At 71.1% G+C, this 115,343-nt stretch carries 82 protein-coding genes and 3 pseudogenes (1 of these 85 running past the window's edge); 37 read left to right on the top strand and 48 right to left on the bottom strand.

The genetic code is table 11. The features are described 5' to 3' along the window. The 4 genes from ACWDAG_RS23165 to ACWDAG_RS23180 all read left to right on the top strand — a co-directional run. On the top strand, positions 1 to 1,172 hold a 1,172-nt coding region (locus ACWDAG_RS23165; RefSeq protein ID WP_450697447.1), incomplete at its 5' end, for an RHS repeat-associated core domain-containing protein. 90 nt (positions 1,173 to 1,262) lie between these two features. After that, positions 1,263 to 1,739 carry an SMI1/KNR4 family protein gene (locus tag ACWDAG_RS23170; RefSeq protein WP_450697448.1) on the top strand — a complete coding sequence of 159 codons (477 nt, stop codon included), beginning with the start codon at positions 1,263 to 1,265 and terminating at the stop codon, positions 1,737 to 1,739. Between the two features lie 327 nt (positions 1,740 to 2,066). Continuing rightward, positions 2,067 to 2,531 carry a GNAT family N-acetyltransferase gene (locus ACWDAG_RS23175; protein ID WP_450697449.1) on the top strand — a complete coding sequence of 155 codons (465 nt, stop codon included), beginning with the start codon at positions 2,067 to 2,069 and terminating at the stop codon, positions 2,529 to 2,531. Positions 2,532 to 2,888: 357 nt separating this feature from the next. Next, positions 2,889 to 4,820 (top strand): glycosyltransferase family 2 protein, encoded by a 1,932-nt coding sequence (locus ACWDAG_RS23180; protein WP_450697450.1) that lies wholly within the window; start codon positions 2,889 to 2,891, stop codon positions 4,818 to 4,820. A gap of 276 nt (positions 4,821 to 5,096) precedes the next feature. Here ACWDAG_RS23180 and ACWDAG_RS23185 read toward each other — a convergent pair whose 3' ends face one another. The 12 genes from ACWDAG_RS23185 to ACWDAG_RS23240 form a co-directional block, all read right to left on the bottom strand. Then, the gene (locus tag ACWDAG_RS23185) at positions 5,097 to 5,903 is read right to left on the bottom strand and encodes an ABC transporter permease (protein WP_450697451.1); all 807 of its coding nucleotides are present in this window, start codon (positions 5,901 to 5,903) and stop codon (positions 5,097 to 5,099) included. Continuing rightward, positions 5,903 to 6,706: an ABC transporter permease gene (locus ACWDAG_RS23190; RefSeq protein WP_450697452.1), complete on the bottom strand. Its 804-nt coding sequence runs from the start codon at positions 6,704 to 6,706 to the stop codon at positions 5,903 to 5,905. Before ACWDAG_RS23190 ends, ACWDAG_RS23185 begins: the two co-directional genes overlap by 1 nt. 1 nt (position 6,707) lies before the next feature. Next, entirely contained in the window at positions 6,708 to 7,715 is a 1,008-nt protein-coding gene (locus ACWDAG_RS23195) for an ABC transporter ATP-binding protein (protein ID WP_450697453.1), read from the bottom strand. Then, positions 7,712 to 7,981: a hypothetical protein gene (locus tag ACWDAG_RS23200; protein ID WP_450697454.1), complete on the bottom strand. Its 270-nt coding sequence runs from the start codon at positions 7,979 to 7,981 to the stop codon at positions 7,712 to 7,714. The genes ACWDAG_RS23195 and ACWDAG_RS23200 overlap by 4 nt, the downstream gene beginning before the upstream one ends. Before the next feature lie 62 nt (positions 7,982 to 8,043). Further along, positions 8,044 to 8,397 carry a hypothetical protein gene (locus ACWDAG_RS23205; protein ID WP_450697455.1) on the bottom strand — a complete coding sequence of 118 codons (354 nt, stop codon included), beginning with the start codon at positions 8,395 to 8,397 and terminating at the stop codon, positions 8,044 to 8,046. After that, entirely contained in the window at positions 8,394 to 11,291 is a 2,898-nt protein-coding gene (locus ACWDAG_RS23210) for a glycoside hydrolase family 2 TIM barrel-domain containing protein (protein ID WP_450697456.1), read from the bottom strand. The genes ACWDAG_RS23205 and ACWDAG_RS23210 overlap by 4 nt, the downstream gene beginning before the upstream one ends. Before the next feature lie 31 nt (positions 11,292 to 11,322). Continuing rightward, positions 11,323 to 12,195 carry a carbohydrate ABC transporter permease gene (locus tag ACWDAG_RS23215; protein WP_450697457.1) on the bottom strand — a complete coding sequence of 291 codons (873 nt, stop codon included), beginning with the start codon at positions 12,193 to 12,195 and terminating at the stop codon, positions 11,323 to 11,325. Beyond that, entirely contained in the window at positions 12,192 to 13,160 is a 969-nt protein-coding gene (locus ACWDAG_RS23220) for a carbohydrate ABC transporter permease (protein WP_450697458.1), read from the bottom strand. Before ACWDAG_RS23220 ends, ACWDAG_RS23215 begins: the two co-directional genes overlap by 4 nt. 21 nt (positions 13,161 to 13,181) lie before the next feature. Further along, positions 13,182 to 14,447, bottom strand: coding sequence for an ABC transporter substrate-binding protein (locus tag ACWDAG_RS23225; protein WP_450697459.1), 1,266 nt, complete (start codon positions 14,445 to 14,447; stop codon positions 13,182 to 13,184). 237 nt (positions 14,448 to 14,684) lie between these two features. Further along, positions 14,685 to 16,529, bottom strand: a complete 1,845-nt coding sequence (locus ACWDAG_RS23230; RefSeq protein ID WP_450697460.1) for a glycoside hydrolase — start codon at positions 16,527 to 16,529, stop codon at positions 14,685 to 14,687. Between the two features lie 11 nt (positions 16,530 to 16,540). Next, positions 16,541 to 17,785, bottom strand: coding sequence for an ROK family transcriptional regulator (locus tag ACWDAG_RS23235; protein WP_450697461.1), 1,245 nt, complete (start codon positions 17,783 to 17,785; stop codon positions 16,541 to 16,543). Positions 17,786 to 17,914: 129 nt separating this feature from the next. Continuing rightward, positions 17,915 to 19,168, bottom strand: coding sequence for an FAD-binding protein (locus tag ACWDAG_RS23240; RefSeq protein WP_450697462.1), 1,254 nt, complete (start codon positions 19,166 to 19,168; stop codon positions 17,915 to 17,917). Between the two features lie 122 nt (positions 19,169 to 19,290). Here ACWDAG_RS23240 and ACWDAG_RS23245 point away from each other — a divergent pair, with 122 nt between their 5' ends. The 4 genes from ACWDAG_RS23245 (at position 19,291) to ACWDAG_RS23260 (ending at position 24,119) form a co-directional block, all read left to right on the top strand. Beyond that, positions 19,291 to 20,298 (top strand): hydroxyacid dehydrogenase, encoded by a 1,008-nt coding sequence (locus ACWDAG_RS23245; protein WP_450697463.1) that lies wholly within the window; start codon positions 19,291 to 19,293, stop codon positions 20,296 to 20,298. Between the two features lie 89 nt (positions 20,299 to 20,387). After that, complete coding sequence (locus ACWDAG_RS23250) at positions 20,388 to 21,050, top strand: pyridoxamine 5'-phosphate oxidase family protein (RefSeq protein WP_450697464.1); 663 nt, start codon at positions 20,388 to 20,390, stop codon at positions 21,048 to 21,050. A gap of 58 nt (positions 21,051 to 21,108) precedes the next feature. Then, complete coding sequence (locus tag ACWDAG_RS23255; protein ID WP_450697465.1) at positions 21,109 to 22,428, top strand: radical SAM protein; 1,320 nt, start codon at positions 21,109 to 21,111, stop codon at positions 22,426 to 22,428. Between the two features lie 215 nt (positions 22,429 to 22,643). Next, the gene (locus tag ACWDAG_RS23260) at positions 22,644 to 24,119 is read left to right on the top strand and encodes a cellulose binding domain-containing protein (protein WP_450697466.1); all 1,476 of its coding nucleotides are present in this window, start codon (positions 22,644 to 22,646) and stop codon (positions 24,117 to 24,119) included. Between the two features lie 74 nt (positions 24,120 to 24,193). Here ACWDAG_RS23260 and ACWDAG_RS23265 read toward each other — a convergent pair whose 3' ends face one another. Genes ACWDAG_RS23265 through ACWDAG_RS23275 form a run of 3 tightly spaced genes read right to left on the bottom strand, consistent with a single transcriptional unit; the run spans position 24,194 to position 27,087 of the window. Further along, positions 24,194 to 25,189, bottom strand: coding sequence for an ABC transporter substrate-binding protein (locus ACWDAG_RS23265; RefSeq protein ID WP_450697467.1), 996 nt, complete (start codon positions 25,187 to 25,189; stop codon positions 24,194 to 24,196). Between the two features lie 12 nt (positions 25,190 to 25,201). Beyond that, complete coding sequence (locus ACWDAG_RS23270; protein WP_450697468.1) at positions 25,202 to 26,266, bottom strand: ABC transporter permease; 1,065 nt, start codon at positions 26,264 to 26,266, stop codon at positions 25,202 to 25,204. Next, entirely contained in the window at positions 26,263 to 27,087 is an 825-nt protein-coding gene (locus ACWDAG_RS23275) for an ATP-binding cassette domain-containing protein (RefSeq protein ID WP_450697469.1), read from the bottom strand. The genes ACWDAG_RS23270 and ACWDAG_RS23275 overlap by 4 nt, the downstream gene beginning before the upstream one ends. Before the next feature lie 146 nt (positions 27,088 to 27,233). On the opposite strand from ACWDAG_RS23275, the gene ACWDAG_RS23280 reads away from it, so the two are divergent. The 4 genes from ACWDAG_RS23280 (at position 27,234) to ACWDAG_RS23295 (ending at position 31,737) form a co-directional block, all read left to right on the top strand. Beyond that, positions 27,234 to 28,250 (top strand): LacI family DNA-binding transcriptional regulator, encoded by a 1,017-nt coding sequence (locus ACWDAG_RS23280; protein ID WP_450697470.1) that lies wholly within the window; start codon positions 27,234 to 27,236, stop codon positions 28,248 to 28,250. A 257-nt stretch (positions 28,251 to 28,507) separates the two neighbouring features. Beyond that, positions 28,508 to 29,620 (top strand): ribosome small subunit-dependent GTPase A, encoded by a 1,113-nt coding sequence (gene rsgA / locus ACWDAG_RS23285; RefSeq protein WP_450697471.1) that lies wholly within the window; start codon positions 28,508 to 28,510, stop codon positions 29,618 to 29,620. Positions 29,621 to 29,833: 213 nt separating this feature from the next. Next, positions 29,834 to 31,228 (top strand): bifunctional transcriptional activator/DNA repair enzyme AdaA, encoded by a 1,395-nt coding sequence (locus tag ACWDAG_RS23290; protein ID WP_450697611.1) that lies wholly within the window; start codon positions 29,834 to 29,836, stop codon positions 31,226 to 31,228. Then, a complete protein-coding gene (locus ACWDAG_RS23295) occupies positions 31,228 to 31,737 on the top strand; it encodes a methylated-DNA--[protein]-cysteine S-methyltransferase (protein WP_450697472.1) in 510 nt (169 codons plus the stop codon). The genes ACWDAG_RS23290 and ACWDAG_RS23295 overlap by 1 nt, the downstream gene beginning before the upstream one ends. Here the strand turns inward: ACWDAG_RS23295 and ACWDAG_RS23300 are convergent. Beyond that, entirely contained in the window at positions 31,734 to 32,111 is a 378-nt protein-coding gene (locus ACWDAG_RS23300) for a PPOX class F420-dependent oxidoreductase (protein ID WP_450697473.1), read from the bottom strand. The genes ACWDAG_RS23295 and ACWDAG_RS23300 overlap by 4 nt on opposite strands. Positions 32,112 to 32,178: 67 nt before the next feature. Then, a complete protein-coding gene (locus ACWDAG_RS23305; protein ID WP_450697474.1) occupies positions 32,179 to 32,661 on the bottom strand; it encodes a DUF456 domain-containing protein in 483 nt (160 codons plus the stop codon). Between the two features lie 225 nt (positions 32,662 to 32,886). Between ACWDAG_RS23305 and ACWDAG_RS23310 the strand changes: the two genes are divergently transcribed. Then, on the top strand, positions 32,887 to 34,425 hold the full coding sequence (locus tag ACWDAG_RS23310; RefSeq protein ID WP_450697475.1) for a protein phosphatase 2C domain-containing protein: 1,539 nt from the start codon (positions 32,887 to 32,889) through the stop codon (positions 34,423 to 34,425). Positions 34,426 to 34,441: 16 nt separating this feature from the next. Continuing rightward, positions 34,442 to 34,666 (top strand): annotated as a pseudogene (locus ACWDAG_RS23315) (thiamine pyrophosphate-dependent enzyme); the annotation flags it as partial. A 9-nt stretch (positions 34,667 to 34,675) separates the two neighbouring features. Here the strand turns inward: ACWDAG_RS23315 and ACWDAG_RS23320 are convergent. Continuing rightward, entirely contained in the window at positions 34,676 to 35,953 is a 1,278-nt protein-coding gene (locus ACWDAG_RS23320) for a helix-turn-helix domain-containing protein (RefSeq protein ID WP_450697476.1), read from the bottom strand. A gap of 202 nt (positions 35,954 to 36,155) precedes the next feature. On the opposite strand from ACWDAG_RS23320, the gene ACWDAG_RS23325 reads away from it, so the two are divergent. Further along, positions 36,156 to 36,767, top strand: a complete 612-nt coding sequence (locus tag ACWDAG_RS23325) for a hypothetical protein (RefSeq protein WP_450697477.1) — start codon at positions 36,156 to 36,158, stop codon at positions 36,765 to 36,767. Between the two features lie 118 nt (positions 36,768 to 36,885). Next, entirely contained in the window at positions 36,886 to 37,344 is a 459-nt protein-coding gene (locus ACWDAG_RS23330; protein ID WP_450697478.1) for a hypothetical protein, read from the top strand. Positions 37,345 to 37,359: 15 nt separating this feature from the next. Here the strand turns inward: ACWDAG_RS23330 and ACWDAG_RS23335 are convergent, their stop codons facing one another. Next, on the bottom strand, positions 37,360 to 40,368 hold the full coding sequence (locus tag ACWDAG_RS23335) for an alpha-mannosidase (RefSeq protein ID WP_450697479.1): 3,009 nt from the start codon (positions 40,366 to 40,368) through the stop codon (positions 37,360 to 37,362). Positions 40,369 to 40,554: 186 nt separating this feature from the next. Between ACWDAG_RS23335 and ACWDAG_RS23340 the strand changes: the two genes are divergently transcribed. Next, complete coding sequence (locus ACWDAG_RS23340; protein ID WP_450697480.1) at positions 40,555 to 41,043, top strand: ATP-binding protein; 489 nt, start codon at positions 40,555 to 40,557, stop codon at positions 41,041 to 41,043. Positions 41,044 to 41,096: 53 nt separating this feature from the next. Here ACWDAG_RS23340 and ACWDAG_RS23345 read toward each other — a convergent pair whose 3' ends face one another. Beyond that, positions 41,097 to 42,140: a DUF2637 domain-containing protein gene (locus tag ACWDAG_RS23345; RefSeq protein ID WP_450697481.1), complete on the bottom strand. Its 1,044-nt coding sequence runs from the start codon at positions 42,138 to 42,140 to the stop codon at positions 41,097 to 41,099. 302 nt (positions 42,141 to 42,442) lie between these two features. Beyond that, a pseudogene (locus tag ACWDAG_RS23350) lies at positions 42,443 to 43,064 on the bottom strand (iron-sulfur protein). 167 nt (positions 43,065 to 43,231) lie between these two features. Here ACWDAG_RS23350 and ACWDAG_RS23355 point away from each other — a divergent pair. After that, positions 43,232 to 44,032, top strand: coding sequence for a GntR family transcriptional regulator (locus ACWDAG_RS23355; protein WP_450697482.1), 801 nt, complete (start codon positions 43,232 to 43,234; stop codon positions 44,030 to 44,032). A gap of 229 nt (positions 44,033 to 44,261) precedes the next feature. Here ACWDAG_RS23355 and ACWDAG_RS23360 read toward each other — a convergent pair whose 3' ends face one another. From ACWDAG_RS23360 to ACWDAG_RS23370, 3 genes are all read right to left on the bottom strand, one after another. Further along, positions 44,262 to 44,765 (bottom strand): DUF2231 domain-containing protein, encoded by a 504-nt coding sequence (locus ACWDAG_RS23360; RefSeq protein WP_450697483.1) that lies wholly within the window; start codon positions 44,763 to 44,765, stop codon positions 44,262 to 44,264. An 87-nt stretch (positions 44,766 to 44,852) separates the two neighbouring features. Then, positions 44,853 to 45,635, bottom strand: a complete 783-nt coding sequence (locus tag ACWDAG_RS23365; RefSeq protein ID WP_450697484.1) for a hypothetical protein — start codon at positions 45,633 to 45,635, stop codon at positions 44,853 to 44,855. A gap of 401 nt (positions 45,636 to 46,036) precedes the next feature. Further along, the gene (locus ACWDAG_RS23370) at positions 46,037 to 47,737 is read right to left on the bottom strand and encodes a PucR family transcriptional regulator (protein ID WP_450697485.1); all 1,701 of its coding nucleotides are present in this window, start codon (positions 47,735 to 47,737) and stop codon (positions 46,037 to 46,039) included. A gap of 344 nt (positions 47,738 to 48,081) precedes the next feature. Between ACWDAG_RS23370 and ACWDAG_RS23375 the strand changes: the two genes are divergently transcribed. From ACWDAG_RS23375 to ACWDAG_RS23395, 5 genes are all read left to right on the top strand, one after another. Then, complete coding sequence (locus ACWDAG_RS23375; protein WP_389077760.1) at positions 48,082 to 48,972, top strand: FAD binding domain-containing protein; 891 nt, start codon at positions 48,082 to 48,084, stop codon at positions 48,970 to 48,972. After that, complete coding sequence (locus ACWDAG_RS23380) at positions 48,972 to 49,556, top strand: (2Fe-2S)-binding protein (protein ID WP_450697486.1); 585 nt, start codon at positions 48,972 to 48,974, stop codon at positions 49,554 to 49,556. The genes ACWDAG_RS23375 and ACWDAG_RS23380 overlap by 1 nt, the downstream gene beginning before the upstream one ends. A 2-nt stretch (positions 49,557 to 49,558) precedes the next feature. Then, positions 49,559 to 51,955 (top strand): xanthine dehydrogenase family protein molybdopterin-binding subunit, encoded by a 2,397-nt coding sequence (locus tag ACWDAG_RS23385; protein ID WP_450697487.1) that lies wholly within the window; start codon positions 49,559 to 49,561, stop codon positions 51,953 to 51,955. 240 nt (positions 51,956 to 52,195) lie between these two features. Next, complete coding sequence (locus tag ACWDAG_RS23390; RefSeq protein WP_450697488.1) at positions 52,196 to 53,653, top strand: NCS2 family permease; 1,458 nt, start codon at positions 52,196 to 52,198, stop codon at positions 53,651 to 53,653. Between the two features lie 47 nt (positions 53,654 to 53,700). Beyond that, positions 53,701 to 54,852: an XdhC family protein gene (locus ACWDAG_RS23395; RefSeq protein ID WP_450697489.1), complete on the top strand. Its 1,152-nt coding sequence runs from the start codon at positions 53,701 to 53,703 to the stop codon at positions 54,850 to 54,852. Here the strand turns inward: ACWDAG_RS23395 and ACWDAG_RS23400 are convergent. Then, positions 54,849 to 56,534: a hypothetical protein gene (locus tag ACWDAG_RS23400; protein WP_450697490.1), complete on the bottom strand. Its 1,686-nt coding sequence runs from the start codon at positions 56,532 to 56,534 to the stop codon at positions 54,849 to 54,851. The genes ACWDAG_RS23395 and ACWDAG_RS23400 overlap by 4 nt on opposite strands. Positions 56,535 to 56,635: 101 nt before the next feature. On the opposite strand from ACWDAG_RS23400, the gene ACWDAG_RS23405 reads away from it, so the two are divergent. From ACWDAG_RS23405 to ACWDAG_RS23415, 3 genes are all read left to right on the top strand, one after another. Continuing rightward, entirely contained in the window at positions 56,636 to 58,102 is a 1,467-nt protein-coding gene (locus ACWDAG_RS23405; RefSeq protein WP_450697491.1) for a hypothetical protein, read from the top strand. Positions 58,103 to 58,215: 113 nt separating this feature from the next. Beyond that, positions 58,216 to 59,004: a hypothetical protein gene (locus ACWDAG_RS23410; protein ID WP_450697492.1), complete on the top strand. Its 789-nt coding sequence runs from the start codon at positions 58,216 to 58,218 to the stop codon at positions 59,002 to 59,004. A 70-nt stretch (positions 59,005 to 59,074) separates the two neighbouring features. Beyond that, a complete protein-coding gene (locus ACWDAG_RS23415; protein WP_450697493.1) occupies positions 59,075 to 61,528 on the top strand; it encodes a S1 RNA-binding domain-containing protein in 2,454 nt (817 codons plus the stop codon). A 93-nt stretch (positions 61,529 to 61,621) separates the two neighbouring features. Here the strand turns inward: ACWDAG_RS23415 and ACWDAG_RS23420 are convergent, their stop codons facing one another. Beyond that, on the bottom strand, positions 61,622 to 62,062 hold the full coding sequence (locus ACWDAG_RS23420) for an SRPBCC family protein (RefSeq protein ID WP_450697494.1): 441 nt from the start codon (positions 62,060 to 62,062) through the stop codon (positions 61,622 to 61,624). Between the two features lie 203 nt (positions 62,063 to 62,265). Between ACWDAG_RS23420 and ACWDAG_RS23425 the strand changes: the two genes are divergently transcribed. Further along, on the top strand, positions 62,266 to 63,276 hold the full coding sequence (locus tag ACWDAG_RS23425) for a DUF2278 family protein (RefSeq protein WP_450697495.1): 1,011 nt from the start codon (positions 62,266 to 62,268) through the stop codon (positions 63,274 to 63,276). A 110-nt stretch (positions 63,277 to 63,386) separates the two neighbouring features. Then, positions 63,387 to 64,601 (top strand): cytochrome P450, encoded by a 1,215-nt coding sequence (locus ACWDAG_RS23430; protein WP_450697496.1) that lies wholly within the window; start codon positions 63,387 to 63,389, stop codon positions 64,599 to 64,601. Between the two features lie 20 nt (positions 64,602 to 64,621). Here ACWDAG_RS23430 and ACWDAG_RS23435 read toward each other — a convergent pair whose 3' ends face one another. Next, entirely contained in the window at positions 64,622 to 65,251 is a 630-nt protein-coding gene (locus ACWDAG_RS23435; RefSeq protein WP_450697497.1) for a thiol:disulfide interchange protein DsbA/DsbL, read from the bottom strand. Positions 65,252 to 65,862: 611 nt separating this feature from the next. Here ACWDAG_RS23435 and ACWDAG_RS23440 point away from each other — a divergent pair. Continuing rightward, the gene (locus tag ACWDAG_RS23440) at positions 65,863 to 69,234 is read left to right on the top strand and encodes a BTAD domain-containing putative transcriptional regulator (protein WP_450697498.1); all 3,372 of its coding nucleotides are present in this window, start codon (positions 65,863 to 65,865) and stop codon (positions 69,232 to 69,234) included. 21 nt (positions 69,235 to 69,255) lie between these two features. Here ACWDAG_RS23440 and ACWDAG_RS23445 read toward each other — a convergent pair whose 3' ends face one another. The 14 genes from ACWDAG_RS23445 to eccCa all read right to left on the bottom strand — a co-directional run bounded on the left by ACWDAG_RS23445 (position 69,256) and on the right by eccCa (position 101,006). Next, on the bottom strand, positions 69,256 to 70,164 hold the full coding sequence (locus ACWDAG_RS23445) for a TIGR03619 family F420-dependent LLM class oxidoreductase (RefSeq protein WP_450697499.1): 909 nt from the start codon (positions 70,162 to 70,164) through the stop codon (positions 69,256 to 69,258). A 76-nt stretch (positions 70,165 to 70,240) separates the two neighbouring features. Further along, a complete protein-coding gene (locus ACWDAG_RS23450; RefSeq protein ID WP_450697500.1) occupies positions 70,241 to 70,924 on the bottom strand; it encodes a hemerythrin domain-containing protein in 684 nt (227 codons plus the stop codon). A 66-nt stretch (positions 70,925 to 70,990) separates the two neighbouring features. Next, positions 70,991 to 84,427 (bottom strand): WXG100-like domain-containing protein, encoded by a 13,437-nt coding sequence (locus ACWDAG_RS23455; RefSeq protein WP_450697501.1) that lies wholly within the window; start codon positions 84,425 to 84,427, stop codon positions 70,991 to 70,993. Positions 84,428 to 84,437: 10 nt separating this feature from the next. Next, positions 84,438 to 84,809, bottom strand: coding sequence for a WXG100 family type VII secretion target (locus ACWDAG_RS23460; RefSeq protein ID WP_450697502.1), 372 nt, complete (start codon positions 84,807 to 84,809; stop codon positions 84,438 to 84,440). Beyond that, positions 84,802 to 85,233, bottom strand: coding sequence for a YbaB/EbfC family nucleoid-associated protein (locus tag ACWDAG_RS23465; protein WP_450697503.1), 432 nt, complete (start codon positions 85,231 to 85,233; stop codon positions 84,802 to 84,804). Before ACWDAG_RS23465 ends, ACWDAG_RS23460 begins: the two co-directional genes overlap by 8 nt. 50 nt (positions 85,234 to 85,283) lie before the next feature. Then, positions 85,284 to 87,464, bottom strand: coding sequence for a WXG100 family type VII secretion target (locus tag ACWDAG_RS23470; RefSeq protein ID WP_450697504.1), 2,181 nt, complete (start codon positions 87,462 to 87,464; stop codon positions 85,284 to 85,286). 34 nt (positions 87,465 to 87,498) lie between these two features. After that, a complete protein-coding gene (locus ACWDAG_RS23475) occupies positions 87,499 to 88,143 on the bottom strand; it encodes a hypothetical protein (protein WP_450697505.1) in 645 nt (214 codons plus the stop codon). A gap of 1 nt (position 88,144) precedes the next feature. Next, positions 88,145 to 88,435 (bottom strand): WXG100 family type VII secretion target, encoded by a 291-nt coding sequence (locus ACWDAG_RS23480; RefSeq protein WP_450697506.1) that lies wholly within the window; start codon positions 88,433 to 88,435, stop codon positions 88,145 to 88,147. 36 nt (positions 88,436 to 88,471) lie between these two features. Next, the gene (locus ACWDAG_RS23485) at positions 88,472 to 88,807 is read right to left on the bottom strand and encodes a WXG100 family type VII secretion target (RefSeq protein WP_450697507.1); all 336 of its coding nucleotides are present in this window, start codon (positions 88,805 to 88,807) and stop codon (positions 88,472 to 88,474) included. Positions 88,808 to 88,935: 128 nt separating this feature from the next. Beyond that, complete coding sequence (locus ACWDAG_RS23490) at positions 88,936 to 92,061, bottom strand: right-handed parallel beta-helix repeat-containing protein (RefSeq protein WP_450697508.1); 3,126 nt, start codon at positions 92,059 to 92,061, stop codon at positions 88,936 to 88,938. Then, positions 92,058 to 94,232, bottom strand: coding sequence for a hypothetical protein (locus ACWDAG_RS23495; protein ID WP_450697509.1), 2,175 nt, complete (start codon positions 94,230 to 94,232; stop codon positions 92,058 to 92,060). Before ACWDAG_RS23495 ends, ACWDAG_RS23490 begins: the two co-directional genes overlap by 4 nt. Positions 94,233 to 94,237: 5 nt before the next feature. Then, complete coding sequence (gene eccB, locus ACWDAG_RS23500; protein WP_450697510.1) at positions 94,238 to 95,524, bottom strand: type VII secretion protein EccB; 1,287 nt, start codon at positions 95,522 to 95,524, stop codon at positions 94,238 to 94,240. Positions 95,525 to 95,535: 11 nt separating this feature from the next. Further along, complete coding sequence (gene eccD / locus ACWDAG_RS23505; RefSeq protein WP_450697511.1) at positions 95,536 to 96,981, bottom strand: type VII secretion integral membrane protein EccD; 1,446 nt, start codon at positions 96,979 to 96,981, stop codon at positions 95,536 to 95,538. After that, entirely contained in the window at positions 96,978 to 101,006 is a 4,029-nt protein-coding gene (gene eccCa, locus ACWDAG_RS23510; RefSeq protein ID WP_450697512.1) for a type VII secretion protein EccCa, read from the bottom strand. The genes eccD and eccCa overlap by 4 nt, the downstream gene beginning before the upstream one ends. Positions 101,007 to 101,242: 236 nt before the next feature. Between eccCa and ACWDAG_RS23515 the strand changes: the two genes are divergently transcribed. The 8 genes from ACWDAG_RS23515 to ACWDAG_RS23550 all read left to right on the top strand — a co-directional run bounded on the left by ACWDAG_RS23515 (position 101,243) and on the right by ACWDAG_RS23550 (position 108,633). Continuing rightward, positions 101,243 to 101,875 carry a response regulator transcription factor gene (locus ACWDAG_RS23515; protein WP_450697513.1) on the top strand — a complete coding sequence of 211 codons (633 nt, stop codon included), beginning with the start codon at positions 101,243 to 101,245 and terminating at the stop codon, positions 101,873 to 101,875. 187 nt (positions 101,876 to 102,062) lie between these two features. Beyond that, positions 102,063 to 103,313 (top strand): ricin-type beta-trefoil lectin domain protein, encoded by a 1,251-nt coding sequence (locus tag ACWDAG_RS23520; protein WP_450697514.1) that lies wholly within the window; start codon positions 102,063 to 102,065, stop codon positions 103,311 to 103,313. A gap of 786 nt (positions 103,314 to 104,099) precedes the next feature. Then, positions 104,100 to 105,374, top strand: a complete 1,275-nt coding sequence (locus ACWDAG_RS23525; RefSeq protein WP_450697515.1) for a peptidoglycan-binding protein — start codon at positions 104,100 to 104,102, stop codon at positions 105,372 to 105,374. A 150-nt stretch (positions 105,375 to 105,524) separates the two neighbouring features. Then, on the top strand, positions 105,525 to 105,896 hold the full coding sequence (locus ACWDAG_RS23530; protein WP_450697516.1) for a peptidoglycan-binding domain-containing protein: 372 nt from the start codon (positions 105,525 to 105,527) through the stop codon (positions 105,894 to 105,896). Between the two features lie 77 nt (positions 105,897 to 105,973). After that, positions 105,974 to 106,372, top strand: a complete 399-nt coding sequence (locus tag ACWDAG_RS23535; protein WP_450697517.1) for a peptidoglycan-binding domain-containing protein — start codon at positions 105,974 to 105,976, stop codon at positions 106,370 to 106,372. A 6-nt stretch (positions 106,373 to 106,378) separates the two neighbouring features. Then, positions 106,379 to 106,798: a peptidoglycan-binding domain-containing protein gene (locus ACWDAG_RS23540; RefSeq protein ID WP_450697518.1), complete on the top strand. Its 420-nt coding sequence runs from the start codon at positions 106,379 to 106,381 to the stop codon at positions 106,796 to 106,798. A 226-nt stretch (positions 106,799 to 107,024) separates the two neighbouring features. After that, positions 107,025 to 108,047: a DUF2690 domain-containing protein gene (locus ACWDAG_RS23545; RefSeq protein WP_450697519.1), complete on the top strand. Its 1,023-nt coding sequence runs from the start codon at positions 107,025 to 107,027 to the stop codon at positions 108,045 to 108,047. Between the two features lie 49 nt (positions 108,048 to 108,096). After that, the gene (locus tag ACWDAG_RS23550; RefSeq protein ID WP_450697520.1) at positions 108,097 to 108,633 is read left to right on the top strand and encodes an SMI1/KNR4 family protein; all 537 of its coding nucleotides are present in this window, start codon (positions 108,097 to 108,099) and stop codon (positions 108,631 to 108,633) included. Between the two features lie 57 nt (positions 108,634 to 108,690). On the opposite strand, the gene ACWDAG_RS23555 is transcribed toward ACWDAG_RS23550, so the two are convergent. The 7 genes and pseudogenes from ACWDAG_RS23555 to ACWDAG_RS23585 form a co-directional block, all read right to left on the bottom strand. Further along, positions 108,691 to 108,972: a hypothetical protein gene (locus ACWDAG_RS23555; RefSeq protein ID WP_450697521.1), complete on the bottom strand. Its 282-nt coding sequence runs from the start codon at positions 108,970 to 108,972 to the stop codon at positions 108,691 to 108,693. 52 nt (positions 108,973 to 109,024) lie between these two features. Then, positions 109,025 to 109,207: pseudogene (locus ACWDAG_RS23560) on the bottom strand (CorA family divalent cation transporter); the annotation flags it as partial. A gap of 683 nt (positions 109,208 to 109,890) precedes the next feature. Beyond that, positions 109,891 to 110,874: a D-2-hydroxyacid dehydrogenase gene (locus tag ACWDAG_RS23565; protein ID WP_450697522.1), complete on the bottom strand. Its 984-nt coding sequence runs from the start codon at positions 110,872 to 110,874 to the stop codon at positions 109,891 to 109,893. 1 nt (position 110,875) lies between these two features. Next, a complete protein-coding gene (locus ACWDAG_RS23570) occupies positions 110,876 to 112,327 on the bottom strand; it encodes an NAD-dependent succinate-semialdehyde dehydrogenase (RefSeq protein WP_450697523.1) in 1,452 nt (483 codons plus the stop codon). A gap of 41 nt (positions 112,328 to 112,368) precedes the next feature. After that, positions 112,369 to 113,649, bottom strand: coding sequence for an NAD(P)/FAD-dependent oxidoreductase (locus ACWDAG_RS23575; RefSeq protein ID WP_450697524.1), 1,281 nt, complete (start codon positions 113,647 to 113,649; stop codon positions 112,369 to 112,371). Positions 113,650 to 113,979: 330 nt separating this feature from the next. Then, positions 113,980 to 114,747, bottom strand: a complete 768-nt coding sequence (locus tag ACWDAG_RS23580; protein WP_450697525.1) for an amino acid ABC transporter ATP-binding protein — start codon at positions 114,745 to 114,747, stop codon at positions 113,980 to 113,982. Then, on the bottom strand, positions 114,744 to 115,343 hold the 3' portion of the coding sequence (locus ACWDAG_RS23585; RefSeq protein WP_450697526.1) for an amino acid ABC transporter permease. Its footprint extends 357 nt past the window's final position; only the last 600 of its 957 coding nucleotides appear in the window; the start codon falls outside the window, past its right edge — the gene reads right to left on this strand; it ends in the stop codon at positions 114,744 to 114,746. Before ACWDAG_RS23585 ends, ACWDAG_RS23580 begins: the two co-directional genes overlap by 4 nt.

Genomic DNA, 115,343 nt, shown 5'->3' on the forward strand with positions numbered 1-115,343 from the left:
GCGCCCTGCGCGTCGCCCCCAGCAGTGGTACCGGCAACGGCACCCTCACCTGGCTGATGTCCGACCCGCAAAACTCCAGCCAGCTCACCATCGCCACCGACACCGGCACGGCCACCCGCCGCCGCTACCTCCCCTTCGGCGCCCAACGCGGCAGCACATCTCTGCCCACCAGCACCGACCGAGGCTTCCTCGGCAAGACCGAAGACGACTCCACCGGCCTCGACATCCTCGGCGCCCGCGCCTACGACCCCGCCCTCGGACGCTTCCTCACCACCGACCCGCTCAGCACCCCGTACAACCCCCAGGGCCTCAACGCCTACACCTACTCCCTCAACAACCCAACAAACCTCAGCGACCCTTCGGGGCTGGAAAGCTGTGGGCTGAAGCACTACTGCTCGGGCAGCAACGGGACATACGGCGATTACCACGCTGAAAATGACCCCGGGTCGAAGAAGTACAAGGGCTCCAGCCACTACTGCGATACACACAAGTGCTCCGGGGGCAGCAGCAGCGGCACCCACGACAGCAGTGGGACCGTTGAGAAGCTGAACAACCCGAAGCTGCCCACAGCACCCCTCTCCGCAGCCGGAGCAGCCGCAGCTGGAGCCTCACTTTACCGGGAGGCCATGAAGGCAGTAGCGGGTTACCTCGCCAAAAACTCGTGGGCGTATAGCAGATTCACCCTCGTTCTCTCTGAAGTATATGTAAAGACGGTGGATGGAATCGTTCCCCGTATCGTCGGATTTGTCAGCAAGGGTGGCCTTGATAAAAAGCTGCTGGATCTGCTGACGGAGATGGAAGTGACTGTATATAAGGCTGCGCCAGATTCGGGGAAGGGGCATGCCGAGGACGCGGCAGCTGACTTCAGGGAGGATACCGTTAGGCAAGTGGAGAACCTGGGGGGTGAGATCACGGAGGTAGAAAATGCCTATTCAACAAACCGTGCTTGCTCGGAGGCGTGCGGGAGGGGGCTGACCAAGTTTGTTGCCAAACCGGGTGTCGTGATCAAGCAGGGGGATCAGGGGTACGTAATGGGTAAGGTCATGGATGAGGAGACGATCAACGATCTCAGGGATGCCCATGGAGCAGGACGGGCTATAGATGTCATTACACGAGGACTGGAGGCGGGTTTCCTTTCTGAAGGAGCCGGGATGGAAGACGAAGAGAAGTGAATCTGACCATCGGAGAAGCGGCGCCGCCCCTGTCCGTGGTGCATCTGACATGATCGACCGAGCTTGACGCCCACAGAGAAGGACCAGATCATGAACGCCATGACCGAAGACGAGATCGTCGATGCCGTGCGTACGGCGATGGCCTCAAAGGGTCCCACGCCACCGGCATCGCCAGACGCCGTGGCAGAGGCGGAACGCGTGGTCGGGTACCCACTGCCGGCCCTCCTGCGGCGCCTTTACCTGGAAGTGGCGAACGGCGGATTCGGCCCCCGAGGGGGCGTATTGGGCGTATCGGGTGGTAAGTGGCGTGGGGACTGGGCCGATATTGTAGATGTCTACGAGGCATTCTCCTCCGCTCCCGACAGTGAAGTTCCAGACGGATTCGTTTGGTTGTTCGAGTGGGGAGATGCCATCTGGTCGCTTGTGGATTGCCGCGATCCACTGGGGCCAATGTGGGGATGGGATCCCACTGATGGCCCGGAGGGGGCACTTTTCCCGACGGGGCAGAATCTTGCAGAATGGCTTACGGATGCACTTGCGGGAAAAGAAGAAATTCCCTCGAAATAGAATTTCTTGGCGCGCTGTCGGTCGATTCGCACCTGGTGAAGGGTGAAATGGTTCCTTGGCTTCCTGCCTCTGGCAACCTTGATCTGGGGCGGTGGGTCAATCTCAAAGGGATCCTTGATCTAACCGGATATGTTCTCTATGTCCCGGGCTCGCCTCCCCGTCGACGAGGTGGATCCCGCGCTAGAAGATCTTGTCGAGTGCGTCGGGTTCTGAACCGGCGCTCGTCCGCTCGCGCTCGGAGAGATGATCGCGGAAATTGGGCCGAGTCCTCGGGTGGGCGGGTTTCGGCGTTCGCGTAATGCTGCCCCGAGTCGGCGGAGGTTCGCTATGGTGTCCCTGGGCTGTCGTTCCGAGGATGGAGCGACCCTGGTGCCAGGAGGCGGTCGAGCGGTGTTGGAACGACTCGACGACCAGAATCATGAATCCCTGCAACTAGGCGGGGTCAGGTCCCCAGATCGGCATGCTGCCACCGAAATTGTGCTGGTCGACGCGCGGAACGCAGTCATCGGCCGAGTCCGTTTCCGTATCTGCAATGATTGCCGCACGGGACGGATCCTGGACGTCTGGGTCCTCGATACGTGGCAGCGTCAAGGGCTCGGGCGTGAACTTGTCAATACTCTCCTCGCGCACTGCACCGGCCTTGGGTGGAGTACCACCCGGCAAACCCCGGAGGGACGGCTCTTCTTCTCGGCGATGACCCAGGAGACGTCGATCCATTTTCCTCAATGTGGAGCATTGTGCGTGCATCTGACAGGGCGGTTCACGCGGGTATGGCGCCGCCTGATCAGCTGATTCTGGCCTGGTTACTCCCAAACTGCGACCCAATTGCCGTAATCCAGCACTTGTCCGCGGGGCTGTCGCGATTGCGCGTGTTTCATCCCTTGGCTGATCTAGAGGTAAGTCGCGGATCTGATCGGCCTACACGTGTGCGGACAGTCCCGATTCCGGCGACGTCGCCGCCCACACCACGCTCATGCAGCCCCTCTTCCCCACACAGGCCGCCCCCATGATTCAGGGCCACGCTCCCACGCTTCACCACGACAGGGCTACTGGGACCGGACCGCACGTGTTACGAGCTCTTACTGTCGCGAATTTCAGGCGATCCCTTCCGCCCGTCACCCGTCCGGCGGGCCCGGTAAAGTCTGTGAGATGCCGAGAGTCAAGGTCAGCGTCGTCGTGCCCGTGTACAACACCGGGAAGTACGTCGACGAGTGTGCGCCGTCGCTGTTGGGGCAGTCCCTGCCTGCCGACGAGTACGAGGTGATCTACGTCGACGACGGGTCGACGGACGACACCCTGGCCCGGCTGGAGAAGATCGCGGCGAAGCACCCGAACGTGCAGGTGCACACCCGGCCCAACTCGGGCTGGCCGGGAGCGCCGCGCAACCTGGGTATGAGCCATGCCCAAGGGGAGTACATCCAGTTCGTCGACCATGACGACACCCTTGGCCCCGAGGCGCTGGAGCGGCTGTACGAGTTCGCCAAGCGCAATGACGCCGATGTGGTGCTCGGCAAGATGTCCAGCACCATGGTCCGGCCCCGGCGGCTGTTCCGGCACACGGTGGACGCCTGCACCATCGAGAACGACGAGCTCATGCAGAGCATGTCGCCGCACAAGATGTTCCGGCGCGCCTTCGTCGAGGAGCACGGCCTGCGCTTCCCCGAGGGCCCCTGGATCCTGGAGGACCTGCTCTTCGTCAGCGCCGCCTACCTCAAGGCGGAGCGGATCTCGATCCTCGCCGACTATCCCTGCTACTACTGGATGAAGCGGGACGACGGCGGCAACAACACCCAGCACCGGTTCAGCTCCCGGCACGGCTTCTGGCCCAATTGCCGCACCATCGTCCGCCAGATCAAGGACGGCACCGAGGCCAGTGACGACATCGACGCTCTGCAGAACCGTCTCCTGCACCGCCTCTACCACGTCGAGATCCTCTCTCGCACCCGCGAGCCGGAGATCCTCCGCGAGGACCCGGGGGAGCAGAAGGAGCGTTTCGAGGCGGCCCGCGAGCTGGCGCTGACGGAGTTCCCGCCTGCCGTACGCGAAGGTCTGCCCACCGTGTCCCGCCTGCGCGCCGAACTCCTCGAACGCGGCGACTTCGACGGCGCGGTGGCTCTCGCCGAGCGCATCCGCGAAGTGAAGGCCCGCAGCGAGCTCGGCGCACTGCGCTGGGAGAACGGCCGGCTGGTTGCCGACGTCACCCTCGACCTGCTGCGCGGAGACGGCGAGCCGCTGGTGCTCGTCGAGCGGGACGGCAGGCGCCTGCTGGACCCCGAGCTGCTCGCCGGCGTGCCCGGTGTGGAGGACGGCTGGGAGGTCCGCGACCCGTTCCGGCTGGCGTACGCGGAAGTGGTGGTCAAAGACCGCGACCGTGCGGACTGGTGGTACCCCGAGGGCGACCTGGAGGTGCGCCTGGAGCCGCTCGGCGAGGGCCGCTCACGACTGGTCGCCTCCGGACGGCTGCTCCTCGATCCCGAGCGACTGGCCGGCGGCCGTCCGCTGGAGCGCGGGGTGCACGACGTGTGGGCGTACGTCCAGCTCCTCGGTGTGGACCGGATGGTCCGCCTCACCGGCGACGGCACCCCGGGCGCCCCGGCCGCGGGCCCGGCGCTGACCGGCGGCCGCCTCGCGCTCCCGTACTGGACGGGCAGCGGCCAGCTCGCCCTCGACGTGGACCAGCGCCAGCGCAGGCTCGGCCCCGACACCGCCGAGGCCGCCGCGGCGAACACGGCACGCGGCGGACGCTCGCTCCCGCTGCCGTACGTGGCGGCGGGGACAGACGGAGCCCCGGCTCGCATCAAGGTCACGGTCTCCGCCCTGACGGTGGACGCCGAACTGATCCCCGCCTCCGACGGCACCACGGCCGAACTGCGCCTGCCCACCCGTCTCGGACTCCCGGCCGGCCGCCATCCGGTCACCCTCCCGAAGACGGACGCCCCGGTCGCCCACGCCGTCGTCCGCGACGGCGCCCTGCTCCGGCTGGAGGGCCCGGCGTACGAGCCCGGCACCGGGCGCCGACTCCTCGACTCGGTCGCGGACAACGGGCAGGTACGGCGGGTACGGCGGCGGTTGGGTCGCTGAGGGCTCCGAGGGCTGTGCCGACCGGGTCCGATGTCGGCGCTGGGCGCAGGGGCGTCCGGGTGCGAGAGGGTGCCGTGGCCGGGACGATCCCGGCTCGGCGCCGAGCCGCATGCCGACGCGCTCGCCGTCAGCCGTTCACGGCCGCCTACGCCGGTGTCCGTGACGGCGCCCCGCTCCGGCTCCTCGACTCGGTCGTGGACGACGGGCCGCTGAGGGAAGTGCCGGAGCCGGGACGATCCCGGCTCCGCGCCGAGCCGGATGCCGTCGCGGTCGCCGTCAGCCGTTCACCCCCGTGTAGTGGTTGAGGCTCCAGCGCCACAGCAGCCGTGCCCCGAGGTAGGTGAGCACGCCGAGCAGGGGGGAGGCCGCCGCCAGCCAGTACGGGACACCCGTGTCGTGCCCGTGCCCGGTGAGCACCGCGGCCGGGAAGTAGGCGACGAACGCGAGTGGGAGGCCGAAGGTGAGGAAGCCGCCCACCGCCTTGGGCAGCACGTTCAGCGGGTAGCTGCCGAAGGTGCCGAGCAGCTCCTCCAGCCAGCGGCCCCAGTAGTCGGCGGCCGGGAAACGGAGCGCGGCGCAGGCGACCGCCGTGAACAGGGCGGCCTCCAGCAGCATGGCGCCGAGCACACAGGCGATGAGATACGTGATCCGCCCAGCCGTCCAGTCGAGTCGGCTGCGGGACAGGGCGCCGACCATCAGGCCCACGGCGACCGTCAGGTCGCCGAAGGCGTTGGTGGGGAAGAACTCCAGCTGCACCTGCCGGTGGACCGGCATCGGCCGCAGCAGATAGATGTCGATCTTCCCTTCCTGGACGAACCGGCCCAGCTGGTGCACCCGGCCCAGGCACAGCACGAACAACCCGTGCGCCAGCATGCGTGTCGCCGGGATCAGCAGCACCTGAGAGCTGTCCCAGCCGCCCATCCCGGTGAACCGGGTCAGCAGCACGGTCGCGAACACGATCACCGACACCTGCCAGATCGCGCCGATCGCGATGTTCAGCAGGAACTCGATGCGGTACTCCATCTGGGCGCGGATGTTCAGACGGGTGATGCGCCAGGCGATCCGGACGGCGTTCACAGGCATCAGCCTCCCTGGGAGATGACCCGGTGGGCGGCTCGCCGCCACAGGAACCTGGTGAGGAGGAAGAGCAGTACGACCCAGACGGCCTGGATCGCCAACTGCCCGCCCGCATCAGCCAGTTGGATCCGGCCCACGTACAGCGACAGGGGCACGCTGAGCGTCGCCTGGAAGGGCAGGAAGGTGCTCATGGTGCGGAACCAGCCGGGGAAGAACCACAGCGGCGCGTACACCCCGGACAGCAGGTTCTGCGCGAAGAGCAGGATGAGCATCGCGGAGTTGTTGCGGAGGGTCCAGAAGCACAGCTGGTCCAGGAGCAGCATCACGAAGTACAGGACCAGCTGGCCGAGCAGCAGGCTGACCACGAACACCCCGGCGACCGCCGCCGACCCGGGCGGCTCGATCACCCCGGCCGCGAGACACACCGCGTATCCGGTGAGCGCCCACGCGGCCCCGTAGACCTGCTCGCCGAGGGCGCGCAGCGCGTGGTAGCGGGCGGGCGGCAGCGGACGCAGGTACCAGTAGACGATGGTGCCGAAGTGCATGTGCTGCAGGATCGTGTCCCGGCCCGCGTACTGGTCCAACTCCCGCAGCCGGGAGGCGAGTACGGCCAGCACGGCGTAGGTGACGGCCTGCTCGCGGCTCATGCCGGCCGTGGCGCCGGAATGCGCGTACAGGCCGCTCCACAGGGACGCGACCAGCACCACCTGGACGACCAGCCGGACCAGGACGGCCGTCATCCGGGGCGGGGCGTGCAGCTCGCCGAGCGGGGTGACGCGGGCGGCCCGCCACGCGTGCAGAACGGCCATGTCAGACCCCTTCCGCCGCGGGCTCCGCATGCGCGTACGCGACCCGCATCACGTCCTCCAGGTCCGCCTCGTCGATGGCGATGCCGGTCACCTCGTACCGCTCGATGACCGCCTTGAGCGCCTGATGGACCGTGGGAGCCTCGGGCCCGTCCGGGCCGAACACCACCTGCGGGCCCTCCTGCCGCAGCAGTGCGATGCCCGGCGGCGGGACGACAGCGGTGTGCCCGTCGGCGAGCGTCGCCCGCACCTGCCAGGTCGAGCCGAACTTACGGCGGATCTCGTCGAGAGAGCCGTCGAGGACGAGCCGCCCGTGGTTGATCAGCACGACCCGCTCGGCGAGCCGCTCGACCTCCGTCATGTCGTGCGTCGTCAGCAGCACCGTACGGCCGCGCTCCTCCACCTGGTGGCGCAGGAACTCCCGGACCTGCTCCTTGACCACGACGTCCATGCCGATCGTCGGTTCGTCGAGGAAGACGACCGGCGGGTCGTGCAGCAGTGCGGCGGCCAGGTCGCAGCGCACGCGCTGGCCGAGGGAGAGATGGCGCACGCGGGTGTCCCAGAAGGCCGACAGTTCGAGGATGTCGTCGAACTCCCGCAGCCGGGCGGCGTGTTCCGCATTCGGCACGTCGTAGATGTCCCGCAGGATCGAGAACGACTCCCGCACCGGCAGGTCCCACCACAGCTGGGTGCGCTGCCCGAACACGGCGCCGATGTTGCGGGCGTTGCGCTCCCGCTCCTCGTACGGCACCACGCCCGCCACCCGGGCCTCGCCGGAGGTGGGCGTGAGGATGCCGGTGAGCATCTTGATGGTGGTGGACTTGCCTGCGCCGTTCGGGCCCAGCAGGGCGAGGAGTTCACCCGGCGCCACGTCGAAGCTGATGTCGGAGACGGCGTGCTTGACGGCCCGCTCCGGGTTGATCAGAGATCTGAGCGTGCCCGCGAAACCCGGACGGCGCACGGTGGTGTGGAAGGAGCGGGAGAGGGAGCGGACCTCGATACTGCCGATCACTCGATGAACCTCCGGGTGAGTTGGATCAGCCAGACGGTCACCGCGAGCGAGGCGGCGGAGAGTGCGGTCGGCAGCCAGGGAACGGCGTGGATGCCCGAGGCCTCGATGCCCGCCCCCAGCAGCGGGGGAGCCGCCACTCCGCCGATCATCGACGCGGCGATGACCCAGGCACCGGCGCGCCTCGCCTGGGGAAGCGCCCTGTTCAGCCAGGGCAGTCCGGTCGAGAAGACCGGCGCGATGAACAACCCAACACCGGCGTAGGCCACCGGCGCCACTCCTTTTACACGTGTCGGCAACAGACACACGGCCATGCCGGCCGCGCAGACCGTCAGGATCCGCTCGGGGCGGCGGCCAGTGCCCTCGGCCGGTTCGGGGCGAGCGCGAAGCCCGCGCCGCCGAGACCCATTAGGCCGTAACTCGCCGCCAGCAGCGCCCTGTTGATGATCCGGAAGTGGATCGCGTTGAAGGCCGGAACGCCCTCGACGCCGCCCGTGAAGTCCAGGCTCAGACCGAGCCCGGCACCGGACGGGGACAGGCCGAACTCCGTTCGCAGGCCCGGCACCGCGGGGCCGTGCAGTGCCTGCAGCATGTCGATGAGGACGAAGCCGACGCAGGACGCGACCGCGGCCGGCCGTCTGAAGAGCCGGCCGACCGCAGGGGACCGTATGTCCGTGTCCGTCAACTGATCTCCGAGAAGACGAAGGAGAACTCGGCCGGCTCGGCGTGCAGCTGGTACTGCGGCAGCACGCCCGGGCCGCAGGACCCGGTGCCGATGCCGTGGATGCCGTGGTCGAGGTTCACCCAGACCGTCTCGCCGGCCGTGAGGTCGGTGAGGTGGGTGGCCGCGTCCAGCTGCTCGGTGGTCCAGCGGCGGGCGGTGAGGAAGAAGTCCGGGTCGCCCTCGATGCGCAGCCCGCCGAGCTCGGCCCAGCGGACGTCCGCGCGGGCGCCGTTCTCCTGCGGACGGACGTACGGGGTCTGCAGCCCGTCGACCGTGGACTCCCAACGTCCGACCCTGGACGCCGCCTTGGTGTCCGGGTAGCCCTCGCCGGGCCCGCCGCCGTACCACTTCACGGTGTCGGCCCGGGTGAGTCCGAACCGCACGCCGAGACGCGGCAGCGGTACCGGCCACTCGCCCTCCGGCCCCACGGACACGGTCAGCCTGAGGCGGCTGCCGTCCGAGGTCCAGCGATACACCGCGGCGAGGCCGAACTCCCAGGCGGCCGGGGCGACCCGGGTCCGCACGGTCAGCGCATCGTCGCCGAGCTCCACCGAAGCCAGGCGGTGCCGCATCCGGTGCAGGCCGTACTTGCGCCACAGCTCCGCGGAGCGGACGTCGGTCAGCCAGTCAGCGCCCTCGTCGTTGTCGGTGGTGGCCCGCCACACGTCCAGGCGCAGACCGCTCACCTCGACGCCGCCGATGGTCTTCAGCACACCGGTGCGGGCGTCGAAGGAGGCGGGGCCCAGCGTGATGACACCGTCGCCGGCGACAGGGCCGTCGGTTGCGGCGACGGACGGCAACGTCCGTGCGGTGAGCGGGAGTTGCCCCCAGGCCACCTCGTGCCCCTTGGGCCCCCAGTTGGTGTCGGCGGCCAGCAGCGCCCGTACCGTCCACGTCGTCTCGCCGCCACGGTGGTCGGCGGTCGGCTCGGGCAGCTTGACGTCCGCGGACTCGCCCGGGGCGAGCGCGGGCAGGGACAGCGCGCCCGACTCGACGCTCTCGCCGTCCACTTGGTAGGACCACTCGAAGGCGAACGCGGACAGGTCGGCGAAGTCCTGCTTGTTCGTGATGCGAACCGTGCCGTCGGTGCCCTCGATGGAGACGGGCTCGATGACCTTCTTGAACTCCAGCAGGCCCGGGGAGGGCTGCCGGTCGGGAAAGATCAGGCCGTCGCAGACGAAGTTGCCGTCGTGCAGCTCCTCGCCGAAGTCGCCGCCGTAGGCGTAGCCCAGCTCCGGGTGCTTGATGCCGTGATCGATCCACTCCCAGATGAAGCCGCCCTGGAGCCGCTCGTACTTCTCGAAGAGCTCCTGGTAGTCGGCGATGCCGCCCGGGCCGTTGCCCATGGCGTGGCCGTACTCGCAGAGGATGAAGGGAAGTTCGCGGCGCTTGTGGGTGCCGCCGTCCAGCTCCTTGCCGATCTGCTCGACCTCGCCGTGGCTCGCGTACATCCGCGAGTACATGTCCGTGTCACGGGAGTTCCAGTCGCCCTCGTAGTGCACGAGGCGCGAGGAGTCGCGGCCGTGGATCCACTCGGCCATGGCGGTGAGGCCGCGTCCGGTGCCGGCCTCGTTGCCCAGGGACCAGATGACGACCGACGGGTGGTTCTTGTCCCGCTCGACCATGCGGGCCGCGCGGTCGAGGAGGGCCGGGGTCCAGCGGTCGTCGTCGACCGGGTTGTCCCGCCAGGCCTGCTCGGTGAAGCCGTGGGTCTCCAGGTCGCACTCGTCGATCACCCACAGGCCGTACTCGTCGCACAGGTCCAGGAAGGCCGGGTGCGGCGGGTAGTGGGAGGTGCGCACCGCGTTCAGGTTGTGCCGCTTCATCAGCAGCACGTCCTCGCGCATGGTTTCCAGGTCGAGGGCGCGACCCTTCTCGGGGTGCCACTCGTGGCGGTTGACGCCCTTGAAGAGGAGCGCCTTGCCGTTGACCTTGATGAGGCCGTCGGCCAGCTCGACCGTACGGAAGCCGATGCGCAGCGGGACGCGCTCGCCCTCGGTCACCAGCTCGCCGTCGTACAGCTTCGGCACCTCGGCCGACCACGGCTCGACCTGTACCGTCACCGACTCGCCGGTCGGGACATCGATGTCCAGTGCGGGCACGGTCACCCGCCCGTCGACGTCGGAGTCGACGCGCAGGGTGCCCTCGCCCGTGACGTGGTCGTAGGAGGCGTGCACGAAGAAGTCGAGGACGCTGCCCGCCGGGCGGTGCAGCAGCGTCACGTCCCGGAAGATGCCGGGCAGCCACCACTGGTCCTGGTCCTCCAGGTACGAGCCCGCGGACCACTGGTGCACGCGTACGGCGAGCACGTTGCCGCTCGGCTTCAGCAGGTGCCCGACCGCGAACTCGTGCGGCAGCCGGGAGCCCTTGAACTCGCCGATGGCGGTGCCGTTCAGCCAGACGCGGGCGCAGGACTCGACGCCGTCGAAGCGGATGACGGCCCCGCCGTCGGCCGGCCAGTCCTCGGGCAGGTCGAAGACGCGCAGGTGGTCGCCGGTCGGGTTCTCCGTCGGGACGTGCGGCGGGTCGACCGGGAAGGGGTAGAGGTGGTTGGTGTAGATGGGCAGGCCGAAGGCGCCGTCGCCCTGGAGGACCCAGTGGCCGGGGACCGTGACCTCGGCCCAGCTGCCGGCGTCGTACCCCTCCTCCGCGAAGGAGTCGTCCTCGGTGTCGGCGGTCGGTGAGACGCGCAGGCGCCAATTCCCGTTCAGCGACAGGGATTTGGCGTCCGAGGACCCGTACCAGGCACGGGGCGGAAGGGCCCCGCTGCCGGGGGAGACGTCCTCGACGTAATCGATGGATGGGGGTCCCCCCGCCCGAGCGGAGCCGAGGGTGGGGGAGGTGCGGGCAGTCATCGGTCTCCAGGTCGTGATGGTGAGGTGGGCGTCAGCCCTTGATGCCAGTCTGCGCGATTCCCTGGACCAGCCAGCGCTGGAGGAAGAGGAACACGAGCACAAGGGGCATGATGGAAATGGCGGTGGCCATGAAGATCAGGTGGTAATTGACCGTCTGGTTGGTCATGTACGAGGAGAGCGCCACCTGGACGGTCCAGGAGCTGGGGTCCTGGCCGATGACCAGTGGCCACAAGAAGGCGTTCCAGCCGTTGATGAACGTGATCGTCGCCATCGCGGCGAAGAAGTTCAGCGAGTTGGGCACGACGATCCGCCAGTACGCCGTCCAGTAACCCAGCCCGTCCACCCGCGCCGCCTCTTCCAGTTCCTTCGGGAACCCGAGGAAGTACTGCCGAAAGAGGAAACAGGTGAAACCGCTGAACAGGCCCGGGATGATCAGGCCCCGGTAGGTGTCCACCCAGCCGAGTGACGAGACGAGCACGAAGCTGGGCACGAACGTGACGGCCGTGGGCACCATCAGCGTGGCGAGAACCGCGTAGAAGACCTTGTTGGCGTGCCGGTAGGGGATACGGGCGAGACCGTATCCCGCCAGGGAGCAGACCAGCAGGATGCCGGCGGTCATCAGAACGGCGACGACCAGCGAGTTCCACATGGACTGGGCGAAGTCGACGGTCGGGTCGTCGAACAGCTCGGAGATGTTGCCCCACTGCAGACTCGTGGGGAAGAACTGCCAGTTCTCGCCGGTGATCTCCGGGTCCGTGGACAGGGCGTTGCGGACGATCAGATAGAAGGGGATCAGGAAGAGCAGTGCGGCGAGGCCGACGGCGACGTAGAGACCGGTGTTGCCGAGGAGGCCCCCGCGCTTGGGCCGACGTCCCTCGCCGACCTGGGGTGCGGTGGTGGTCACTTGGACTCCTCCCCCCTTCCGAAGCCCATGAACTTGCCCTGCAGCAGGGTGACGGCGCAGATCAGCAGCGTCAGGATGACCGCGCCCGCGCTGCCGGAACCGTAGTCCTGGTTCGCGCCGAGAGCCGTCTTGTAGAGGACCATCAGGGGCGTCTGGCCCCAGGTCGCCCTGGTCGTGATGATGTTGTAGAACTCGTCGAACGCCTGGTAGGCGGCGACGAGCAGCAGCAGGATCACCGCGGTGGAGGTGGCCCGCAGCTGGGGCAGCGTGATGTAGCGGAACGTCTGCCAGCCCGGCTTGGCCCCGTCGATCGCGGCGGCCTCGTACAGCTCGCCCGGGATGTTCTGCAGCGCCGCAAGGAAGAGGATCATGTAGAAACCGGCCTGCAGCCACAGGCGGACGGTCAGGATGACCAGCCAGTACCAGGGCGGGCTCGGGTTGGATACCCAGGCGACGTTGTCGGCGCCGAACCAGCCGATGACCGTGTTGGCCAGGCCGAAACGGACGCCGTTGAAGATGGACATCTTCCAGATCAGCGCGGCGGCGACATAACTGCACGCGGTGGGCAGGAAGAAGACCGAGCGGAAGAACGCCCGCATGAACCGCAGCCGGTGCACCATCAGGGCCAGGCTCAGCGAGAGCGCCCAGGTGGTGGGCACGATGAACGCGGCGAAGACGGTGAACGTCACCAGCGAGCCGGTGAAGGCGCTGTCCGTCAGCATCTGCTTGTAGTTGTCGAAACCGACGAAGTGGCTGGGGGTGACCGTGAAGCGGGCGTCGAAGAAGCTGAGCCAGATGCTCCAGCCGATGGGAACGAAGACGAAGATCACCAGGCCGATGAGGAACGGGCCGGTGAAGAGCCAGAAGTTCAGGGTGTTGTTCGCCGTGAGCCCCCGCCGCGGCCGGGCCTTGGAGGGCTTGGCCGCGGCGGGGCGGGCGACCCCGCGGGTGGTGGTGGTCGACATGTCCTTGGTCCGTCCGCCGGCCTATCCGAAGAGCTTCTTGAGCTCGCGCGTGACGGTCTTGTCGGCCTTGTCGAGCGCGGCCTTCGGGTCCCCGCCCTTGCGGACGCAGTCGGAGATGACCGTGTCCAGCGCGCTCCACATGGCCTGGGTCCAGCCGATGTTGTCGAAGTGGCCGTAGGTGTTGAAGAGCTTCACGCCCTCAGCCGGCAGCCCCGACTGGAGCTTGGTGGCCTCCTGGGCGATCGAGGTGCGCGGCGGGATGTGGAAGCCGTAGGAGGTCGCGAAGTCCTCCTGGTTCTTCTTCTGGTCGATCCACAGCCACTTCACGTACTCCTTGGCCGCCTCGACGTTCTTGCCCTTGGCGTTGACGAACATCGACCAGCCGCCGTTGTAGACGGACAGCTTGCCGGCGCTGCCGACCTTCGGGAAGGGGAAGATGCCGAGGTCGTCGCCGAGTGCCTTCTGCATCACGGGCATCGCCCACATGCCGCAGAACTGCATCGCGCACAGACCCTGGTTGAGGGCGGACGGGTCCCAGAAGTCGGCCGGGGCGTCCAGCAGCAGGTTGCCGCTGGTGAAGAGCTTGCGCAGCTGGCTCAGACCGCCTGCGACCGCGTCGGTGTTGAAGCCGACCTCGTTCTTGTCGGTGAGGGTCTCGGCACCGGCCGACCAGATCAGCGGGGCCTCGATGGCGTGCAGGTCGTTGCCGAGGAAGAGGCCCTTGACCTTGGAGGTGGTGAGCTTGTCGGCGGCCTCGATCAGCTCGTCCAGCGTGGTCGGGACGGCGACGTTCGCCTTCTCCAGCATCGACTTGCGGTAGAAGAAGAACTGGGGGTCGTCGATCATCCGGACGCCGTAAATCTTGCCGTCGACCGTGTGCGAGGCGATGTCCGCCTTGTTGAAGTCGTCCTTGACGGGCTCGATGATGTCCGTCAGGTCCGCCACCTGGCCGCTCTTGACCAGCTGGATCTGCGGGTGGAACTCGAAGACGTCCGGCGCCTGCTTGGTGAGCAGGGCCGCGAAGAGCTTGGTCTCGTAGTCATTGCCGGTGATCCACTGCGTGGCGACATTGGCCTTGGTGTACCCCTTCGCATACCGCTTGACCGCCTGCTCCACGCCCGCCTCTCCGTAGGCGTGGAAGTACTGGGTCAGGTTCGTGCCGGATCCCGACCCGCCCCCCCGCCCGTTGTTGCTGCCGCACGCGGCCAGCGTGCCGGCGGCGGCCATGCCCGCGGCCGCCCGGAATATGGACCGGCGGGAGAAGTTGCTGTTGCTCATTGCCGACATGCTGACGTCCTTGTCTCGATTGCGGCTGCGGCTCCACGGCTTCAGCGCTGTCAGGCTGGTACGTGGCTCGAAATGCGTTGTGGTGCGGGGACGTTAACCTTCGGCTAAGGCTTCGGCAAGGGGTTGGACGAAGTCTGTTCGAAGCGTTAAATCCGGTTCGGAATCCCGAACGTGGGGGTGATGCGGGGGTGAGGGCCGCCGGGTCAGGGTGTGGCCGGCGGCCCTCGGATCAGGGGACTAGGCCTTGTTCCAGACCTCGTTGGTCCCGCCGTTGCAGCTGTACAGGATCACTTTGCCGCCGTCGGCCGTTGCCTGCCCGCTGACGTCCAGGCACTTGCCGGACGCCTCGCTGAGGATCTGGCCGTTGGCGTTCAGCAGCCAGCGCTGGCTTGCGTCACCGGTGAAGTCGGCGGTTGTCGTCAGGCCCGAACTCCCGGCCGTGAGGTAGCCGTTCGCTCCCTTCAGGGCGCCCTTGCCGTCGTACGACCACGACTGCTCGCTACCGCCCGTGCAGGTGCTGATGGCCGCCCCGGACGCACCCGCGGTCAGGCACTTGCCGGACTGCCTGCCCTGCAGCGCGCCGGTGACCGCGGAGCTGCCGTGGCCCTTCTGGTCGAAGACGTACGTCGTGATCGAGCGGGCCGCGAGAGTCGTGGACGCAGTGCCGCCGCTCACCGTCGGCCTGGCGACGTTCGCCCAGTCCTCGGTGGCCGAGGTCCGCACGGCCTGCGCAGCCCGCACCGGCGTCCTGTTGTTGAAGTGCAAACTCAGCGGTGTGTCGGTCGAGTTGTGGTTGTTGACCACGACGACCCACTTGCCGTTCCGGTCGTACGACGACACCTCGACGCCGTCCGGCGCCCCGGTCACGTTGTGCGCGACCGAGCCCGGCCTCACGAACCTGCTGTACTGGCCGAGCGCGTAGTACCGCTTGGTGAAGTACAGCTGCTGGTTGCCGTTGGTCGCGTAGTCCGGGTCGTAGTAGATCAGGCCGTCGTTCCAGCCTGTGTCGTTCCGCTCGGTGGGGGAGGCGCCGTAGCCGCTGGCCAGGGCCACCCACCACTGGAAGGCCGAGTCGTGCGAGCTCGCGAAGTCCTTGTAGATGATCCGCGACATCAGCAGGGCGTTGTCGATGGTGGGGTCGTACTCCTGGTTCCAGCCGGTGCCGCCCTTGCCGAAGCAGCAGATCTCGGTGGCCCAGGACTTCTTGCCGACGGCCCTCGACGTCTCGTAGACGTTGCCCAGCTGGCCGTCATCCGGATTGTTGTACGTGTGGTGGGCGAGCGCGGACACGTACTGTGCGGTGCCCGGCTGCGAGATCCACTGCGGGACCTCCGACACGAACCGGGTCGTACTGCTGGACTCGTCCGCGATGACCGACGTCTTCTGCTTCCGGGCCCGCTGCTCGGCGCCCAACGCCCGTACGATGTCGTCGCGTTGCTCGGGCGTGACCTTCATGCCCTCCTGGCCGCAGTCCCCGAAGTCGTTGTCCGGCTCGTTGAACGGGCTGATGTAGTCCAGCTTCACGCCCTGCTCGGCGAAGTGGTCGGTCACGTCCGCCACGTACTTGGCGTAGTCCGACTCGCTGCCCGCCTTCAACTGGCCGCCGCAGCTCTGGCCGTTGGTCGTCCACCGCGCGGGCGCGCTGTTGACGAAGCCGATGAGGTCCTCGACGCCGTACTTCGCGGCGTACTTGAGGAACGTACGGCCGCCCTTGTCCTTGCTCCAGTCGTACGAGCCGTCGGGGGCGAGGAAGTCCTGGGCGGCGCGGGCCGGGGTGGTGACCGCGACGCCGCCACCGCCGATGTTGTAGCGGTAGGAGGAGAGGCCGAGGCCCTGCCGGGAGAAGAGCAGAGCGGCGACCCGGGCCTGCACCTCGGGCTTGAAGTGCTGCAGGTCGTTGACCCACCAGGCGCCCGACGCGCCGATGTCGTCGATGGTCTGGGCGGCGTGCGGGGAGACCTCGGCCGTCGTGGGGGTGGCGGCCGAGGAGGGCGGGGCGGATATCAGGGGACCCGCGACGGCGAGCGCGGCTGCGGCCGTCAGCAGGGCGGATCTGGTGGTGTGGGGGTGAGTCACGTGCATCCCTTCCGTCGTCATGAAGGTGGTGCGGTACGGCTCCTGGTGGGGGTGGTGCGTTTCGCGGTCCTCTGCCCGACCGACTGCAGTGCGCCTTCGAGCGCGAACGTCGCCGCACCCAGGCACGCCGGGTCGGTGGGGATCAGGGAGAGGACGATCTCGGTGGCGGCCATCGGACGCGGCAGCGCGTGCCGGGCGACGGCCTCGCGCACCTCCGCGACCAGGGGCTCGCCGAGGGCGGCCGCGACCCAGCTGCTGAGCACGACCACTTCGGGGTTGAACAGGTTGACCAGGTCGGCGATGCCGGCGCCGAGGTAGCGGGCGGTGTCCCGGACCACCTTGAGCGCCACCGGGTCGTGCTCCCGCATCCCCTGGGCCAGCGCGGCGATGGTGGCCGTCTGGTCCTCCGGGTGCAGCAGCGGGCTGCCGGGGCTCAACTCCCGAAGATTCAGCATGATTCCGGGGGCTCCGACATACGTCTCCACACAGCCGTGGTTGCCGCAGTGGCACAGACGGCCGTCGAGGACGATCGTGTTGTGCCCCCACTCGCCGGCGCTGTTGCTGACCCCCCGGTGCAGCCCGCCACCCAGGACGAGCCCGGCGCCCACGCCGGTCCCGAGGGTGACGACGACGGCGTCCCCGCGCCCGCGGGCGGCCCCGAACCACAGCTCGGCGACCGCGACGGCACGCAGCGGGTTGTCCAGGTACAGGGGGTAGGCGATGTGCTCGGTGAGCAGGTCGAGCAGCGGCACGTCGTGCCAGTCCCAGTTCGGCGCGTACTCGGCGATGCCGGTGTCGCGGTCCACCTGCCCCGGCACGCTCACGCCCACGCCCAGCACCCGCGCGCCCTCGATCCCGGCCTGCGTGACCACCGAGCCGACGGCGGCCGCGACATGGCCGACCAGCTGCTCGGGGAGGGTCTCGCCGGGGCGGACGTCCTCCTCGGCGCGGGCGAGCACGTTCAGTGCCAGGTCGAACAGCTCGACATGGACGTACGTCTCCGCGATGTCGACGCCGATCAACGCGCCCCCCGACGCGTTGACCGCCACGAGGCCCCGGGGGCGGCCGCCCGCCGAGTCCTCGAACCCGACCTCGGTGATCATCCGCAGGTCGAGCAGCTCGCCGACGAGCGTGGCGACCGTGGCGAGGCTCAGACCTGTGGCGGCCGCCAGCTCCTGCCGGGAGGTGGGAGACGCGGCGATGATCTGGCGCAGCACCTCGTAGCGGTTCGCGGTGCGGATGTCGCGTGATGTGCGCTTCACAGGTCGTCGACCCCCGTTCCTTCAGTCAGGCGGACCGGGCAGGTCGGCACCGGCGCGGCGCAAGGCTATGGCCTGCGCAGGACTTTCGACAAGGGGTTAGGAAAGGGGGTTTATAAAGTCTCCCGGAGGTCAGTCGCCCAGCACCGTCCGCACGAAGGAGTTGGCGAATTTTCCGTCCGGGTCCAGCGCCCGCGCAAGCACCCGGAAGTCGGCCAGCCGGGGGTACCGGCCGCGCAGGACCGCGGCGGGCGTGGTGAAGACCTTGCCCCAGTGCGGGCGGGCGTCGAACGGGTCCAGCGCCTCCTCCAGCCGCCGCACCACCGGCAGCACGGCCTGCGTGTCCTCGATCCAGGTGAAGTGCACCGCCACGGTGTCCCGTCCGTGGGCCGGGCTCAGCCACTGCGGGTCGGCGGCGACCGTGCGTATCTCGCAGGTCTGCAACACGGGGGCCACCGTCGCCCGGATCCCGTCGAGGGTGTGCAGCACGTCGACGGCATGCTGCCTGGGCAGCAGGTACTCCGACTGCAGCTCGGCTCCGCTGCTCGGCGTGAACTCCGCCCGGAAGTGCGGCAGCCGCTCGTGCCAGGGCCCCGGCACCCCGAACTGCTCCGTGCAGTTCACGGCCGGCATCCCCGGCACGGGGTGCAGCTTCTCGGTCGCGGGCGCGGCCCACGGGAAGTCCGGGAGCGGCTGGTCGGTGCGCCGCTTGAGCCACACCTGCCGGAAGCCGGGCTCCCGCCAGTCGGTGAACAGGCTCACGCTGTACGCCGCCGCCGCGATCGTCTCGTACGTCTCCAGGTCCAGCCCGGCGAGGGGGAGTTCGGTGAACACGTGCTGCTCGACCTCGAAGGCCGGCTCCAGGTCGAGGGTGAGGGTGACCACGACGCCGAGCGCGCCCAGCGAGGTGACGGCGCCGTCGAACCGGGCGTCGCCCCGCCCGATCCGTACCGTCTCCCCGTCGGCCGTGACCAGCTCCACCTCGCGCACCGGTGCCGCGAGCGATCCGTTGGCCACCCCCGAGCCGTGTGTGCCGGTCGCCACCGAACCGGCGACGGAGATGTGCGGCAGGGACGCCATGTTGGGCAGCGCGAGCCCGTGCGTGTGCACCACGCGGGCAAGTTCCGCGTACCGGACGCCGCCCGAGACCCGTACCGTGCGGGCCGTGGTGTCCACGTCGATCACCGGCGGCAGTCCGGCGATCGAGAGCAGGGTGCCCTCGGGGCCCGGCTCGGCGATCTCGTTGAAGGAGTGGCCGCTGCCCAGGACGCGGACCTTGGTGCTGTCGGCCACGAGGGTCCTGAGCGCGTCGAGCGAGTGGGGGCGGTGCAACTCCTTTGCCGCATAGGTGATGTTGCCTGCCCAGTTGGTGACCGTCTGCGTCATCCCTGTCGTCCCTCCGGCGAGTGCATGTGCATGGACCCTCTGCATTGACCCTCTCATCTGGCGAGACCTACCGTGGAGAGCGTTTTCTACAACTTCCTCGCCGAAGTCGGAGGACCACCCCTTTGCCCGAGCGTCCCCAGGCCCTGTTCGCCATGACCGCCGAGAACCTGCCGCTGGTCTTCCCCTCGCAGGTCCTTGGGCGGCTGCGTGAGGCGGTGGACATCGATCCGGAACTGGTCGCCGAGGACTTCGCCGCACCACGCGTTCGTGAGGTGCTCGCGCGCACCGAGATCCTGGTCGCCGGCTGGGGCTGCCCCCGCCTGGACGCGACCGTTCTCGACGCGGCTCCGAAACTGCGCGCGGTCCTGCACTCGGCCGGCTCGGTCAAGGGCTTCACCACGCCCGAGGTCTGGCGGCGCGGCATCGTGGTCTCCTCGGCCGCCGCGGCCAACGCGCTGCCGGTCGCCGAGTACACGCTCGCGATGATCCTGCTCGCCGGGAAGGACGTCCTGGGCGCCCGGGAACGCCTGCGCACGACACGGGCCCATCCCGGCTGGGGCGTCCTCCCCGGCATCGGCAACCACGGCCGCCGGGTCGGCGTGATCGGTGCCTCCCGCATCGGCCGCCGCGTCATCGAGTTGCTGGCACCCTTCGACCTGCGCGTGAGCCTCACCGATCCGTATGTCACCGAGCCGCGAGCAGCCGAACTCGGTGTACGGCTCCTGCCGTTGGACGACCTTCTGCGCACCTCGGACATCGTCACGATCCACGCGCCCGAGACGCCGGAGACCCACCACCTGATCGGCCGCCGGGAACTCGCCCTGATGCCGGACGGGGCGACTCTCATCAACACCGCGCGTGGCGGCCTGGTCGACCACGACGCCTTGGTCGAGGAGCTGCGCACCGGCCGTCTGAACGCCGTCCTCGACGTCACCGACCCCGAGCCGCTCCCTGCGGACTCGCCCCTCTACGACCTCCCGGGCGCCTTCGTGACCCCGCACCTCGCGGGCTCGCAGGGCAACGAGCTCTCCCGTCTCGGCATGACGGTCGCGGACGAGGCAGCGCGTCTGCTGAAGGGCGGGGATCTGGCCTTTCCGGTTGATCCGGGGGCGCTGGAGCGTGAAGCGTGAAGTGCGGATTTCGTAGATGCAGGCATGACTCACGAAGCTATTCGTAAAGCTCTGGCAATACGACTGCGATATCAGTAGCGTCCATCCGTATGACGCTCGAACCGCTCCCCGAGACCGACCTGACCCGACACCGCCGTCTGCGCGACCAGGGCAGCCTCGACCGCGCCGATCTCCACGCCATCCTCGACGCCGGGTTCGTGTGTCATCTGGGTGTGGTGGTCGAGGGGCGGCCGCTGGTCGTGCCCACGGTCTACGGGCGCGACGAGCGGCAGCTGTACCTCCACGGTTCGGTGGCCAGCCGCAGCCTGGCGGGTGGCGCGCTGGTCTGCGTCACCGTGACGCACGTCGACGGCCTGGTTCTCGCCCGCTCCGTCTTCGAACACGGCGTCAACTACCGCAGCGCGATGATCCACGGCGAGGCCCGCAAGGTCACCGACTCCGAGGAGAAGCTGGAGGGCCTGCGCCGGCTCACCGAGCATGCGGCTCCGGGCCAGTGGTCGTACGCCCGGCTGCCGAACCGCAGGGAACTCGCGGCCACCACCCTCCTCGCCCTGTCCCTCGACGAGGCCTCGGTCAAGATCCGCACGGGTGCACCCGACGACGGCGACGGACCCGACGCGGAGCTGGGCCTGTGGGCCGGAACCCTGCCCCTGACCTCGGCCTGGGGCACCCCCGTTCCCGACCCCCAGCTGCCGTCGGACACCGCCGTACCAGGACACATCGCGCGGCGCGGGGGGACCCGGCACGGCTGACGCACGGCCGGGGGCATACCGTGAGGAGTCGAACGCCTGAGCCGGAAGGAGAGTCGGGATGGGCAGCCGTACCGCACTGGTCGAGGATCTGATGGAGCGGTTCCCGCACGTACCGCGGGAAGCCGTCTTCAAAGAGGACCTGCTGCGTGGAGGCGTGGCCTTCGACCCGTCCGCGCTCAGCGACAACGAGTCCGGCGAGGTCAAGCCGAAGTCGTACTTCATCTTCTCCTTCGACCACGGCACCCTGCCGGAGCTGGGCGAGGCGGCGCTCAGGCGTCCCCCGGAGGAGATCATCCTCACCGGCGGCCCGTACGACCTGCGCCGTACCGTCGTCTCCGTACGCGTGAACCCGGCCTCGCCCTACCGCGTCGCCGCCGATGACGAGGGCATGCTCGGGCTCTACCTCGACGGCAAGCGCATCGCCGACGTCGGCGTGCCGCCGATGCCGGAGTACTACCGGCACAAGCTCTCCAACGGGAAGTCCGTCATGGAGGTGGCCCCGACCATCCAGTGGGGCTACCTGATCTACCTGACCGTCTTCCGGGTCTGCCAGTACTTCGGCGCCAAGGAGGAGTGCCAGTACTGCGACATCAACCACAACTGGCGCCAGCACAAGGCCGCCGGGCGGCCGTACACGGGAGTCAAGGACGTCGACGAGGTCCTGGAAGCCCTGGAGATCATCAACCGCTACGACACGGCGAAGGCCTCCACCGCGTACACCCTCACCGGCGGGGCCATCACCTCCAGGCTCCAGGGCCGTGACGAGGCCGACTTCTACGGCATGTACGCCAAGGCCATCGAAGAGCACTTCCCGGGCCGCTGGATCGGCAAGGTCGTCGCCCAGGCGCTGCCCAAGGACGACGTGAAGCGGTTCAAGGACTACGGCGTGCAGATCTACCACCCCAACTACGAGGTGTGGGACGAGTATCTGTTCAAGATGTACTGCCCGGGCAAGGAGCGTTACGTCGGCCGCGACGAGTGGCACAAGCGCATCCTCGACTCGGCGGAGGTCTTCGGCGCCCGCAACGTCATCCCCAACTTCGTGGCCGGCGTGGAGATGGCCGAACCCTTCGGGTTCAAGACCGTCGACGAGGCCATCGAGTCGACCACCGAGGGCCTGCGCTTCTTCATGTCGCACGGCATCACGCCCCGCTTCACCACCTGGTGCCCCGAGCCCACCACCCCGCTCGGCAAGGCCAACCCGCACGGCGCCCCGCTGGAGTACCACATCCGGCTGCTGCAGGCCTATCGCCGGACGATGGACGACTTCGGCCTGTCCTCCCCGCCCGGATACGGCCCGCCCGGACCCGGCCGCGCGGTCTTCTCGGTCAGCTCGTTCATGGACAGTCTTCCGGCCCAGGACGCGGCAGAGGTGTGAGTGGCGGACGGGGGCGGTGAGTCAAAAGCGGTCCCCGTCCGTACAGGAGTCTGGAGTTGTGCCCCACGGCAGGTTCACAGGTTCTGTCAGGACAACTGAAGACAGCGCTTGTCAGTTGTGTTGAAGACGTGAAAGGCTCTTGTTCTGCCGCGAGGTTCCCCCCAACTCCTTTGCCGAAATGGTGAGTTGACCTCGCTTGTGGATGCAGGAGACTCATGCCCGACCTGCCGACCCCGAAGGACGCCGCCGAGGCCGCGCTGTTCTCCGAGTGCTGGGACGCGGTGCTTTCCTACGCCGATCTGTGCACGGCGGGCGCCACCGCGGCCACTCAGCTGGCCACGGAGGCGTTCGCGCTCGGTATCCGCGAGGTCCGCGCCGCCGAGACCGCAAGCGCCCGGAGCAACGGCCGCCGCGCTCCCCGGCTCCCCGTGATCCCGCTGTTGCTGACCGCCGTACGCACCACGGCGGCGGCCTGGGAGGCTGACGGACAGGGCCAGGACCTCGACCCCGACCTGCGCCTGTGGCTCAACTCGGAGAAGGCCGCCCGCTACACCGGCCCCCCGCTGCAACGCCCCATCGCCCTGCGCGGTCTGCGCGACCTCCAGGAGGCGGATGCGGCGCTGCTGTGGCTGGCCGAGGTGGAGTCGTTGCCGCGGTCCGTGGTGGCCCGTCGGCTCGGCCTCGACCCGGCCCTCGTGGGCGAGGAACTCGACCAGGTGCGGGGCCTGTTCAGGGACCGCTGCCACCGCAACCATCTGGATACGCCGATGGACGCGCAGTGCCGCAGCTATGCGCGCCTCCTCGACGCGATCACCAGATCGCCCGCCGCCGACATCCCGCCGGACCTCTCGCGGCACCTCGCCACCTGCGTGGACTGCGCGGAGGCCGCCGCCTGTCTGCGTCCGCAGGGCGGCGGGCTGCCCGCCGCCCTCGCCGGCGGTGTGATCGGCTGGGGCGGCCTCGCCTATCTGGAGCGCCGCCGCCGGGCGGCCGAGGTGCGCCTCGGTGTCGGGCGACCGGAGGTGGGGGACGGGGGCAGTGGCGAATCCAAGACCGTCACCGACCGCGCACGCGTCATCCGGGGCGGGCTGCTCGTGGCCGCCGTCATGGTGTCGCTGCTGGCGCTGGCCACGTCGATGATGCCGTTCGGCGGCGGCCAGAACGATGCCGCGAGCAGCGAGGCACCGACCGACAGCAGCCCGGTGGCGGCCCCGCGCCCGTCCCTGCCGTCCGCCACACCGACGCCGAAGAGCGTCTCCCCGACCCCCTCCGCCACCCCGACGAAACCCGGTGGGGCCAAGCACTCCGACCCGGAACCCCAGGGCACCACCTCCACCACGGCGAGCAGCGCACCGGAGCCCGGCAAGAGCGCGTCCGCCACCTGCAAGGCCGCCTACCACCTGGACAACCAGTGGACCGACGGTTTCCAGGCCACCGTCACCGTCACCACCGTCGACGCCCTCGACACCTGGCGCGTCGCCTGGTCCTACCGGGACGGCCAGAAGGTCGGCCAGATGTGGGACGCGAGCGTCGCCCAGGACGGCTCACAGGTCACCGCGACCGCAGCCGACTACAACAAGGCCGTCCCCGCCCACGGCAAGATCACCTTCGGCTTCCTGGGATCCTGGCAGGGCAGGAACTCCTCGCCGTACGACTTCACGCTCAACGGGTTGGCCTGCGCGAAGAGTTGACCTCGTCCGGCCCGTGACAGGCGCTGCGACCGGGTGAACTCGGCAGAGTCACCCGGTCGTTCGACATCGGCCGGTCAGCAGCCCGATTTGTAGAAGTACTTGCTGACCGACGGGTCGTTCATGTTCGCCTTGGTGATGGCGACCATGTTGGTGCCGATCGACTTCTGAACGCTCTTGCCCTCGAAGGCGGCCGCCAGTTGGTCGACGGCCTCCCTGCCGATCGCCGCCGGGTCCTGGGCGACCAGGACCTGGAGCGTGCCCGCCTTGAGCGAGGCGACCTCGTCGGGCTCGGCGTCGAAGGCGGCGACCTTCACCGCGCCCTCCTTGCCGGCCTGCTTGAGACCGGTGGCGATGCCCTGGCCGGTGTTGGTGTTGCCCGCGAAGACACCGCCCAGGTCGGGGTGGGCCGCCAGTGTCGACTGGATCTGGGAGGCGGCGGTCGCGGGGAGGTCGTTGTCGTAGAGCGTGGGCAGCATCTTGATCTTCGGGTACTTCTTCATCTCCTCCGTGAAGCCCTTGATCCGGGCGTCCGTCGTGGAGACACCGGGCTTGACGCTGATCACGATCGCCGAGCCCTTCTCACCCATCAGCTTGGCGAGCGCGTCGGCGGCGACCCGGCCGCCCTTCTCGTTGTCGGACGAGATCCGGGTGATGCCGATCGAGTCGTCGGTGACCGTGGTGTCGACCAGCGTGACCTTGGTGCCCGCCGACTGGATCTGCTTCAGTGACGGCGTGAGCGCGCTGGTGTCCACCGGCGAGATCATCAGCCCGTCAGGCCGGGAGGCCGCCACCGAGTCCAGGAGCGGACGCTGCACCGAGACGTCCCACTGCGCGGAACCGTCCGCGCCGAAGTCCATGCCCTTGGCCTTGGCCTCCGTCTTGGCCGCACAGGTCATGGTGATGTAGAAGGGGTCGCTCTTCACACCGGTGATCAGCCGCACCTTCTTGTGCGCGGCACCGCCCGACGACCCCGAACCGCTGTCGGACGAACTGCACGCGGCGGCCCCGGTGAGGGCCAGTACGGTGCCCGCGGCGACCAGTGCGCTGCGCCTGCTGCGAATGCTCAACATCGAGACATCTCCTTAAGCTTGCTCTCGGGTCTTCCTGCGCATCTGGTCGACGTAGACGGCCGCGACGAGCACCACGCCCACCGCGACGTCCTGCCAGTACTGCTGAACGCCGATCACGATCAGCCCGGTCGTGAGCACGGCGGGGATGAACACACCGATCACGGTGCCCAGCACCGAGCCGCGCCCCCCGAACAGGCTGGTGCCGCCGAGGACCACGGCGGTGATCACCTTCAGGTTGTCGGTGGAGTGCCCCGCGATGGACGTTGTGCCGTACGACGCCAGCCACATCACCGCACCGAGCCCGGCCAGCAGGCCCATCAGCCCGTACACCTTCACCAGGTGCCGTCCCACTCCAATGCCCGCACGCCGTACGGCAGTCGGGTTGGAGCCGATGGCCAGGGTGTGCGTGCCGAACCTGGTCGCGCCCAGCACCAGGCCGAACACAGCCGTCACCACCGCGGCCAGGACCACCAGCCAGGGGATGCCGAGCACCTTGCCGAAGCCGAGGCTGTTCTGCAGATGCGTGGCCGCCGCACCCGCCGGGTCCTGGCCCCCGGTGGCGAGTTCGGCGATCCCCAGCGCGGCACCCAGACCGCCGAGCGTCACGATCAGCGGCGGCACCTTCCCGGTCGCCACCACCGCGCCCTGCAGCACGCCCCAACCGGCGCCCACTGCAAGGGCGATGACCACACAGACCGTGACCGTGCCCCAGCCTGCGTCCGGCCCGCCGTGGTGGATGTTGTACTCGCCCGCGGCCACCGCGGACAGCACCAGCACCGAACCGATGGACAGATCGATGCCCGCCGTGATGATCACGAACGTCATCCCGACGCCCAGCACCAGATAGATGGCCGCGTTCACGGCGATCTGCGTGAGGTCGTACTGGGTGAAGAACTTGCCCGGCGCGGCGATGGTGAAGAACGCGACCAGCACCACGAGGATCACGAAGGTCCACAGTTCGCTGATGCCGGCCGCCCGCCGCAGCCAGTCGGGTACGGTCCGGTGTCCACCGTCCGAAGCGGGCGGGGCCTGCTGCTGTGCCGCGGCCGGCCGGACTTCCTTGCTGTCGGCGGTCATCGCCCGTCCTCCGCTTTCCTCAAGGACCCGTTCTGCCCCAAGGACCCGTTCTGCTGGGCAGGTTCGTCCAGCGAGCCGGTCATGGCCCCGACGAGTTCCTCGATCGTGGTGTCCGCCGCGGTGAACGAGGCAACCCGTCGCCCGAGCCGCAGCACCTCCACCCGGTCCGAGACCGAGAGCACCTCGGGCATGTTGTGACTGATCAGCACGACACAGATGCCCCGGTCGGCGACCCTGCGCACGGTGTCCAGGACCCGGGCGCGCTGCACCACGCCCAGCGCGGCCGTCGGCTCGTCCATGAAGATGACCTTGTTCGCGAACGCGACCGCACGCGCCACGGCCACCGACTGTCGTTGACCGCCGGACAACGTTGTCACGGGAGCCGTCACATCTTTCAGTTCGACGCCCAGCTCGGCGAACGCCCTGACCGCCTCCCGTCGCATCGCGGGCCGGTCGAGCACTCCCAGGCGGCCGAGCAGTCCGCCGCGCACAACCTCCCTGCCCAGATACAGATTGGCCGCCGCGTCCAGATCGGGTGCGAGCGACAGATCCTGGTAGACGGTCTCAAGTCCGTGCCGCTGCGCGTCCATCGGTCCGCCGAACCGTACCGCCTGTCCCTCCACCCGCACTTCGCCCTCGTCGGGTGCGAGCACTCCCGACAGGACGTTCACCAGAGTCGACTTGCCTGCGCCGTTGTCCCCGATCAGGGCGACGACCTCGCCCGCGTACGCCGTGAAGTCGGCGCCCTGCAGCGCCTGGACGTGACCGAAACGCTTGACCACACCGTGCGCCGCGAGAAGTGGTTCCCTTGCAGAGGCCATGTTGTGCCTTCGCGTTGGTATCGTTAACAGTTCGTCGATTCTGGGAGCCCCATGGGTGGGCGTCAAGGGTCGTGTGTGCACCGGATCTCAACAGGTTGCACCACGGCCCGGAGCCGTCCCGCCCGACTGCCGAGGAGGACTGCGGCGTGGTCGGCCGCCCCACGATGAAGGACGTCGCCGCCGAGGCGGGCGTCAGCGCGATGACGGTGTCCCGGGTGGTCAACGGCGCGGGCAGCGTGGCACCGCGGACCGCCGCGAGAGTCGAGGCCGCCGTCCGCAAACTGGGCTACCAGCGCGACGAGTTGGCGCGCCAGTTGCGCCGCGCGGACCAACCGAGCCGGACGATAGGCCTGTTGGTCGACAATGTCGCCGACCCCTTCATGGCCGCCGTCGCCTCCGCCGCCGAGGACGTCGCCCGCCGGCGCGGCAGCGTGGTGCTGATCGGCTCCAGCCGCGCCGACCCGCGCCGGGAGCGCGAGGTCGTCGCCGCCTTCACCGCCCGCCGCGTCGACGGTCTCATCCTCACGCCGGCCGCGGGCAGCCACCGTTTCCTGCGGCCCGCCCAGGAGCAGGGCACCAAGATCGTGTGCGTGGACCGGGCGGCACCCGGGCTGGACGCGGACACCGTGGTGGTGGACAACCGCGCCGCGGTCGAGGAGGCCGTACGGCACCTGATCGCGCACGGCCACCGCCGCATCGGCTACCTCGGCGGACGGCAGGACATCTGGACCAACGGCGAGCGCCACCGCGGCTACCGGACGGCACTTCACACCGCGGGCATCGCCGCCGACCCCGGGCTGATCCGCCACGGTCTGCGCTCGGCCGCGTCCGCCGCCGAGGCCGTCACGGCCCTCCTCGCCTCCGCCGAGCCGCCCACCGCCCTCCTCGCCGACAACGAGAACCTCGCCTTCGGCGCGCTGACGGTCCTGCCGCCCCGGATCGCCTTCATCGCCTTCGACGACTTCCCGCTGGCCGAGCGGCTGACGCCGCCCGTCACCGTCATCGCCCAGGACCCCGTCGCGCTCGCCACCACGGCCGCACACGTGCTGTTCGCGCGCATCCACGGCGACACCTCACCGCCCCGCACCGTCGTGATGCCTACGGAGCTGATCAGGCGGGGGTCGGGGGAGGTGCCGGGGCCCTTTGCGGGGCAGGGCCGTTGAACGGGTGCGGGGGCTGATGAGCAGCTCCCGGAATATTCCGTGGCGCACGGCAGGCGTAAGGCTCTAGGGTGAGCGGGCGTGGAGCGGTGGCCGGTGGCTGCCGCTGCCGCTGTCGAACGAGTGTGGAATTGGGAGGTGTTGACCGATGGCTGTCTTTGCGACGAGCGCTGCCCGCATCCAGATCATCAAGTCCACCTCCGTGGCCGTCGGCTGACCTCAACTCCTTTCGCCGGGGCCACCCTTGTGAAGGGTCACCCTTGACTTCCAGCTCTGCCTTCAGTTCCGCTTCCGGTTCTGATTTCTCCGCGCTCGCTCCCTACGGCTGGGACGAGGCATGGGCGGACGAGTTCGCCCCCCACGAGCCCGAGGGGCTCCTGCCCGGACGTGTGATCCGGGTCGACCGCGGCCAGTGCGACGTGGTCACCGCCGACGGCGTCCTGCGGGCCGACACCGCGTTCGTCACCCCGCACGACCCGATGCGGGTCGTGTGCACCGGCGACTGGGTCGCCGTCGAACCCGGCGGCAACCCGCGCTACGTACGGACGTATCTGCCACGCCGTACCGCCTTCGTACGCTCCACCTCCTCCAAGCGGTCCGAGGGGCAGATCCTCGCCGCCAACGTCGACCACGCGATCGTCGCCGTGTCCCTCGCCGTCGAACTCGACCTCGGACGCATCGAACGCTTCCTGGCCCTGGCCTGGGAGTCGGGCGCACAGCCGATGGTCGTGCTCACCAAGGCCGACCTGGTGCCCGACCCGGTGACCCGCGCGCATCTCGTCCAGGACGTCGAGCTGTCGGCGCCGGGCGTGACCGTGCTGACGGTCAGCGCCGTGGACGGGGACGGGCTCGACGCCCTCGTCGGCCTCGTCTCCGGCGGTACGTCCGTGCTGCTCGGGCAGTCCGGTGCGGGCAAGTCGACCCTCGCGAACGCCCTCCTGGGCGAGGATGTGATGGAGGTGCAGGCCGCGCGGGACGTCGACGGCAAGGGGCGTCATACGACGACCACCCGCAACCTGCTCGCACTTCCCGGCGGGGGCGTCCTCATCGACACACCGGGGCTCAGGGGCGTCGGCCTCTGGGACGCCGAGAGCGGCGTCGGGCAGGTCTTCTCCGAGATCGAGGAACTGGCCGAGCGGTGCCGCTTCCACGACTGCGCGCATGATGCGGAGCCGGGGTGTGCGGTGCGGGAGGCTGTCGAGAGCGGGGAGTTGTCGCATCGGCGGCTGGAGAGTTACCGCAAGCTGTTGCGGGAGAACCAGTGGATCGTGGCCAAGACCGATGCGCGGGTCCGTGCGGAGCTTCGGCGGGAGTGGAAGCGGAAGGGCTCCGCCGGGCGGGCGGCTATGGAGCTGAAGCGGGGGCGGCGGTAGGGGTGCCCGGGGTGCGGGTGCCGTCTGGGGGCTGCTGCCCCCAGGCCCCCGCTGTCGGCCTGAACGGCCTCGTCCTCAAACGCCGGACGGGCTGAGAATGCCGGCCGGGGCTGGAACTGCTGGGCGCGGCTGAAAATGCCGGTCGGCAGTTCGACCTTCGTGTCTGATTTCCGCTAGCCCGGCAGTCCTGGGCGGCGGAGACTGGATGGCGTGATGGACGACGACAGCAGATACGAAGCCGTGCGGAGTCGGGATGCCCGGTTCGACGGGGAGTTCTTCTTCGCCGTTCAGACGACCGGGATCTACTGCCGGCCCAGCTGTCCGGCGGTGACGCCGAAGCGGCGCAACGTTCGGTTCTTTGCGACGGCCGCCGCCGCGCAGGGCTCGGGGTTCCGGGCCTGTCGGCGGTGTCGGCCGGATGCCGTGCCGGGGTCGGCCGAGTGGAATGTGCGGGCGGACGTGGTGGGGCGGGCCATGCGGCTCATCGGGGACGGGGTTGTCGACCGGGAGGGGGTCACCGGGCTGGCGGCGCGGCTCGGGTACAGCGCCCGGCAGGTGCAGCGGCAGCTCACCGGTGAGCTCGGGGCCGGGCCTGTCGCTCTCGCCCGGGCCCAGCGGGCACACACCGCGCGGGTCCTGGTGCAGACGACGGAGCTGCCGATCACGGAGATCGCCTTCGCGTCCGGGTTCGCCAGTGTGCGGCAGTTCAACGACACGATCCGGGACGTGTACGCGTCGACGCCGAGCGAGCTGCGGGCGGCCGCCCCGAGGGCCGGTCGGCGGGCTGCCGCCCCGACCGCGGGGATTCCGCTGCGGCTCGCCCACCGGGGGCCGTATCAGGCCGGTGCCGTCTTCGATCTGCTCGCGGGTGAGGCCGTGGGTGGGGTCGAGGAGGTGAGTGGGGTGCGTGGGCGGCGGACCTACCGGCGTACCCTGCGGCTTCCGCACGGTAGCGGCATCGTCGCCGTCGACGAGCGGGCGGGGGCCGCCAGGTCCGCGTCCGGCGCCCATCCCGGTGGCTGGCTGGACGCTCGGCTGCATCTCACCGACCCCCGTGATCTGACCACCGCCGTGGGGCGCCTTCGGCGGCTCTTCGATCTCGACGCCGATCCGTACGCCGTGGACGAGCGGCTCCGCGGCGACGAGCGGCTCGCACCGCTGGTCGCCGCCCGGCCCGGGCTGCGGTCGCCGGGGGCCGCCGATCCCGAGGAGCTGGCGGTGCGCGCGCTGGTGGGGCGGGTGGAGGCCGAGCGGCTCGTACGGGAGTACGGGAAGGCGCTCGACGCGCCGTGCGGCAGCCTCACCCGTCTCTTTCCCGAGCCCGCCGTCCTCGCGGAGGCCGAACCGGGCGGCTCCCTGGGTGCGCTCGCCGCCGCCCTCGCCGACGGCGCCGTACGCCTGGATCCGGGCGCGGACCGCGACGAGGCCGAGGCCGCGCTGCTCGCCGTGCCGGGCATGGATGCCGGTACCGTCGCCGTGATCCGTACCCGGGCGCTCGGTGATCCCGACGTCGCCCCACCCGGCGCGGACGTTCCCGACAGCTGGCGCCCCTGGCGCTCGTATGCCCTGCAACACCTGCGTGCAGCAGGAGAGTTGGACCGATCCTGATGAGTGTTCTCTGGAGCCGCTTCGACAGTCCTGTCGGGCCACTTCTCCTCACGGCCGACGCGGCCGGTGCGCTGACCTCTGTGTCCGTGCCCGGACAGAAGAACGGGCCTGTGGTGCAGGCCGGCTGGCGGCTGGAACCTGCGCCCTTCCGTGCTGCCGAGGAGCAGCTGGCGGCCTACTTCGCCGGTGAACTGAAGGAATTCCGGCTGGAGTTCAGCACCGCCGGGAGCGAGTTCAGGGAGCGGGTGTGGGCCGCTCTCGACAGCGTTCCCTACGGTGCGACCGCCACGTACGGCGAGATCGCCGCACGGATCGGGGCCTCACGGGCTGCCGTACGGGCCGTGGGCGGCGCGATCGGTGCCAATCCGCTGCTGATCGTCCGGCCGTGCCACCGTGTGATCGGAGCGGACGGTTCGCTGACCGGGTATGCGGGCGGCCTCGAACGGAAGGTGCAGCTGCTGACGCTGGAAGGTGTCCTGCGGCCGCCGTCGATCCCTCCGGCGCTCTAGTCCTCCTCGTCCTCCAGGCCCCAGCTGTGGATCCGTCGCGGGTGGATGCGGATCAGTTCCTCGCTCAAGTGCGGGCCCAACTCGTGGGGGCCGGTGAGGAGTTCGGCCTCCCCTCGGATGTCGACGCCTCGTACCTTCCACGGGCGCAGGCTCACGATGTCGTCGACGACCAGGGCCACCTTGGGGTTCTGCCGGAGGTTGCGCCATTTCTTGGTGCGGCCCAGGGCGTAGCCGCCGACCAGGATGGTGCCGTCGTCCTGGGGGAAGAAGCCGACCGGGTTGGCCTGCGGCTGCCCCTGCGGGTCGACGGTGGCCAGCCGCCCCAGGCGCTGCGACTTCAGGTACGCGCGTTCCGCCTCGCTGAATTCGGTCATGGGAGCAGCGAAACACGTTCGGCCCGCTCCGCACATCGGATCCAGGGCCTAGTTCCGTGGCCCTACGTCAGCCCCAGATGACCGCTCCCAGCCAGGCCCCGGTGATCAGCAGACAGGTGAAGAGCTCCGCCAGCACGCTGGAGCCGCCCGAGCGCATCACGGTCCGCAGTGCCGCCTTCGCCTCGCCGTGCCCGCCGAGGCGGCGGCGTTCGTACAGGTAGATGCCGCCCATGAAGCCGGGGATCGTGCCGAGCACGGGTATGAGGACGAAGCCCAGGAATGCGCCCGCGCCCGCGTACACCCCCATCAGGGGAGTGGCGCCGCTCGCACGCAGCCGTCTGGGCGGCAGGGCCCAGCGGACCACCTGGGAGAGGAACATCGCGAGGGTCGCGCCCACCAGGATCCACCAGGACACCGGCTGTGTGGCCTTCAGCGCCCACCACAGGACCGCGGCCCACACGAGCCACGATCCCGGCACCCCGGGCACCAGTACTCCGCACAGGCCGAGCAGGAGGACCAGTCCGACCAGCAGGAGGTCCCACACTCCCATCTCACCAGAGTGCCGGAGGGAAGAAGAAGACGCAGGCCAGCCCTCCGGCTCCGGGGCACACCGGCCTCACCGGGCGCCACTCCCGCGGGGAGCGGAGCTGCCCGGCGGCTTTGTTCCGCACCGCCGTTCGATCACTCACCCGATGCATCGGACGACGCCGAGTACCGGGCCGGTTTTTCCTGATGCCCCGTTTTCATACCGCCCATGCGGTGGACAATTAGGGGCATGAGCCAGCAGGGGGGAAGTCCCACCGGTCATGAGGACGACTGGTGGGGGCAGCTGTACGACGACTCCACCGAGGACACGGGCCCCGCACCCGCACCCGACACCCTGGACGACCGGTTCGCCTCGGTGACCGGAGCCGTGGGCGCCGATGCCGGGGCGGAGGCAGCGGACGAGGGGTTCGCCCAGCGGAGGGCACCCTGGGACCCCATGCCCCCGCCCGGCGGCCGTACCTCCACGGAAACGCCCGTGACGACGGTCCCCGAGTCGCGCATGCCCCCCGAGGCAGCCGGCCCCGGCAGCGGGGCGGACGTGGACCCCGCCCGGGACGGCTCGCCCGCCGCTGCCGTCATCCCGGCGGACGCGGATGCCCCGCCGGCCGGGGAGCACCGTCCGCGCCATGCCGCAGACAGCCCTTCGCCGCAGGTCGCCGACAACACGCTCCCGCACACCGCACGCCATCGCGCCGTCGCCGAGAAGCCCGTCCCGCAGCAGGCCGCCGCCCTGCCGACGCCCGCTCCCGAGGCCACCCCCGCCCGTACCGCCACCCACCTCGACCTCCCCGCCTTCCCCCCGGCCGCCGTCGACTACGTCGGCTCGGGCCCGCCCACCTACGACGCCGAACCCACAGCGCTCCCGCCCGCCGACCCCGACGACCTCGACGACCTGGTCGCGGACACCGTGCTGGACGGCGCCCGCTACGGCGCGTGCACCCTCCGTGCCGTCTCCGTCCGCGGGGACTCCGCCCGCTACCGGGGCGAGCCGCGCCGCGACTCCCTGCTCACCGCCCGCTTCGGCACCGGCGAGCACGCACTGGTCCTGGTGGCGATGGCCACCGGCGCCCGCGCCACACCGGGCGCGCACCGGGCGGCCGCCGAGGCCTGCCACTGGATCGGCCGGGCCGTCGGCCGCTCTCACGCCCGGCTCGCGGAGGACATAAGGGCCGGCCGGCGCGGCGACCTCAAGTCGGGCCTGCACCGCCTCACCGACCGCAGCCTCGGCAAACTCCGCGCCAGCGCCGCCGAGCAGGGCGTCGAGCCCGAGGAGTACGCGGCCACCCTGCGCTGTCTGCTCCTGCCCGCCGACCCGGAGTGCCGTACACGTGTCTTCTTCGGCGTGGGCGCGGGCGGACTGTTCCGCCTCCGTGACGGCGACTGGCAGGACATCGAGCCGCGGGTCAGCGAGGTCACCGGCGAACCCGTCGTCGGCTTCGGCTCGCTGCCCGCCGAGACACCCGAGGGCGACCGGCTCACCATGGACCTCGGGATCCCGACCCCGCCGAGCCCGTACGAACCGGCCCCCGAGCCGCCCCGCGAACCCTTCCGCTTCCGTGCCTCCGTCGCCCACCCGGGGGACACGCTCCTGATGTGCTCCGGCGGCCTCGCGGAACCGTTGCGCGGCGAACCCGATCTGTGCCGGTATCTGACGACCCGATGGTCCGGGCCCACCCCGCCCGGCCTCGCCGCGTTCCTCGCCGACACCCAGGTCAGGGTCAAGGGGTACGCCGACGACCGTACGGCTGCCGCAGTTTGGGAGGCGTGAAGGCCAAGCCTGTGACGGCACCGCGAACAAGAACCCCGACTTCGCGGCCGTCGCGCGCGCCTGCGGCGCTCACGGCGTCCGCGTCGAGAAGCCCAAGGACCTCGCAGGCGCCCTCAGGGACGCCTTCACGCACAAGGGTCCGGCCCTCGTCGACATCGTCACCGACCCGGGCGCCCTGTCCATCCCGCCGAAGATCAGCGCCGAGATGGTGACCGGGTTCGCCCTGTCCGCCTCGAAGATCGGGCCCTGACTAGCTGTCGGCCGGTACCCACTGGCGCACGCCATGGCCGTTCGTGCCGTACCAGTAGCGGGGCAGGCCCTTGATGCCGCTGGTGCGGAACGGGCGGCCGTGGTCGTCGATGCGGACCGTGCCGGTGCGGCCCTGGGAGGACCAGTCGAGCTCCAGGTACCAGCCGCAGTCGTAGGCCTCGGTCGTCGCGGTGACCAGCAGGACCTCCGGGTCCTGCGCGGAGACGCGGTACGGGAACTGCACGGCGGGGACGTGGTTTTCTTTGTCGTCGACGCCGGGAACCGCGCGGGCGACGGGGCGGTTGATGTCGAGGTTCACGTCGAAGTAGCGCGGGCCGAGGCCGCCGCCGCAGCCCTGCGCCATGTCGTACGTGATGCCCTTGAGCGGGGTGCCGCGGCTGACGACGCGGACCCGGAGGGCTTCGAGGACCACGGCCGTGGACGACTTGCCCTGCACCGAGATCTGCACCATCGTCTGCCGCCCGTGTACCGCCCCCTGTGTCGCCGCCCATGCCGCGGCGTCCTGCGGCACCGGCGGCGGGGGCACCTGGTCCGGCTCCTTGCCGATGACGTAGTCGTGTGCGCAGCCCCCGTCCCACACCTGCGAGTCGGCGGTCCAGGCGAGCGGCACACCGGTGGACACGGGGGTGTCGCTCTGCACGGCTGCCGACGGGCTGTTCTTCGGCCGGGGGCCCGCCGAGTCCCGTACACCCGACGAGGGGGAGGCGGAGGGGCGGGTGCGGGCGGGCCCGGTCGCCGAGGCCGAGGGGTGGTGCGAGGCGCCGGTACGGGAGTGGCCGGGCGGCGCCTGCGCCGCATCGTCCGGCGAGCGATCCGCAGACAGTGCCGACAGGCTGCCCAGCGTGACCAGCAGTACGGTCGCCACCGCCGTGCCGAGAAGCGTCCGCCTGCGCCGGAACCAGGGCGCGCGCACCACCGGACGCTCCGTACTCGAAGGCGGTGCCTCTTCGCCCTTCGTCGGCTCTACGGCTGCCTCGACCACCCTCGGGCGCTGCCGCGCCGCCACCGCGAGCAGCCACAGCCGGTGCAGTTCGAGCCGTTCCTCGGGTGTTGCCTCGCAGAAGGACGCGAGCCGTTCCACGGGCGCGAAGTCCTGCGGTACCGCCTCGCCCGCGCAGTAACGGTGGAGCGTGGAGGTGTTCATGTTGACGCGCCGTGCCAGGGAGCCGTAGCTCCGGTCCGTGCGGTCCTTCAGCTGTCGTAACAGCGCCGCGAACGCCTCGACGTCGTCCCGAGTCTCCACTGTTTCCCCCGTCATCCACCGCATCCCGTATCCCAGGCACTCATATACCTGCACGTCAGATGGGCTGGGATGGTTCCACCGTCGCCGAAAGGGCGGCAGCTGTTGCGCCGGATCGTTGTGACCGCCGATGCTCTTGGTGTCGCACCGACCAGGGCCGGACCGACCTTCCGGCGTCGGGCGACACCGACACCCATGCACTCATTCACGGGGGACATCCATGCCCAAGCGCACCAGAGCAGGCGCGCTCCTCGCCATCGCCGTCACGGGTCTGACCGCGGTGCTCGCCGGGCCGGCAGCCGCCGCCCCGAAGGCGCCCGGCTTCCTCGCGGCGGCCGACCTGCCGCCGCACCCGAGCTCGTCCTGGACGGCGGGCAAGGTCACCGCCGGCGTACCGGAGGACACGGACCGGGACACCTGCCTGCGGGCGCTGCCGGGCCACGAGTCCGCCTGGCACCGCGACTTCCGCACCGACCTCGACACGGGCGCCCGGCAGATCACCGTCGTCCTGCCCGACATCCGTGCGGCCAAGCAGCTGACGTCGTTGCTGAACAAGGACATCAAGTCCTGCGCGGCCCGGATCGAGCAGCAGGAGCCGGACACCGAGGCCACCGGCAAGGACTACGGGAAGCTCGCCGTCGAGGAGGGCGCCCATGTCTACGGCGTCCACACCGAGACCTCCGGGGGCGCGACCGACGTCCGTCTCCTGTCGGTCGGCCGGGACGGCCGCACCGTCACGGTCGTGGACTGGGGGCAGCTGGGCGACTTCAGGGGCGCCCCGGTGAAGGCCTTCAAGAAGACGACCACCACGGCCGTGAACAAGCTCCACTGACCGCACGACCAGGGCCGCCCTCTCGCCTCGGGGGTCGGGAGGGCGGCCCACAGCACAGCTCGACCACTCGATCACTCAGACACTCAGACACTCAGTCACTCGAAACGGGGAACCGAACATGAGCAGCAAGACCCGCACCGTCCTGACCGCCGGCCTTCTCGCCGTCGCCCTCGGCCTCGGCGCCACCGCCCAGGCCTCCGCCGGCGCCGGCGCCGGCGCCGCGCACAGCGTCAGCGGTAAGCCGTCCGACAACATCAGCCGCATCGCCGACTTCTACGGCGCCTACATCGACGCGGTGACCGACGAGGACAGCGGCAACCTCGGCGACGCGCTGCGCGCCCACTACCTCACCCCCGCCTTCCAGAAGGAACTGGCGGCCTGGGAGGACAGGGAGCACGCCGACGGCGTCCTGCGCGCCCAGAACGTCCCGCTCGCCTGGAAGGTCACCGACAACGGCAGCACCGCGAACCGCACGGAGGCCGTCGTCACCCTCACCTGGAGCAAGTCGACCACCACCAAGCTGGTCGTCGACATGACCCGCGACAGCCGCAAGATCTTCCACATCGGCCAGAGGTGACGGAGGCAAGGGCCGTTACGCCGGTCGCAACCGCACCGTGAGGATCTGGAACGGCCGCAGCACGAAGCTCAAGTCGCTTTCGTGCTGCGGCCGTTCCAGCAGGTCCGTCACCTCGGCGCGGCGCACCCGGAATCCGGGCGTCAGCGTGGCCCGCGCCCGCCCGCCCCGTGACTCGTACAGCCGTACCACCACGTCCCCGCTGCGGTCCTCCGCGAGCTTCACCGACTCGACGGTCACGGCAGGGTGGTCGACGTGGACCAGCGGCTCCACGACCGGTGCCTGCGCCACCCGCAGCGGCAGGTTCAGCGCGAGTCCCTCCGCGACCGCGTGCCCGACGTCCGCGCCCGGCAGCAGCGCGTAGGTGAAGCGGTGCGTCCCCAGGTCGGTCTCCGGGTCCGGGCTGTGCGGGGCACGCAGCAGCGTCAGACGTACGGTCGTGCCGAGGCCGCCCTCGTGCGGGGTACGGGTCACGTCGTGGCCGTACGTCGAGTCGTTGAGGACCGCCACGCCGTAGCCCTCCTCCGCGACCCTGAGCCAGCGGTGCGCGCAGATCTCGAAACGGGCCGCGTCCCAGGACGTGTTGGTGTGCGTCGGGCGGTGGACGTGCCCGAACTGGATCTCGGCCGTGGAGCGTTCGGCGTGCACGTCGAGCGGGAAGGCGGCCTTCAGCACCTTCTCCGACTCCTGCCAGTCGACGTCCGTGACGATGTCGAGGCGCCGGGCACCGGCCGCCAGCCGGATCTCCTGGGTGATCCGCGACTTCCCGAACGTCCGCGTCACCCGCACCGCCGCGGTCAGCGGCCCGTCCTCCACCAGCTCCACCGACTCGACGTCCGTGAGGTCCGTGTGCCGGCGCCGGTAGTGCCGGTCGATGTCCCAGGCGTCCCACGCGTTGGGATGGTCGGGGTGCAGCTGGAGGAGGTTGCCGGGGCCGCACAGCACCTCGCGGTCGGCGGTGAGATCGCGTACCGAGGAGAGCAACCCCTGTGCGTCCACAGTGACCCGGAGCCGGGAGTTCTCCAGTACGTGGCTGCCGCCGTCCTCCCCGGCCCGCACGACCTCGCCCGCCGCGCCCACCACCGGCGCACTGCCCAGGCCCGGCGCGGTCACCAGCACGCCCCCGGCGATCTCGGTCCGCTCGTACGGCGAGGCGTTGAGCACCACGGGCCCGCCCGTCCCGAGCGCCCTCACGGCCGCCGCCGTGAGCTCCTCCACCTCCGCCAGCACCCTCGCATACGTGTCCCGTGCCTCCCGGTGCACCCAGGCGATCGACGACCCGGGCAGGATGTCGTGGAACTGGTGCAGCAGCACCGTCTTCCACAGCCGGTCCAGGGCGTCGTACGGGTAGGCGTACGACGGATTGCGCACGGCCGCTGTCGTGCACCACAACTCGGCCTCCCGCAGCGCGTGTTCCGAGCGCCGGTTGCCCTGCTTGGTCTTCGCCTGGGTGGTGTACGTGGCCCGGTGCAGCTCCAGGTACAGCTCGCCCGACCATACGGGCGCCTGCGGTCCGTACTCCTCCTCGGCCGCGGTGAAGAAAGCCGCCGGCTTCTCGACCTCGACCCGCGGTGAGCCCTCCAGGGAGCGCAGCCGCCGGGCCTTCTCCAGCATCTCGCGGGTCGGGCCACCGCCTCCGTCGCCCCATCCGAAGGGGACCAGGGAGCGGGTGGCGCGCCCCTTCTCGGCGAAGTTGCGTTCCGCGTGGGCGAGTTCGCGGCCGTGAAACTGCGAGTTGTAGGTGTCGACGGGCGGGAAGTGCGTGAAGACGCGAGTCCCGTCGATGCCCTCCCACCAGAAGGTGTGATGGGGCATCCTGTTCGACTGGTTCCAGCTGAGTTTCTGGGTGAGGAACCATCGGATTCCGGCCAGTTTCGCGAGCTGCGGGAAGGCGGCGGTGTAGCCGAAGGAGTCCGGCAGCCAGATCTCCTCGGTCTCCACGCCCAGTTCTTCGGCGAAGAACCGCTTTCCGTGCACGATCTGCCGTGCCAGCGCCTCACCACCGGGCATGTTGGCGTCGGACTCGACCCACATCGAGCCGACGGGAGCCCAGTTGCCGTCCGCCACGGCCTTCTTGATCCGCTCCCAGATGTGCGGCTGGTGCTCCTTCACCCAGGCGTACTGCTGGGCCTGCGAGCAGGAGAACACCAGCTCGGGGTAGTCGGCGGCGAGCGCGGTGACGTTGGCGAAAGTGCGCGAGGCCTTGCGGACCGTCTCGCGCAGCGGCCACAGCCAGGCCGAGTCGATGTGCGCGTGTCCGGTTGCGGAGATCCGGTGTGCGCTCGCGGAGGCGGGGCGGGACAGGACGTCCGTCAGGGCGGCCCGGGCGGCGGCGGCCGTACCGGAGACGTCGTGCAGATCGAGTGCGTCGAGCATGTCCTCGAGGGCGCGCAGGATCTCGTGCCGCCGGGGCCGGTCCATCGGCAGCTCGTGCATCAGTTCCGAAAGCACCTCGACGTCCAGGACCAACTGCCACACGGGTTCGTCGAGTACGGCGAGGTCGGCAGAGCGGAATCGGTAGACGGGCCGATCCCCGGCGGTCAGGACGTCCCCCAGGTGCGTAGGCGCGAAGCCGTGCAGCACGGCCGGATTGGCGGCCGCCTCCAGTAGCAGATGCACCGGTTCGCCTCCGCTCGCCGGGGCGCCGACGGTGAGGTGACGGTTGCGCGGGTGAATGCCCTTCAGGGGCACGCCCGAGGCGTCGTGGAGCAGTCCCTCGGCCTGGAAACCGGGCCCGTCGCCCGTGAAACCGGGGTCGATCACCGCCTCCACGCGGCGCCCGGCCCACTCCTCGGGGACCCGGCCCGTCAAGCGGAACCAACTCGTCGACCAGGGCTTTCCCCAGGCGCTTCCGGTTGTGAAGGTCTCGTAATCGGCCTGCAGCGCCTGGCCCACCGGCACCGGCTCGCCCGGCACATGCCACACGGACAGCACCAGCGGCACGCGCTCCGCGTACTGCGCGGGCAGCACGAACTGCCCCATGGCGCGCTCCAGACGCGCCTCCACCAGCGTTCGGTCGTCGTGCACGGCGGCTCCCTCGGCGCTCGGACGGCACTGTCCAGCGTGCCATCCACCCGGCCGGAAGGACCGCACCCGTGGCCGAACACCTGGTCGTTCAGGATTCGACATGACTGCCGCGTGCCCAGAGGGGCATGGATCCCGTGAACGTGTTCGACAAGGAGGGGAACCGACATCGGCACGCGGGCGGGGGTCATGAAGAGGCAGGCACGAGGGGGCGGTCCCATAGCGATCGGGGCCTTCTCGGCGAAGACGGAGGACAAGACCGACGGCGACGCGGACCAGGCGCAGCCGTCCCAGATACGGAAGCTGCGGCAGAGACTGGGCCGGGCGGACCTGAAGGCGGTGCCCGAGGCACGCCGGGCACTGCGCGAGCTGTTACGGCAGTGGGGCAGGCCCGGTCGCTCGGAGATAGCGGAACTGCTCACCAGCGAACTCGTCACCAACGCACTCATCCACACCGACCACGACGCGGTGCTGACCGCCACCGTCGGGCCCCGCGGACTGCGGGTGGAGGTGAGGGACTTCGTGGGTCGCAGGCCCAGACTGCGCGTACCGAACGCCGACGACGGCACGCACGGCAGAGGCCTGGTCCTGGTGCAGTCCCTCGCGGACGCGTGGGGGGTACGGGCGCACGGGGTGGGGAAGGCGGTGTGGTTCGAACTCGACGCCGGAGCGACATGACACGGGAAGGGGGCGTGACCCGAAGGTCACGCCCCCTTCCCGTGCAGGCCGTTCTAGCCGAACTGCTGCTCGAGGTCCTTGAGCTTGCGCTCCAGGGAGTCGAGGCGCGGCAGGGCCATTGTGTCGTCCTCCGCGGTGAGGTCGACGGTCACCGGTTCAGAACCGGCCTTGCGGACGGGCTGGAGGGACGGCCGTGAGCGTACGGGCAGCGGTTCCGCGCTGGATATGGCAGGCTCCGCGGAGACCGAGGCGGAGGCTCGCTCCAGGGCCTGGGGCTCCACCTGACGACCGCCGCCGCGGCCGATGAACCCGCGGTGGCCCCGGCTGATGGCCTTGAGCTGGGCGCGCTCCAGGCGGTCCGCCTCGCGGCGCCGCAGCCGGTTCGTCTCCTTCTGCCGCTGGTCCTCGCGCACCTCGTCGACCGCCTCGTCCAGGCTGCGCACGCCCTCCAGGAGCATCAGCGACCAGGCCTTGTAGGTCTCGCGGGGGGCCCGCAGCCAGCGGACGATACGGATCTGCGGCAGCGGGCGCGGCACCAGGCCCTGCTCGCGCAGGGCGGCCCGGCGGGTCTGCTTCAGGGCTCGGTCGAAGAGGACGGCCGCAGACAGGGACATGCCGGAGAAGAACTGGGGCGCACCGTCGTGACCGATGCCCCTGGGCGCGTGCACCCAGTTGAACCAGGCCGCGGCGCCCGCGAACGTCCACACAAGTATCCGGGAGCCGAGGGCAGCGTCACCGTGGCTGGCCTCGCGGACCGCGAGCACGGAGCAGAACATGGCCGCACCGTCCAGGCCGAACGGCACCAGGTATTCCCAGCCGTCGGTCAGGCCGAGGTTCTGCTGGCCGAAGCCGACCAGACCGTGGAAGGAGAGGGCGGCGGCGACCGCCGCACAGCAGAACAGCAGGACATAGGAGGCGGTGCCATATATGGCCTCCTTGCGCCGGCGGCGCTCCTCGCTGCGCTCCCACGAATCGTCCGTCTTCGCGTGCTCCCCGGACCGCTTGCTGCGCGCGAGCACCGCCACCGCCGCCAGCATGCCCAGGAGCAGTACGGCGCCCGGAAGCAGCCAGTCCAGCGATATGTCGGTCAGTCTCATCTGGGGTCCCTTGCATTGGGATAGGGCGTAACGCCCGCCATAGTGGCCCAATCCCACCGGCCCTCAGGGGGTTTCGGGGCAAGAGGCCGCCAAGGAAGTGCAAGGGGATGCCCAGGGCGGCGTTCTGCTCGAACTGCCGCTTGAGGGGCGGGAGTTGAGTTCGAATAAGACTACCCGTACGGATGGTTCCACGGAAAGTTCCTGCGACAAGTGAGGAAGTTGTGAATCACCTGTAACCGGGCGGGCGCCTTGTTCGCGCCGATCTTACGGGACGGCAAGAGGCCGGTGCACCTGAGGGTGCCTCAACTCGCGGCGACGGCCGAGAGCTTGCCGACCCGGTCCGCGTCGTAGGTGCGCGGGCAGGCGGCAGAGGCGTCCTCGGGGCGCACGGTGTAGAACATGCGCCTCCAACTCACGCACGGCCCGCTGCTCCTCGCCGAGCGGCTGAGCGAGCGCCTCGCCTCGCAGCGCCTCCTCGTCGGCGACGACGTGTGCGCCGGACAGTGCTGCGGCCGGGTCGCCGGGCGGACAGGCGAAGTCGGTGGGCCGCGCGGTCATGCGGCCGAGGGAGAGCCGGGGACGCTCCGGTCGTACGAGACGTGACCCACGGGCAGGCGGGGCGCCCGGCGCAGCAGGACCGCGGCACGGTGATCGGCGGACGGGCGGGCCACGGGTGCCGATGCAGTCCGAAGCTCGCGACGACGTCCGGCCGGGCGCGCACTCCGTAGTCGCGCAGCATCTGTGCGTCGTCCCGTGCCGGAAATGTGTCGAGGTCGACCCGCCCTCGGCGAGCGAGGCGGCACAGACTCATCCGCCACCCGTCAGGACCTGCTCCTCGACACCCACCTCCATGACACTCGGCCCGGGGAAGGCCCTGTTCAGGCGGGCGTAGGCGTCACTGAGCGCCGAACGGGGCGCAGGCATGCGAGGACCACCGATCCACGATGGATGCATGACCAATTAAAGGTAAGCCTATCCTTACCAAAACTGTATGGGATTTGAACTGATGGCAACTGCGCCTAAGGTGCTTGACGGACGAGTAACAACCCGCCGTAATGACCCCAAGTACCGACACGTCCGGAGGAGGACCCGTGCAGCAGAGCACCCACGGCTCCGCCGACACGGGGGTTCCTGAGACCCGGGCCGGTGGGGTGCCCCGGGTGCCGCCGCAGCCCAGGGCCCAGGACGTGGAGCGGGAGCGGGGCGCCGCCGCGGGGGGCACGCGGGGCGAGCACACGCACAGCGAACCGCCGATGCCCCGGCCCCGCCCGGTCCAGCGGGCCTCCGTGCGCGGGCAGATCCTCGACGCACTGCGCACCGCGCTGGTCGCGGGCGAGCTGACGCCGGGCGAGGTGTACTCGGCGCCCGCGCTGGGGGAGCGGTTCGGGGTCTCCGCGACGCCGGTGCGGGAGGCCATGCAGCAGCTCGCCAACGAGGGCGCCGTCGAGGTCGTCCCCAACCGTGGCTTCCGGGTGGTCGAGCGCGGTGCCCGCGAACTTGCCGAGCTGGCCGAGGTCCGCGCACTGATCGAGATCCCCGTGATGCTCCGCCTGGCCCGCACGGTGCCCGCAGAGCGCTGGACCGCGCTGCGCCCCCTCGCCGAGGCGACCCTCCGCGCCGCGTCCTCCGGCTGCCGCGCGACCTACGCCGAGTCCGACCGCACCTTCCACCGCGCCCTGTTCGCCCTCTCCGGCAACGAACAACTGGTCCAGATAGTCGACGACCTCCACCGCCGCGCCCAGTGGCCGCTGGTCGGCAGCACGTCCTCCCGGGGCCACGCGGCGCTCGTGGCGGACGCGACCGAACACACGACCCTGCTGGACGCACTGATCGCGCGGGACCTGGACGTGGTGCGGTCGCTGGTGGGAGAGCACTTCGCGGGCGCCTCCTGAGCGCTGCGGGAGGTGTGGATGCGGGAGTTTCCACCGGTCGGACCCCTGGCGCGTCCCGTCACGGCGCCGACGGAGGTCGGCCGCGCATGATCGGCGGGATCCGGATGTGGTGCGCGGGCTCATGGCAGAGCACTTGGCGGGGAACGCTCTGAGGACTGCGGCGGTCAAGGTCCGTGCGGGAGTTCCCGCCGACCGGAACCCCCGCACGTCCCGTACGGCGCCGACGGGGTCAGCCGTCCCCGTCGGCCGATCCGGTCGCCGTCTTCGAGTAGCCGTCCTTCCAGGCCGCCTTCGCGCCGGAGTCGCCGATGCGGTAGACGTCGACGACGGCTCCCGCCGCCACCGCGACGGACAGTACGGCGGCCGCGATCCGGATGACGGAGGCGGACCGGGCGCCGTCCCGCCGCGCCGATGACCGACGCGTCGTCCACCACACCGCCGCCGCCAGGACGAACAGGCCCAGTGCCCAGGGCAGCAGCCCGTCGCCGAGTTCCGCGTGCCGCTCCACCAGGGCGTTGCTGCTCACGTGCTTCTCCAGCCACTCGCCGGCACTCGTGGTCAGCGGCACGCTCGCCAGGGTGACCAGGGCCAGCACCGGCAGCACCAGGCCCAGGCGGCGGGCGGCGGCCGGCCACACGGCGCACAGGACCAGAGCCAGAGCCGTCAGTGGTACCAGCACGACGACGAAGTGGACCAAGAGGACATGTGCGGGCAGGCCGTTGACGAGGCTCATCGGGTCTTCCTCCAAGGCGATGGGCGCGCCAGCCTGGCACAGCAACCTCTCAGGTTCCTCTCAGTGCGCTCTCGGCCGCGGCGGCGCTCACGCGGTGGCCGCCCCCGCCGCAGGCGGCGCCAACTGCCGCGCCAGCCAGGTCGGCACACCCCCGAGCAACTGGAACAGCCGCCGGGCCTCCTCTCGCAGCCGCGACGCCTCGGGCTCCACCTCCGCATCCGCAAGAGACACCAGCGCCGGCGCCGTACCCACGAGATACCCCAGCTCCTCACGGATCCGCAGCGACTCGGCGAACCCGTGCCGCGCCTCCGCCAACTCACCCTCCCGCAGGGCGAGTCCGGCCAGGTGCCGCCAGGTGAACGACAGCAGCAGGAGATCGCCGTGCGCGGTCGCGCCCGCGTGGGCGCGGCGGAACGCGGCCCGCGCCGCCTGGGGCGCATCGGCGAGATTCTGCGCCAGCAGCCCACGCCGGAAGTCCAGCAACGCCCGCCCCGCCGTCCCCGGAGGGATCAGCGCCGCCGTCCGCCCGAGCGCGGCACGCGCCTCGTCGGCCCGGTCCCGGACCCCCAGCAGCGTCGCTGCGTACGCCAAGTACCCGCGTTCACAAGCGGCCGCGCCCCGCTCCTCGTCGGTGTGGGCCAGCGCCTCGGCCGTACGCAGCGCGTCCTCGGCCTCCTCCCAGCCCTGCTCGGTGTACAGACACCGTTCGACCAGCAGCGCGGCCCGCTGCAGCGCGGCGTCCGCGGTGCCGGGCTGGAGCAGGGCTGCCGCGTCGGCCCAGCAGGCGCGTGAGCGCAGCCGCCATACCGCGGTCTGGAGGGGATCGTCACCTGCGGTCGTTCCGTTACCAGACATGGCGGTATGCGCCACGTTGCCCTCCCCGAGCACGCCATCGAGCTATGAGTGGTGGCGGCATCTCAGCACGGATTCCGCGGCGGGGCCAAGAGGGTGTGTGAAAGATTTCACTTGCACTAGACTCCCGCGGTCAGTCTGCGAGCTCTTTGAAGGCACGAACCGGCTTTGCCGGGGACACGGTTGTGGTCGATGTCGACCGGGCTGACGTCATCGGGGTCTCCCCGATCTGGGGCCATGCCATCGGTCCCGCGCCCGCCAGGGCGGATGCGACCGCGATGCCGCAGCCAGCGGTACCGAGGAGCGAGATGAGGTGTGAACTTCGGGCGGCAGCCCGGCCGTTCACGGCCGAGAAGGTGGCAAAGTCGTGGGACACCACATGGGGCGGGAACGGCGATGGCGCCGCCCGCCCCATCACCTCAGCTCATGCGCAACGCCAGGAAGAAATCCAGCTTGTCCTCAAGGCGCGAGAGGTCACGGCTCGTCAACTGCTCGATCCGCCCGACCCGGTAGCGCAGCGTGTTGACGTGCAGGTGCAGCCGGGTCGCGCAGCGCGTCCAGGAGCCGTCGCAGTCGAGGAACGCCTCCAGGGTGGGGATCAGCTCGGCGCGGTGCCGGCGGTCGTAGTCCCGCAACGGATCCAGCAGCCGCGCGGTGAACGCCCGTCGCACGTCGTCCGGGACGAACGGGAGCAGCAGGACGTGCGAGGCCAGTTCCTGGTGGCCCGCCGCGCACACCCGGCCCGGGCGGGCCGCGGCGACCCTGCGCGCGTGCCGCGCCTCCTCCAGCGCCCCGCGCAGCCCCTCCGCCGAGTGCACGGCCGCGCTGACGCCCAGCGTGACCTGCCCGTCGCCGTCCAACCCGGCCGACAGCGGGTCCCGTACGGACTCCAGGAGCGCGTCCGCGAGGATGCCGGACTCCGAGCCGTCGTGCTCGGTGGAGACGGCCGGCAGCGGTACGAGCGCGATCGCCTCGTCGCCCGTGTGGGCCACGGCGATGCGGTCGGAGGGCTCGGGGCCCGTGGCAAGCGGGTCGACGAGGATCTCCTCCAGGAGCGACTGGGCGACCGGCCCCGCCTCGATCTCCCCGCCCTCCCACTCGACCCGGGCCACGACCACCTGCCAGTGCGGGGCGGCCCCGAGGCCGGGCAGCAGCACCGGCGCGGCCACCCGCAGCCGGGCGGCGATCTCGGCGGGCGCGGCCCCCGTCTGCACCAGCTCCAGGACCTCCTGCGCCAGCCGCCTGCGCACCGTGCGCGCCGCGTCCCGGCGGTCCCGCTCGACCGAGATCAGCTGGGTGACGCCCTGGAGCAGGTCAAGGCGCTCCGCGGGCCAGTCCCCGGCGTCCGCCTCGACGGCCAGCAGCCAGTCCGACAGGACCGTCTCGCGCACGTCCCGGGAGGCCTGCGGGGAGCGCCCTGCCCCGGCCGCCGCCGGGCGGTGCCCCGAGCTGCGGATCGGGAAGAGGCTGTAGATGGCCGCACCGAGGGTCACCCGGTGGGGTCCGCGCCGGCCGGTGCGGGCGGCGGCGAGATGCTCGGCGGCCAGCTCGGCGCAGGTCTCGGCGGGCAGCCCCGGGCCCGCGACCTTCGGGCCCGCGATCAGCCGGCCGGTGGGGGACAGGACCCAGGCGCGCAGGTCCAGGTCGGAGCCGAGCAGGTCGAGGACCACGTCCGGGCCGCCGCCCGCCGGGCCGGAGGTCATCATCCGCCGGTGCCGGTCGACCACGGCCGCGAGGTCCCCGGCGCGCTCCCCGGACACCTGTCGTACGACGTGCTCGGTGATCGTCGCGAACGCCACCGACTCGTGCACCGCGAACAGCGGCAGGCGGTGCCGGGCGCAGGCCACCACCAGGTCGTCCGGGATGTCCCCGAGCTCCGCCTCGCCGGCGGCCAGTGCGACCACCCCGGCCTGCGCCAGGATCCGTACGAACGCCTCGGAGTCGTCGGCGTCGCGGCGCCAGGCCAGCCCCGTGAGGACCAGCTCCCCGCCCGAGAGATAGCGGCTGGGATCCCTGAGGTCGGTGGTCATCACACCGCGCACGGTGCGGTCCAGCTCGTCCTCGCCGCCGAGCAGCTTGAGGCCCAGCGCGTCGGTGTCCAGCAGTGCGCGCAGCCGCATTCTCGTCGCCGCCGTTCTTTGTCTCGAAATCTACGATGAGTCGTGAGGATGGTCGGTGGGAGGAGCCCGGCGACCGGTGCGCACGACGCATCCTTGGATTGCCAGGCTGTTTCCTGCGTTTCTACAGGAAAACGAAGAGGTTACTGATGACCTCCGTTCATACGAATCTACAAGATGCCCGGCCTGGCCAGCCAACTCCTTCATGGTTTCCGTGACTGACCTGGGTGGAGCACGGCGCTGTGTACTGGCTCCACTCCGCGTAAACAGCACATGAACAAGCCGGGCCCGCCGCACCAGATCTGGCTTGATCCGTACGACTCACGAGACGAAGAAGAGAGCCGGTCATGGACTTCCTTCGCCCCGCCAGCTGGGAGGAGGCGCTCGCCGCCAAGGCTGAGCACCCCACCGCTGTGCCCATTGCGGGCGGCACCGATGTGATGGTCGAGATCAACTTCGACCACCGCCGGCCCGAGTACCTGCTCGACCTGAACCGCATCGGCGACCTCTACGAGTGGGAGGTCGGCGAGGACAGCGTGCGGCTCGGTGCCTCCGTCCCGTACTCGAAGATCATGGAGAGCCTCCGCGCCGAGCTGCCGGGTCTCGCCCTCGCCTCGCACACGGTCGCCTCCCCGCAGATCCGCAACCGCGGCGGCGTCGGCGGCAACCTCGGCACCGCCTCCCCGGCCGGCGACGCCCACCCCGCGCTGCTCGCGGCGGGCGCCGAGGTCGAGGTCGAGTCGGTGCGCGGCACCCGGCTGATCCCGATCGACGAGTTCTACACCGGCGTGAAGCGCAACGCGCTCGCCGCCGACGAGCTCATCAAGAGCGTGCACATCAAGAAGGCCGACGGCCCGCAGCAGTACTCGAAGGTCGGCACGCGCAACGCGATGGTGATCGCCGTGTGCGCCTTCGGCCTCGCCCTGCACCCTTCGTCGCGCACCGTCCGTACGGGCATCGGTTCCGCGGCGCCCACACCCGTCCGGGCGAAGGCCGCGGAGGAGTTCCTGAACGCGGCGCTCGAAGAGGGCGGCTTCTGGGACAACGGAAAGATCATCACCCCGTCGGTCGCCAAGCAGTTCGCGGAGCTGTGCTCCGGCGCCTGCAACCCGATCGACGACGTCCGGGGCACGGCGAGCTACCGCCGGCACGCGGTGGGCGTCATGGCCCGCCGCACGCTGACCTGGACCTGGGAGTCGTACCGCGGCGCCCGCCGCACCACCGAGGGAGCTGCGTGATGCGTGTCAACTTCACCGTCAACGGACGTCCGCAGGAAGCCGACGACGTCTGGGAGGGCGAGTCCCTGCTGTACGTGCTGAGGGAGCGCCTCGGTCTGCCCGGTTCGAAGAACGCCTGCGAGCAGGGCGAGTGCGGCTCCTGCACGGTCCGCCTGGACGGCGTGCCCGTGTGTGCCTGCCTGGTCGCCGCCGGTCAGGTCGAGGGCCGCGAGGTCGTCACCGTCGAGGGGCTGGCGGACTTCGCCAAGCAGCGTGCGGAGCACGGCGGTTGTGCGACCGGAGCCTGCGGTACGTCGTTGCAGGACGCCCAGACCTGGGCCGCCAAGGGGCAGGACTCCCAGACCGGCGAGGGCACCGAACTCTCCCCGATCCAGCAGGCGTTCATCGACGCCGGCGCCGTCCAGTGCGGCTTCTGCACCCCCGGTCTGCTGGTCGCCGCCGACGAGATGCTGGAGCGCAACCCGAACCCGACCGACGCGGACATCCGCGAGGCCCTGTCGGGCAACCTGTGCCGCTGCACGGGCTACGAGAAGATCATGGACGCGGTCCGCCTGGCGGCCGCCCGGCAGGGAGAGGCGGTCTGACAATGCCCAGCAACGGCGCTCCCATCGGTACGCCCACCAAGGTCACCCAGGGTTCGAAGACCAAGGGCGGCATCGGTGAGTCCACGCTCCGCCCGGACGGCACCCTCAAGGTCACCGGCGAGTTCGCGTACTCGTCCGACATGTGGCACGAGGACATGCTCTGGGGCCAGATCCTGCGCTCCACCGTCGCGCACGCGGAGATCGTCTCGATCGACACCAGCGAGGCGCTGAAGACCCCGGGCGTCTACGCCGTCATGACGTACGACGACCTGCCCACCGAAGTGAAGAACTACGGCCTGGAGATCCAGGACACCCCGGTCCTCGCGCACGGCAAGGTACGCCACCACGGCGAGCCGGTGGCCATCGTCGCCGCCGACCACCCGGAAACCGCCCGCCGCGCGGCCGCCAAGATCAAGGTCGACTACCGCGAGCTCCCGGTCATCACCGACGAGGCCTCCGCCACCGCACCGGACGCGATCCTCGTCCACGAGAACCGCGACGACCACCACATCGGCCACGTCCCGCACCCGAACATCGTCCACCGCCAGCCGATCGTGCGCGGCAACGCCGACGAGGCCGCCAAGAAGGCCGACTTCATCGTCCGGGGCGAGTACACCTTCGGCATGCAGGACCAGGCCTTCCTCGGCCCCGAGTCCGGTCTCGCGGTCCCCTCGGAGGACGGCGGTGTCGACCTCTACATCGCCACCCAGTGGCTCCACTCGGACCTGCGCCAGATCGCCCCGGTCCTGGGCCTGCCCGAGGACAAGGTCCGGATGACGCTCGCCGGCGTCGGTGGCGCCTTCGGCGGCCGCGAGGACCTGTCGATGCAGATCCACGCCTGTCTGCTGGCCCTGCGCACCGGCAAGCCGGTCAAGATCGTCTACAACCGCTTCGAGTCCTTCTTCGGGCACGTCCACCGCCACCCCGCCAAGCTCTACTACGAGCACGGGGCGACCAAGGACGGCAAGCTCACCCACATGAAGTGCCGGATCGTCCTGGACGGCGGCGCCTACGCCTCCGCCTCCCCGGCGGTCGTCGGCAACGCCTCCTCGCTGTCCGTCGGCCCGTACGTCATCGACGACGTCGACATCGAGGCCATCGCCCTCTACACCAACAACCCGCCCTGCGGCGCGATGCGCGGCTTCGGCGCGGTCCAGGCGTGCTTCGCCTACGAGGCGCAGATGGACAAGCTCGCCGACAAGGTGGGCATGGACCGGGTCGAGTTCCGGCAGCTCAACGCGATGGAGCAGGGCACGATCATGCCGACCGGGCAGCCGGTCGACTCCCCGGCCCCGGTCGCCGAACTGCTGCGCCGCGTCAAGGCGATGCCGCTGCCGCCGGAGCGCCAGTGGGAGTCCAGCGAGGGCCCGGACGTACGACAGCTGCCCGGCGGTCTGTCCAACACCACCCACGGCGAGGGCGTCGTGCGCGGTGTCGGCTACGCGGTCGGCATCAAGAACGTCGGCTTCTCCGAGGGCTTCGACGACTACTCCACCGCCAAGGTCCGCATGGAGGTCGTCGGCGGCGAGCCCGTCGCCACGGTCCACACGGCGATGGCGGAGGTCGGTCAGGGCGGTGTCACCGTCCACGCGCAGATCGCCCGCACCGAGCTGGGCGTCTCGCAGGTGACGATCCAGCCGGCGGACACCCAGGTGGGCTCGGCGGGTTCGACGTCCGCCTCGCGGCAGACGTACGTCACCGGTGGCGCCGTGAAGAACTCCTGCGAGCTCGTCCGCGAGAAGGTCCTGGAGATCGGCCGCCGCAAGTTCGGCACGTACCACCCGGCTTGGGCGACGGCGGAGCTGCTCCTGGAGGGCGGCAAGGTCGTCACCGACGGCGGCGAGGTCCTCGCCGACCTGGCGGACGTGCTCGAAGGCGAGTCCGTCGAGGTCGAGGCCGAGTGGCGGCACCGCCCGACGGAGGCCTTCGACCTGCGCACCGGCCAGGGCAACGGCCACGTCCAGTACTCCTTCGCCGCGCACCGCGCCGTCGTCGAGGTCGACACCGAGCTCGGCCTGGTCAAGGTCATCGAACTGGCCTGCGCCCAGGACGTCGGCAAGGCGCTCAACCCGCTCTCCGTGCTCGGCCAGATCCAGGGCGGCACCCTCCAGGGCATGGGCATCGCGGTGATGGAGGAGATCATCGTCGACCCCAAGACCGCGAAGGTCAGGAACCCGTCCTTCACGGACTACCTGCTGCCGACCATCCTCGACACGCCGATCATCCCCGTCGACGTCCTCGAACTCGCCGACGACCACGCCCCGTACGGGCTGCGCGGCATCGGCGAGGCCCCCACCCTGTCGTCCACCCCGGCCGTCCTCGCGGCGATCCGGAACGCGACCGGGCTGGAGCTCAACCGCACGCCGGTACGTCCGGAGCACCTCACCGGAACGGCGTAGCGGCAAAGTCTCTCCGGGCGGCGCCGGGAACGTCACACTTCGCCGCGCCGCCCGGAGTACTCAAGCACCGCACCGCTCGCGGCACTTGAAGCAGCACAGCACCACGGCACCACCGTCAGTACCAGAGAGTTCGTTCGTCTCGGGCCGTCCCCCGGGTCGTGCGGCCGAAGCACCTTCCCAAATCCCGCGAACCCATAGAACAACCGCGGGTGCCCCTGTGAACCTTGGGAGTAGGCCCACATGACCCAGCAGTCACTGGAGCCGTCGACCACCGCCGACGATGCGGGTGAAGGAACCCGTATCCCGGCCGGCAGGTCCTGGCTCGACCGGTACTTTCACATATCCAAGCGAGGATCCACGGTCGCGCGCGAGGTGCGCGGCGGCATCACCACCTTCATGGCGATGGCGTACATCCTCCTGCTCAACCCCCTGATCCTGTCCGGCAAGGACGCGGCGGGGGACACGCTCGGCCAGAAGGCCCTCATCACCGCGACCGCGTTCGCGGCGGCCTTCACCACGCTGCTGATGGGCTTCTTCGGCAAGGTGCCGCTCGCCCTCGCCGCCGGCCTCTCCGTCTCCGGTGTGCTCTCCTCGCAGGTCGCGCCCCAGATGACCTGGCCGCAGGCCATGGGCATGTGCGTGATGTACGGCGTCGTCATCATGTTGCTGGTCGTCACCGGCCTGCGCGAAATGATCATGAATGCGATCCCGCTCGCGCTCAAGCACGCCATCACCATGGGCATCGGCCTGTTCGTCGCCCTGATCGGCCTGGTCAAGGCGGGCTTCGTGCACCAGGGCAAGGCGACGCCGGTCACCCTCGGCCCGACGGGGGAACTCGCCGGCTGGCCGGTGCTGCTCTTCGCGGCCACCCTCCTCGTCATCTTCATGCTCCAGGCGCGCGCCGTCCCCGGCGCGATCCTGATCGGCATCGTCGGCGGCACCGTGGTCGCCGTACTGCTCAACGCACTTGGCGTCATCGATCCCAAGCAGTGGGCGAGCGGTGCTCCCGAACTGCACGGCAGCGCGGTCTCCATGCCGGACTTCTCGATCTTCGGCAAGGTCGAGTTCGGCGGCTGGGGCAGCGTCGGCGCGATGACGGTCGGCATGATCGTGTTCACCCTCGTGCTGGCCGGCTTCTTCGACGCCATGGCCACCATCATCGGCGTCGGCACCGAGGCCAAGCTGGCCGACGAGCAGGGCCGGATGCCGGGCCTGTCCAAGGCGCTGTTCATCGACGGCGCGGGCGGCGCGATCGGCGGCGTCGCGGGCGCCTCCGGCCAGACGGTGTTCGTCGAGTCCGCGACGGGCGTCGGTGAAGGAGCCCGTACCGGACTCTCCTCGGTCGTCACCGGCCTGTTCTTCGCGGCCTGTCTGTTCTTCACCCCGCTGACGGCGATCGTCCCCGGTGAGGTGGCGGCCGCGGCCCTGGTGGTCATCGGCGCCATGATGATGATGAACGCCCGCCACGTGGACTGGGCCGACCGCGCCACCGCGATCCCGGTCTTCCTGACCGTCGTGATCATGCCGTTCACGTACTCCATCACGGCGGGCGTCGCGGCCGGAGTCGTCTCCTACGTCGCCATCAAGATCGCCCAGGGCAAGGCGCGGGAGATCGGGGCCTTCATGTGGGGCCTGACGGTGATCTTCCTGGTCTACTTCGCCCTCAATCCGATCGAGAGCTGGATGGGCGTTCACTAGACGCTCTTGAATGGCCCTCCACACCAACCCCGTTAGGAGACCGAGAGATGCTGGACATCGCCGAGGAGCTCAACCGGTGGGTCGAGCAGGGACGTGACTTCGCCGTGGCCACCGTGGTGGCCGTCGGCGGCAGCGCACCCCGCCAGCCGGGGGCCGCCCTCGCGGTGGACGCCGACGGCACGGCGATCGGCTCGGTCTCCGGCGGCTGTGTGGAGGGCGCCGTGTACGACCTGTGCGGGCAGGCGCTGGAGGACGGCGAAACCGTCCTGGAGCGCTTCGGGTACAGCGACGAGGACGCCTTCGCAGTCGGCCTGACCTGCGGCGGCATCATCGACATCCTCGTCACTCCGGTACGGGCCGGTGATCCCGCCCGTCCGGTGGTCGCGTCCGCGCTGGCCGCCGCCGCCCGTGGGGAGGCGGCGGCGGTGGCGCGGATCGTGTCGGGACCGGCCGAACTGCGGGGCCGGGCGCTCGTGGTGCGGCCCGACGGCTCGTCCGAGGGCGGCTTCGGCGCCCACCCGGAACTGGACCGCACGGTGCTCGGGGAGGCGGCGGCCTTCCTGGACGCCGGGCGGACCGGCACCCTGGAGATCGGAGAGCAGGGCTCACGCTGCGGAGCCCCGCTCACGGTCCTGGTGGAGTCCTCCGTCCCGCCGCCCCGGATGATCGTGTTCGGTGCGATCGACTTCGCCTCCGCGCTGGTGCGGATCGGCAAGTTCCTGAACTACCACGTGACGGTGTGCGACGCCCGCCCCGTCTTCGCGACGAGGACCCGCTTCCCGGAGGCGGACGAGATCGTCGTCGAGTGGCCCCACAAGTACCTCGAGCAGACCTCCGTGGACGCCCGCACCGTCCTGTGCGTCCTCACCCACGACGCCAAGTTCGACATACCGCTGCTGCAGCTGGCCCTGCGCCTCCCGGTGGCGTACGTCGGTGCGATGGGCTCCCGCCGCACCCACCTGGACCGCAACGAACGCCTCCGCGAAGTCGGCGTGACCGAGCTGGAACTGGCCCGTCTCCGCTCCCCGATCGGGCTGGACCTCGGTGCCCGCACCCCGGAGGAGACGGCCCTGTCGATCGCCTCCGAGATCGTCGCCAACCGACGTGGCGGCAGCGGCGTTTCCCTCACCGGGGCACACACGCCGATCCACCGCGACACGGCGTCGGAGCCGGCGGGGCGGATCGGGTCGGTGGCCTAGGAGGGGGCAGGGGCCGACGTTGCGGGCGTCGTATTGCGGACGACGGTCAACAACTCGTCCAGAACGCCGACGAATTGGTCGAGGGCGGGAGGTCTCGTCAAGGGGTTGCTCAGATTGAGCACCATCAACTGGGGCAGGGCGTTTTTCAGAAACTCGGACCGGACCGCCACCGCGTGCAGCAGTTTCAGAATCTTCTCCCGACTCGCCGGGGAAAGGGTCGGCGCGCCCCCCGGCCTCCCCAGAGCCGACCTGAAAGCGAGAGCGCGATTCCTCACTGCCGTCAGGGATGAGCCTCTCACCTCTGAAATTCGCGCAACCGTCAGGTGCTGCAAGGGACCGTCGAACGTGTCCCAGATCTCCTGGAGCAGCTTCAGAGTCCCATCGCCGTCCGCCCCCGCGGAACGAGAAGGCCCAGCGGACTGCGTGACGACGGTACGGATCGTCACAGGCGCGATCTCACCCTCATCGGTGAGTTGTGGCCTCAGCTCGGGTGCCTCCACCGGCCGTCTGACCGACATGCCGTCCAGATAGGCCCCGCACGCCTCCGCCGCCAGCCGGTAGAACCACCAGCGGTCACGGTCCAAGTAGCGGGTTCGCGCGGTGAACATCAGGGCACAGGCCTGGAGCGACAGGTGCCACTGGTGCCGCCAGCCGTCGTTGATGTGGCGCTTCGCGCCCCAGTCGAGCATCGCCGCGCGGACCTCGTCGACCGTACGGGCAAGTCCCTGGGGCACCAGTGGTCCGTCGCAGCGAGTGCCGATCAGGCCGCTGATCAGTTCACTCCGGGCCTCGTCGGTCTCCAGGTGGGGAAGGAAGGCGTCGGCGACGAGGCTCAGCAGCAGGTGCACGGGGTCGCGGGCCAGCAGCCCGCGCTCGTCGAAGCGTGACAGGTCGATCAGCGTGAAGTCATCCGCCGGGGCGTCTTCCCGCACCGGCACCATGATGTTCCCGGGATGCAGATCGCCGTGTGTGCGACCGCGGGCGGCGAAGCGGACCCTGAGGTCGGTCAGGGCACAACCGGCTGTCAGGAGGACCGGGTTGGGGAGCACGCTCTCGGCATCCGCCGACGAGAACCAGGGCAGGGACTCCGCCTCGGGCCCGAGCCGCGCGCGGATCCAGGTGCGCAAGGGGGCCTTCTCGTCGAGGCGCTTTCCCAGGAGGTCCCGGACGAACTCGTGCGCCGACACGTTGTCCATCTCCGGATCCTGGGGGTTCCAGCCGCTCAGCAGCCCGGTGGTGATCTCCTTCGCCAACCTGGGCAGCCGCTGTGGTCTGCCGACCCCGGCGAGCGTGTCGGTCACCTCCCGCCCGTCGCCCGCAGGACGCTGGAACATCAGCCAGGAGTGGTCGAATTTCCAGGAGATGTCCGCCAGTTCCACCAGATGGCGGTCGATGAAGTCCTCGTTGGCCTTTACGCGGCTCAGCAGTGCCGCGTGGTGGTTGCGCGGCTCCACCGCGGCGTCGTCGGACTGGCCGACCAGCTTGATGATCAGGCGGCCCCCCGTGCGCCGGGGATCGCTTTCGCGCACGAATGCCGAGACGAGCTTGCCTCCGCTGCCACCGGTCTTGAGCAACTCCGCCTCGGAGAGTTCCGCGTGATGGGTGTGGAGCCACTCGGCGAGGGCCCGATCGACTGCCTCGTCGCCGAATACGACCGGGGCCTCGGAGAGAGATTGCTCCATGACGTCAGTATGGCGGTGGTGGGCACGACAGTGCATGTGGTGAACGCGGGCTGTGGTGCGCCGTCGCGTGATATCCCCTACGAGGGGGAAAGGGGGCCTTCATGGCGCGAGGCAGGGGGAGTTGGCGCTCCCGTCGCCGAGTGGACCTGTCCGGCACGGTTGAGGCGGACGCTCTGCGCTCCGCGCTCACGACGGCAGGACCGGACGGCGGCCCCGCGAACCGATACACCGGTCTGCGGGTCACTGGAACGCTCGATCTGAGCCACTGCCGTGTCAAGAGCGCCGTCGCGCTCGTCGACTGTGTCTTCGAGGAACCCGTAGAGCTGACTCGACTCGCGGTTTCCGCCCTGGACCTGTCCGGGTCCGTCCTGCCCGCGCTGCGCGCCGACGGCATCATGACGGACGGCGAACTCCGCTTGGCCGGCGCGCGCCTGGGCGACGGGAGCGGTGAGCGCCGCCCGCTGTTGGATCCGACGGCGGGGGACGGGACACGCGCGCCGCGCCGGGTGCAGGAAGGCTCTGCGACAGGAGTCCTACGCCTGGCGGACGCGCGGATCGGCGGCAGCCTCGTGCTGGAACGGCTGATCATGACGGACCCCGAGGCCTGGTCCGTCCTCGCCCCGCGCCTCACTGTCGAAGGGGCGTTGCACGCCCGGGAATTGCGAGCCTCGGGTGCCCTCTACCTCCGAGAAGCGCACATCGACTACGCGGTCGTTCTTCAGGCAGCCGACGTGGGCGGCATCGACGCCACCGGACTCGTGTGCGGCGGGGGCTTCTACGCCGACTGGGGTTTTCGCAGCGCCGGACAGGTGCTGCTGCGGGCCGCGAACGTCGGCGGAGTGGTCACCTTCCACGACAGCGTGCTCGCCGAACCCGCCGGGGAGCTGCTGCTCAGCCGGTTGCAGGTCCCCCGTCTCCGCCTCGACCTGCGCGAGGCCCCGGCCGGGCGGGTGGTGTTGCAGGACGCCAGGGTGGACGTCCTGGTGGACTCCGAGGCCACCTGGCCGGCCACGGGTGAACTGTTCCTGGAAGGCTTTGCCTACAAGCGACTCGAAACCGCCGCACCCCTCGACACACAGCGCCGCATAGGCTGGCTGACCCGCGACGCGCAGGCCGGTGGGGGATCTTTCGAGCAGCTGGCCAAGTCCTACGAGGCCGCCGGCGACGAACGCTCCGCTCGCGCCGTACGGCATGCCCGCGAGCGCCATGTGCGCCGCCACGACGGCTGGTCGAGCCGACTGTGGGGTGCAGTGCAGGACGTGCTCTTCGGCTATGGCTATGCCCCGCGCCGCGCCTTGCTGTGGCTGGTCTCTCTGGCCACGGCCGGTGCCCTGTGGTTCACAGCGCATCCGCCGCGGCCGACGGGCGGCAGCGCCGGGGCACAACGTTCCTGGGATCCGGTGCTGTACAGCCTGGACCTCCTCGTACCCGTCGCGAGTCTCGGCTATCGGAGCGGCTGGGATCCCGTGGGAGTCGACAAGGCGGTCGCGATGTTCCTCGTGGTGTCGGGATGGGTGCTGGCCACGGCGGTGATCACGGGCGCGCGGAGGATCCTGGGACGAGGGTGAGCGAACTCCCACGGCGGTACGCTGCTGTGGCCGCTCAGCGCCGAGGTCGCAGCGCCCGGTGCTGGGGGAGTGGCGGGAAGCAGAGGTGGCGGATGGGGCGCGAGGAATACTGGGTGGCCATCTCCCAGGGCGGTGTCCTGCGCGGTGCCGGATTCTTCGTGACACGCCACTACGTGGTGACGGCGGAGGGGTGTCTGGGCGGCGTCGGTCTGGGCGGCGAGATCGAGCTGCGCACCGCACAGGGCCTCGCGCTGCGCGGATACGTCGACGAGGTGACGGAGGGGCTCGCGCTGGTCCACGTGATGGCAGCCCCGGAGGCCGACTATCCGACGCCGCGTGCCGACCGAGCCGTCAAGGGAGACGACTGGTACGCCCCCTACCGGCCGAGCCCTGCACATGCCCGCCTGAGCGGTCACGTCGACGATGTGGTCCAGGGCCGGCGCTCTCTGACGGTGTTGGAACTCGCCCCGGAGGAACCGCAGGCTGCAGGTAGGGCCGAGGAGTACGCGGGCGGCCCGGTCCAGCGGCACGGTGCGGGCCTGGAGGCCGCCGTTCTGGGAGTGCTGCTGACGGCCGACCACGCGCGGGAGCTCCGCGGAGGCCAGGGGTGCCCACTCGCCGCCGGCGATCTCGGCGCGGTCATTGACTCCTTCGACGCGCTCAACCCCCGCAGGCTGCTGGGACTGCTCACGGATGGGCCACCGCCCTCGGCGGAGCCCTCGCCCGCGGCTGCTCGGCGCGCCAGAGTCGAAGACACCCTGGACCTCACCGAGTTGAGTCTGCGTCGGCTGAAGGACTGGGCCCGGGCCGGCCTCGTCGAGGAGGTGGATCTGCCGCCGTACCGGATCGAACTGCTCGAGACGGTGGTGCAGACCGTGAAGGGTGAGGTGGCCCGTGATTGATTCGCTGAACGAGGCTGTCAGGTGCGCCGAGGAGGCCCTTCGGGGTCCGGAGGAGCTCCGCCTCTCACTGATGGCGAATCTGTTGCGATCCCTCGACGCGCGCACCGACGACCTCATCGGCGACGGACCCTGGGGGCCTGACACCGGTGTGGCGGGGGTGCGGCTGGCCCGGCTGCTCGCGCGCCTGGGGCTCAGACACGAGGCAGAGCGGGTGTTCCGGGTGATGTCCGGTCGGCTCCGGCAGGAGGGCGTGCCGGAGTCCGAATGGGATCGGCATGCCGATGCGTTCGTCAACTGCCTTGGTGTGCTCGGCATTTCGCTGGGACTGCCGTCGGAAGCCCGGGAGGTGCTCCGGCACGCGGTCCGGGACGCGGAAACCCTGAACCTGTCGGCGGCGGAGGTGGCCGCACAGGTCAACCTCGCCGCGGTCGAACTGGATCTCGATGACGCCGACGCGGCACTCGATCACGTGCTCGGAGCGCGTGCGATGCTTGAGACGTCACCCGATCCCGACCTTCCACGATGGCATGCTCTGCACACGGTCCTGGGCACCGTGGAGCATCAACTCGTCGGGCTCGAACCGAGGTTCGGGGACCATGCGAAGCGTGTCCTGGCCGCCCTCGCGCGGCGCGCGGGCGAACGGCTCGACGGCCTGGACGACGCAGACCCGCGCGCCTACATGACCGTCGTGGGATTCGCCATGACGCGCACGGAGGCGGCTGTCCGGGCCGGTGACATCGAAACCCTGGAGACCGTGGCGAAGGTCGTCGAGGTCGCGGTTCAGCGGCTGGCCACCCTGCTCGGTGCCGACCACCCGCAGGTCCTCGCAGTCCAGGCCGACCTGGCCGCAGTTCAGATCGAGACGGCCCGCGCCGTACGGTCGCCCGCCCGGCTGGAGCGCGCCGCACGGCTGCTCGCCGCCACGGCGCAGCGCCTCGAGTTCCGGCTCGGTCCCGCCCATCCCCGAACCGTGGCTGCCCTGACCAACCTGGTCTCCGCAGAGGTGGAGATGGTACGAGCCCTGCCCGAGCCCGGGAAGGCGGAGCGGACGGCGGACGCGCTCGCCGAACGGGCGCTGAAGTTCCGCGAGTTGCTGGGCGCGCGGCACCCCGTCACGCGTCTGGCGACCGCCTCGGCGGCCCATTGTCGCCAGATGGCGGCCGGGGAGGACGGCGGGCGTGACCTCGGTGGTACGACGCTGGTACGGACGTTGATCGACTCGGCGGGGGACTGGCAGCGGGACGGGGAGGCGTACAGGTCGTTCAGGGACGCGGTGAGCGAGGTGGGGCCGTCCCCGCGGCCCATGCGGGTGGTGTCCGAGACCCGGGAGGGGGACGGCTTCCCGCTCGGCTCCGCCGTGACCGGAGTCGAGCGGGAAGGGGACGGCTTCCCGCTCGGCTCCGTCGTGACCGGAGTCGTCCGCGGGTTCGACGAGAAGGAGGTGGAGGTTCATGTCGGGCGGTACCGCGCCGTCATTCCACGTACTGAACTGGCCTTCTCCGACGAGCACGGTCTCCGGGCAGGGAGACTGAGGCTCGGTGACGATCTGGACGCCGTCGTGGTCGGCATCGAGACGAGCGACACACGCCGTGTGCTCCTGTCCCGTCAGCTCGTCTTCCTCAGTGAGGCCCTACGGCGTCGGGAGGCGGCCGAGGCCGCCGGTGTGCCACCGGGCGGTGCGACGGTCTGCGGCCGGGTGGCCGGGGTCGTCGACGGCGGACTCGCGGTCAAGGTCGCGGATGTCGTGGCGTTCCTGCCTACGGAGGACGTCGAACTGGAACCTGTGGGCGACCGGCAGCGGTACGTGGGCCAGATCATCGATGCGAAGGCATGGATCACGCCGTCCGGTTCCGTGGTCCTCTCACGCCGGGCGTGGCTGGAGGAAGCGGCCGTTCTGCCGCCGCAGCTGTGGCTGGCACACCTGCGGGTGGGGCACGTACGCACGGGCACGGTCACGCGTTTCACCGAGCAGGATGTCGTGGTCGACCTGGGCAGCTTCCGTGGCTTGCTCGACCAGGACGCGCCGAGCACGACCTCCATCGGGACCGGTGATCAGGTGACGGTGCGGATCTTGGCGGTGGACGAGGAGAACGCACAGGTCTTCGTGGAACTGGTCGAGGACGAGAAGCTGCCGTGGCAGAAGTTCGCCGACAGCCACCGCCTGGGCCGGATCGTCCGCGGCACGGCCACCCGTATCAGCTCGAACGGTGTCCACGTCCGGCTTACGGGCGGCATCGACGGTTTCGTCCCCATCGGGCAACTGGCGGACGACCAGCGGGATTCCGAGGGGCCGACGGTCGCCGACGGGGCAGAGATCTACGCCCAGATCACCAAGATCGACACCAAGCGACATGGCGTTGCCCTCTCGGTTCGGAAGGCGGACGCGGTGTTCGGTTCCGATCCCTGGAGTACCGAGTTCATGCCGGCGTGCTACGAGGATGCGGGAGACCCGGACCACACCGCTGCCCGTGACGTCTTCGAGTTGCACCGTGAGCACGTGATGTCGCGCCGCGGCATTGATTGACCACTCGCCGCTCACCCGCCCCGCGTCAGCAGCACACGAAGCGGCCGGTCCCGCCCGATTCGACGTCCTCCCGGCGGTCCCGGTCGGCGGCCGTCACTCCATCCTCAGCAGGCGGTTCGCCGCCCGCCCGAACACGTAACGGGCCGCCCGCAGGAGGATCGGATCGAAGAAACCGGGCAGCAGCCGGACCCCGAGTTCCTCCCGCCACACCACCCGGGTACGGCCCCCGGGCCCCGGCCGCACCTCGATCTCCGCCCAGCCCGTCACCACCCGGCCCCGCTTCTCCAGCCGGCACCGGCCGGGCGCCTCGTCCGTCGGTGGCTGCCACACCGTGACCTCCATCCGGTCGTCGAAGGCGAGCGGGCCGAGTCCCGAGCGGGCCACGACGACCGTGCCCTCGTGGGTCGGCGGGGGAGTGGTCACCGTGACGCGGGTCAGCGGGACCACCTGGCCGTGCCGGGGCCACGCGGTCAGGCGGCGCCACGCCTCGTCGAGGGGGAGCGGTGCCGTGCGTTGGACGAGGAAGTTGACCACGTGACGAATCGTAGGGAATCCGGGCTGCTCAGCGGCGTGTTCATCCGCGCGTCACGCACTTGGCCCAGCGGCGTAATCGCCAGAAGGCGTAGACAGGACGGTGGGTGTGGAATACGGCAAGAGTGGGGTCACATAACTCCCATCCCTCTACCATTCCTCCCACGGGCGGGCAATCCGCCTGCCCCCGGGGGAAGTTGGACGTCATGCCACTCAAGGCCTACGGCGTGCTGATCGCACGCGCGGTCGACACCCGGCGCGAGGGCGCCACCGACACACCGCACTACCAGATCCACCTCCAGGACGACGGCGGCACGCACTACCGCGCTGCAGTCAACGTCCTATCCCAGGAACGGCCCTCCGAGCTGCTGTACCTGGTCGACGAGGACCTCCGGCACCCGGTCACCGCCCGTCTGGACGGCCTGCCGGGCGGCTGGAACAGCCTGCCACCCGGCCCCGGCGGCCCGAACCTCGACTTCGTGCGCGGCAACCTCTTCGACCCGGCGAAGATGCGCACCCTGCCCCCGGACGTCTCCGGCCCCGACAACGACCTGGCCGACCTCCTGGACCACTACGTACGCCGCGCGGTCGACGACCAGCAGGCCCGGCTGTACGTCTTCGGCGAGCGCTTCGGCCCCGAACCGGCCGTCAAGGACAAGGTGTTCGGCTTCCTGCCCGGCAACGGCGTCCACGACATCCACATGAACCAGGGCAACAGCCGGAAGTTCCAGGGCGACGACGGCGTCTGGCAGGACGGCGGGCTGCTGCTGCACTTCCCGGCGCAGGAACGCTGGGTCGGCATCTTCCTCGCCTTCCAGAGCCAGTCCTGGCACACGGACGACGCCACCGGGCATGCCCTGGACGATGTCGACGGCGACCGCCCGCAGCCGGGCGCCCAGCCCGTCCGGATCGTCGCGGCGCTGGTCAACCCGTCCGGCCCGGCGCCCGAGTCGGAGACGGTGACGCTGCTCAACGCCTCGCCCGCCCCGGTCGATCTCACCGGCTGGCGCATCGTCGACCGCATCGGCCAGAGCTCCGTCGTGCCGGCCGGCCCGCTCGCCGCCGGCGCCTGTCTGCTCGTCGCGCTCACCGGGGGCGCCCAACTCGGCAACCACGGCGGGGAGATCACCCTGAAGAACGCCGACGGTCTCAAGGTGCACGGGGTGTCGTACACCGCGGAGCAGGCGGCCCGCGAAGGCTGGTCCGTGGTGTTCTGACCGGCACCCGGAAAGACACCTGCCGAGCGCGGAAGCCCTCTACCGCACTCGCACAGCCGTACGGCACGATGAGCCCGACCTCGCACCACCGTCGGCCGGGAGGGTGTCCCGTGGACCGTGAACTGCACGGCAGACTCGACGAGTTGCAGCGCGACCCGTACCCGCACTACGAGCGGGCGCGGAGCGCCGAGGGCCTGACCCACGTCGCCGAGCTCGACGCCTGGCTGATCGCCCGGGAAGCCGACGTACGGGAGGTCCTGCGCCGGCCCGAGGACTTCTCGTCGGCGAACGCCCTCGTCCCCGACGTGCTGCCCGGGCCCGCCGCGCTCGCCGTCCTCGGCGGCGGGTTCGGCGGAGGGCCGGTCGTCGTCACCTCCGACGGTGCCCGGCACCAGCAGTTACGGGCGCCGATCGTCCGCGGGCTCTCACCGGCGCGCGTCGCGGCCGTACTGCCCTACGCCGCCGAGCGGGCCGCCGCCCTGGTGGACGCCTTCGTGAAGGACGGGCACGTCGAGCTGATGTCGGCGTACGCCGGGAAGCTTCCCGGCGAGGTCATCGGCCGCATCGTCGGCCTCGATGCCGCCGACGTGCCCGCCGTCGTACACGGCGGCCATCGCGCCGAGGAACTGCTGTTCCGGCCCCTGGAGGAGGACGAGCAGATCGCCGCGGCCGAGGACGTGGTCGCGATGCAGCGCATCCTCGACCGGTACGCCCGGGAGCGGCACGCGGAGCCCCGCGAGGACCTCTGCACGGAGCTCGTCACCTCGGTCGTCGACGGGGGCGAGCTCACCCTGCAACACCGGCACGAACTCGTCGCCCATCTCCAGAACCTGCTGATCGCCGGGCATCTGACGACGACCGCGCTCATCGGCACGACCGTCCTGCACCTGCTCCGGCACCCCCGCCAGTGGGAGCTGCTGTGTGCCGAACCGGAGCGGATTCCGGCGGCCGTCGAGGAGGCCGCCCGCTATGACACCGCCTTGCAGGGGTTCCGCCGTGTCACCACCGGCCCGGTCAGCCTCGCCGGTACCGAGCTCCCGGCCGGCGCAACGCTGTTCGTGGCCTTCGGTGCCGCGGGCCGGGACGCCTCACGGCACCCCCGCCCCGACGACTTCGACATCACCCGCACCCCCGGACGCCACCTCGCCTTCGGCTTCGGCGTTCACGCCTGCCCCGGCTCCCAGCTGGCCCGCGAACAACTCCGCCTCACTCTGGAGGAGTTGACCCGCAGGCTGCCGGGACTGCGACTGGCGGACGACCGTCCGCTCACCATGCGGCCGACGATGATCCACCGTTCACCGGAGAAGCTGCACCTCACCTGGTGACACGCAGCTGCGGGAGCCGCTCAGTGGATCGGTGCGTTGTGGTAGAGGTGGTCCAGAACCTCGATGGTCCTGGCGGCGGTGCCGGCCTGGAAGGGGGACGTGCGGTAACGCCCGCCCACGATCACCGTGGGCATCTCGTTCACCTGGTAGCGCTCACGGAGCGCAGGTGCCGCCTTGACGGCGTCGTCGACCTCCTTGGACGTGTAGGCGGCGCTCACCGCCTGCGCGTCGAGTCCCTCCCGGGCCGCCCATCTCAGGACGTTGCGCTCGTTGGTGAGGTCCTTGCCCTCGTCCCGCACGGCCTGGAAGACCGCGATCGCCTTCTTGTTCGCGACACCTAGCTGGTCCAGCGTGTAGTACAGGCGGGCGTAGGCGTTCATTTCGGGCTGGTCCTCCCAGGTGGCGGGGATCCGCACCAGTTTCACCCGGGGACTCTGCTGCGCGGCCCAGTCCTCCAGCGGCTTTTCGAGCTCGTAGGAGTGCGGGCAGTCGTACCAGAACAACTCCGCCACCTCCCGCGTCTTCACGCCGCCGACCGGGTGCTTCAGCTTGAAGTACTCCACGCCCTCCTTCGGCTCGCCGGAGGCCGCGCCGAGCAGGCAGGTCAGGACGGTCGACAGCGCGAACAAGCGCATGATCTTCTTCCTCATGGCGGACACCTTGGCGCTATGCGTCCCGGCGCACCCCGCTGACACACGCAATGTCCCTCGTTCGGACCGCCCCACGCCCGGAACCCTCCCGGAAGCTCCGGCGCCGGCAGCGCCAACAGCGGGCCGTGGACGACGAGTCCCGGAGGGCCTCGACGTCACGGCAGTACGGGGTGTCGTAGTGAATGCGGTGGGCTTTCGCGGTGAAGGCGCTGAACCGGAAGCGCAGGGTCTCGTCCGGCGGATCCGCGTTGCAGGACTCCGACCGACCCGCGCGGGCCTGTGGTAGGAGGTCCGCGACCGCCTCCGCCAGCCCGGTGGCGCGCTCTCCGGCGGCCTGCAGCAACGCCTGTCCATCGCACGGGCGTTGGCGGTACGGCCCGGACCCCACCTCCACCCGCCGCGTCAAGGAGACCATCCACGAACTGGGCGGCAGGCAGCCCGCCTCTTCGGGCTAGCGGGTGGCCACATGCCCGGCACCGGTACCGCCCGCGGCCGGGGTCTGGGACAGGTTCAAAGGCCACCTGACCTGAGAGTTCGGACAGTGTGCGTGATGCGCGGCACGGGGGTCGCGGTGGGTCGCGTGCAGCGACGACGCTTACGATTCCCATGTCATGGTCACAGTGAAAGTGCTCGGGTCGTTCCAGGTCGAGGTCGACGGCTGTGTGGTCGATCCGGGCGGCCGGCTCGCCCGGATGGTTCTGGCCCAACTGCTGCTCGCCCGTGGGGCCGTCGTGCCCACGGAGCGGATCATCGAACGGCTGTGGCCCACCCGTGCCCCATCGAGCGCGCAGCCGTCGCTTCAGGTCTACATCGCGCGTCTGCGGCGCGTCCTCGAACCGGAACGGGCGCCGCGAACCCCTGCGCGGCTGCTGGTCAGCGCGCCCTACGGCTACGCCCTCGCCGTGGAGCACGACGCGGTGGACGCCTGGGTGTTCGAGGACCGGGTGGCGGCCTGCACGGCGGCCGAGCTGCCTGCCCATGTCGCTGCCGAGGGCCTGACCGAAGCGCTCGCCTCGTGGGGCGGGCAGCCGTACGCGGAGTTCTCGGACGAGCCGTGGACCGCCGGCGAGCGCGCGCGTCTGGAGGAGGTGCACCGCACCGCCCGCGAACGGCTCACCGCGGCACGGCTGCGCTGTGGACAGGCGGCCCAGGCCCTCGCCGACGCGGGCACGCTGACCCGGGAGCAGCCGCTGCACGAGGAGGGGTGGCGGCTGCTGGCCCTGGCCCTGTGGGCTCGCGACCGTCAGGGAGATGCCCTGGCCGCGCTGCGGCGGGCCAGGCGCGTCCTCGACGAGAATCTCGGGATCGAGCCCGGGCCCGCTCTGCTGGAGCTGGAACAGGCCCTGCTGCACCAGCGGCTGGATGTGCTTCACCTGGCGACCGGGGCTTCTGCCGCGACCGGCGCGAGCGCCGAGGTGGCCACCGCCGTGGCGGCGGCTGGACGCGGGGCGCCGACGGTGCTGGCGGCGGACCGGCTCCTGGGCCGTGACGTGGAGCTGGCGGAGCTGGCCGCCGCGGCGGACCGGGCACGGGGCGGCCGGGGCCAGGTGGTCCTGGTCTCGGGTGAGGCCGGTATCGGCAAGTCGAGTCTGCTGGAGGTCGGCGTCCGGCAACTGCCCCGGCAGGGCTGGCTGGTCGGGTCCGGGCAGTGCCCGGAGACGGACGGCGCCCCGCCCGGCCGGGCCTGGTTCGACATGCTGCCGGTCCTGGCCGAAGCCGCACCACCGGGGCCGTACGCCGAAGAGCTCGCTCCGCTTCTGGCTCCGGGCACCGCGAGCGGTTCCGGGCAGCCGGAGGGCAGCCCGGCCCGGCGTTTCCGCATGCACAAGGCGCTGCTCGGCTGGCTCCGTGACACGGCCGTGCGGCGGCCGCTGGCGATCGTGCTGGACGACCTGCACCGGGCCGACCAGGAGAGCGTCGAACTGTTCCTGCTCTGCGCCGAGCAGTTGCGCGACGTACCGCTGCTCCTGGTCGGCTCGTACCGCACCGGCGAGGGCGATCTGACCGGGGCACTGGCACGGCTGGCCGTCTGCTCGCCCGTACGGCTGGCGATGGGCGGGCTGTCGGACGCCCAGGCGAAGGAACTGCTACGACGCGGCGCGGCCGGCATGAGCGAGCACGCCGCGACGGCGCTGGCCGAACGGGCCGGGGGAAACCCCTTCTACCTCCGCGAGAGTTCGCTCCTGCTGGCGGGCGAGGGCGAGCAGCAGGCCCTGGCCCGCGTCCCGCAAGGGGTACAGGACGTGCTGCGGCGGCGGCTCGCCCTGCTCGCGCCGACCGTCACGGCCGGACTGCGGCTGGCCGCCGTCGCCGGGCGCGAGGCCTCGGTGGCCCTTCTCGTCCACGCGGCGGACAGCGATGCCGAGCAGCTTCTCGACGCCCTGGACGAGGGTGTCACCGCCGGACTGCTCACCGAGCCGCGTCCAGGCACGGTCCGCATCACCCACGCCCTGGTGCGGGACGCTCTGGCAGGCGACCTCACGCGGCTGCGGCTGGCCCGGATGCACTCCCGCCTGGGCCGGGGCCTGATCGCCCTCGGCTCGGACGACGTCGCCACCACCGCCCACCACCTCCTGCAGGCGGCCCCGGTCGTGAACGCCGACGCCGGGCCCGCGGTCCACCACGCCATGCTGGCGGGCGAGCAGGCGGTGCGCCGCTACGCCCCGCAGAACGCCGAAGCCCTCCTGAGCGCGGCCCTCGACCTTCTCGCCGGCCATCCCGAGGCCTTCACCGACCAGGATGCCGCTCTGCTGCGGGTGACACTGCTGGGCCAACTCGTGGACTGCCGGATCCGGATGGGGGCCGTGGTCCCCGCCCGCGAGGCGCAGCAGCAGGCCGTACGGGTGGCCCGGGAAGTGGCCCGGGCCGACCTGCTGACCGCCGCCTACACGACCTGGACGGAACCGACGCCCTGGCGCGTGCGCGCGTATGGGGAGTCCGACCCCGAGGCCGTCGAGGAACTCGGGAAGCTGCTGGAGAGCCCGGGCCTGGCAGACCGGCAACGGTGCCTGCTCCTCGACCAGTTGGCCGACGCCCTCGACGACACCGATCCACGGGCCACGGCGGTGGGGCACCAGGCCGTGGCGCTCGCCCGGACCGTGGGCGAGCCCCGGCTGCGGGGCCTGACGCTCACCTCGCAGCTGCGCCGGCTCGACTGCGACCTCGTACCCGACGCCTACCGGGAGGCCTACCGAGAACTCGCCGAGGTCGCCGACTCCCAGGACAGCCCCGAGTACTCCTGGATGGCTTCCTACGCCGCCGCCCGGATCGCCGCCGGCCGCAACGACCCGGCGGAGATGGAGCGTTGCCTCGGCCGTGCGGACGACATCGCCCAAACCTACGAGCTCCGGGGCGCGTTCGCGGTGGCCAGGCTGCGGCACCCCATGCTCGCCATGGCCCAGGGCCGCTTCGAGGAGGCGGAACAGGCCCTGGGAACTGCGGTGGACGCGCTGCGGGCCGGAGGGATGGTGGACGTCAGCGGCCTGGCCGCCCTGGGCATCGGGTGCATGCGGTTGCAGCAGGGACGACTCGCCGAGCTGCTGCCCCAACTGCTCGCCGTGTGGGAGCGTTACCAGCCGCACAACGAATCCCTCACCGCACTCGCGCTGCTCGCCGCGGGCCGTCCCGAAGAGGCCCGGGACGTTCTCGGCCGACGCGTACCGCTCCGGCGCGACTTCGCCTACTCGACCCTGGCCGCGGTGCGCGGCACGGCCGCCGTCGCCTTCGGCGACAGGGCGCTGGCCGCCGAGGTGTACCAGGACCTGCTTCCGCTGCACGGGCTGGCGGCCGGCGCGAGCAGCCTCAGCATCGTCTTCCGGCCCGTCGCGCAGACCCTGGGCGAACTCGCCCAGTTCCTCGGCCGCCCCGAACAGGCCCGGCAGCACTATCTCGAAGCCGCGCGGGTGGCGGCCGCGTGGGACTCCCCGCACTGGGCGGACTCCGCGCGGACCGCCCTGGCCGGACTGCCGGCGACGCCCGCGTAGCCGTACCCCTTCCGGGGCAGGTCAGGCCAGTTCGGCCAGGAAGGCCGCCGCGAGGTCCAGGAACTCCTCCGGCGAGTCCGTCGTCAGCTGGAGATCCACGAGCACCTCGTCGGTCCCGGCCTCGCACATGATCCGGAGATGGTCGCAGATCTGGCGTACCGTCCCGCGCTGGTACGTCTCCGTGGGGTCTGTCTCGGCCGTGGTGACCTCGGGGTTCACCCGGAACACCCGGCGCAGTCCCGCCGGATCCCGCCCCGCCCCCTCGGCGGCCTCGACGGCGACCGCCCAGAGACCGTGGAGATACGGCAGCGGCATCGAGGCCCCCAGCCAGCCGTCCGCGCGCCTGCCGACCCGCTCCAGGGCGGGCGGGGTGAAGCCGCCCAGCAGGACCGGCGGCCTCGGGCCCTGGACGGGTTTGGGAAGGACGGTCGACTCGGGGATCGTCCACAGGGGGCCGGTGTGGACGACCGGATCGGACCCCCATACGGCGTCGAGGACGTCGAGGGTCTCCTCCAGCCGCGCTCCGCGGCCCCGCCACGGCACCCCGGCGGCCGTGTACTCCTCGCGCATCCAGCCGATCCCGATGCCCACGTCCAGGCGCCCGTGGCTGATCAGATCGAGGGTGGTCAGTGACCGGGCGAGCACGAGGGGAGGCTGCCACAGGGCGTTGAGCGTGCTGCTGCCCAGACGGACCCGATCGGTGGCCATGGCCGCCACGCCCAGGGCGAGCAGCGGGTCGAGGTGGGTGCCGTACCGGACGGGCATCTGTTTCCCGCCGACATAGCCCTCGGGCGGGGTGAGCGGCGCCAGGAGCCGGTCGGCCGCCCAGAGACTGTGGCAGCCGAGAGCTTCCAGCGCCGCGCACATCCCGGCGGTGCGGTCGGGGTCGGCGAACGGGCCGAACTGGGGGACGGAGAATCCGATGCGCATCGGTGGGAGTTCCTTGATCGGTACAGGGCGGGGCAGGGTGGGAAACAGGGGTGGGCGGTCGGACCAGGACGGCACGTCAACCGGTCGTACGGCGCCCGCGGATCCTGTCGGTCTCGCGGCGGTACTGCCGCTGCCCGAGCAGCTTCCACAGCACCCGGGCCGGAAGGGGCAGCCCGGCGAGGAACTCCTGCCGCTGCTCGGGCGGGGTGTCCTCCAGAATGGCGCCCAGCGCGATCATCAGCCGGTTCCGGGGTGTTTCGGCGAGACCCCGCTCGCCCACCGCATGCCACTGCTTCTCGGTCACGTGGAGCGCGGCCAGAGGCATGACCTCACGCTCCTCCTCGTCGAGATGGGCGCACAGCTGCCGGCGGTGCCTGCGCAGCGCCTCGACGAGCTCGTCACGGTCCTCGGGCAGGGCCTGTGCCTCCCACCGGTTCATGAGCCCCTGGACCTCGGCGATCCCCTCGTCGAGTTCGCGGTGCTGCGTCTCCATCGCCAGCACCTGTTCGGCATCGAGGTCCAGGTGGGGCAGCAGCACCGGCCACAGCATCTCGTCCTCGCCGGTGTGGTGCGCGTGCAGACCGACGGCGTACTGCCGCCAGTGCTCCGCGAGGATCCGGGCGCGGGCGGTGTCGGCGGGACGCACCTCCTGGACGAGTTCGGCCAGCAGGCGCGACTCGCGGCGGAACACCTGGTGGATCATCGCCATTTCGCGGGTGTAGGGGTGGACGGTGGAGTCGGAAGTGTTGCTCGAAGTCATGACACCCAGTCTTCGGAGCACGGTTGCAAGGCACTTGCACCCGGGTTGTCCTGGCGAAGTGCAGGGTCAGGAGGTGGTGGGGGCTTCGTCGTCGGTCGGGGGCGTGCGCCAGTGGTCGACGTGGAAGGTGACCTCGGGGCCTCGGTTCGGGGCGCTGTCGCGGCGGAGCCCGGCTGCGACGGAGATCGTGAAGGCTTCGGCGGTGACGGCGGCGGCGCGGTCGCGGAGGATGGCGGCGATGCGGACGAGCAGTTCGTGGCGGGCCAGGGTGGCCATGGCGGTGGTGCGGTCCCGGTCGAGGTGCGGTGCGCGGCCGTCGGCGTGCCCGGTCAGACGGGTCGTCGGCAGCGGCAGCCCGTGGGCCAGGTTCCACAGGCCCGTGCGGACCAGGTGCTCGGCCAGGTGGTCGAGCTTGTAGCCCGCGCTGTCCGCCATGTCACCGGATGCGTCGAACGGGATGAAACGGTGCTCGGGCGCGGACACGGCGTGGCCGTGGAGGACGACCAGGGTGAGCGGGTTCGCCTCGGCCGAGGCATGGCCGGAGAGCAGTTCCGCGTGAGACTCGTGCATCGACTCCCCCGGCCGCCTGCTGTAGGAGCGGAAGTACCACTGGGCCTTGCCGTCGATCATGGGGGCGGTGTGCAGCATGAGCGTCTCCGCGGTGCGGAGCGCGCCCTGCTGTTCGTTCGCGGGCACGCCCCGGTCGCGGGCCTCCCTCAACTCGACCAGCAGGCCGGCGAGCCGGGCCCGGGACCTCGGGGTCTCCCGGTGGTCCGGTGGCGCCCCCAGTTGTTCCGCGACGCGCACGCGGTCGTGCAGCGAGGCGGCCAGCGCGCGTAGTTCGGTGGCGGTGCTGCGCAGGTTCTCCTCCACCGCGGAGTTCATCTCCGTGCGGTTTCTGCCGACCCGGGCGTGGTTCTCCAGGGTGAGCTGGGAGTGGCCGTCCTCGCTGGCCAGGACGACGGACGCGAAGTGGTAGCCGAAGTGCCGTGCGTTCTTGGCCCAGGGCTTGGCGTGGTTGAACTCCAGGGTCGGCCTTCCGTCGGCGGTGGCCGCGTTGATCGACTGGACGAGGTAGCCCTCGCCCACCTCGGCCCAGGCCCCCGCGTTGATCCCGGTCCGGCGTGCCGCCCGGGTCAGGGCGTCACGGCGGGGGTTGTCGACGTACTCGTGGCTGAGCGCCGTGCCGTACGCCTCGCCGGGCAGTGGCGCGCCGCCCTGACCGCCGACGCCCCGGTCGTCCCGGGCGATCTGGGCGGCGGCCCAGGCAGGGCCGGTGGCGTCCGGGGCGATCAGGCCGTCGACGACCTGGACGAGGGCCTGGGCGAGGTGGTGCGTGCCGGTCACCTCGGCCGTGTCCAGGGCGCTGATCCTGCCGGTCACGACCTGCCGCCCCGGCACACGGAACACCACGTTCGAAGCCCTGACCTGGCCGGACACCATCTGCGCGAAATCTCGGCAGGCTTCCTCCTCGGACCGGCCGGAGCCGGTCAGGAACCGCGGGGTGATCCGCAGCAGCCGTGGAGCGGCCGTTCCGTCGGCCCGGTGCAGGGCGAGGGACGCCTCGGGATCGGCGGCCAGCCGTACCTTGCTGCCGGCGGCGGCCAGCTTCGCGTTGGCCTGCTCGACGGCGCGCTCGGTGGCGTACGCGTGCTGGCTCAGTCCACCGGCGTCGACGGCGAGCGTGCCGTCCTGCGACACCTGGATCGCGGGGCGATCGGCTGCATCTGCGGACACCACGTCGAGGCTTTGGGCGGGCAGCAACAGCGCGGGGGAGTCCGGGTCGGACGGGACGACGGAGTGGTGGGCCTCCAGATGGGTGACGGGCAGCCGGTGGAAGAGCACGCCGTCCGGTGTCGTGGCCGTGTACTCGGCGGTGACCAGGTGCTGCGCTCGCAGGTGCGCGAAGTGGTCGGGGCCTTCCGCCGAGGTGGTCGGGGCCCAGTGCGGGTCGGGTCCGGACAGCTCGACGCGCTCCACGGTCCTGCCGCGCGTCCGGACCGTCTTGAGCTCCAGGCTGCCGCCCGACGGTGTCCAGACCCGGTTTCCCGTCGCGGCGAACACGGCCTCCGGCAGGCCGAGAGCGTCCGACGGAAGACCGCGCACGGCCAGCACGATGTCCGCGTCCGGCCGCCGGAGCGGGTCGTCCGCCAGCAGGGCGGCGAAGTCCTCGGCGTTCTTCAGCCGGACCTTGCCGGAGGGGGTCTCCAGGGTGATGTGGTTCCCACTGGCGCGGGCCAGGACGACGTAGGCGCCGTCGGCCCACGGCGGGGCGGCCTGGTGCCGCCCGTCGTCGTCGCGGACGTGGTACTGGGAGGGGTCGAACCGGTGGCGCCCCTCGCCCCGCCAGTTGCGGCCGTGGTCCATCGCGGTGTTCCCGTGCCGCACCCGGCGGACCAGTTCGGAGACCTCCATGGCGGAATGGCCGGCGAACGGCGCGGCGGCCGGGGGACGGACGGGGGCCGCCGCCCCCGGATCCACAGACAGCAGGATCTCGCGGGCCTCGCTTCCGGTCGGTCCCGGCGGGAGGACGGCCTGCTCACCGTCGTCCCGGCGGTACGGCAGGTCGCGCAGGACCGGGCCGGATTCGGTGACCTCGGCGATCGTCCGCAGGTACTCGGCCGGTACGTCGATGGTGTCGATGTCCGCCATCAGGCCGGTCCGGTCGGTCTGCCGTTCGTGTCGGCGGAAGAGCGCCTCGGGGTCCTGGTACCGGTCCTTGAGGCCCCCTGCGTAGTGCATGAGTTCGTGGAGCGCCCGGGCGTCGTCCCGGATGCCCTCGTGGGTGCCCAGCGGGAAGGTGAACTGGTCCCATGCGCGCTCGGGCCGGTCGCTCCGGCTGATCTCCACGGCCTCCGGGTGGTCGGGGCGGTGCTCCAGGTCCACGTCGATGTGCAGTTGGTCGCCCGAACCGGGCAGCCGGCGCCCGTCGTTGACGTGCGTGTCCAGCAGCGACTGCAGCCGCTCGCGGTACGGGCCCAAATCGCCGGGCCCGAATCCGTCGCCGAACCGCACCGGGAGGTGCAGCGACAGGTTGCGGACCCAGCGGCCGTCGTCCGCCTGGATCCGGGCCACCGCCACCCTGACCACGACGTCCCGGCCGGCCAGCAGCCCGGGGCCGGGACGGTCGGCGGCCGGGTCGCGGGCGGGGTCGTACCGCTCGGTCCGCAGCACGGCCCAGACCGCGTGGTCACGCCGCGAGCGCCACTGTTCGGGGCGCAGGGGCGGCTCGCCTCCGGCGGCCCGGGGATGGGTGACCGTGATGACCACCCGGCGCCGGGCCTCCGGGGTGTCGTGGGCGGGGTCCACATCACGTGGCAGGTCGGAGCCGCGGGACTCGACCCTGAGGACGAACGCGTCCGACGTCAGAGCGGAACCCAGGTCTCGCAGATGGGCGTCGAGGCGCCGTGCGAAGAGTCCACGGACGTTCTCGGCAAGCTCGGCGCCGATCTGGACCGCCCTGCCGAAGTGGGGCAGACCGGACACGGACGCGGTGGCGTGCCCGCTGAACAGGAGGACCGGCGGCTTGAGCCCGGCCTCGGCCCGGCCCACCGAGTCGCGGGCGATGCCGGCGGCGATCGCGTCGACGCGGGCGGTCTCGGCGGGGCCGGGCGTCGTGACGTCCTCTGCGGCGAACGCGATGCCATGCGTGTGCGCCGGGGTGGGCGCGGGTGCGGGTGTGGGGGCCTGTCGACCGGTGTGCGGTGCCGGTGCCGTCGTCTCCGCCGGGCGTGGTGCGGCGGTTCGGGGTGCGCGGGCGGCCACCTCGTCGGGGTGGGCGGCGGCGGAACGGGAAGGGGGAGCCGCGGCGGGGCGGCGGGGGGCAGGAGCGGTGCTCGGGGACGGGGCCCGGCCGGGTGCGGACCAGTGGAACAGGTGGCCGGTGACCGTGCGGGGGGTGCCGTAGGGGCCCTCGTCGTCGTGGCCGCGGACGGTGATCCTGACGGGCTGGCGCATCAGTGCGGCCGGACCCTTGACCTTGGCCTTGCCGGGTTCCGTGGCCGTCCTGCCGTGCGGGAGCGCCGAGTCGGGGGTGGGCCTGGTCGGTGTGCCGGGGCTCCGGGTGACGGGGCGGGTGGATTCGTAGTCCTGCTCGCGGGCCATGCGCCCGGTGACGAGGGGGACGGTGACGACGGGGTCCTCGGTGAGGACAGCGAAGTCGAGCGGGGAGACGGTCCAGTTGTAGCCGTGGGTGGCGGCGGTGCCGGACTCGTCCTTGACGGCGACGGTGAGCTCGTCGTCGGCGGTGTCACGGCGGCTGAGTTCCTCGGCGGCGCCGATGGCCTCCATCGACAGGGCGACCGAGGTGCCGGGCACCCGGTACTCGGCGTTCGGTGTGCCGAGCCGGTGGAACAGGGCAGGCAGCGACTGCCCGGAGAAGGCCTGACGGATCGCGAACTGCTCCTCCAGCGTGAGGCGTTGCTCCTGGTTGAGGTCGTGCCCGGGGTCGAGCCGGGGGTCGGCCGTGAAGGTGTCGAGGAAGCGGGAGACCGTACGGGTCAGGCGCTCGGGCAGGGCGGACCGCACGGCCCACCGGCCCAGGCCCGCCCCCTGGGCGAGAACCCAGGAGGAGTACGCGCCGGTCTGTCCGAGCAGTCCGTCGCCCCAGGGGCGCGGGTTCGCCTGGACCTGGACGGCGGTGTTGTGCAGGGCCTTGGTGTTGTCGAAGCCGACCAGGTCGTGCGCCCCGCGCAGGGTGTCCTGCCAGTCCAGGTGCCTGGCGAGGTCCGGGCCGGGCAGTCGGCCGAGCTCGATGCCGAACGGGCCGGTGGCCGACGGCACGGTACGGGCCGGGGCGTCGGGCGCGCCCGGGTGGGGTGCGGCGGCCGTGTCCTGGGTGAGGGACTCGGGCACCCAGGCGGTGGCCTCGTACGGGCCGACGGTCTTCGGGTTCTCCGCCAGGCGCACGAAGCGGCCGGTTTCGGTGCGCCGGGTGACCGTGACCTCGTACGTCATCTTCGTGGTGAAGCGGGCGTTCACGTCGCCGAACCCGGACGTCTTGTGTCCGACGGTGGTGGTCACGCCGGACTCGGCGCTGCTGCCCCGGCCGGCCTCGAACGCGGCGCTCGGGGCGATGGAGGCCGAGTTGAAGTGGTCCACCGGTGGGCGTACGGAACCCCGCAGGTTGGCCTCGGCCCCGGCCGACCACTTGTGCCCGGCCTTGCCCTTGACCGTGTGGGCGGCGCTCACGTCACGGGTCAGCGGCCGCTCCGAACGGGAGCCGTCGTCGCGCCAGCCGTCCGTGATCCCGCGTACCAGCACCTCGGTGACGACACGTCCGGTGCGGGTCACCTCGACGTGCCGGTCCAGGACACCGGGCCCGACCAGCTCGTCGTAGCGGGCGGCCAGGCTGTCGGGCGAGTACGTGTCCGCGAAGGGCAGCGCGGCGACGGGGACGGTGCCGTCGGCCGGCCCGCGCAGTTGCCGGTCGATCTCGAGCAGGACGGGATCCGTGTCCGGGAGCTCCACCAGGACGCCGCCCGAGACGCCCTGTTCCAGCAGGGTGGGCCGCAGTTGTGGAGCCGTGGTGGTCGGCGCGGTGGCCGCGGAGGTCGCGGTGTGCAGGCGGGCCACGTCCTCGTCGGACAGCAGGACGAGCATGTCGTGGTAGCGGCGGGACGGGCGGCCGACGTACGACTTTCCGGCCGCGTCGGTGACGCGTCCGGCGACGCTCACCTCGGCCGTGGCCCGGTAGACGTGCCAGGTGCCGGTGTGGCCGGCCTTGCGGGTGACACTGGTCTGCTGCTTGAACGTGTCGGCGCGGTCCGACTGGCCGCCGGCCTTGAACTTGCCCCCACCGCGCACTTGGTAGCCCGTGGTCAGCAGGCCGGTCGCGGTCTCCGGGAACCGGCCGGCGTCCGGGCCGATGTTGCCCTTGGCGGACCACGACGACTGGTCCGTGACGGCGGTGCCGCCGCTCGCCTTCAGCTCCAGGTCGAGTGTGCCCTTCCCGGACAGCGTCTCCCGGTAGTTCAGTTCGGTCAGCCGGGTGCGCACGGACAGGCCCACGGTGTCGGGTCTACGGCCGGTGCCGACGTGCCGGTCCAGCGTGTTGGCCCAGCCGGAGTGCGACGCCGAGATCAGCCCGGGCAGCTGGGCCCGGCCGGTCAGGTCGGCCACGGCCTCGTCGAGTGGGGGGATGTGCGGCTCGCCGTCGTCCCGGCGGGACTCGTACGCGTGCTCCAGCGCGGTCCGCGCCTGCTCCCTGAACCCGGCCTCGTCGGCGACGTGCGTGACGGCGTGCAACTGGGGCAGCCGGGGCGACCGCAGATAGCGGGGTGCCGACGCGGAGGCCTCCGGTCGCCGTACCTCGACGCGCAGTCGGGCGTCGTCCGGCGGAACGACCTCATGCACGAGGTCCTGGCCCCGCTCGTCGTCACCGCGGCCGTCGGGCACTGCGGTCGGCTGGTCGCCCTCCCGGTACGGGCCGACCAGAACGCGGTACCGCACCGGGTAACTGAACGCGTCCGCCTGCCCCTTGTGCTGGAACGCGCGCTTGGCCTGGATCTCGCTGGACGCTACGGTCTGCCGGGACGGGGCGTACGAGCCGTCGACGCCGCCCAGCCCGAACACCCGCACGGTGTCCCGCGGGTTGAGTGCGCGGCGCCCGTTGCCGCTGACACCGAGGGTGTGCTTGCTGCTCCGGGTCACGCCCTTGTCGGAGGCGTGGCTCCGGGTCACCGTGGTCTTCGCGGTCGTCGCCACGCTTCCGTCGTGGCGGCCCGGATCGGTGTGGGCCCCGATCACGACCTGGTAGGTGCGGCCGGGCAGACCCGGCAGGTGGGAGGCGTCCAGGGTGATCCGGAAGGTGCCGTCGAGGAGCTGTCCGCCGGCGGCGCGCAGGCCGGACCGTGACAGGTGTTCGCGCAGCAGGCGCTGGTTCTCCATGGCCTGGGGCGTGACGCGGCCCTCCGCGCCGTCGGCCGGCGGCAGGATGCCGGGGGCCATTTCGCGCAGCCGGTCGGTGATGTGCCGCTCCAGCTCCAGCGAGCCGGGGACGTCGACGAACGTGGTGCGCTGCGCGGTCAGAGGCGCGCGCAGATCGGCGGGCACGGGGCGGGTGTCCGAGGCGGTGTCGGTGCCCGGGATGCCGGTGCCGGCCGCGTGGGAGGTGCTGGACGAGGCCTCGGAGGAAGTGCCGGGCGCGGTGTCCTCGGCGGCGGCGGTCGTGGCCGGGTGAGGGCGGAGGCGGACGACCTCACCGGTCGGGACGGCGGGCGGGTTCTCCTCGTCGCGGGGGGCCTGTCCGCGTGCGGGGCCGGGGTCGGGCTCCCGGCGGACCGCGTGCAGGCCGTCCGTGCCGGGGGACAGATGCTCGCGCAGCACCTCGACGCGGAACCGGACCGCCGTCCTGACCAGGTCGCCCGTGCCCGCGTGCTCCAGGCTGTGCTCCAGCGAGAAGGTCTGCTTGCCCTTCTCCGCGTGCGCCCGGTTGTGCGCGTAGGTGTAGCCGCCGGTGGCGGTCAGCCAGGTGGACTCCTTGGTCTGCGGGCTCTCCCACAACCGCCGCATCCCGCCGCCGTTCAGCCCGAGGCTCCACGTGGAGGTGTCGCTCCGGCCGGCGGCGTGCTCGCCGCTCTCCTTGCTGGTGAAGGTGTCCTTGTCGGAGACCGTGCCCTCGTGGGTGGAGGTCGTGGGCTCCAGCGTGAGCCGGAGCCAGGCGTGGCCGCCGTCGGAGAGGTCCAGCCGCTTGGAGGTCAGTCCCCAGCCGGCGGCGTGCTCGAAGCCGTCGACGATGTTCTTGGGGGACAGGAATTCGAGGATGTCGTCGTGCGCGGTGCCGTCGGGGCGCTCTTCGCGCGGGAGTTGGCGGAAGACGCCCTTGTGCAGTTCGCTCAGCCCCGTGACGTCGAGCGGACGGCCCTCAGCCCGGCCGGGGTGGTCGCTCTCCCAGCCCTGCCACGAAGCGGACAGGCCGTCGGGCCGGTCTGTCTCCGCGCGGGTGATCTCCGCGGTCACGTCCGCGTCGAAGGCTCCGTCGGCCGGCCGTGGCAGCCGTTGGCCGTCCGGGCCGAAGACGAATGTCTTGTAGCGGAACCGGGAGACGTAGGTGTCGGTCGGCCCGGTGAGCGTGGTCTTCGTGCCCGTCTCGGAGCCGGACTTCACCGAGGTGTCCGTCGCGTGGCTGGCGCCGCCTACCTTGACGGAGGGGGTCACCATGGCCAGTTGGTCGTCGTGGCCCGGGACGGGGCGGATCACGGTGGGGGCGAGTTCGAGGCCCGCCTCCGACGCGGTGAGGGAGGTCTTCTTCGGCTCGGCCTGGCGCTTGGCCTCGGCGGACCTCTCGAACCCCTTCGTGTCCTTCTCCTCGGCCGGAGTCTGCTCGGCCCGCAGCCGCCACTTGCCGGGCTCGGCGGTGAGTACGACCTCGTGCGGGGCGCCTCCGACCCAGAGCCGGAAGCGCCGGCCGCCGTTCACCATCTCGTCGTGCCTGGCCCGGAAGTTGGCCGGATCGAACTCCGCGTCGAGCTTCTGGACGACCTGGGGCTCGGTGCGGTGCGCGGTGGGCAGGGACTGCAGCACCCGCGCGCGGAGCTGTTCGGGACCGGGAGCGTCGGTGATCTCGATACCCGCCAGCGACAGTTCATAGGAGCGGGGGAGCTGGGCGCGCGGTCCGACGGGCGGTGTGGGGGACGGCACGGCGCGGTCCACGGGCTCGGGCACGGCCGGGTCGTCGCCCGGTGGAGGCGGGGTCGCGGGGTCGCCGTCGGGCTCCACGACCATCGGTTCGGGCTTTGGTTCGGGTTCGGGCTCGGTGGGGGTGGTTTTGGCTACGTCCGAGGAAGCGGCCTCGGGTTCGACGACGATCGGTTGGGGCGTGGGTTCGGGTCTCGGTTCGGGCTCGGTGGGGGTGGTTTTGGCTACGTCCGAGGAAGCGGCCTCGGGTTCGGCAACGATCGGTTGGGGCGTGGGTTCGGGCCTGGGTTCGGATTCGGGCTCGGTGGGGGCGGCCTTGGCGACGTCCGAGGAAGCGGCTTCGGGCTCGACGACCGGCGCCTCGCGGTGAGCGGGCCGCGTCGAGGTCTCGGACTCCGGCGGGGCGAGCGCGGGCGACTCGGCACGGGGGAGAGGGGAACTCGCGCGGGGGAGAGGGGAGTCGGCGCGGACAGGGGGCGAATCGGTGTGAGCGAGGGGTGGTCGGGGCTGGTCGGCGCCGGGATTCGGGTCGGTGAGTGACGGTTCGGGGAGGCCGGTGGTGGAACTCGGCTGGACTGTCGGGTCGTTGACGGACTCCGCCTTGATCTCCTCGGCCTCGGGCATTCCGTCGCGCGGCCGTGCCTGCTCCTCCGTCGCCCCGGAGGACGGCAGTTGGCGCAGTTCGCCCAAGCCGTCGGTGTTCGGGACGGCGGAGAGCGAAGGATGTTCCTGGGGCTGCTCTTCAGGGCTCTCCGATCGCGGCGGCCGCGTCATCGTCGCCGTGCCGTCGGACTGCGTGACCACGCCGTCCGCCACCGGTGCGCGGGCCGGGACTTCGTCGCCGCTGTGCGTGGCTTGCTGCAGGCGGCGCGCGTTCTCCTCGAAGGTCCGGTGCAGGTCCCACACGCGCGGCAAGGCGCGCATGTGACTCTTGACGAACGCGGCGTACATTCCGCTGCTGCCGTTCTCAAACTCTGCCGCGTCCGTGTTCAGGAAGCTCTCGATCGGAGCCAGGTACCGCTTTTCGATCTTATTGGCCTGGTGCCGGTACTCGGGGGCCTGTCTGATCGCCGTGGCCACGTTCCGGAACCGGCGTCGGACCGCGTCCAGGCGCTTCGCGTCGAACTCCGCCCGCCCCTGCGGGCTTTCGGCGAGCCGCAGGTCGGCCCGGATCTTCTGGACGTCCGTGTAATCGAAGCCGCGTTCCTTGGCGTACACCTCCACCGGCTTCGGGTACGCGGAGTTCAGCGCCGGTGGCTCGTACTGCTGGGCTTTCTTCTTCAGGAGCAGCTCGTGCTTCTTGGAGTAGCGGCCGGAGGCGGTCGCCGGCTCCTTGACGACGGTCCGCTCGTAGCCGGGGGCCAGACCGCCGCTGCGGGTTCTCCCGTTCCGGGCCTCGTGCCACGCCTCCATCCGCTTGGAACCGGACGCGTCCTTCTCTTCCAGATAGCGGACTCTGTGACCGATCAGCGCCACGGACTCCAGGTTCCCGGAGCGGAAACCGATGTGCTGCACTCCGCCGTGCTGCCGGTCCAGATGGTCGTACAACTTGAACTGGCCCGTGCGGGTGTCCCCTCCCCACGTACCCAGCTCGTCCTTCGGCCCGCGCCAGAAGGCGGTGAGGTTGTGGATGTTGTCGTTGCCCAGCTCGGTGCGCATCTCCTGGACCAGCTCGTCCCACTTGCCCGCCTTGGCCGGGTCGGGGTGCGGGTCGCCGGTGATGATCACCGCCTTGTAGTCGGCCGCCAGGTTCCGCAGCAGCTGGCGCGTGCCTTCGAAGCTGGTGTCGTGCTCCATTCGGCTGCGCAGGGACGACCACTGCGCGGACTTGCCGGTGAACCGGGACCAGAGCACCAGAACGCCCTTGTCGCCCTGCGGGAGGTGTATTCCACGCCCGGCCAGCCATGCGGTGATCTCCGCGTCCCGGTGATCATCCAGGCGCAACGCGCTGCGCAACGTGGACCGATGCTCCGGGGAGAAGTGGCTGGCGACGTAGTCGGTGCCGTTGCCGACGCCGAGCAACTTGGGGCCGGTTCCTCCCGACTGCTCCCTTCGCTGGTACATCTGGTCGAATGTTTGAGTGCTCCCCCAATGTTCTCTGGCGATCCGTGCGGCCTCTTTGTTCAGCTCCCGCCAGGCGACCTTCTGTTCCAGCTTGTCGACGTTTGCGCGCCAGATGCGTTCGGGGCCGATCCCGTTCTCCCGGTAGAAGCTCTCGATGGCCCGCGACTTGTCCAGTGTCGGGTTGTGATTCTTTTGGCCGGCGTCGGGACCGCCCGCGATGAGGACATGCCGGTTGGGCTCCGCGAGCAGCGTCATGAGGATGCCGAACTGGTCGCCGGACGCGTAACCGGGTTGCATGATCATCGAGTTGTCGGACGAGGAGACCCTGGGCTGATCGGCCCGCAGCGTGCGTGGGTCCACAGCCGGCGTGGTCCGCCCGCCGTCCGCGACGGGGCGCAGACCACGGCCCACGCCCAGTGGGTCGGAGACCGGGTCCACCCATGCGTGGCGGCGCTCGTGGACCTTGGCGCCGTGCCAGGCCCGCGCCCACTCCTCGTCGTGCGGGAGCGTCTCGTCGTGCGGGCGGGCGACGGACGCCGGGTCTTGGTCGGCGTGCCGGGTGGCGGTCGCCTCGCCGAGGTCGCCGATCACGGCGAAGGCCAGCTGCAGATGGCGGTCGCGCAGCCCTCCCTGCCGCAGCCCCCCGGGCGCGGCGGCACGGTAGTCGCCCATCAGACTGCCCTTCACGTCGGCGCGCTGCGGTGCGGTCTCGTCGGTGTACTCGTCGCGCATCGCGAGTGCCTTGTGGGCGATTTCGTGCGCGAAGTCGACGGGTTGCGCGTCCGCCCACCACGACTGCTGGTCCATGGGCCGGTCGTGGCCGACCAGGTCGACCGTCAGATGCGGCTCCTCGCCGGGGCGCGCATGCAGCACGGTGACGTGCAGGCGGTCCCCGTGGGGGAGGCGGTAGCCGGGGTCGTTGAGGTACTGCTGGACGCCTTCGGACATCCGCTGCCAGACGGCGTCGACGTCGTGCCCGTTGCCGCCTTCGCGGAACGCCACCCGGACGGTCACGTCGGTGACGGGTTCGTCCCGGTACATGAAGCGGCGGGCTTCGAAGGCGGACCGGACGACGAAGCGGGGCGTGCGGTCGAGCCTCATACGGGGTGCGGGTGCCCGGGGTGACTCGCCGGGGGGCGGCGTGGGGTCCGGGGTGGAGGCGGCGGCCTCCCGGTGGGGTGCGGTTGTCGTCGCGGTCTCTGCGACGGCAGCGTGTCCGTGCGGGGCGGCCCCGGCCTCTGCGGCCCTGGTCTCCGTGGTCACGGCCGCGGTGGACCCCGTCGTCTTGACGGCTTCCGGTCCGGCCTGTGTGAGAGTGTCGCCGTTCGGCGGTGTGCCGGCCTGCGCGCGGGTGTCGGTGGCCGGTGGTGTGCCGGTCTCCGTGTGGACGGATGCGCCGGTCTCCGTACGGACGGATGCGCCGGTCTCCGTGTGGACGGATGTGCTGGTCTCGGTACGGACGGACGATCCGGTCTCGGTACGGACGGACGATCCGGTCTCGGTACCGGCAGATGTTCCCGTCTCCGTGCGGAGGGAGGGTGACGGGCCGGCCGTACCGGCGATGCTGCCGACGCCTGCGCTGGTGCGGGCCGGTGCGGTGGCCGTCGTTGCGGTGCGAGTGGCGGACGAACCGGCGGTGGTGGACGTCGTGGTGGCTTGCGCTGTGGTGACGGTGGTCGTGAATCCGGGCAGCCCTTGCTCGTGCCGGGCGGCGACGGGTGTGGACGTGCCGTGGGCCGTCCCGTGCGTGGGGGTGGAGTTCCCGGTGCGGGGGACGCCGTGTCCCGCACCGGGAGTCTTGGTGCCGGGTGTGGTCGTGTTGCCCCGTTCCTTCCCGGTCCCGTTCGTGCCGGCCGTCTTCGTGTCGCCGGTCTTCTCCTTGACGGTGTCCGTACCGGGAAGCGCCGTCTTCTCGGCCGACATCGGCCCGGGTACGTCGAACTTGAGCGCGCCGGGTACGTTCACATGGACCGGGTCCACCTTGACCGTGTCGCCCTTGCCGCCGCCGAAGCGCCGCTTGCCGCCACCGCCCAGCGCGCCCACGACTCCCGCGCTGACGGACACGTCGAGGTCGTCCTCGCCGCTCTTGTAGATGCGGTACATGATCCCGGCGGTGCTCAGGCCGGTGGCCGCGCCGAGGATGCCCTTGCCGAGCAGCGAGTGCGCGAACTTCGGCCTGAGGACGCTGCCCACGCCGAAGAAGATGCCGCCCATGCCTCCTCCGATGGCACCCGACACCACGGCGGAGACGGTGTTCTCCTTCGACCACTGGGTGCGGTCGCCCTTGAGGAACTGGATGGTCTGCACGGCCACGTCGAGGCCGACGTTGAGGGCGACGCCGGTCGCGACCGAGATGGCCAGCCGCTGCAGAATCATCTTCACCGCGACCCGGGTCTCGGTGATGGCCGCCGGTATGACCTCGGGCGCGAAGAGGATCCACTGCGCGATCTGCGCGGCCAGCAGGATGAGCTGGCCGATGATCATGTACTTGGCGTACTCGACCTGGACGGCGGTGTGCTTGCCGAGCTTTCCCAGCTGGTGCGCGGACTCCGCCATCTCCGGCAGGCTGGCCTGCAACTGCGTGACGAAGTTGCGGAACTCCTCCGCGACCTGCCCGCCCACGCTCTCCAGGACTCCGTTGCCGGATGAGCCGAGCTCCCCGCTGATGCCCTTGAGCTCACGCGCGGCCTCGTGCCACGCCAGGCCGAGGGCGTGCAGGTCGTCCTCATCGCCCTTCGGCCAGGACTGTCCGACCGCCAGCCGGGAGACCCAGGCCAGCTCCGGGGGCATTTCGACGCTCATACCCGGAGACTCACCGCCGGGTGCGGTGCGACGAGGAGCCGATCCCCGTCACGGAGTCGGTGGCGGGAGTCAGGGAGCGTACGGCCTCGATGCTCTGTTCCTCGGTCCTCGCGAACCCCTTGGCCATGGTGCGGATGCCGTCGACCGTGCTGTCGAGGACGTCGCCCACGCCCGTGATCGCCTCGCTGAGCTGCTGCTTGGGCTCGGCGTACTGCTCCAGGAACTGCCGTCCGCTCTCGTCGTCGCCCCAGCACGCGCCGAGGGACTCCAGGCGGCCGTCCAGCTTGGTGGCGATGGACCTGATCCGCGCGGCCAGCTCCTGCATCTGCGGGGCGGCCTGGTCGAGCCGCTCGGTGTCGACGGAGAAGGTGCCGTCACTCATAGGAGCCTCCCTGGAAGCCGTGGTCCACGTAGTCGCGTACGGAGTCGGGCATGGCCGGGTCCTCGGGCAGTACGGCGGCCGGGTCGACCCGGCCCTGGAGCAGGTCGGGCACGGTCACGCCGGGCGGCAACTGGCCGGCGAGCACTGCGGCGGTGGCCTCCAGTGCCTCGGCCCTGGCCTGCCGGAGCGTGGCGAGCAGGACGTCGGCCAGTTCCTTCGGCGGCATCCGGCGGTAGGCGCCGGTCGGGAACTCGATGGCGGTGACGTCCCCCTGGGCGCCGACGGTGATCTTCACCGTCTGCCGGGGGGCGGTCACGGTCGACGTCGTCCCGTTGATACGGCGCCGGATCTCGGCGGCCTCCTCGCGCTGGCGGCGGTACTGGGCCAGCAGGTCCTCGATCTGCTGGTCGTACGGACTGGGCACGTGAACAGGTCTCCTTTCGGACGGTGTCGGCGGATGTGGATGGGGCGCGGTCAGAGGGAGGCGGTGGAGTCGCCGGGTACGGCGCCCCAAGTGCTCTCGTGCTGGACCAGCAGGTCCGCGATGCCCCGGGCGGCCGGCTCCTCCTCCGGTTCCTCCTCGGGCTCCTCGGGCTCCTCCGGTTCGGGGCCCCCGTCGCCGCAGAACGCCTCCCCCAGGACGCCGGCCTGCGCACCGCCCGGGGACGCCGTGCCGGTGCGGTCCGGCTGCCAGGTGCTGCGCGGCTCACCGGACTCGCCCGGCTCACCCTCCTGGTGGTCCGTTTCCCGGTCGCCTTCCCCGCGCACGGCCCACAGCAGGGGGACGAACGCGCCGGCGCCGGCTGCGCCGGCCTCCCACGCGGAGAAGTCCTCCTCGCCGTCGTCGGCGTCGTCCGCAGGCAGAGGCCGTCCGTCGGATCCGACCGCGACCGGTGCCTCGGCGGCCGTGGGTTCGGGCGCGGGTGCGGCTTCGGGGGTGCCGGGGGCCGTACGTTCCTCCGTGGCGCCCTCCTCGGCCGGGCGGGTCGCGCCGGTGCGGGCCACGCCTTCGGTCGCGCCGAAGCCGGGCAGGTAGGGCACCCCGGGCAGGGCGCCGACGACCGAGCCGGCCTCGTCGTCGCCGGACTCCTCCTCGCCCTCCCAGGCCTCGCTGCTCGGGTCGAGCAGCCCGGAGGCGTCGGTCCGTTCGCCGGTGCCGTCCCGGCCCGCACCGGACACGCCCGTACCGCCCATGCCCGGCAGGTACGGCACCCCGCCCATGCCCAGGCCCTCTCCACCCGCCGCCGCACCCAGCTCCGAGCCGATCTCGTCGCCGCCCGGCGTCTCCTCGCCCTCCCAGGGGTCCGCGCTCGCGTCGAGCAACCCCGATGCGTCGGTCGGCTCGGAGGTCTGGCCGGCACCGTTGGACCCCATGCCGCCCATACCGGGCATGTACGGCATCCCGGAGGACGTCGCGAGCTGCGCGGGCGAGAGCGAGTCGGCGGCGAGGCCGTCGGTGAGGCCGCTGCCCAGCCCGTCGGTGAGCCCGTCGCCGATGCCGTCGCCGAGTCCGGTGTCGCCGAACGCGGCCGGGTCGGCCGTGGACAGGCCGCCGAGGGAACTCTTCCCGTCGGCCCCGAGACCGCGGAGGCCGGCCAGGCCGCCGAGGCCGGGGAAGGCGAGGGGGTTCAGCGCGTTGTCGAGGGCCGACGGGTCGAGGCTGCCCAGGCCGTCGAGGCCGAGGTCGCCCAGGCCGGTGCCGTCCAGTCCCTTGCCGTCGAGGCCGGGGTCGTCCAGCCCGAGGCCCCCGGGGTAGGCGGTCGGGTCGCCGGACTTGTCCAGGCCGCCGAGATCCCCGACGCCGCCGGGGCCGTCGCCGATGCCGGAACCGCTCTCCAGGCCGGTGTCGGGATAGCCGGAGAGGTCCGACAGGCTTCCGGTGTCGCCGAGGCCGTCGCCGATTCCGGTGTCGGGGCCGTGGAGGTCCGGGGTCGCGTCGGGATCCGGAAGGCCGCTGTCGTTGCCCGAGCCGTCCGGGTGGTTCGTCGGCGAGGTCACCGGGGTCGGGTTCACGATCACGTCGGTGGTGACCTGGTAGGAGTGCGCCAGGCTCTTGAGCACGGCCCGCATGTCCTCGTTCATCATCGCCACCAGCTCGGGCTTCTGGCTGATCGGGATCAGACCGTCGGCCATCGGTGTGACGCGCATCGCGATGGCCTGGTTGGCGTACCAGGTGTCGATCTCGGCGAGCTTGTTCTGCGCGCTCTGGAAGGCGATCGCGTTGTTGGCGAGCTGGTGGGGGATGGAGTGGTCACCGGTCGAACCCCCGGACAGGACATCGGCGTTGGCCTTCACCTGACGGGAGAAGTTGGTCATCATGTCGAGGAAGGAGTCCGCCGCGCCGCCGCCCCACGGCCCGTTGTCACCGGCGAGAGCCTTGGCCTGGTCGACCAGGCTCTTCGTGACGCCCTCCAGGGTCCGCTGCACGTGGTAGAAGGCGTTGGCCGCGTCCAGCAGCGACTGCGGGTCGGCGATGGCCCGCGCGTGGGCCAGGTTGGCCTCGGTCTCCACCCCGGAGGACATGCCGTAGATGGCCGCCTTGATCTGCTTCCAGTCCCAGTTCTCGTAGGCCGCGACGCTTCCGCTGCTGTCGGGGTCGCCGAAGATCGTCCCGTCGCTGCCCTGATGGAAGCCGTTGCTGTTGTAGTCCGGCACTCTCGCCCTCCCGTGGAGCCACCGATGCCCGCGCCTAGGCGGTCGTGGTCTGTGTGTCGGTGTGGCTGTTCGAGTCGCCCGTACCGGTGGTGGTGCCGGTCCCGGTGGTGGTCATGCCGGTGCCGCTGTTGGACGTCATCATCGTGTTGAAGTCGGCGGTGCTGGTGGTGAAGGCGTCCGCGAGGTCCTGGGCCGTCATGTTGTTCGCCTCCTCGGTCGAGGCGTACTTCGCGCTGAGCGTCCGCACGCCGTCCCGCAGGTCCGTCAGGCCCCGCACCAGGGCCGAGAGAGCGTTGCCGTAGCTCTGCTTCAGGCCTTGGTCGCCGTTCGGGCCGTTGACCGTCTTGCGCATCTCGTTGGCGTGGTAGAAGGCGCCCGGCGCGACCGACACCTCGCTCAGGCCGGTGGCGACCTTGCGCACCGGCTGGATCAGCTGGTCGATGTGGGAGGCGAACAGGTCCAGCGACGGCGTGCTGACCGAGGTTCCGTTGTGGCCGTCGCCGCCGGGTACCGGCGGGGGCACGAAGGGATGCAGGTCGGTGAGGATACCGGGGGCGTGCAGGACGTCCGTGCCGCCGTGGTAGTGGTTCTCCCCAGTGGCCTGTGTGTGGCCGTCGTTGTAGGCGGTGGTGGTGCTGTTCTGGTCGCTGTTGCTCTGGGCGCTGATGCCGTCCGTCATGTCACTGGTCCCAGAGGCTCACGCCGTGCCGCTCGCCCGCGTAATAGGACTCGTTGATCTGGCCGAGGGAGTTGGTGGCGTTCTGGGCCTGGGTCACCATGTCGGCGGCCGCGGCGTCCCACTTGAGTTTGGCGGCGTCGTAGGTGGCGCGGGCGTCGCTGGTCCACTCGCTCAGGTGGACCTTGGCGCTGTCGTCCAGCTCGGTCAGGGCCGCCTGGATCTTGTTGCTGATCGCGGACATCTCACCGACGACGTACTCGACCTGGTTCATGTTGACGGTGTACGTGGGCATGGGGCGCTCCTCGTGTGTGGCTGGGGTGGCGGGGGCTCAGAAACCGGGCAGTGGGGTGGACATGGTCTTGTGGAGCTGGGTCGCCACGTCCGAGGTGTTCTGGTGCGTGGTGTCGTAGCTGCCCGTGTTGGCCTGCAGCTTCTGCAGCATCAGCTCCAACTGCTGCTTGACGGTGCCGAAGTCCGTGAGCCAGGTGCTCATGGCGCCCTGGAAGGTGGCGGACGCGTCACCGGTCCAGCTGCTGCGCAGCGTGTCGATCTGGCTCTGCATCTGGGTGTAGGTGCTGTTCACCTCGTCCAGGGCGGTCTGGAAGCTGCCCTGGGCGATCCTCATGCCCGAGGTGTCCACCGATGTGCTCATGTTGGCTGCCATGGCCGTTCCTCTCCTGGTCGGTCAGTCGCGCTCGTTCGATTCGTGATGATGGTCCGGGGCGACGCGCCCACGGCCCGGAAGCGGGACTCGCTGCCCCGGCGGGCGGGATTCTCTGTCCCTGCGGTCCGTCAGTGGGCCAACAGTGCTTCCTCCAGCGGGAGTTCACCGGCCAGGTCGGCGAGGACCAGCGCGGGGGCGCCCGCGCGGGCGGCGAGCCGCTCCGCCAGCCGGTGCGCGCCGTACACGCCACCGGCGGGGTCCTGTGCGGCGAGCGCCGCGAGGACGTCGTCGGGCACCTCGAAGCCCAGTGCGGTGAGCCGCCGTCGGGTCAGCTCGGCGAGTCCCGTGCCGGTCCAGGCGGGCAGTCGCAGGTACTCGGCGAAGCCTTCGGCGAGATCGGTGCGGGAGCGCAGCAGTTCGCTCAGGTACGGGGCGCTGCCACAGAGCGCGAGCACCGTGCCGTACGGCTCTCGGGCCGCCGTCTGCGCGGTCAACGCGTTGACGACCGCGTGCCGTTCGGTCTCCGGCCGGGATACGAAGGCGGGGTCCGCCGTCACCGCCAGCAGGCCGCCGGCCGCGCGCCGGAACACGTCGGCGAGGAACGCGTGCGGCTGTGCGGGCCAGCGGGCCGGGACCGCCGACAGCGGTACGTGCGTGAACGCGCCGGACGGTACGAGCCGGAGCTCGCCGAGTGCCCTGGCGTACGCGGCGGCCACCGCGCGGCGTCCACTGCCCTGGGTTCCCTCCAGCACGACGTCCGCGAGACCTGCGGTGCCCTGGCCCAGCTTGACGAGGGCGTCGAGACGGGCGGCCAGCGCGTCGGTGACGGGGGTGAGGCCGGTGAGGTCGGTGAGGTGGCGAGTGGCCTCGGCTTCGCCTTCGGCCTGTGTGTTCCCACCCGCACCACCCGTGACAGATTCGCCGTCGGCGGCCGCGGGGGGCTTGGACCTGGCGGGTGTGGGAGCCGGGGTGACGTCGGCGGCGGTCAGCAGGCTCAGTTCGCTGTCGTGGCCCGGTGGCTGAGTCGCCAGCCGGGACGCCTGGGCGCCGATCATCGACTCGAAGACCTGGCGGGCGACCCGGCCGTTGCCGAAGGTCGGGCCCTTGGGGACCGCTTCGAAGTAGTGCGACAGCGCGGCCAGGGCGTCCTCGGACAGTTCGTAGTAGTGCTTGGCGCACAGGCCCCGGACGATGGTGACCAGTTCCCCGGGGTCGTAGTTGGGGAACTCGACGGTCCGGGCGAAACGCGACGCCATACCGGGGTTGGAGGCGAGGAACCGCTCCATGTGCTCGGAGTAGCCGGCCGCGATGACCACGATCTCGTCGCGGTGGTCCTCCATCAGCTTCATCAGCGTCTCGACGGCCTCCTGGCCGAAGTCCGGCCCGGTGCCCCGCGACTGGTTGGTCAGGGTGTACGCCTCGTCGATGAAGAGCACTCCGCCCAGGGCCCGGTTGAAGACCTCCGTGGTCTTGATGGCGGTCCCGCCGATGATCTGGGCGACCAGGTCGGCGCGGGCCACCTCGACGATGTGCCCCTGGCCGAGGATGCCGAGTTCGGCGAGGACCGCGCCGTAGAGCCTGGCCACGGTCGTCTTGCCGGTGCCGGGCGGCCCGGCGAAGACGAGGTGGCGGCTCATCGGGGGCATCGGCAGACCCATCTCGGTGCGCCGCTTGGTCATCTTGTTGAGGTTGATCAGGCCGGTGACCTCCAGCTTGACGCTCTCCAGACCGACCAGAGCGTCCAGTTCGGCCAGCGGACCCGTACCGGCATCGGCACCGGCACCGGCATCGGCATCCGTACCCGCCTCGGCATCCGTACCGGCATCCGTCCCGGCAGCGGCACCGATCGGACCGAAGCCGTCCCGGGCCTCGTCGGACACCCGGTCACCGGAGTTGTCCTGAACCGCGCAGTTTCCGAGGTCCGTACGGGCGTCCGGGTGGGCGTTGAGGCCCTGACCGCGCGCGCCGGTCATCCGGCACCCGACGGCGGTGAACGAACCGCCGGCCAGGACCCGCACGGCGTCGTCCGGCGAACCGGTGAACTCGGTGTCGTGAGCGGTCAGTTCCCCGTCCTCGCCGACGACCGCACCGCAGCCGCGCAGCACGGAACCGGCCATGAACGCGCTGGCCGACCCGGCCAGCGTCAGCCCCTGACCGCCCCCGCTCACCGCGATCTCGGCGTCCCGCAGCGTCAGCCGGGCCCCGCTCTGGGCCCGCACCCCGGCGCCCGCGGTGCCGCTGACGGCGAGCCGTTCCAGTTCGGCCGCTCCGGAGTCGGCGGCTTGCACGGCGGCGGTCGCGGCGTCCCGGACGACGAGTCCCGTGGCCCTGACGGCGGTTCCCGCGCCGGTGACATGGAGTCCCACCGGGGTGCCGGTGATCTCGCAGTCCTCCAGGCGGGGCCGGGCGCCCCCGGTGACCTGGACGCCGCTGCGGGCCGCGCCGCCGACCGTGCAGCCGCGCAGGTGCGGGGCGGCGCCGTCGGCGATGTGCACGGACTGGCCGCCCGAACCGGAGAACGTGCAGTCGGTGAGCGTGGTCTCGCCCCGCCCGGTCAGATACGCGTCGAGGGCGGTGCTGCCCGTCACGGTGACCCGGAGCAGGGCGGCGCGCGCCTCCTGCTCCACGGCGACGGCGGGCTTGCCGCTGCCGGCGATCAGGGTGGCCTCGACGGTCGCCGAGGCGTTGCCGTTGACGCAGATCCCGTTGCCCCGGGGGCGGTCCAGACGGCAGTCCCGTATGTCGAGACGGCCGTGCTCGGCGACCACGACCGCCGAGGATCCGGCCTCGGCGATCGTGCTGTCGGCGAGCACGTTGCCGCCGCCCGAGGTGACGACCACCCCGGCCCCGTGCGGGTTGGTCACCCGGCAGCGACGGGCGGCCAGGGTGCCCTCGTGCCAGGCCAGCACCGCCGTCCACGCCGCGCCCTCGATCCGGCAGCCGTCCAGTGCCGCCTGCCCGCGCCGCAGGTCCAGGACCGGGGCGTCGCGGTCGGACCCCGACAGGACGAGCCCGGACAGCTGCACCGCCTCGGCGTCCACCACGACCGTGCTCCCGGCCGGCGCGTGCACCTGTACGGTCCCGGCGCCGTCCTCCGCGGTCAGGGTCACGGGCCGGACGACGGCGAGCGATTCCTCGTACCGGCCGGGGGCGACCGTGATCAGCGCTCCCTCGGCGGCCTCGGCCAGCGCGTCGGCGATCGTACGGTGGGCACCCGGACGGTCCGGGGAGACCAACAGGACCTGCCTGCTCACGACTTGGCTCCTTCTGTACGGACCGCACTCGGGGCCACGATCAGCCCGGGCGGGTCGGCGCTCCGGGCCGCGGCGTCGGTGCCGGCCCGCTCCAGCGCGTCCAGGATCTTCTCCAGGCCCTTGACGGCGATCTCGTCGAGCTTCGCCGCCACGTCGTCCCGGCCGTGCTGGGCGGTCTCCGACGGCGACAGCTCCCGCATCAGCACGGCGGTGCCCTCGGTGCGCAGCACCCTGAAGGCGGTGCCGGGCAGGAACAGCACCCGGTCGGGGACGTCCGGGTCCAGCGAGCTGGTCCGCCGGGCGGTCATCGACCAGATCAGCACGTCGGTGGCACCGCCGCCGCGCGGGCCGGGATGCAGTGATGTACGGGCGTGGCAGAACGCCCACTCGGTGGCCGTCCTGCCCTCGCGGTACCAGCCACGCTCCGCCTCGCCGAGCCGGGTGCGCAGCAGGGCCGGGCCCCGGTAGGAGGGCAGCCGCCGCAGCCCCGCGGTCACACAGCGGGCCAGCGGGATGTGCGGCCCGGCGGTCGCCTCGCGTACGGCCGCGTCGGCCCGGCGGCTGTCACCGGACAGATAGAGGCGTACGGCGACCAGGTCGGTCAGCGCGTCCGCCGCCTCGGTCCTGGACCGCCCGCGCAGTCCCGGGGACTCCGACATCACTCGCGAGACGGAGCCGGCGACCGCGTTGTACTGCTCGTTGAACGTCCGCCGAAGCCAGTCCCGCTCCTGTGCGATGCCCCGCTCCGGCGGCAGGGCACAGGCCGCGGCCCGCGGCACGGGCTGCACCCGCACGGCATCGGCCCCTTCGGACACCGAGGGCACAGCAGCCTCGCCGCCCGGGGCGGATTCGGTGCCCGCGACCGGATCGCCCGCCGGCGCCAGAACGTAGGCGTCGTCGATGCCGACGATCTCCGGCTCGGGCGCGGCGGACTCCAACCGGAACCGGGGCGCGACCGGTGACACGAGCCGGTGTGCGAGGGCAGGGACGAGGTCGGGCGCGGGCGCGGCTGCGGGCTGTGGAGCCGCTTGCGACGACCGTGCCGGCAACTGTGCCGGTGCCGTTGCCGGTTCGGGTTCCGGGGTGTCGGCGGGGGGAGCGTCTCGTACGACGCGGGGTCCGTTGCGTACGGTGGGCGCCTCCGAGAGATCCGTCGCGTCGGCCTCCCCGTGCCGATGGACCGGGTCGTGGACCGGAGGTGGCCCGATCGCCGGAGGGACGGGCGTCGCGGTGTCCGGTGCCGAGGCGTTCCCCGGCATCGTGGGATCGGCGCCCCCGGACTCCGTACGGATGGACGGCGGGGGCGGGACGGCGGAGCACTCGGGTGCGGCGGGCCCGGCGGGGAAGCAGGTGGACTCGGTCGGTGGACCAGGGTCTCCGGGGGGCAGGTCGTCGTACAGGGTGACCGGGTGGGCCAGGGCGTCGGCGAGGGACTGGGCGGGTGGGTGCCCGGCGGGGGCGTCGAGGGTGCCGTACAGGACGAAGCGGACCGCGGGGCGGGCGTTGGGCAGCACGGTGTCCCAGAAGCGGGTCACGTCGTCGAGGGACAGCGGTGGGGTGCCGGGGCTGCCGAGGACGACGAGGAAGAGGTGCGGGTCGGTGGGCGCCGCCTCGACCGTGCGGCCGTGGTGGGCGGCCAGGGGATCCCGGTCGGTGCCCCGCAACCACACGCCCGCGGGCACCGGTTGGGCGACGGCGTGAGCGCCCACCGGCCGGGTGCGGGCCGGCGCGGAGAACTCCCAGTGCGGTTTGGGGTAGCGCTGCGCAGCGGGCTCGGGGTCGCGCCCCGGCCGGAACCGCAGCCAGGCCGCGCCGTCGTCGCCCGGCACGAACAGGCCGCCGCTCACGGTCGGGACGAGGTCGCCGTCGGGCGCGAGCACCTCCCGTCCGAGCCGGTCGGCGATGAGGGAACAGGCCGTACGGATGTCCTCGCGCGTGCCCCGGCCGAAGACCAGCCGCGGGCTGCCGTACCGGTCGGACGACAGCAGCCGGGCCACCGACTCCCATTCGGTGGCGACGGCGTCGGCCGGCAGGTCCACCACGGCGACGGTGTGGTGCGGGTCATCGGCGATCCCCCGGGCGAACGCGGCGGCCCGGTCGTCGTACCCGCCCTTGGGGTGGATCACCAGAGCATCGCCCGCGGGCGTCGAGCGCAGCCGGAGTCGTCCCACCGGGATCAGCCCTTCGCCGCGGCGATGCGGCTGAGCACCGGACCGTCGGGGACGAGGGCGAGGACGCCCGCGGGCAGCGTGAGCCGGCGCTTGGCGTCGGCGAACCCGAGGGCCCGCGCGGCGTCGGCGTCGGCGATCGGGTACTTCAGGCCCTGCTCGGTGATCAGGTACTCGGTCCTCCCGTCGTCCGGGACGGCCAGCACACCACCGCCGGCCGGCAGGACGGTCCCGCCCGCGCCGCCCGCGCCCCCGGTGATCCGGGTCCGGCCGTCCGCGAGTTCGGTCAGGCAGACGGTGCCGCCGGTCAGGGCGTGGACGCCGGTCAGGTCCGGCAGGCGGCCGGTCGTGCCGTGGTCCGCGGAGACCGGGGCGGCGGCGATGTCCGGCTGCCCGACCTGCCGCGGTGCCGGCGCGCCGGGACGGGCGGCGAGCAGGGCGTACTCGGTGGCGTTGACGAGGGCGAGGCCGTCGGAGCGCATCACGTAGTAGTGCTCGGTGCCGCCGGTGCCGGTGCGGAAGACCTGGCTGACCTCGGCGGTGTGTCCGGCGACCTTCCCGGCCGGCTTCCCGGAGCCGGGTGGCACGGGCGCGGCGAGCGCCGCGCCGGTGGGGACGGTGGCCAGCCAGTCGGCGGTGGCGGGGACGGCCGGCTGGTCGTCCATGCCGAGGGCGATCAGCGTCGAGGCACCGGGGACCGGGTACTTGACGCCGTTCAGCAGCACGTACCGGCTGCCCTTGGGCCCGCTGAGCAGCACCTGCCGGTCGGCGGGCAGGGCGGCGAGCGGGACGGCCGGGCCGAAGACAAGGGTCTGCCCCTTGCCGGCCGCGGTCCCCGGCAGGCATCGCGCCCACGCCCCGGTCGCCAGCGCGGACGGGTCGGGCACGGTGTCCGGCGCGCCCTGGATGCCGACCGGGGTACCGTGCCGGACACCCGCCAGGGACCCGGTGGATTCGGTCTCGGGCGTGGTGCGCCCGCCCGCGATGAGCAGCGCGGAGGCGTAGTTGCGCACGGGGCGCAGCTCGCCGTTCGCGTAGACGTACCGGTTGCCGGTGTCCTTCTCCAGGACGATCGTGCCGTCCTTGCGCCAGTCGTCCCTGGGGACGGGGGAGATCAGCCCGTACACCCAGAACCCGGCGCACAGCAGCGCCACGAGGCCCACCCCGAAGACCGAGCCGAGCGAGGACCGCCGGGTCGGGCTGTCGCCCCGGCCCGGGTCCCCGCTGACCAGGGCGGAGGCGAGGCGGCCCATGGCGAACTGGTAGGCCTGTACATGATCGCGTCGTGTCTGCATGGGTGCCGCTCCTAGCCGGCGAGGCCGCGGAAGTACGTGTACATGTGCAACACCTGGAGCAGCAGCGGCAGCAGGGCGATCGCCGTGACGGTCTCCAGCAGGTCGCCCAGGTGCCCCCATATCGGAAGCAGCCGGGCCCGCGGCAGCCGCCGGGCACCGACGAGCAGCAGCAGTACGGCGGCCAGCAGCACCGCGAGCACGGCGGCCCGGGCGGCGGGACCTGCGGGGGCGACCCGGACGATGAGCACGAGCCCCAGACCGTAGGCGCCGGCCAGCACGGCGGGGACCCGCTGGAGGGTGCCGTTGGTGCCGCGCGCGCGGAGGAGGACGGCCAGGCTGAGCGAGAGCGGGAGCAGCCAGCCGGCCCAGCCGTGCTCACGGTCGGCCAGCAGCCAGAGGGCGACCGCCCACACCAGGGCCGAGGAGACACTGATCATGTCGAGGCAGGCGGTGGCGACGGTGACCCGGCCGGTCACGGTCTCGCCGGGTTCCGGTTCGATGTCCAGCTGGAGTTCCTCGGCGTCGTGCGGGAGCCCGGGCACCCGCAGCCGGGCCGCGCGCAGGGCCAGCCGGGGGGCGAGGTGCCCCAGTACGAACAGGCCGACCGCGACGACCGAGGCGGCCTGGACGCCGTGCAGCCCGGCGGTCTCGGCGAGCCCCGCGCCCACCGCGGCGGCGACCGCCGTGAGTAGGACGGTGCCGGGGACGGCCAGGGGAAGCGTGCCCAGCGCGAGCAGCACGCCGGCCAGCGCGACCACACATCCGGCGGCCAGGAGCACCCCCGTGGTGCCGGGTGCGAAGCCACCGGACGGGCCCTCCCGCAGGGTCGTGCCGGCCAGTGCGGCGAAGCCGAACGCGCCGACCCCGGTGACCAGGACGCCGCCTTGGTCGGCCCGCATCCGGGCGGCCGTGGCGCAGCCCGTGGCCAGCACCAGGGCGATCAGCCCGGCGGCCACCGCGGTGAGCGGGCCGGGGCCCGCCCCGAGCAGCGCGGCGGCGAGCGCGACCAGGGCCACGCAGGCCAGGGCGAGGCCGAGGTTCCGGGTGAGCCCGGGGCGCCAGCGGCCGGGACCGGCACCGACGGTGTGGGCGACGCCGTCGGAGACGTCGTCGAAGTGCAGGGCGGGCAGGGCCGCTTCGGCCGGACGCAGGTGCAGGACGTCGCCGTCCCGCAGCCCGGCGCTCTCGGGGGTCGCTTCGGGATCGAGGGGTTCGTCGCCGAGCCGTTGCAGTACCCAAGGAGTGTCCTGGGAGTCCGGCCGGTGGCCGGGACCGGCGGCCGCGTGACGCAGCAGCACCGGCAGCACGGCGGAGACCGGGGTGGTGACCGGGACGGCGAGATCGGCCCGGCCGTCCGGGGCCTCCACGGTGAGGCGGCAGACCTCGGTGGACCGGACGGGCAGGGACACGGCGGCAGGCCCGGTGGCGGGTGCGGCGGTCGAGGCGTCGGGGGTCATCGTGCTCCTGTGGGGGCGGAGGCCGCCGGCACCAGGCCGGTCTGGACGAGCTGGACGGCGCGCCGGGTGACGAGCTGGGCGCGGCCGACGGGCAGGGTGCGGGGCTTGGCCTCGCCGATGAACTTGCCCTCCTCCTTGGGGTAGGAGAACAGCAGCGCCGGGTTGCCGAGCTCCCACATCCGGCGGATCAGCGGATCCATGACGGACCGCATCGCGCCGGAGGTGGAGCGGGCGACGACCAGGTGCAGCCCGATGTGGGCGCCCTGCGCCAGCAACGGCACCAGCGGCATCATCGGGGAGGGCGTGCCGGGCGCGCCGGAGAAGAGGTCGTAGTCGTCGACGAGGACGAACAGCAGCGGGCCGGTCCACCAGTCCCGCTTCTCCAGTCGCTCCGGGCTGACGTCGGCGCCGGGCTGCCGCTTGGCCACGGACACCGCGGCGCTGTCGGCGAGGTTTCCGAGGGCGTCGTTGTCGACGACGTATCCGACCCGGTACTCCTCGGGTACGTCCTTGAGGAGTCCGCGCCCGGGATCGGCCAGCAGGATCCTGGCCTCCTCGGGGCGGTAGCGGGCGGTGATGGCGCGGATGGCCAGGCGCAGGGCGTTGGTCTTGCCGGTCTCGCCGTCGCCGAAGACCAGCAGGTGCGGGGTGGTGCCGAAGTCGTGCCAGACGGGGGCGAGCCGCTGCTCGTCCCAGCCCAGGCAGAACCTCAGGTCGCGGGTGTCGGCGGGGGCCGGGAGCCGGCGGGCGTCCAGCCGGGTCGGCAGCAGGCGTACGGCGGGTGCCCGGGGGCCGGTCCAGAACGTGTCGATCTCGGCGACCGCGGCCTTGGTGGCGGCCGTCAGGTCATCGGTGCGCGAGGAGCTGTCCAGCCGGGGCAGTGCGGACACGAAGTGGTGTCCGGAGGTGGTCAGACCGCGTCCGGGGCGGTGCGGGACGCCGGCCGCCGCGCGGGAGCCGACCTCGGACTCCATCGAGTCGCCGAGCCGCAGTTCGAGCTTGGTGCCGAGCATGTCCCGCAGCCGGGGCCGCACTTCGGACCAGCGCACCGCGGCGGCCACCACGTGCAGACCGAACGAGAGGCCGCGCGCGGCGAGTTCCATGATCCGCTGCTCCAGGTCGTCGAAGTCCTGGCGGAGCGTCGCCCAGCCGTCGACGATCAGGAACACGTCGCCGAACGGGTCGTCGATCGTGCCGTCCGCGCGCAGTGCCCGGTACGCGGCCATCGACTCCAGTCCCCTGGACGCGAACAACTGCTCGCGCTGTTCCAGGAGTTGGGCGAGTTCTTCGACGGTGCGCAGCACGCGATCGCGCTCCAGCCGGGTGGCCACGGAACCGACGTGCGGCAACCCGGCGGTGGAGACCAGGCCGCCACCGCCGAAGTCCAGGCAGTAGAACTGGACCTCGCGGGGCGTGTGGCTCAGGGCCAGCGACAGCATCAGGGTGCGCAGCAGGGTCGACTTCCCGGTCTGCGGCGCGCCCACCAGGCCGACATGGCCGTCGGCACCGGACAGATCGGCCACCAGCAGTTCGCGCAGCTGCTCGAACGGGCGGTCCACCATGCCCAGCGGGACACGCAGCGCTCCCTGGGTGCGGGGGTCGGCGGCGCCCATGCCGCGGTCCGGGTCGGGCACGATACCGGGCAGCAGCTGGTCCAGGCCCGGCGACTCGGACAGCGGGGAGAGCCAGACCTGCCGCGCGGGCGGGCCGCTGTCCTCCAGCCGCCCGACGAAGGCCTCCAGCAGACTGTCCCCGGCACCTTCGCCGCCGTCCTCCTGCTCTCCCGTCCCCGCGTCCTGCCCGCGCAGATTCTCCTCGGCGAGCGAGACCAGCCGGGTGGACTCCTCCTCGCGGGCCGCGGCCGGCGGTCCGTGCCGGTCCAGACCGAAGGCGGTCACCTCGCGGACCACGCCCTCCGGCTGCTCGGTCCGAGCCGGGTCCACCGGGGCGGGCGCGGGGCCGGAGACGTACGCGGCCTTGAACCGGACCAGGTTGGTGGTGTCGACCTTGAGGTAGCCGTTGCCCGGGGCGGACGGCAGTTCGTAGGCGCTGGAGGTACCGATCACACTGCGCGACTCCATGGAGGAGAAGGTGCGCAGGGCGAGCCGGTACGACAGATGGCCCTCGACCCGGTGGATACGGGATTCGTCCAGCCGCTGGGAGGCCAGCAGCAGATGCACGCCGAGGCTGCGCCCGAGCCGTCCGATGGACACGAACAGCTCCACGAACTCCGGCTTGCTGGCGAGGAGTTCGGAGAACTCGTCCACGACGATCAGGAGCGAGGGCAGCGGGGCCAGGGTGTCCTGACCGGCCGCGCGCGCCTTCTCGTAGTCGTACAGCGAGGCGTGGCCGACCTCCCGCAGCAGCTCCTGGCGGCGGATCAGCTCGCCGTTGATGGAGTCCCGCATGCGGTCGACGAGGGGGAGTTCGTCGGCGAGGTTGGTGATGACGGCGGAGGTGTGCGGCAGCCGGTCCATGTTGAGGAAGGTGGCCCCGCCCTTGAAGTCCACCAGCACCAGGTTCAGGATCTCCGAGGAGTGGGTGGCGGCCAGGCCCGTCACGAGCGTGCGCAGCAGTTCGCTCTTGCCGGAGCCGGTGGCGCCGATCAGCAGGCCGTGCGGGCCCATGCCGCCCTGGGCGGACTCCTTGAGGTCGAGTTCGACGATCTCGCCGTCCTCGGTGACCCCCACGGGCACCTTGAGGCGGGCCTCCTGGGCCAGCCGGGGGCGCCATTTGGCCGCGACGTCGTAGGTGCGTACGTCACGGATGCCGAGCATGGTGGCCAGGTCGAAGTCGGACTCCAGCGGGCGGTCCACCAGGTCGACTCCACCGGCGGTGCGCATCGGAGCGAGTGCCCGGGCCAGGGTCTCGGCCTCGACCGGGCCGAGCCGGTCCGCGTGGCCGCTGACGTTCTCGACGCCGCTCGGGAAGTCGACCCGGCCGCCGCGGACCGTGAGCCGCAGCACCTTGGGGCCGCCGGGCACCGCGCCGGTGAGGTCCAGCAGCACCACCCCGCGCAGCCCGGCCGCCAGCAGCCGCGAGGTCGCCGGCAGCCGCACGCCCTGGGCGACGATCACCGTGAACGGTTCGGCCACGCTCGGCGAGGAGGCGGCGTCGTGGTCGGGGCGGTCGCGGACGTCGGGGCCGAGCAGGTCGAGCAGTTCGTCGTGGTCGCCGGCGGCGAGGCGGACCGGACCCGCGGAGTCCTCCTGCGTCGGATGGGCGTTGTGCGGAAGCCACTTGAGCCAGTCCCACTCGCGGCGCGCGGCCTCGTCGCCGAGCACCGCCACCCGCAATTCGTCCGGGGAGTGGAAGACAGCCAGCTGCCCGAGCACCGCCCGTGCGAGGGCGACCGCCTCCTCGGTGTCGCCGGTGAACTCGACGCTGGTGAAGCGCCGGAGCGAGACCGGTACGGGCAGCAGCGGAACGGTCTGGTGCGCCTTGGTGAACCGGCGCAGCGAGATCGCGCACAGCGGTTCCAGGTCCTCCACCGGCCTGGTCTGCGGTGGCAGGAACTCCAGCGCGGCGCGCCGGGTCGCGAGGCCGATGCGGACGCGGGCGAAGTCCTCGTGGCCCGGCCGGCGTTCCCACAGCCGATGGCCGGCCGCGAGCGCCCACAGACCGGATGCCCCGGGGTTGTCCCACAGCAGCGCGGCCCGCTGGTCCTCGGCCGCCTGCCGGGCCTGGACCCGCTTCTGCGCGAGGTAGCGCAGATAGTCCCGGCGTTCGGCGCGCATCCGGCGGCGCCGCTCCGCACCGGGTCGGCCGATCTGGGTCAGCGTCATGCTGATCATGGCGACGCCCATCATCCCGGTCATCATGTACATGGCCATGCCGCCGCTGCCGATCGAGTACATGAGCACCATGGCCCCGGCCCCCAGGCCCATCGGCAGGTACGTCATCACCGACCCGAAGTCGGCGGTGGCCGGTTCGCCGAGAACCGGGGGCTCGGCCAGTTCCACCTGGCCCTCCGGCATCGGGGGGCCTTCGGCGCGGGGCGAGCGCTTGGCGACGACGGTGCTCAACGTGCTCTCATCTCTGCTTCCCTGATCTCTGCTCCTACGGCGTTCCCGTGGCTGGATCCGCGCGTGGAGAGTAGGCAGGCGGCCGCTCGCGCCCGGGCCGCATCAGCCGCTGTCCGCCCCCGCGGACAGCGAAGCCTGGCCACAGGGGCAGACTCTGCAAGCGCACGCCAAGTCGGCGTCAAGACGGTGCGGTGACACTCCTCCCCGGAAGCGAACCCGGAAGGAGAGCAAGGACGTTGAGGACAATCTCGATCGCGGTCCTCGCCGCTGAACCGATCACCGGCGAGGGGGCCGTCTGGAGCCTGCACAGGTACCCGGGGCTGAAGGTGCTGCCCCAGGAGGAGCACCCGCACGCGGACGTGACACTCATGATCACGCCGGACGTCAGCGAGGAGACCCTGCTGCTCATGGAGTCGGTGGTCGGCCGCTGCGTCAACCCCGGGATGGGGATCGTGCTGGTCACGTCGCACATCGGCGACGCTCATCTGATGCGGGCGATGCGCCATGGCCTGCGCGGGGTGATGTGGCGTCAGATCGCGACGTACGACCAGGTCGTGGAGGCGGTCCGGGCGGTGGCCGACGGCGGGGCCGCGTTGCCGCTCCCCGTGCAGGGCCGGCTCGTCGACCACATACGGGCGGTCCAGCGCGACGTACTGGGGCCGCGGGGGCTGACCGCGTCCGGTCTGGAGACCCGCGAGGTCGACGTACTGCGGCTGCTGGCCGAGGGCCTGGAGACGACGGAGATCGCCGAGAAGCTGAACTACTCCGAGCGCACCATCAAAAGCATCGTCAGCACCATGATGAACCGCCTGGGCCTGCGCAACCGCACCCACGCGGTGGCCTTCGCGCTGCGCGCGGGGACGCTGTAGACGGTCGCGGTGTCTGCGGTGACGCGTGTTCCGGCGGGCTCGCGGTCCGTTGTCCTGGAAATTCCGCCCGGAGGGGAAGGGTTTCCGGCCCGGCTGGGCAGAACCGTTCGCGACCGGCGGGCGCCCGCTCCCGGGACTCTAGAGTCGCCCGCCGGGCAACATCGGGCACGGAGACGGGTGGGCGGACATGGAGCACACGACAGGGCAACAGCAGACGCGGGAGGAGCGGGCGGTCTGGGAGCGTCCGCTGCCGTGGCTGCGGGAGACCGACAGCGAGGGCGGGACCGCGTCCGGTGCCGGGTCGGAGACCGATTCCGGGGCAGAGCAGGGGGCCGCAGGCGAGGCCGGCAACACGCCCGATGCCGGGTACGTGTCCTCGCCGGACCACGAGAGCGCACCCGCCCCGACGCCCACGCCCGAACGCACGCCCGTGTCCGCACCGGCCCCGGCTGCCGCCGACCGCGGACCGGCGGCGCCCGCGACCGTGTTCGACGGTGCATCGGCACCGGACGCCGCCACCGCCCCCGCCGCCCCGTCCGACGGCGCGGCCGAGCCCCGTACCGCCGAGGGCCGCGGCCTGTTCCGGCCGCGGGAGGCGAAAGCGGACGAAGCCGGGGCCCGCGGCGAGGGCGGGGCAGCAGAGGTCCAGCCGGAGCGCGGGGCGCGGGTCGCCGGGGCCGTGGTGGCCGCCGGCGCACTGCTCGTCCTGGGCCTCGGCGGCGTCGCCTTCATGGCGCTGCCGAGCCACGACGACCCCGGTCCGCAGGCCGCGGCCGTGGGCGACGGCGCCGTTCCTCAGCTTGCCTCGGGTGGCTCGGCGGAGCCCACCGGCTCCCCGTCCGTCTCGGCCGGCGGCCGTCCCGCACACGGCACGAAAAAGGCGCAGCCCGGCAAGGCCAACGGGGTGGACCCAGCAGGGAGTTCGCCTGCGGAGAGCGGCAAGGCCCACCCCGGCAGGACCACCTCCGACACCCAGGCCGCCCACACCGCCGCCGGCAAGGGCAGCGCGGCGACGGGCAAGGCGACCGCCTCCGGCGGCGGTACGGCCACCGCGGCCGGGAACGCGATCGTCGGCTACGGCTCCTCGAAGTGCATCGAGGTGAGCGCCCATGCCGGCACGGTGGGCTCCCCGCTGCGCCTGTGGGGGTGCGACGGCGACGCCTGGCAGAAGTGGGTCTTCAAGTCCGACGGCAGCGTCCGCTCCATGGGCCTGTGCCTGGGCATCGCCGGCTCCTCGAAGTCGAACGGCGCGGCCATCCGACTGGCGACCTGCAACGGTGGCTGGGCCCAGCGCTTCACCCTCAACAGCTCCCACGACCTGGTCAACACCGTGATCGGCAAATGCGTGGACGCCAAGGACCAGGGCACCGGCAACGGCACCCCGCTCCAGCTGTGGGACTGCGGCGGGACGTCCAACCAGAAGTGGTATCTGAAGTGATCCTGGCCGCATGTCGCCCAGCAGGAAGGCCAGTTCGGCCCGCAGGGACGGAGCGATGCCGTACAGGTGGTCGGGTGCCACGGGTACGGCGGTCGGCGTGGCCGGGAGGAAGGGATCTCCCAGCCTTTCAGGGCGTTTCAGAATCGTGCCGCGTTACGCGGCACACTCTCCCCGGGCGCTCCCCAGAGCGGCTCGTACTCCCGGATTCTCCTCACGGACAGCCGTCATGCGACTGGCGTCGACTGTGAATTCGGCGGCTCGGCGGTACCACTTGTCGGTCACATGATGTGACCGCCGGCGCATCCCGGGCAGTATCGGGCTCCTCCTGCGGGGCCGGCCAAACCGCCTGCGGCCCTGCGTGTTCCGGCACGCCGGGCTCGTTTCCTGTTGCCCGACTGAGCCCGAGCGGCCTCGTCCTCACACCTGCGGCCGACACCGGCACCGAGGGACAACTCGTCGGACCCCGTGTCGTCTTCGCCGCTGCCGCTCCGAGCGCTGCCGACGTCCGTCCCACGTGATCGCCGAGCCGCAGGTCAGCGGCGTGCGACGCCCCGGGGCGTCCCGTCCTGCCGCCAACGGCTCCGTCCCACGTGATCGCTGAGCCGCAGGTCAGCGGCGTGGGACGTCCCAGAGCGTCCCATTCTGCCGCCAACGGTGGAGGGACGGTGGCGTCGTGATCAAGGATGGTCGTCGCCGGCCAGCCCCCCCACGCCACTCCATCCATCCCTCCTGGGCATGCCCCGGGACAACTGGGAGAGAATCCACGTGTCTACAACGACCCTCCGCATGCCCACGCGTGCGGTCGGCGCCCGTGTCACCTCGGTGACACTCGCCCTCGCCGTGATATTGGTCGGCCTGTTTTTCGGCCCGGCGGTGTCCCAGGCCCACGCTGCCGACGTGCGCCTGCTCCAGCGGGACCTCGCCGGCCTCAGCTACGCCCCGCTCAGCGGTGTCGACGGCGTCTACGGCCCCCAGACCACCGACTCGGTGCGCCACTTCCAGCGCGACAACGGCCTGGCCGTGGACGGTGACGCCGGTCCCGCCACCATGACCGCGCTCACCGCGAAGGTGAAGCAGGTCCAGAGCAAGGCGGGTACGACGGCCGACGGCGACTACGGCTCCAACACCCTCAGCGCGGTGAAGAGCTACCAGAGCGCGCACGGCCTGGACGTCGACGGCATCGCCGGCCCGCAGACCATGGGCGCGATGAACATCGACCGCGTCACCTCCAGCGGCACCGGCACCAGCAACGACACCAAGCTGCTGCAGCGCAACCTGGTCGGCCTCGGCTACCTGGGCGCCGGTGGCGTGGACGGCATCTACGGTCCGGCCACCAAGGACGCGGTCGTCTCCTTCCAGAGCGACAACGGTCTGGAGGTCGACGGCATCGCCGGCCCGCAGACCAACTCCGCGCTCACCGCGAAGGTGAAGCAGGTCCAGGGCAAGGCGGGTACGACGGCCGACGGCGACTACGGCTCCAACACCCTCAGCGCGGTGAAGAGCTACCAGAGCGCGCACGGCCTGGAGGTCGACGGCATCGCCGGCCCGCAGACCATGGCGTCCATGGGCATCGCCCGCGAGACCGGCGGTGGCACCTCCGGCGGCGAGAGCGGCGGCACGCCCAGCGTCCCCCCGCTGTCCGGCAGCGCCCGTGACAAGATCCTCCAGGCCGCGCGTTCGCAGCTCGGTGTCCACGAGTGGGGCAACAACTGCAACCCGTACGGCCCCTGCGAAGCCTGGTGCGCCCTGTTCGCCAGTTGGGCCTGGCGGCAGGCCGGTGTCGACTTCCACACCGCGTTCAGCGGGGACTTCTACTACTACGGACGCGACCACGGCACGCTGCACAGCGGGCTGAGCGACCCCCAGCCCGGTGACGCCATCGTCTTCGGCAGCGGTCCGCAGAACACCAACACCAGCGTGCACGTCGGCCTCATCGAGAAGGCCAACGCGGACGGAACCGTCGACACCATCGAGGGCAACTCCCACGACCAGGTGGAGCGCCGCCACTTCAACCCGGCCGCGCGCGGCGCCTACGCCATCATCTCTCCCGCCGGCTCCTGATTCTCCTCCCGGTCCCCGGTGGCGGAACACCCGCCACCGGGGACCGGACCACCCACGGGCCGTACAGGCCCCGCGGCCGCGCGTCGAACGGCCCAGGAGCCGAAGGCCACGGCCACCCACCCCATCGATCCGTCCACGAAGGAAACAACCATGCGTGTGAAGCTCGCCGCCACCAGCCTGCTGCTGGCCTCCGGCCTCGGCCTCGGCATCGGCGTCGCCACCGCGACCAGCTCCTCCGCCCTCTCCTGGGGCAACTACTGCGGCAGCTACACCCTCGACGAGCCCCAGGTGAGCTACGGCAGCACCGGCGACGCCGTCAAGGCCGTCCAGTGCGCACTGAACCGCAGCGTGAAGGGCGCGAACCTCGCCGAGGACGGGATCTTCGGCAAGCAGACCCGCAGCATGGTCATCAAGTTCCAGGGCTGCTTCGACCTCGACCAGGACGGCATCGTCGGCCCGAAGACATGGCGGCAGCTGGACATCTGGAGCGACTGGGACACCAAGGCGGACTGGCACTGCTGACCCCTGCTCCGCCCCGGGCCGCCCCGACGGGACGGCCCGGTCTCACCACGACTCACGGAAGAGGAATCCCCTTCACCATGACCGCAATCCGGCCTCTCAAGGTCCTGTCCACCCTCTCGCTCGTGCTGTCCGCGGCCGGCGCGCTGCTGCTCTTTGCGCCCACCGCCCATGCCGGCGACTACCTCGACTCCTGCCTGGACTCCGTCGGCACCCGCACCTCGCCGAACGGCGTCTGGACCATCCCCGCCGCGAACTTCTCCCAGGGTTCGAGGGGAGTGTGCGTGAAGGAGATCCAGTTCGACCTCGGCTCCACCATCGGGCTCGACCCCGCCGACGGCCCCGGATTCGTCGACGGCCGGTTCGGCCCCAAGACCGACTCCTACGTGCGCCAGTTCCAGAGTGCCCACCATCTTCAGGTGGACGGCATCGTCGGCCCGCAGACCTGGCAGCTGCTCGTCGCTCTGACTAAGGACTGAGCGGCGATGACCGGAACGAGCAGGCAGGTGGCAGGCCGGCGCGTCGGCTCGGGCGTCGCGGTGCTCGCCGCCGCGGCGGCACTGGCTGCCGGGGGCGCGACCCCGGCCCAGGCCGGCTGGGACGGCACACTCCAGACGTGCAAGAACAAGTACGGCTCGGAGCACTACCTGGGCTGGGACATCCCCACGGTGGTGCTCGCCCGGGGATCGACCGGAGTGTGCGTGCAGGAGCTGCAGGAAGAGCTGGTCGAGGTGGGAGCGGTCGCGGACGCCGACCAACCGGGCTTCGTCGACGGTGACTTCGGGCCCAAGACCTACAACGCGGTCGTGAACTATCAGCTCCAGCACGCGGTTGCGGGCGGCGCCGACGGCGTCGTGGGACGGTACACCTGGCACAGCCTGATCGCTCACGTCTACTTCGAGTAGCCGAGCCGTCCGGGCCTTGCGAGTGGCGCGGTTGACACCACCGCTGCGGTGCGTGCCCTCGTAAGGCCTGCTACGGCGACTGTATGCTTCCGTTCGACTTTCAGGACCGGAGCACCGGGCCTGAGGCGGGGGGCAGTCAATTACGGGGGCCGGCGGTGCGCCGGTGTGTCGCTGTGTCACTGTGTCTTCGGCTCGGGCTGGTGTTCCATCAGCGAACGGGCTCACAGTGAGCGACAGAGATCTCCCCGCAGTCGGACCAGGGCCTGACGCCGATGCCAGGCTGCACGCGGAACTGCTTGCGCTGAAAAAGCGGTCGGGGCTCAGCTATGCCCGGATCAGCGCGCTCACCCATTACTCGAAGTCGTCCTGGGAACGCTGGGCCAACGGCAAGCAGTTCCCGCCCCGCGGCGCCGTGGAGAGCTTCGCCCGCGTCGCGGGCACGGACGCCGCGCCGCTCCTCCACCTGTGGGAGCAGGCCGAACTGCTCCGGGGCGCCGGCGCAGAGCCGGCCGAACAGCCGCCTGCCGTGTCCGAGGGGGAGCCGACAGCCCCGGAGAACGAGGATCCCAAGGTCGCCCCGCCGGGCGCGCCGGACCCGGAACCGGCCACCCCCGGACCCGATCGGCCGCGGCAGGTCACGCCCGAACCCGCCCCGGCCGAGCGGGACATGCACGAACCGGCGGACACCGCCGCTGACGGCGGGGCCTCCGTCGGCGGCACGGGTTCCGCCCGGCGCCCGGGACGCGGCCGCCTGGTCGCGGTGGTGGCCGCGGCCTGTGTCGCGGTGGCGGCGGCCGCTGTCGCGATCGTCCGGTACTCCGCGGACAACGCGCAGGACGGCTCGCACACCGCGGGCCTTCGTGCCTCCACGTCCCCCGCCGCCGCGCACAACGGGCCGGTCGGCTGTACCCGCGCGGGCTGCTCGGGCAAGGACCCGATGACCATGGGGTGCGTAAGGGACGGACAGACGCTCACCCTGATCCGCAACCAGGACATGGTGATCGAACTCCGGTACAGCAGCCAATGCGGCGCGGCATGGGGGCGGATCACCTACGCCAAGCCCAAGGCGGTCGTCGACGTGGACAACTCCAGCGGCACCACGGAGGCCGCACCGGTGCACTGGGGCAACGACGTGTACTCCCCGATGGCCGAACTGGGACCCCGCCAGACCGCATGGGCGTGCGGAACGCAGCCGGACGGAAAGAGCCGGACCTGCACCACGCACAGTCCCGCACCCGCCGGCCACTGATCCGTGGGACGGCAACCGGCGGATCGGGTGGAGTTCCACGGATGCCTGGGTGCGGATCGAGACCTGGCTGCGCATCCACGCCCCTGCCTCGTACGAGGCCCTGCGGCCGGGTGCGTCCGGCCAGGAACTCGCCGCGCTCGAAGACGCACTGGGCACCCGGCTTCCGGCGGAACTGCAGGCACTGTGGTGCCTGCATGCAGGTGTCCATGACGCGCGTGGCGCGGGTTTCCTGTTCCGTAACTGGGCACTGACGGACCTGGCTGCTGTTGCCACGTACCACGTCGGCCGGATGAGCCTGGGCGATGACGATGTGTGGCAGGGCCCGTGGATTCCGTTCTGCTCGTCCGGCGTGCACGACCGCGCCTTCGTCCTGTACCTCGATGCCAGGACCGGCGTCGTGGGCTACACCTCGCGGTACGGGGAGCACCGGGAGGAGTTCGCGTCGCTGTCGGTCCACCTGGAGGAGATGGCCGACGCCCTGGAGGCACCGGCCTTGGCGGGGAAGCAGAAGCCGGGGCTGGCGGACGGAGCCCTGGTGTGGGGGCCGGTGAGCGATGTGCCCGGTCGGCAGCCATACGCCGGATGAAGCCCGTCAGTGCGGGGAGCGGCAACTGCCGCTCCCCGCACCGGGTTCCAGGATCTGTCAGCCGACCTTGCGCCAGGCGCAGGTGGTGTTGTCGTTCCCGCAGTGCTCGAAGCCGGGGTTGCTGACGAAGAAGCCGTCGTCATCCAGCAGACGCCACACGGTGGGCTGGAGCTTCTTGAAGGCGGTCTCGTTCTGCGTATTCGGGATGGCGGCCCGGCCGCACTTCTCCTTCCACGTCGGGCCGTTCTTCGCGGCCCGGGTGTCGGCGAGCAGCCCGAAGCCGGTGCCGGTACCCATCTTGTCGGTGAAGAGCTGTGCGCACTCCTTGCCGTCGCCCACCTGGTTCAGGCCGGGGAAGCCCCCGCTTTCGTGGGTGGAGGCCGGGGCGTTCCTATAGCCAGCCCCGACGCTTGAAAATAAGGTACAAACTCACGCAGATAACGCCCATCAAGCCGATCGCGAAGGGGTATCCGAGGCCCCAGTGCAGCTCGGGCATGTGGGAGAAGTTCATGCCGTAAATGGTTCCAACGAACGTCGGAGCAAAGAGAATCGCCGCCCACGACGAGATCCGCTTGAAGTTGTCTACCTGGTCGGGCTGACCTGGGACGATACGAATCCAGTCGCCTGTGACCTGCACGGACGGCTCTTTCCTCGTCTTTCAGGGGCACGCCGCGTTATGTAGTCGATTCTCCCCACGCGCTCCCCAGGGCTGCTCATCCTCCCCAGGTTCTCCCCAGCGGAGGTGCCGGTCACGCGTTCTGGCGAGGACATGCCTCTGCTTGTCAGATGCCTTCTATCCCTAACGAAGAGTTGCCGCCTGCTTCGGGTTGTCCCGTTGGAGCCCTGCCGCGTGCGACTTGTTGAGCGAGGCGCTCGTCCTGGGCGCGGCGGTTAGTCAGTCGGGCACGACGTAGATCATTAGAACGCGAGACGCAGGAGCCGCTGTGATCAGTTGTCCCGGAAGAGACCAGTGAGACCCGTGGCCTGCAGCGTTGGGCGATTGTGTGTCGCTGACCTGCGCAAATGGCATTTCGGTTATTTCACGCTCGTGTCCGTTGACGCGGCCGGAAGTCCCAGGGGACCCCCACTGCCGGCGACCACTCTTTTCGCTCTTTCCAGGGTGTGGGGTGCGGTGTGGGCTGGGGCTTGTGCATCGATGGTCCGCCTTGAACGCGTCCTCAAGGCCATTTTGCGGGAAAGGCGAATTGCACGCACCGGCCGGTAGGAGTCACCGGCCGGTGCGCGTGCAACTCGTCTTCAGGCGGGGTGCGTGTCGTCGACCACGTATCCGCGCCGCTTGTCCACCACGTTGCGCAGCGGCCGGCCCTCGATGTGCCGTGTGAAGTTGTCGAGGAACACCTCGATGAGCGCCTCCCGCTCGCTGGTGGTCTCGCCCGCCGTGTGTGGGGAGATCATCACGCCGGGCATGTTCCACAGGGGAGATTCGGCAGGCAGCGGTTCCTGTGCGAACACGTCCAGGGCTGCGCCGGCGAGCCGTCCGGCGGCGAGGTGGTCGACCAGCGCCTCCTCGTCGACGAGTCCGCCACGGCCTACGTTGATCAGCCGCGCTCCCGGCTTCATGGCGGCGAGCACGGGGGCGTCCACCATGCCCCGGGTGTCCTGGGTGAGGGGGGCGGCCAGGACGACGTAGTCCGCATCCGTCAGGGCGGAGCGCAGGGTCGTCGCACCGTGGACCGTGCCGAAGTCGGGGTCGTCCGTGCGGGCCTTGCGGCCGGCGCCGCTCACCCGCATCCCGACGGCGCGCAGCAGCCGGGCGATGGCCCGGCCGATCGGCCCCGTGCCCCAGACCAGCACGGTGCGTCCGGTGATGCCGTCACTGGGGCGCGGACGCCACTCGCGGCGCCGCTGGTGCTCCCAGGTGCCGGGGAAGTCCTTGGCGAGGGCGAGGATCAGGCCCAGGACGTACTCGGCGGTCGGCTGCTCGTAGACCCCGCGGGCGTTGGTCAGGGCGACGCGCGGCTCGTCCACCAGGGCGGGGAACAGGAAGGAGTCCACGCCCGCGGAGGACGCGTGGACCCAGCGGGGCGCCTTCTGCGGGTCGTCGGGCCACGCCTCCCGGATGGCCGGGGTGATGGTCACCCAGGCCAGGAGGACGTCGGCGCCGGGCAGGAGGTAGGGCAGTTCCTCCTCGGTGGCGTAGACGGTGTCCGCGAGGCTTTCGATGTGTGCGGTCGCGGGAGGCCGGTTGCCGCGGTAGAGGACGACGAGTCGGTCGCGCATGTCAGGCTCCGACGGGGACGGCCAGGTACTTGTACTCCAGGAACTCGTCGATGCCGACGCGTCCGCCTTCGCGGCCCAGGCCGGACTGCTTGACGCCGCCGAAGGGCGCGGCGGGGTTGGAGACCAGTCCGGTGTTGAGGCCGATCATGCCGCTTTCGAGGCGTTCGGCGACGCGCAGGGCTCGGTCGAGGTTCTGGGTGAACAGGTAGGCCGCCAGACCGAATTCGGTGTCGTTGGCGGCGGCGACGGCCTCGTCATCGGTCTCGAAGGTGCGGATCGCGGCGACGGGGCCGAAGATCTCGGTGTCGATGATCGCGGAGTCGGGGGCGATGCCGGTGAGGACGGTGGGCGGGTAGAAGCAGCCCGGCCCTTCGGGGAGTTCACCGCCGGTCAGGACGGTGGCACCGCGCTTGACGGCGTCCCGCACCAGGTCGTGGGCCTTGCTGCGGCCGGCGGCGTCGATGAGGGGGCCGACGTCGGTGCCGGTTTCGGTGCCGGGCCCGACGGTGAGGGCGGCCATGCGGGCGGCGAGGCGGGAGGAGAACTCCTCGGCGACGGAGGTGTGGACGAAGATGCGGTTGGCCGCGCAGCAGGACTCGCCCATGTTGCGCATCTTGGCGACCATGGTGCCCTCGACGGCCACGTCGAGGTCGGCGTCGTCGAAGACGATGAGGGGGGCGTTGCCGCCCAGTTCCATGGAGGTGCGGATGACGGTGTCGGCGCATTGAGCCAGCAGGATCCGGCCGACCTGGGTGGAGCCGGTGAAGGAGAGCTTGCGGATCTTCCCGCCGCGAACGAGGGGTTCGACGACGCCGGCGGCGTCGGTGGTGGTGACGATGTTCAGCACACCGGCCGGCAGACCCGCTTCCGTGAGGATCTGAGCCAGTGCGAGGCTGGTCAGGGGGGTCTGGGGGGCGGGTTTGAAAACGATGGTGCAGCCGGCGGCGATGGCGGGGCCGATCTTGCGGGTGCCCATCGCCAGGGGGAAGTTCCAGGGGGTGATGAGCAGGCAGGGGCCGACGGGCTGACGGGTGACCAGCAGTCGGTTCCTGCCGTCGGGGGCGGTCATCATGCCGCCGTCGATACGCACGGCTTCCTCGGAGAACCAGCGGAAGAACTCCGCACCGTAGGCGACCTCGGCACGCGCTTCGGCCAGCGGCTTGCCCATCTCCAAGGTCATCAGCAACGCGAGTTCCTCGGTACGCGCGATGATGAGGTCGTAGGCGCGACGCAGGATCTCGCTGCGCACGCGCGGCGGAGTGGCGGCCCAGGCGGCCTGCGCGGCGACCGCCGCCTCGACGGCACGTCGGCCGTCGCCGGGTGAGCCGTCGGCGACCTGGCACAGTTCCTCGCCGGTGGCCGGGTTGTCGACGGACAGGGTCCGGCCGGACTCCGCGTCCTGCCAATCTCCGCCGATGAACAGCTGCTTGGGAACATCACGGACGACAGTCATGGTGGGTGTCTCCTTGTGGGTGCAGAGAGGCTGCCGACCGGTCAGCGGATGCGGTCGAGCGTCTTGTAGTAGGCGCCCGCGAAGGGCAGGAACCACGCGGTGCCGTTGTAGAGGGGGATGCGAGGCGGGGCGAGGTCGCGGACGGGGCTGACCTCGGGGTGGCCGTCCATCACCTCGGCCATGACCTGCCCCATGTGGGTGGCCATCTGCACGCCGTGGCCGGCGTATCCCATGGAGTAGTAGACGCCGTCCTCGGTCTGCCCGGCGTGCACGATGCGGTCCATGGCGAAGCCGACGGAGCCACCCCACACGTACTCGATCTTTGTGCGGGAGAGCTGGGGGAAGATCCCGCACATCTCACGGAACAGGACGGCCCCACTCTTCTTGTCCGAGGTCGGGTCGGACGGTGCGAAGCGGGCGCGGCCGCCGAACAGCAGACGGTTGTCCGGGGTGAGCCGGAAGTAGTGGCAGACCTTGTTGGAGTCGACGATGAGGCGGGCCTTGGGGATGATGTCCCGGGCCAGCTCCTCGCCGAGCGGCTCGGTGACGATGATGAAACTGCCCACGCAGACCTGCTGGCGGCGCAGCCACGGGAAGTTCTTGTCCGTGTAGGCGTCGGTGGCCATCATGACCTGCCCGGCACGGATGACACCGCGCTCGGTGCTGACCTCGAACCGTCCGGCGGCGGTGCGCCGTACGCCGATGGCCGCGTTGCGCTCGTGGATCTCGACACCGGTGCGCTCGCACGCCCCGGCCATACCACGCACGAAGCGGCCGACGTGCAGAGCGGCGCTGAACGGGTCGAGCAGGCCGCCGTGGTAGACGTCGGATCCGATCTCGGACCGCAGCTCGGCCTTGCCGATCAGAGTGGTCTCGTGTCCGAAGTGCTTGGCCAGGTCGCGCTGTTGGGCCTTCTTGCTCTCGAAGTGGGCGGGGCGGGACGCGACGCCCAGGCGTCCAACGCGACGGAACTGGCAGTCGATGGACTCCTCGTTCACGAGCCGCTCGACGGTGTCCACGGCCTCGCCGTAGGAGTTGTAGATCTCGCGGGCCCGTTCGAGTCCGTACCGGCGGATGGCCTGGCCCACGCCGATGGTGAAGCCGAGGTTGGCCATGCCGCCATTGCGGGCGGAGGCACCGGAGCCGATCTGGCCCTTCTCGACGAGGGTGACGCGGGCGCCTTTGCGCGCGGAGTGCAGGGCCGTGGACAGACCCGTCAGGCCGGCGCCGATGACCACCAGGTCGGTGTCCTCGGTCAGCGGCTTGCCGGATCGGTCGGGAAACGCCCCGGCGGTTTCTATCCAGTAGGGAATCGTCTTCATGTCGGGTCCTTAGCGGGGAGTTTCGAAGTGGGGGGCGGCCGGGCACCACCCCGGGGACCGGCCGGTCGCGCTGCCAGCGCCTGCGCGGCCCGGGCCGGCGGGAAGGCTGGGGTGGGGGTGCTGCGGGCAGGACGTGCTGACGGTCCTGTTGCCACCGAGCTTGCGGACGGAGGCGATGAGGGGCGCTGACGACGGTGACGGTCAGTTCGACGTCGAACTGGAGGTGTTGAAGACGCGGACGGGCAGGGGCGGACATTGCGTCACCCCCGGTCGGCCGGCGACTTCTCCACGCTTGCCGCGGCAAGGCCGCTTCCGCGTGACCAGCCGCTTCTACAGCACCCTTTCGAGGAAGGCCTGGGTTCGTTTCTCGCGAGGGTTGGCCAGCACTTCGCGTGCGTCGCCGCGTTCGACTGCGATGCCTTCGTCCATGAAGAGCACTTCGTCGGCCACCTCGCGGGCGAAGGCCATCTCGTGGGTGACGAGCAGCATGGTCATTCCGTTGCCGGCGAGGTCGCGCATGACGGCGAGTACTTCGCCCACGCGCTCGGGGTCCAGTGCGCTGGTGGGTTCGTCGAACAGCATGATGGTGGGTTCCATGGCGAGTGCGCGGGCGATGGCCACACGCTGCTGCTGGCCGCCGGAGAGCTGGGCGGGGTACTTGTGGCCGCACCCCTCCAGGCCGACCCTGGCCAGCAGTTCCTGTGCCCGTTCCCGGCAGGAGGCGCGGTCCTTCTTCTGCACCAGGACCGGTCCGGACATGACGTTGCTCTCGGCGGTCATGTTGGGGAAGAGGTTGAACTGCTGGAACACCATGCCGATACGGGCGCGCTGTTCGGCCAGCCGCTTGGGGCGTACGGCGTGGTAGGCGTCGTCCTTCTCGACGTAGCCGAAGTCCTCTCCGTTGACCTTGAGGACTCCGCGGTCGACGGTCTCCAGCCCGTTGATGCACCGCAGCAGGGTTGATTTGCCCGAGCCGCTCGGTCCGATGATGCAGGAGATCTCCCCGGCCGCGACGGTCAGGTCGATGTCACGCAGGACCTGGTGACGTCCGAAGCTCTTGCACAGCTTGCGTGCGACGATCGTTCCGTCCGGGTTCACAGCAGCGACTCCCTCGTGGTGGGAACGAGTTGACCGGCCCCGGGCTCGGCCGAGGTGGCGGCCGGGGTCAGCCGTGCCCGGGTGGAGCGGGAGAAACGGCGCTCGATCATGGACTGGGGCACGCTCAGCACCAGCGTCATGATCAGGTACCAGAGGCTGGCCACGATCAGCAGCGGGATCGTCTGGTAGGTGCGGGCGTAGATCGCTTGTGCGCTCTGCAGCAGGTCGGCGACGCCGAGCACGCTCACCAGTGAGGTCTCCTTGAGCATGCCGATCACCTGGTTGCCGGTGGCGGGGATGATCGCGGGCATGGTCTGCGGGATGATCACGTGGCGGAGCTTGGTGAACCCCGACATGCCCAGGGACTCCGCGGCCTCGTGCTGTCCGCGGCTGACCGAGGCGAACCCGCCGCGGATGATCTCGGACATGTAGGCGGCCTGGTTGAGCGTCAGTCCCACGATGGCCGCGGTCATCGGCGTCATGATCGCGTTCACGTTCACCGGCGTGGAGATGCCGGTGAACGGGACGCCGATCGAGAGGTTCGGGTACAGCGCCGCGATGTTGAACCAGAAGACCAGCTGCACGAGCACCGGGGT

The organism is Streptomyces sp. NPDC001157, from assembly GCF_053598255.1.

Excerpts from the sequence above, each read along its gene's own strand:
- ACWDAG_RS23170 (WP_450697448.1), top strand. The coding sequence starts at position 1,263 with ATGAACGCCATGACCGAAGACGAGATCGTCGATGCCGTGCGTACGGCG.
- ACWDAG_RS23175 (WP_450697449.1), top strand. The coding sequence starts at position 2,067 with ATGGTGTCCCTGGGCTGTCGTTCCGAGGATGGAGCGACCCTGGTGCCA.
- ACWDAG_RS23180 (WP_450697450.1), top strand. The coding sequence starts at position 2,889 with ATGCCGAGAGTCAAGGTCAGCGTCGTCGTGCCCGTGTACAACACCGGG.
- ACWDAG_RS23185 (WP_450697451.1), bottom strand. The coding sequence starts at position 5,903 with ATGCCTGTGAACGCCGTCCGGATCGCCTGGCGCATCACCCGTCTGAAC.
- ACWDAG_RS23190 (WP_450697452.1), bottom strand. The coding sequence starts at position 6,706 with ATGGCCGTTCTGCACGCGTGGCGGGCCGCCCGCGTCACCCCGCTCGGC.
- ACWDAG_RS23210 (WP_450697456.1), bottom strand. The coding sequence starts at position 11,291 with ATGACTGCCCGCACCTCCCCCACCCTCGGCTCCGCTCGGGCGGGGGGA.
- ACWDAG_RS23220 (WP_450697458.1), bottom strand. The coding sequence starts at position 13,160 with ATGTCGACCACCACCACCCGCGGGGTCGCCCGCCCCGCCGCGGCCAAG.
- ACWDAG_RS23225 (WP_450697459.1), bottom strand. The coding sequence starts at position 14,447 with ATGTCGGCAATGAGCAACAGCAACTTCTCCCGCCGGTCCATATTCCGG.
- ACWDAG_RS23230 (WP_450697460.1), bottom strand. The coding sequence starts at position 16,529 with ATGCACGTGACTCACCCCCACACCACCAGATCCGCCCTGCTGACGGCC.
- ACWDAG_RS23240 (WP_450697462.1), bottom strand. The coding sequence starts at position 19,168 with ATGACGCAGACGGTCACCAACTGGGCAGGCAACATCACCTATGCGGCA.
- ACWDAG_RS23250 (WP_450697464.1), top strand. The coding sequence starts at position 20,388 with ATGACGCTCGAACCGCTCCCCGAGACCGACCTGACCCGACACCGCCGT.
- ACWDAG_RS23255 (WP_450697465.1), top strand. The coding sequence starts at position 21,109 with ATGGGCAGCCGTACCGCACTGGTCGAGGATCTGATGGAGCGGTTCCCG.
- ACWDAG_RS23260 (WP_450697466.1), top strand. The coding sequence starts at position 22,644 with ATGCCCGACCTGCCGACCCCGAAGGACGCCGCCGAGGCCGCGCTGTTC.
- ACWDAG_RS23265 (WP_450697467.1), bottom strand. The coding sequence starts at position 25,189 with ATGTTGAGCATTCGCAGCAGGCGCAGCGCACTGGTCGCCGCGGGCACC.
- ACWDAG_RS23270 (WP_450697468.1), bottom strand. The coding sequence starts at position 26,266 with ATGACCGCCGACAGCAAGGAAGTCCGGCCGGCCGCGGCACAGCAGCAG.
- ACWDAG_RS23275 (WP_450697469.1), bottom strand. The coding sequence starts at position 27,087 with ATGGCCTCTGCAAGGGAACCACTTCTCGCGGCGCACGGTGTGGTCAAG.
- ACWDAG_RS23290 (WP_450697611.1), top strand. The coding sequence starts at position 29,834 with ATGGACGACGACAGCAGATACGAAGCCGTGCGGAGTCGGGATGCCCGG.
- ACWDAG_RS23295 (WP_450697472.1), top strand. The coding sequence starts at position 31,228 with ATGAGTGTTCTCTGGAGCCGCTTCGACAGTCCTGTCGGGCCACTTCTC.
- ACWDAG_RS23300 (WP_450697473.1), bottom strand. The coding sequence starts at position 32,111 with ATGACCGAATTCAGCGAGGCGGAACGCGCGTACCTGAAGTCGCAGCGC.
- ACWDAG_RS23305 (WP_450697474.1), bottom strand. The coding sequence starts at position 32,661 with ATGGGAGTGTGGGACCTCCTGCTGGTCGGACTGGTCCTCCTGCTCGGC.
- ACWDAG_RS23310 (WP_450697475.1), top strand. The coding sequence starts at position 32,887 with ATGAGCCAGCAGGGGGGAAGTCCCACCGGTCATGAGGACGACTGGTGG.
- ACWDAG_RS23320 (WP_450697476.1), bottom strand. The coding sequence starts at position 35,953 with ATGACGGGGGAAACAGTGGAGACTCGGGACGACGTCGAGGCGTTCGCG.
- ACWDAG_RS23325 (WP_450697477.1), top strand. The coding sequence starts at position 36,156 with ATGCCCAAGCGCACCAGAGCAGGCGCGCTCCTCGCCATCGCCGTCACG.
- ACWDAG_RS23330 (WP_450697478.1), top strand. The coding sequence starts at position 36,886 with ATGAGCAGCAAGACCCGCACCGTCCTGACCGCCGGCCTTCTCGCCGTC.
- ACWDAG_RS23340 (WP_450697480.1), top strand. The coding sequence starts at position 40,555 with ATGAAGAGGCAGGCACGAGGGGGCGGTCCCATAGCGATCGGGGCCTTC.
- ACWDAG_RS23345 (WP_450697481.1), bottom strand. The coding sequence starts at position 42,140 with ATGAGACTGACCGACATATCGCTGGACTGGCTGCTTCCGGGCGCCGTA.
- ACWDAG_RS23360 (WP_450697483.1), bottom strand. The coding sequence starts at position 44,765 with ATGAGCCTCGTCAACGGCCTGCCCGCACATGTCCTCTTGGTCCACTTC.
- ACWDAG_RS23370 (WP_450697485.1), bottom strand. The coding sequence starts at position 47,737 with ATGCGGCTGCGCGCACTGCTGGACACCGACGCGCTGGGCCTCAAGCTG.
- ACWDAG_RS23375 (WP_389077760.1), top strand. The coding sequence starts at position 48,082 with ATGGACTTCCTTCGCCCCGCCAGCTGGGAGGAGGCGCTCGCCGCCAAG.
- ACWDAG_RS23380 (WP_450697486.1), top strand. The coding sequence starts at position 48,972 with ATGCGTGTCAACTTCACCGTCAACGGACGTCCGCAGGAAGCCGACGAC.
- ACWDAG_RS23385 (WP_450697487.1), top strand. The coding sequence starts at position 49,559 with ATGCCCAGCAACGGCGCTCCCATCGGTACGCCCACCAAGGTCACCCAG.
- ACWDAG_RS23390 (WP_450697488.1), top strand. The coding sequence starts at position 52,196 with ATGACCCAGCAGTCACTGGAGCCGTCGACCACCGCCGACGATGCGGGT.
- ACWDAG_RS23395 (WP_450697489.1), top strand. The coding sequence starts at position 53,701 with ATGCTGGACATCGCCGAGGAGCTCAACCGGTGGGTCGAGCAGGGACGT.
- ACWDAG_RS23400 (WP_450697490.1), bottom strand. The coding sequence starts at position 56,534 with ATGGAGCAATCTCTCTCCGAGGCCCCGGTCGTATTCGGCGACGAGGCA.
- ACWDAG_RS23405 (WP_450697491.1), top strand. The coding sequence starts at position 56,636 with ATGGCGCGAGGCAGGGGGAGTTGGCGCTCCCGTCGCCGAGTGGACCTG.
- ACWDAG_RS23415 (WP_450697493.1), top strand. The coding sequence starts at position 59,075 with ATGGCGAATCTGTTGCGATCCCTCGACGCGCGCACCGACGACCTCATC.
- ACWDAG_RS23425 (WP_450697495.1), top strand. The coding sequence starts at position 62,266 with ATGCCACTCAAGGCCTACGGCGTGCTGATCGCACGCGCGGTCGACACC.
- ACWDAG_RS23435 (WP_450697497.1), bottom strand. The coding sequence starts at position 65,251 with ATGAGGAAGAAGATCATGCGCTTGTTCGCGCTGTCGACCGTCCTGACC.
- ACWDAG_RS23440 (WP_450697498.1), top strand. The coding sequence starts at position 65,863 with ATGGTCACAGTGAAAGTGCTCGGGTCGTTCCAGGTCGAGGTCGACGGC.
- ACWDAG_RS23445 (WP_450697499.1), bottom strand. The coding sequence starts at position 70,164 with ATGCGCATCGGATTCTCCGTCCCCCAGTTCGGCCCGTTCGCCGACCCC.
- ACWDAG_RS23450 (WP_450697500.1), bottom strand. The coding sequence starts at position 70,924 with ATGACTTCGAGCAACACTTCCGACTCCACCGTCCACCCCTACACCCGC.
- ACWDAG_RS23455 (WP_450697501.1), bottom strand. The coding sequence starts at position 84,427 with ATGAGCGTCGAAATGCCCCCGGAGCTGGCCTGGGTCTCCCGGCTGGCG.
- ACWDAG_RS23460 (WP_450697502.1), bottom strand. The coding sequence starts at position 84,809 with ATGAGTGACGGCACCTTCTCCGTCGACACCGAGCGGCTCGACCAGGCC.
- ACWDAG_RS23475 (WP_450697505.1), bottom strand. The coding sequence starts at position 88,143 with ATGACGGACGGCATCAGCGCCCAGAGCAACAGCGACCAGAACAGCACC.
- ACWDAG_RS23480 (WP_450697506.1), bottom strand. The coding sequence starts at position 88,435 with ATGCCCACGTACACCGTCAACATGAACCAGGTCGAGTACGTCGTCGGT.
- ACWDAG_RS23485 (WP_450697507.1), bottom strand. The coding sequence starts at position 88,807 with ATGGCAGCCAACATGAGCACATCGGTGGACACCTCGGGCATGAGGATC.
- eccB (WP_450697510.1), bottom strand. The coding sequence starts at position 95,524 with ATGCAGACACGACGCGATCATGTACAGGCCTACCAGTTCGCCATGGGC.
- eccD (WP_450697511.1), bottom strand. The coding sequence starts at position 96,981 with ATGACCCCCGACGCCTCGACCGCCGCACCCGCCACCGGGCCTGCCGCC.
- ACWDAG_RS23520 (WP_450697514.1), top strand. The coding sequence starts at position 102,063 with ATGGAGCACACGACAGGGCAACAGCAGACGCGGGAGGAGCGGGCGGTC.
- ACWDAG_RS23525 (WP_450697515.1), top strand. The coding sequence starts at position 104,100 with ATGCCCACGCGTGCGGTCGGCGCCCGTGTCACCTCGGTGACACTCGCC.
- ACWDAG_RS23530 (WP_450697516.1), top strand. The coding sequence starts at position 105,525 with ATGCGTGTGAAGCTCGCCGCCACCAGCCTGCTGCTGGCCTCCGGCCTC.
- ACWDAG_RS23535 (WP_450697517.1), top strand. The coding sequence starts at position 105,974 with ATGACCGCAATCCGGCCTCTCAAGGTCCTGTCCACCCTCTCGCTCGTG.
- ACWDAG_RS23540 (WP_450697518.1), top strand. The coding sequence starts at position 106,379 with ATGACCGGAACGAGCAGGCAGGTGGCAGGCCGGCGCGTCGGCTCGGGC.
- ACWDAG_RS23565 (WP_450697522.1), bottom strand. The coding sequence starts at position 110,874 with ATGCGCGACCGACTCGTCGTCCTCTACCGCGGCAACCGGCCTCCCGCG.
- ACWDAG_RS23570 (WP_450697523.1), bottom strand. The coding sequence starts at position 112,327 with ATGACTGTCGTCCGTGATGTTCCCAAGCAGCTGTTCATCGGCGGAGAT.
- ACWDAG_RS23575 (WP_450697524.1), bottom strand. The coding sequence starts at position 113,649 with ATGAAGACGATTCCCTACTGGATAGAAACCGCCGGGGCGTTTCCCGAC.